The 114,383-nt window shown below is 63.8% G+C and carries 107 protein-coding genes and 1 tRNA gene (1 of these 108 running past the window's edge); 48 read left to right on the top strand and 60 right to left on the bottom strand.

Going from position 1 to position 114,383, the window contains the following annotated elements:
* Both BMX92_RS14725 and BMX92_RS14720 read left to right on the top strand, forming a co-directional pair.
* A protein-coding gene (locus BMX92_RS14725) for a YjbE family putative metal transport protein (protein WP_093017784.1) crosses the window boundary here: on the top strand, window positions 1–142 show its 3' end. It extends 581 nt beyond the left edge of the window; the window shows 142 of its 723 coding nt (coding positions 582–723); its start codon lies beyond the left edge, outside the window; its stop codon occupies window positions 140–142.
* Window positions 143–287: 145 nt separating this feature from the next.
* Window positions 288–1,232 (top strand): class I SAM-dependent methyltransferase, encoded by a 945-nt coding sequence (locus BMX92_RS14720; protein ID WP_093017782.1) that lies wholly within the window; start codon window positions 288–290, stop codon window positions 1,230–1,232.
* A gap of 68 nt (window positions 1,233–1,300) precedes the next feature.
* Here BMX92_RS14720 and BMX92_RS14715 read toward each other — a convergent pair whose 3' ends face one another.
* A complete protein-coding gene (locus BMX92_RS14715; protein ID WP_256213442.1) occupies window positions 1,301–2,269 on the bottom strand; it encodes a quinone oxidoreductase family protein in 969 nt (322 codons plus the stop codon).
* Window positions 2,269–2,970: a dienelactone hydrolase family protein gene (locus BMX92_RS14710; RefSeq protein ID WP_093017885.1), complete on the bottom strand. Its 702-nt coding sequence runs from the start codon at window positions 2,968–2,970 to the stop codon at window positions 2,269–2,271. Before BMX92_RS14710 ends, BMX92_RS14715 begins: the two co-directional genes overlap by 1 nt.
* 153 nt (window positions 2,971–3,123) lie before the next feature.
* Between BMX92_RS14710 and BMX92_RS14705 the strand changes: the two genes are divergently transcribed.
* The 7 genes from BMX92_RS14705 to pepN all read left to right on the top strand — a co-directional run bounded on the left by BMX92_RS14705 (window position 3,124) and on the right by pepN (window position 11,658).
* On the top strand, window positions 3,124–3,378 hold the full coding sequence (locus BMX92_RS14705) for a DUF6489 family protein (protein WP_093017780.1): 255 nt from the start codon (window positions 3,124–3,126) through the stop codon (window positions 3,376–3,378).
* A gap of 5 nt (window positions 3,379–3,383) precedes the next feature.
* Entirely contained in the window at window positions 3,384–4,676 is a 1,293-nt protein-coding gene (gene mnmE / locus BMX92_RS14700; protein WP_093017778.1) for a tRNA uridine-5-carboxymethylaminomethyl(34) synthesis GTPase MnmE, read from the top strand.
* A 58-nt stretch (window positions 4,677–4,734) separates the two neighbouring features.
* Window positions 4,735–6,585: a tRNA uridine-5-carboxymethylaminomethyl(34) synthesis enzyme MnmG gene (gene mnmG, locus BMX92_RS14695; RefSeq protein WP_093017776.1), complete on the top strand. Its 1,851-nt coding sequence runs from the start codon at window positions 4,735–4,737 to the stop codon at window positions 6,583–6,585.
* Entirely contained in the window at window positions 6,582–7,226 is a 645-nt protein-coding gene (gene rsmG / locus BMX92_RS14690; protein ID WP_093017774.1) for a 16S rRNA (guanine(527)-N(7))-methyltransferase RsmG, read from the top strand. Before mnmG ends, rsmG begins: the two co-directional genes overlap by 4 nt.
* Window positions 7,223–8,005, top strand: coding sequence for a ParA family protein (locus BMX92_RS14685; protein ID WP_093017772.1), 783 nt, complete (start codon window positions 7,223–7,225; stop codon window positions 8,003–8,005). The genes rsmG and BMX92_RS14685 overlap by 4 nt, the downstream gene beginning before the upstream one ends.
* Window positions 8,002–8,934, top strand: a complete 933-nt coding sequence (locus tag BMX92_RS14680; protein WP_093017770.1) for a ParB/RepB/Spo0J family partition protein — start codon at window positions 8,002–8,004, stop codon at window positions 8,932–8,934. The genes BMX92_RS14685 and BMX92_RS14680 overlap by 4 nt, the downstream gene beginning before the upstream one ends.
* 123 nt (window positions 8,935–9,057) lie before the next feature.
* The gene (pepN, locus tag BMX92_RS14675; protein ID WP_093017768.1) at window positions 9,058–11,658 is read left to right on the top strand and encodes an aminopeptidase N; all 2,601 of its coding nucleotides are present in this window, start codon (window positions 9,058–9,060) and stop codon (window positions 11,656–11,658) included.
* Between the two features lie 48 nt (window positions 11,659–11,706).
* Here the strand turns inward: pepN and BMX92_RS14670 are convergent, their stop codons facing one another.
* The 4 genes from BMX92_RS14670 to BMX92_RS14655 are packed head-to-tail and all read right to left on the bottom strand — an operon-like array spanning window position 11,707 to window position 15,283.
* Window positions 11,707–12,318 (bottom strand): ABC-type transport auxiliary lipoprotein family protein, encoded by a 612-nt coding sequence (locus tag BMX92_RS14670; protein WP_093017883.1) that lies wholly within the window; start codon window positions 12,316–12,318, stop codon window positions 11,707–11,709.
* A gap of 17 nt (window positions 12,319–12,335) precedes the next feature.
* Window positions 12,336–13,298 carry an MlaD family protein gene (locus BMX92_RS14665; protein ID WP_093017766.1) on the bottom strand — a complete coding sequence of 321 codons (963 nt, stop codon included), beginning with the start codon at window positions 13,296–13,298 and terminating at the stop codon, window positions 12,336–12,338.
* Between the two features lie 3 nt (window positions 13,299–13,301).
* Window positions 13,302–14,174: an ABC transporter ATP-binding protein gene (locus tag BMX92_RS14660; RefSeq protein ID WP_093017881.1), complete on the bottom strand. Its 873-nt coding sequence runs from the start codon at window positions 14,172–14,174 to the stop codon at window positions 13,302–13,304.
* Complete coding sequence (locus BMX92_RS14655; protein ID WP_093017764.1) at window positions 14,174–15,283, bottom strand: ABC transporter permease; 1,110 nt, start codon at window positions 15,281–15,283, stop codon at window positions 14,174–14,176. Before BMX92_RS14655 ends, BMX92_RS14660 begins: the two co-directional genes overlap by 1 nt.
* Window positions 15,284–15,381: 98 nt before the next feature.
* On the opposite strand from BMX92_RS14655, the gene BMX92_RS14650 reads away from it, so the two are divergent.
* Entirely contained in the window at window positions 15,382–16,056 is a 675-nt protein-coding gene (locus BMX92_RS14650; protein ID WP_093017762.1) for an HAD family hydrolase, read from the top strand.
* A 46-nt stretch (window positions 16,057–16,102) separates the two neighbouring features.
* Here BMX92_RS14650 and BMX92_RS14645 read toward each other — a convergent pair whose 3' ends face one another.
* Window positions 16,103–16,651, bottom strand: coding sequence for a thiamine phosphate synthase (locus tag BMX92_RS14645; RefSeq protein ID WP_093017760.1), 549 nt, complete (start codon window positions 16,649–16,651; stop codon window positions 16,103–16,105).
* Window positions 16,652–16,674: 23 nt separating this feature from the next.
* Here BMX92_RS14645 and BMX92_RS14640 point away from each other — a divergent pair, with 23 nt between their 5' ends.
* A complete protein-coding gene (locus BMX92_RS14640; protein WP_093017758.1) occupies window positions 16,675–17,409 on the top strand; it encodes a YggS family pyridoxal phosphate-dependent enzyme in 735 nt (244 codons plus the stop codon).
* Here the strand turns inward: BMX92_RS14640 and BMX92_RS14635 are convergent.
* Together BMX92_RS14635 and pdeM are read right to left on the bottom strand one after the other, a co-directional pair.
* Entirely contained in the window at window positions 17,387–20,188 is a 2,802-nt protein-coding gene (locus tag BMX92_RS14635; protein WP_093017756.1) for a TonB-dependent receptor, read from the bottom strand. The genes BMX92_RS14640 and BMX92_RS14635 overlap by 23 nt on opposite strands.
* Window positions 20,189–20,374: 186 nt before the next feature.
* Window positions 20,375–21,034: a ligase-associated DNA damage response endonuclease PdeM gene (gene pdeM / locus BMX92_RS14630; protein WP_093017754.1), complete on the bottom strand. Its 660-nt coding sequence runs from the start codon at window positions 21,032–21,034 to the stop codon at window positions 20,375–20,377.
* A gap of 65 nt (window positions 21,035–21,099) precedes the next feature.
* Between pdeM and BMX92_RS14625 the strand changes: the two genes are divergently transcribed.
* Window positions 21,100–21,924, top strand: a complete 825-nt coding sequence (locus BMX92_RS14625; protein WP_093017752.1) for an oxygen-dependent tRNA uridine(34) hydroxylase TrhO — start codon at window positions 21,100–21,102, stop codon at window positions 21,922–21,924.
* A 58-nt stretch (window positions 21,925–21,982) separates the two neighbouring features.
* Entirely contained in the window at window positions 21,983–22,243 is a 261-nt protein-coding gene (locus tag BMX92_RS14620) for a helix-turn-helix domain-containing protein (protein ID WP_093017879.1), read from the top strand.
* 44 nt (window positions 22,244–22,287) lie between these two features.
* Here BMX92_RS14620 and BMX92_RS14615 read toward each other — a convergent pair whose 3' ends face one another.
* From BMX92_RS14615 to BMX92_RS14600, 4 genes are read right to left on the bottom strand one after another with little or no spacing between them, the layout of a single operon-like run.
* Entirely contained in the window at window positions 22,288–22,551 is a 264-nt protein-coding gene (locus BMX92_RS14615; RefSeq protein ID WP_093017750.1) for a hypothetical protein, read from the bottom strand.
* A gap of 4 nt (window positions 22,552–22,555) precedes the next feature.
* Window positions 22,556–23,290: a M48 family metallopeptidase gene (locus tag BMX92_RS14610; protein WP_177185057.1), complete on the bottom strand. Its 735-nt coding sequence runs from the start codon at window positions 23,288–23,290 to the stop codon at window positions 22,556–22,558.
* Window positions 23,247–23,684 (bottom strand): YcgN family cysteine cluster protein, encoded by a 438-nt coding sequence (locus tag BMX92_RS14605; protein WP_093017746.1) that lies wholly within the window; start codon window positions 23,682–23,684, stop codon window positions 23,247–23,249. Before BMX92_RS14605 ends, BMX92_RS14610 begins: the two co-directional genes overlap by 44 nt.
* Window positions 23,672–24,355 carry an SCO family protein gene (locus tag BMX92_RS14600; protein WP_093017744.1) on the bottom strand — a complete coding sequence of 228 codons (684 nt, stop codon included), beginning with the start codon at window positions 24,353–24,355 and terminating at the stop codon, window positions 23,672–23,674. The genes BMX92_RS14605 and BMX92_RS14600 overlap by 13 nt, the downstream gene beginning before the upstream one ends.
* A gap of 41 nt (window positions 24,356–24,396) precedes the next feature.
* Between BMX92_RS14600 and BMX92_RS14595 the strand changes: the two genes are divergently transcribed.
* Window positions 24,397–25,008, top strand: coding sequence for an ankyrin repeat domain-containing protein (locus BMX92_RS14595; protein WP_256213440.1), 612 nt, complete (start codon window positions 24,397–24,399; stop codon window positions 25,006–25,008).
* Window positions 25,009–25,366: 358 nt separating this feature from the next.
* Here BMX92_RS14595 and BMX92_RS14590 read toward each other — a convergent pair whose 3' ends face one another.
* From BMX92_RS14590 to BMX92_RS14535, 12 genes are all read right to left on the bottom strand, one after another.
* Entirely contained in the window at window positions 25,367–25,759 is a 393-nt protein-coding gene (locus BMX92_RS14590; protein WP_093017740.1) for a hypothetical protein, read from the bottom strand.
* Window positions 25,760–25,773: 14 nt separating this feature from the next.
* A complete protein-coding gene (locus BMX92_RS14585; protein ID WP_093017738.1) occupies window positions 25,774–26,268 on the bottom strand; it encodes an MmcB family DNA repair protein in 495 nt (164 codons plus the stop codon).
* Between the two features lie 99 nt (window positions 26,269–26,367).
* Window positions 26,368–27,033 (bottom strand): cell wall hydrolase, encoded by a 666-nt coding sequence (locus BMX92_RS14580; RefSeq protein WP_093017736.1) that lies wholly within the window; start codon window positions 27,031–27,033, stop codon window positions 26,368–26,370.
* A 179-nt stretch (window positions 27,034–27,212) separates the two neighbouring features.
* Entirely contained in the window at window positions 27,213–27,554 is a 342-nt protein-coding gene (locus BMX92_RS14575) for a DUF1491 family protein (RefSeq protein ID WP_093017734.1), read from the bottom strand.
* The gene (locus tag BMX92_RS14570; RefSeq protein WP_093017732.1) at window positions 27,544–28,065 is read right to left on the bottom strand and encodes a PaaI family thioesterase; all 522 of its coding nucleotides are present in this window, start codon (window positions 28,063–28,065) and stop codon (window positions 27,544–27,546) included. The genes BMX92_RS14575 and BMX92_RS14570 overlap by 11 nt, the downstream gene beginning before the upstream one ends.
* On the bottom strand, window positions 28,025–28,492 hold the full coding sequence (locus BMX92_RS14565) for a PTS sugar transporter subunit IIA (RefSeq protein WP_093017730.1): 468 nt from the start codon (window positions 28,490–28,492) through the stop codon (window positions 28,025–28,027). Before BMX92_RS14565 ends, BMX92_RS14570 begins: the two co-directional genes overlap by 41 nt.
* Before the next feature lie 159 nt (window positions 28,493–28,651).
* Complete coding sequence (gene hpf / locus BMX92_RS14560) at window positions 28,652–29,248, bottom strand: ribosome hibernation-promoting factor, HPF/YfiA family (RefSeq protein ID WP_093017728.1); 597 nt, start codon at window positions 29,246–29,248, stop codon at window positions 28,652–28,654.
* Window positions 29,249–29,323: 75 nt separating this feature from the next.
* A complete protein-coding gene (gene dnaQ / locus BMX92_RS14555; protein WP_093017726.1) occupies window positions 29,324–30,016 on the bottom strand; it encodes a DNA polymerase III subunit epsilon in 693 nt (230 codons plus the stop codon).
* Between the two features lie 32 nt (window positions 30,017–30,048).
* A complete protein-coding gene (gene coaE / locus BMX92_RS14550; protein ID WP_093017724.1) occupies window positions 30,049–30,645 on the bottom strand; it encodes a dephospho-CoA kinase in 597 nt (198 codons plus the stop codon).
* Window positions 30,646–30,654: 9 nt separating this feature from the next.
* Complete coding sequence (gene aroE, locus BMX92_RS14545; RefSeq protein WP_093017722.1) at window positions 30,655–31,482, bottom strand: shikimate dehydrogenase; 828 nt, start codon at window positions 31,480–31,482, stop codon at window positions 30,655–30,657.
* The gene (locus BMX92_RS14540) at window positions 31,479–32,084 is read right to left on the bottom strand and encodes a Maf family protein (protein WP_093017720.1); all 606 of its coding nucleotides are present in this window, start codon (window positions 32,082–32,084) and stop codon (window positions 31,479–31,481) included. The genes aroE and BMX92_RS14540 overlap by 4 nt, the downstream gene beginning before the upstream one ends.
* The gene (locus BMX92_RS14535) at window positions 32,081–32,908 is read right to left on the bottom strand and encodes a pyruvate, water dikinase regulatory protein (RefSeq protein ID WP_093017718.1); all 828 of its coding nucleotides are present in this window, start codon (window positions 32,906–32,908) and stop codon (window positions 32,081–32,083) included. Before BMX92_RS14535 ends, BMX92_RS14540 begins: the two co-directional genes overlap by 4 nt.
* A 289-nt stretch (window positions 32,909–33,197) precedes the next feature.
* Between BMX92_RS14535 and hemE the strand changes: the two genes are divergently transcribed.
* From hemE to BMX92_RS28035, 3 genes are all read left to right on the top strand, one after another.
* On the top strand, window positions 33,198–34,268 hold the full coding sequence (gene hemE, locus BMX92_RS14530; RefSeq protein WP_093017716.1) for a uroporphyrinogen decarboxylase: 1,071 nt from the start codon (window positions 33,198–33,200) through the stop codon (window positions 34,266–34,268).
* Complete coding sequence (locus BMX92_RS14525) at window positions 34,268–34,708, top strand: CopD family protein (RefSeq protein ID WP_093017714.1); 441 nt, start codon at window positions 34,268–34,270, stop codon at window positions 34,706–34,708. Before hemE ends, BMX92_RS14525 begins: the two co-directional genes overlap by 1 nt.
* A 171-nt stretch (window positions 34,709–34,879) precedes the next feature.
* The gene (locus BMX92_RS28035) at window positions 34,880–35,008 is read left to right on the top strand and encodes a hypothetical protein (RefSeq protein ID WP_256213439.1); all 129 of its coding nucleotides are present in this window, start codon (window positions 34,880–34,882) and stop codon (window positions 35,006–35,008) included.
* A gap of 1 nt (window position 35,009) precedes the next feature.
* Here BMX92_RS28035 and panC read toward each other — a convergent pair whose 3' ends face one another.
* Window positions 35,010–35,855 (bottom strand): pantoate--beta-alanine ligase, encoded by an 846-nt coding sequence (gene panC / locus BMX92_RS14520; protein ID WP_093017877.1) that lies wholly within the window; start codon window positions 35,853–35,855, stop codon window positions 35,010–35,012.
* 107 nt (window positions 35,856–35,962) lie between these two features.
* Here panC and BMX92_RS14515 point away from each other — a divergent pair, with 107 nt between their 5' ends.
* The 3 genes from BMX92_RS14515 to pgmG are packed head-to-tail and all read left to right on the top strand — an operon-like array spanning window position 35,963 to window position 38,567.
* Window positions 35,963–36,769: a division plane positioning ATPase MipZ gene (locus tag BMX92_RS14515; RefSeq protein WP_093017712.1), complete on the top strand. Its 807-nt coding sequence runs from the start codon at window positions 35,963–35,965 to the stop codon at window positions 36,767–36,769.
* Entirely contained in the window at window positions 36,769–37,203 is a 435-nt protein-coding gene (locus BMX92_RS14510) for a DnaJ domain-containing protein (protein WP_093017710.1), read from the top strand. The genes BMX92_RS14515 and BMX92_RS14510 overlap by 1 nt, the downstream gene beginning before the upstream one ends.
* Complete coding sequence (pgmG, locus tag BMX92_RS14505; RefSeq protein ID WP_093017708.1) at window positions 37,200–38,567, top strand: phosphoglucomutase/phosphomannomutase PgmG; 1,368 nt, start codon at window positions 37,200–37,202, stop codon at window positions 38,565–38,567. The genes BMX92_RS14510 and pgmG overlap by 4 nt, the downstream gene beginning before the upstream one ends.
* A gap of 172 nt (window positions 38,568–38,739) precedes the next feature.
* On the opposite strand, the gene BMX92_RS27365 is transcribed toward pgmG, so the two are convergent.
* Complete coding sequence (locus tag BMX92_RS27365; RefSeq protein ID WP_177185056.1) at window positions 38,740–38,907, bottom strand: hypothetical protein; 168 nt, start codon at window positions 38,905–38,907, stop codon at window positions 38,740–38,742.
* Window positions 38,908–39,000: 93 nt separating this feature from the next.
* On the opposite strand from BMX92_RS27365, the gene BMX92_RS14500 reads away from it, so the two are divergent.
* The 11 genes from BMX92_RS14500 (at window position 39,001) to BMX92_RS14450 (ending at window position 49,902) form a co-directional block, all read left to right on the top strand.
* Window positions 39,001–40,302 (top strand): OmpP1/FadL family transporter, encoded by a 1,302-nt coding sequence (locus tag BMX92_RS14500; RefSeq protein ID WP_093017706.1) that lies wholly within the window; start codon window positions 39,001–39,003, stop codon window positions 40,300–40,302.
* 66 nt (window positions 40,303–40,368) lie between these two features.
* A complete protein-coding gene (gene ispG, locus BMX92_RS14495) occupies window positions 40,369–41,529 on the top strand; it encodes a flavodoxin-dependent (E)-4-hydroxy-3-methylbut-2-enyl-diphosphate synthase (protein WP_093017704.1) in 1,161 nt (386 codons plus the stop codon).
* A 52-nt stretch (window positions 41,530–41,581) separates the two neighbouring features.
* Entirely contained in the window at window positions 41,582–41,851 is a 270-nt protein-coding gene (locus BMX92_RS14490; protein ID WP_093017702.1) for an AbrB/MazE/SpoVT family DNA-binding domain-containing protein, read from the top strand.
* A complete protein-coding gene (locus tag BMX92_RS14485) occupies window positions 41,838–42,218 on the top strand; it encodes a type II toxin-antitoxin system VapC family toxin (protein WP_093017700.1) in 381 nt (126 codons plus the stop codon). The genes BMX92_RS14490 and BMX92_RS14485 overlap by 14 nt, the downstream gene beginning before the upstream one ends.
* 8 nt (window positions 42,219–42,226) lie before the next feature.
* Complete coding sequence (locus BMX92_RS14480; RefSeq protein WP_093017698.1) at window positions 42,227–43,138, top strand: DMT family transporter; 912 nt, start codon at window positions 42,227–42,229, stop codon at window positions 43,136–43,138.
* Window positions 43,135–43,632, top strand: coding sequence for a GNAT family N-acetyltransferase (locus BMX92_RS14475; RefSeq protein ID WP_093017696.1), 498 nt, complete (start codon window positions 43,135–43,137; stop codon window positions 43,630–43,632). Before BMX92_RS14480 ends, BMX92_RS14475 begins: the two co-directional genes overlap by 4 nt.
* A gap of 232 nt (window positions 43,633–43,864) precedes the next feature.
* Entirely contained in the window at window positions 43,865–46,183 is a 2,319-nt protein-coding gene (locus tag BMX92_RS14470) for an FtsK/SpoIIIE family DNA translocase (RefSeq protein ID WP_093017694.1), read from the top strand.
* 403 nt (window positions 46,184–46,586) lie between these two features.
* A complete protein-coding gene (locus BMX92_RS14465) occupies window positions 46,587–47,225 on the top strand; it encodes a LolA family protein (protein ID WP_093017875.1) in 639 nt (212 codons plus the stop codon).
* A gap of 261 nt (window positions 47,226–47,486) precedes the next feature.
* Window positions 47,487–48,284, top strand: a complete 798-nt coding sequence (locus BMX92_RS14460; RefSeq protein WP_093017692.1) for an exodeoxyribonuclease III — start codon at window positions 47,487–47,489, stop codon at window positions 48,282–48,284.
* Window positions 48,284–49,345 carry a GTP cyclohydrolase II gene (ribA, locus tag BMX92_RS14455; protein ID WP_093017690.1) on the top strand — a complete coding sequence of 354 codons (1,062 nt, stop codon included), beginning with the start codon at window positions 48,284–48,286 and terminating at the stop codon, window positions 49,343–49,345. The genes BMX92_RS14460 and ribA overlap by 1 nt, the downstream gene beginning before the upstream one ends.
* Window positions 49,342–49,902 (top strand): L,D-transpeptidase family protein, encoded by a 561-nt coding sequence (locus BMX92_RS14450; RefSeq protein WP_093017688.1) that lies wholly within the window; start codon window positions 49,342–49,344, stop codon window positions 49,900–49,902. Before ribA ends, BMX92_RS14450 begins: the two co-directional genes overlap by 4 nt.
* A 40-nt stretch (window positions 49,903–49,942) precedes the next feature.
* Here BMX92_RS14450 and BMX92_RS14445 read toward each other — a convergent pair whose 3' ends face one another.
* Both BMX92_RS14445 and mutS read right to left on the bottom strand, forming a co-directional pair.
* Complete coding sequence (locus BMX92_RS14445; protein ID WP_093017686.1) at window positions 49,943–52,705, bottom strand: [protein-PII] uridylyltransferase; 2,763 nt, start codon at window positions 52,703–52,705, stop codon at window positions 49,943–49,945.
* 9 nt (window positions 52,706–52,714) lie between these two features.
* Window positions 52,715–55,363 carry a DNA mismatch repair protein MutS gene (gene mutS / locus BMX92_RS14440; RefSeq protein ID WP_093017684.1) on the bottom strand — a complete coding sequence of 883 codons (2,649 nt, stop codon included), beginning with the start codon at window positions 55,361–55,363 and terminating at the stop codon, window positions 52,715–52,717.
* A gap of 137 nt (window positions 55,364–55,500) precedes the next feature.
* On the opposite strand from mutS, the gene BMX92_RS14435 reads away from it, so the two are divergent.
* The 4 genes from BMX92_RS14435 to BMX92_RS14420 all read left to right on the top strand — a co-directional run bounded on the left by BMX92_RS14435 (window position 55,501) and on the right by BMX92_RS14420 (window position 60,728).
* A complete protein-coding gene (locus BMX92_RS14435; RefSeq protein WP_093017682.1) occupies window positions 55,501–57,762 on the top strand; it encodes an NADP-dependent malic enzyme in 2,262 nt (753 codons plus the stop codon).
* A gap of 116 nt (window positions 57,763–57,878) precedes the next feature.
* Window positions 57,879–58,373, top strand: a complete 495-nt coding sequence (locus tag BMX92_RS14430) for a flavin reductase family protein (RefSeq protein WP_093017680.1) — start codon at window positions 57,879–57,881, stop codon at window positions 58,371–58,373.
* Between the two features lie 160 nt (window positions 58,374–58,533).
* Window positions 58,534–59,517 (top strand): polysaccharide deacetylase family protein, encoded by a 984-nt coding sequence (locus tag BMX92_RS14425; protein ID WP_093017678.1) that lies wholly within the window; start codon window positions 58,534–58,536, stop codon window positions 59,515–59,517.
* Window positions 59,514–60,728, top strand: a complete 1,215-nt coding sequence (locus BMX92_RS14420) for a carboxylate--amine ligase (RefSeq protein WP_093017676.1) — start codon at window positions 59,514–59,516, stop codon at window positions 60,726–60,728. Before BMX92_RS14425 ends, BMX92_RS14420 begins: the two co-directional genes overlap by 4 nt.
* On the opposite strand, the gene BMX92_RS14415 is transcribed toward BMX92_RS14420, so the two are convergent.
* Window positions 60,697–61,248 carry an arsenate reductase/protein-tyrosine-phosphatase family protein gene (locus BMX92_RS14415; RefSeq protein ID WP_093017674.1) on the bottom strand — a complete coding sequence of 184 codons (552 nt, stop codon included), beginning with the start codon at window positions 61,246–61,248 and terminating at the stop codon, window positions 60,697–60,699. The genes BMX92_RS14420 and BMX92_RS14415 overlap by 32 nt on opposite strands.
* Window positions 61,249–61,414: 166 nt before the next feature.
* Window positions 61,415–61,506, bottom strand: a tRNA-Ser gene (locus BMX92_RS14410).
* Window positions 61,507–61,738: 232 nt separating this feature from the next.
* Here BMX92_RS14410 and BMX92_RS14400 point away from each other — a divergent pair.
* Window positions 61,739–62,533 carry a DUF1134 domain-containing protein gene (locus BMX92_RS14400; protein ID WP_093017669.1) on the top strand — a complete coding sequence of 265 codons (795 nt, stop codon included), beginning with the start codon at window positions 61,739–61,741 and terminating at the stop codon, window positions 62,531–62,533.
* A gap of 24 nt (window positions 62,534–62,557) precedes the next feature.
* Here BMX92_RS14400 and BMX92_RS14395 read toward each other — a convergent pair whose 3' ends face one another.
* Together BMX92_RS14395 and BMX92_RS14390 are read right to left on the bottom strand one after the other, a co-directional pair.
* Window positions 62,558–63,550: an ABC transporter substrate-binding protein gene (locus tag BMX92_RS14395; protein WP_177185055.1), complete on the bottom strand. Its 993-nt coding sequence runs from the start codon at window positions 63,548–63,550 to the stop codon at window positions 62,558–62,560.
* Window positions 63,525–65,984, bottom strand: a complete 2,460-nt coding sequence (locus tag BMX92_RS14390; protein ID WP_093017665.1) for a TonB-dependent receptor plug domain-containing protein — start codon at window positions 65,982–65,984, stop codon at window positions 63,525–63,527. The genes BMX92_RS14395 and BMX92_RS14390 overlap by 26 nt, the downstream gene beginning before the upstream one ends.
* A gap of 210 nt (window positions 65,985–66,194) precedes the next feature.
* On the opposite strand from BMX92_RS14390, the gene BMX92_RS14385 reads away from it, so the two are divergent.
* Complete coding sequence (locus BMX92_RS14385) at window positions 66,195–67,667, top strand: MFS transporter (RefSeq protein WP_093017663.1); 1,473 nt, start codon at window positions 66,195–66,197, stop codon at window positions 67,665–67,667.
* A 582-nt stretch (window positions 67,668–68,249) separates the two neighbouring features.
* On the opposite strand, the gene BMX92_RS14380 is transcribed toward BMX92_RS14385, so the two are convergent.
* From BMX92_RS14380 to BMX92_RS14370, 3 genes are read right to left on the bottom strand one after another with little or no spacing between them, the layout of a single operon-like run.
* A complete protein-coding gene (locus BMX92_RS14380) occupies window positions 68,250–69,614 on the bottom strand; it encodes an efflux transporter outer membrane subunit (protein ID WP_093017661.1) in 1,365 nt (454 codons plus the stop codon).
* Window positions 69,611–72,763, bottom strand: coding sequence for an efflux RND transporter permease subunit (locus BMX92_RS14375; protein ID WP_093017659.1), 3,153 nt, complete (start codon window positions 72,761–72,763; stop codon window positions 69,611–69,613). Before BMX92_RS14375 ends, BMX92_RS14380 begins: the two co-directional genes overlap by 4 nt.
* A 10-nt stretch (window positions 72,764–72,773) precedes the next feature.
* A complete protein-coding gene (locus tag BMX92_RS14370; RefSeq protein WP_371262367.1) occupies window positions 72,774–73,919 on the bottom strand; it encodes an efflux RND transporter periplasmic adaptor subunit in 1,146 nt (381 codons plus the stop codon).
* A 273-nt stretch (window positions 73,920–74,192) separates the two neighbouring features.
* Between BMX92_RS14370 and BMX92_RS14365 the strand changes: the two genes are divergently transcribed.
* Together BMX92_RS14365 and BMX92_RS14360 are read left to right on the top strand one after the other, a co-directional pair.
* Window positions 74,193–74,924: a response regulator gene (locus BMX92_RS14365; protein ID WP_093017657.1), complete on the top strand. Its 732-nt coding sequence runs from the start codon at window positions 74,193–74,195 to the stop codon at window positions 74,922–74,924.
* Entirely contained in the window at window positions 74,921–76,291 is a 1,371-nt protein-coding gene (locus BMX92_RS14360) for an ATP-binding protein (protein ID WP_371262366.1), read from the top strand. Before BMX92_RS14365 ends, BMX92_RS14360 begins: the two co-directional genes overlap by 4 nt.
* Window positions 76,292–76,294: 3 nt before the next feature.
* On the opposite strand, the gene BMX92_RS14355 is transcribed toward BMX92_RS14360, so the two are convergent.
* From BMX92_RS14355 to BMX92_RS14320, 8 genes are all read right to left on the bottom strand, one after another.
* Complete coding sequence (locus BMX92_RS14355; RefSeq protein ID WP_093017655.1) at window positions 76,295–76,621, bottom strand: DUF3325 family protein; 327 nt, start codon at window positions 76,619–76,621, stop codon at window positions 76,295–76,297.
* Window positions 76,618–78,111 (bottom strand): PepSY-associated TM helix domain-containing protein, encoded by a 1,494-nt coding sequence (locus BMX92_RS14350; protein WP_177185054.1) that lies wholly within the window; start codon window positions 78,109–78,111, stop codon window positions 76,618–76,620. The genes BMX92_RS14355 and BMX92_RS14350 overlap by 4 nt, the downstream gene beginning before the upstream one ends.
* Window positions 78,108–78,428, bottom strand: coding sequence for a ketohydroxyglutarate aldolase (locus BMX92_RS14345; protein WP_093017653.1), 321 nt, complete (start codon window positions 78,426–78,428; stop codon window positions 78,108–78,110). Before BMX92_RS14345 ends, BMX92_RS14350 begins: the two co-directional genes overlap by 4 nt.
* The gene (locus tag BMX92_RS14340; RefSeq protein WP_093017651.1) at window positions 78,425–80,512 is read right to left on the bottom strand and encodes a TonB-dependent siderophore receptor; all 2,088 of its coding nucleotides are present in this window, start codon (window positions 80,510–80,512) and stop codon (window positions 78,425–78,427) included. The genes BMX92_RS14345 and BMX92_RS14340 overlap by 4 nt, the downstream gene beginning before the upstream one ends.
* Window positions 80,513–80,661: 149 nt before the next feature.
* Complete coding sequence (gene dinB / locus BMX92_RS14335) at window positions 80,662–81,741, bottom strand: DNA polymerase IV (protein ID WP_093017649.1); 1,080 nt, start codon at window positions 81,739–81,741, stop codon at window positions 80,662–80,664.
* 52 nt (window positions 81,742–81,793) lie between these two features.
* Window positions 81,794–82,381, bottom strand: a complete 588-nt coding sequence (locus BMX92_RS14330; RefSeq protein ID WP_143066794.1) for a hypothetical protein — start codon at window positions 82,379–82,381, stop codon at window positions 81,794–81,796.
* A gap of 13 nt (window positions 82,382–82,394) precedes the next feature.
* Complete coding sequence (locus tag BMX92_RS14325; protein ID WP_093017634.1) at window positions 82,395–82,919, bottom strand: YceD family protein; 525 nt, start codon at window positions 82,917–82,919, stop codon at window positions 82,395–82,397.
* Window positions 82,916–83,440 carry a ubiquinol-cytochrome C chaperone family protein gene (locus BMX92_RS14320; protein WP_093017867.1) on the bottom strand — a complete coding sequence of 175 codons (525 nt, stop codon included), beginning with the start codon at window positions 83,438–83,440 and terminating at the stop codon, window positions 82,916–82,918. Before BMX92_RS14320 ends, BMX92_RS14325 begins: the two co-directional genes overlap by 4 nt.
* 163 nt (window positions 83,441–83,603) lie before the next feature.
* On the opposite strand from BMX92_RS14320, the gene BMX92_RS14315 reads away from it, so the two are divergent.
* Window positions 83,604–84,122, top strand: coding sequence for an outer membrane protein assembly factor BamE (locus BMX92_RS14315; protein WP_093017632.1), 519 nt, complete (start codon window positions 83,604–83,606; stop codon window positions 84,120–84,122).
* A 234-nt stretch (window positions 84,123–84,356) separates the two neighbouring features.
* Here BMX92_RS14315 and BMX92_RS14310 read toward each other — a convergent pair whose 3' ends face one another.
* The 7 genes from BMX92_RS14310 to BMX92_RS14280 all read right to left on the bottom strand — a co-directional run bounded on the left by BMX92_RS14310 (window position 84,357) and on the right by BMX92_RS14280 (window position 92,708).
* A complete protein-coding gene (locus tag BMX92_RS14310) occupies window positions 84,357–85,757 on the bottom strand; it encodes an efflux transporter outer membrane subunit (RefSeq protein ID WP_093017630.1) in 1,401 nt (466 codons plus the stop codon).
* Window positions 85,750–86,652, bottom strand: a complete 903-nt coding sequence (locus tag BMX92_RS14305) for an efflux RND transporter periplasmic adaptor subunit (RefSeq protein WP_093017628.1) — start codon at window positions 86,650–86,652, stop codon at window positions 85,750–85,752. Before BMX92_RS14305 ends, BMX92_RS14310 begins: the two co-directional genes overlap by 8 nt.
* Window positions 86,649–86,864 carry a DUF1656 domain-containing protein gene (locus tag BMX92_RS14300; protein WP_093017626.1) on the bottom strand — a complete coding sequence of 72 codons (216 nt, stop codon included), beginning with the start codon at window positions 86,862–86,864 and terminating at the stop codon, window positions 86,649–86,651. Before BMX92_RS14300 ends, BMX92_RS14305 begins: the two co-directional genes overlap by 4 nt.
* Window positions 86,861–88,939: an FUSC family protein gene (locus BMX92_RS14295; RefSeq protein WP_256213438.1), complete on the bottom strand. Its 2,079-nt coding sequence runs from the start codon at window positions 88,937–88,939 to the stop codon at window positions 86,861–86,863. Before BMX92_RS14295 ends, BMX92_RS14300 begins: the two co-directional genes overlap by 4 nt.
* Window positions 88,936–89,385 (bottom strand): MarR family winged helix-turn-helix transcriptional regulator, encoded by a 450-nt coding sequence (locus BMX92_RS14290; protein WP_093017863.1) that lies wholly within the window; start codon window positions 89,383–89,385, stop codon window positions 88,936–88,938. The genes BMX92_RS14295 and BMX92_RS14290 overlap by 4 nt, the downstream gene beginning before the upstream one ends.
* A 126-nt stretch (window positions 89,386–89,511) precedes the next feature.
* Window positions 89,512–89,814 (bottom strand): hypothetical protein, encoded by a 303-nt coding sequence (locus tag BMX92_RS14285; RefSeq protein ID WP_093017624.1) that lies wholly within the window; start codon window positions 89,812–89,814, stop codon window positions 89,512–89,514.
* Window positions 89,815–89,843: 29 nt separating this feature from the next.
* Window positions 89,844–92,708 (bottom strand): M16 family metallopeptidase, encoded by a 2,865-nt coding sequence (locus BMX92_RS14280; protein ID WP_093017622.1) that lies wholly within the window; start codon window positions 92,706–92,708, stop codon window positions 89,844–89,846.
* A 263-nt stretch (window positions 92,709–92,971) separates the two neighbouring features.
* Between BMX92_RS14280 and BMX92_RS14275 the strand changes: the two genes are divergently transcribed.
* A complete protein-coding gene (locus tag BMX92_RS14275) occupies window positions 92,972–94,645 on the top strand; it encodes a M28 family metallopeptidase (RefSeq protein ID WP_093017620.1) in 1,674 nt (557 codons plus the stop codon).
* Window positions 94,646–94,738: 93 nt separating this feature from the next.
* Window positions 94,739–97,318 carry an ATP-dependent chaperone ClpB gene (clpB, locus tag BMX92_RS14270; protein WP_093017618.1) on the top strand — a complete coding sequence of 860 codons (2,580 nt, stop codon included), beginning with the start codon at window positions 94,739–94,741 and terminating at the stop codon, window positions 97,316–97,318.
* Between the two features lie 42 nt (window positions 97,319–97,360).
* On the opposite strand, the gene BMX92_RS14265 is transcribed toward clpB, so the two are convergent.
* Entirely contained in the window at window positions 97,361–97,654 is a 294-nt protein-coding gene (locus tag BMX92_RS14265) for a hypothetical protein (protein WP_256213437.1), read from the bottom strand.
* 93 nt (window positions 97,655–97,747) lie between these two features.
* Between BMX92_RS14265 and BMX92_RS14260 the strand changes: the two genes are divergently transcribed.
* Window positions 97,748–99,238: a tetratricopeptide repeat-containing sulfotransferase family protein gene (locus tag BMX92_RS14260; protein WP_143066793.1), complete on the top strand. Its 1,491-nt coding sequence runs from the start codon at window positions 97,748–97,750 to the stop codon at window positions 99,236–99,238.
* A gap of 16 nt (window positions 99,239–99,254) precedes the next feature.
* On the opposite strand, the gene BMX92_RS14255 is transcribed toward BMX92_RS14260, so the two are convergent.
* Window positions 99,255–100,511 carry an aspartyl/asparaginyl beta-hydroxylase domain-containing protein gene (locus tag BMX92_RS14255; protein ID WP_177185053.1) on the bottom strand — a complete coding sequence of 419 codons (1,257 nt, stop codon included), beginning with the start codon at window positions 100,509–100,511 and terminating at the stop codon, window positions 99,255–99,257.
* 19 nt (window positions 100,512–100,530) lie between these two features.
* Here BMX92_RS14255 and BMX92_RS14250 point away from each other — a divergent pair, with 19 nt between their 5' ends.
* Window positions 100,531–101,574 (top strand): hypothetical protein, encoded by a 1,044-nt coding sequence (locus tag BMX92_RS14250; RefSeq protein WP_256213436.1) that lies wholly within the window; start codon window positions 100,531–100,533, stop codon window positions 101,572–101,574.
* Between the two features lie 78 nt (window positions 101,575–101,652).
* Here the strand turns inward: BMX92_RS14250 and BMX92_RS14245 are convergent, their stop codons facing one another.
* A complete protein-coding gene (locus BMX92_RS14245) occupies window positions 101,653–104,601 on the bottom strand; it encodes a TonB-dependent receptor domain-containing protein (protein ID WP_093017612.1) in 2,949 nt (982 codons plus the stop codon).
* 401 nt (window positions 104,602–105,002) lie between these two features.
* Between BMX92_RS14245 and BMX92_RS14240 the strand changes: the two genes are divergently transcribed.
* Window positions 105,003–105,548, top strand: a complete 546-nt coding sequence (locus tag BMX92_RS14240; RefSeq protein WP_093017610.1) for a hypothetical protein — start codon at window positions 105,003–105,005, stop codon at window positions 105,546–105,548.
* A 147-nt stretch (window positions 105,549–105,695) separates the two neighbouring features.
* Here the strand turns inward: BMX92_RS14240 and BMX92_RS14235 are convergent, their stop codons facing one another.
* Genes BMX92_RS14235 through xseA form a run of 3 tightly spaced genes read right to left on the bottom strand, consistent with a single transcriptional unit; the run spans window position 105,696 to window position 108,268 of the window.
* Window positions 105,696–106,541, bottom strand: coding sequence for a M23 family metallopeptidase (locus tag BMX92_RS14235; RefSeq protein ID WP_093017608.1), 846 nt, complete (start codon window positions 106,539–106,541; stop codon window positions 105,696–105,698).
* Window positions 106,538–106,750 (bottom strand): DUF2093 domain-containing protein, encoded by a 213-nt coding sequence (locus BMX92_RS14230; RefSeq protein ID WP_093017606.1) that lies wholly within the window; start codon window positions 106,748–106,750, stop codon window positions 106,538–106,540. The genes BMX92_RS14235 and BMX92_RS14230 overlap by 4 nt, the downstream gene beginning before the upstream one ends.
* Window positions 106,751–106,774: 24 nt before the next feature.
* On the bottom strand, window positions 106,775–108,268 hold the full coding sequence (gene xseA / locus BMX92_RS14225; protein ID WP_093017604.1) for an exodeoxyribonuclease VII large subunit: 1,494 nt from the start codon (window positions 108,266–108,268) through the stop codon (window positions 106,775–106,777).
* Window positions 108,269–108,275: 7 nt separating this feature from the next.
* On the opposite strand from xseA, the gene purD reads away from it, so the two are divergent.
* The gene (gene purD, locus BMX92_RS14220) at window positions 108,276–109,553 is read left to right on the top strand and encodes a phosphoribosylamine--glycine ligase (protein WP_093017857.1); all 1,278 of its coding nucleotides are present in this window, start codon (window positions 108,276–108,278) and stop codon (window positions 109,551–109,553) included.
* Window positions 109,554–109,621: 68 nt separating this feature from the next.
* The gene (locus BMX92_RS14215; protein ID WP_093017601.1) at window positions 109,622–110,248 is read left to right on the top strand and encodes a hypothetical protein; all 627 of its coding nucleotides are present in this window, start codon (window positions 109,622–109,624) and stop codon (window positions 110,246–110,248) included.
* On the opposite strand, the gene BMX92_RS14210 is transcribed toward BMX92_RS14215, so the two are convergent.
* Window positions 110,245–111,204, bottom strand: a complete 960-nt coding sequence (locus BMX92_RS14210) for an acyltransferase family protein (protein ID WP_093017855.1) — start codon at window positions 111,202–111,204, stop codon at window positions 110,245–110,247. The two genes, BMX92_RS14215 and BMX92_RS14210, sit on opposite strands and share 4 nt — an antisense overlap.
* Window positions 111,205–111,390: 186 nt before the next feature.
* Here BMX92_RS14210 and BMX92_RS14205 point away from each other — a divergent pair, with 186 nt between their 5' ends.
* Entirely contained in the window at window positions 111,391–112,062 is a 672-nt protein-coding gene (locus BMX92_RS14205; RefSeq protein WP_093017599.1) for a GDSL-type esterase/lipase family protein, read from the top strand.
* Here BMX92_RS14205 and BMX92_RS14200 read toward each other — a convergent pair.
* Window positions 112,059–113,015 carry a glycoside hydrolase family 43 protein gene (locus BMX92_RS14200; protein WP_256213435.1) on the bottom strand — a complete coding sequence of 319 codons (957 nt, stop codon included), beginning with the start codon at window positions 113,013–113,015 and terminating at the stop codon, window positions 112,059–112,061. The genes BMX92_RS14205 and BMX92_RS14200 overlap by 4 nt on opposite strands.
* The gene (locus BMX92_RS14195) at window positions 113,012–114,217 is read right to left on the bottom strand and encodes a glycosyl hydrolase 53 family protein (RefSeq protein WP_093017595.1); all 1,206 of its coding nucleotides are present in this window, start codon (window positions 114,215–114,217) and stop codon (window positions 113,012–113,014) included. Before BMX92_RS14195 ends, BMX92_RS14200 begins: the two co-directional genes overlap by 4 nt.
* Window positions 114,218–114,383: the final 166 nt, after the last annotated feature.

The following is a 114,383-nucleotide window of genomic DNA, read 5'->3' as shown; positions in this document are numbered from 1 at the left end:
GGCGAACATCATCGCTCATTATATCGATCGCTTCCGCTGGATCGCCTATGTCGGCATTGCCGTGATCGTCTATGTCGCGGTCGAAATGATCTATCAGGGCTTTGTCGACCGGCATGTCGGCATCCTGACGCTGCTTCACTAAAAGCGCCAATCCCGGATATCGTAAGATCCTCTATGATATGCTTTTTCTTTCGGTCGCATAAAGCCGAACATCTGTGCTTGCGGCTTGTTATCATGCGACTTCGTCGTTAACGTCAGATCACTTTGGGTATTTTAGGGGTAAATTGATGGCCGACCTTGCACACATCTATGATCAGATGCGGGCAAGCCCGATGAATGACTGGGTGGGCGGTTCCGACCCGGAAATGGTGGGCGATGCCTGCATCTCTATCCTGACCCGCCTGCTGCCGCTGGGCGGCCATTCGCGCATCCTGGATTTCGGTTGCGGCATCGGTCGAGGGTTGGTCTCTCTGCACAAGGCCGGTGTTCATCCGCAGCAGTTGGTGGGCATGGACATCATGCCGCCAGTGATCGATTTTTGTGAGGAGCATATCGTTCCTCAACTGCCGAACACCCGGTTCGAGCTGTTGGAAGGGGCAAATGATCATTATGATCGCTTCATCGAACAGCGCCAGCGAAAGAGTTCTGATGTTCTGACAGAGGAATATCGCGACAATTTCACCGACGCCTATGCCTTTTCGGTGTTCACCCATCTGAATCAGGCAGATTTTCAGACGATGTTGCACTTCGTCTCTTCCATGTTGAAGCCCGGTGGACGCTTCATGTTCACCTGTTTCGAATTGAACGAATTTTCACGTCATATGGTTCTGGCTGGCCAATCCATTTTCCCGCTCGACCGTGATCGCATGCGCGAGGCAGGCGATGTATTCATCGCGCATCCTGATGACCCGCTGGCCTTCATCGCCTTTGACAACAGCCTGATCCGGAAGATGGTCTGGCAAGCAGGGATGGCTGTGACAAAGGTCAGCTATGGCTGCTGGATGGGCGGGGGTGTAGGTGATGGATTGCAGGATGCCATCGTCTGCACCAAACTGCCGGTCCTTAAAGCTGTGGAAGATGTCCAGATGACACCGTTGGTTCAGCGCGAACCCGAGGTTTCCGACTCTACTGCATCTGAACAGATGGTCGATATAGGTTCAATCAACGGCGACGGGTCCGATAAACCCGCCTTGCAGCTCAAGAAACTGATGCAATATTGGAAGAAGAGATAGGTCAGCCCATCGACCGCGCCTTAAAAGCAATGGCCTCCGTGATGGATCATGGAGGCCATTCATGAGGTTCAGGGGATAAGGATCGTAGCCCCCGTCGTCTGCCGCGCCTCCAGCGCACGATGCGCATCGGCCGCATCCGCCAGCGCAAAACGCTGCCCGATCTGCGCCTTGATCACGCCGCGCTGCATCCGGTCGAACAACCGATCCGCAGTGTGCGCCAGTTCCTCTGCCGTGGCGATATAATCGAACAGAGTTGGGCGGGTAACATAAAGCGATCCGCCCCGGCTCAGATCCAGCAGGCTGACCGGCGGCACAGCCCCGGATGCATTGCCATAGCTGACCAACAAACCGCGCCGTTTGAGACTGGCGAGCGACGCTCCCCAGCTATCTTTGCCGACCCCGTCATAGACGACGTCCACACCCTTGCCGCCGGTCAGCTCGCGCACCGTCGCGGCCAGATCGTCAAAGGAACCGTGCAGGCTATGATCGGCATCGACCAGCGCCGCCTTGGCCGCCGATCCGCAATGGGCGATGGCGATCACGCCCTTGTCCCGCAGCCAGCGCACCAGGATCGATCCGACCCCACCCGCCGCCGCATGGATCAGCGCCACCTGTCCGGCCTTCAGCGCGATACTGTCCTCCGCCAGATAACAGGCGGTCATGCCCTTCAGCATCATCGCGGCGGCATCTTCGCTCGATACGCCATCGGGAATGCGAACGGCCCGGTCGGCCGGAATGATGCGATGCGTGGCATAGGCGCCGAGTCCACTGGCGCAGCCCACTCGATCCCCGACGGCGAAGCCGGTTACGCCAGCCCCGATCGCGACAACCTTGCCCGCGCCTTCCGACCCCAGCGGGGTGGGGAGGGGGGCAGGGTAAAGCCCAGTGCGATAATAGGTGTCGATGAAATTGAGGCCGACCGCTTCCTGTTCGATCAGCAGTTCGCCTTCGCCCGGCGCGCCCGGATCGAACGCTTCCTTCGCAATCACCTCCGGCCCGCCATGGCTGCGGGCGACCATGCGCCATGCCGCCGACATCAGGCGAGGCTCTCGGCAAAGAAATCGGCGGTACGCTGGTCAGCCAGTTTCGCGGCATCCTCGACCCGGCGATTGCCCATTTCGGCGGCGAAGCCATGGTCCAAGCCTTCATAGTCATGCAGCGTCACATGACGATTATCCTTCAGCCCGTCATGCATCGCCTTCTGCGTTTCCGGCGGCACAAAGCCGTCCTTGGTCGGGATATGCAGCATGGTCGGCTTGCCGATGCCATGCTGTTCGCCCAGCAGGCCATCGATGCCCACGCCATAATAGCCGACAAAGGCATCGCCATCGGTGCGGCAGGCCGACATGAAGGCGATCCGCCCGCCCAGGCAATAGCCCACGACACCGACCTTGCCCGTGCCGCCCAGCGCCGCACGGGCCGCCTTGATCGTCGCCTCGATATCGCGAATGCCCTGATCCTGATTATATTTGGGGATATAGGCCAGCGCCTGCTGCATCTCTTCGGGCACGTCCGCATCCAGTTCGATATGCGGCTCGATCCGCCAGAACAGATCCGGCGCATAGGCCAGATAGCCCGCCTTCGCCCAACTGTCGCACTTTTGACGAATCCCTTCATTCACCCCGAAAATTTCCTGGATGACGATGATCGCCGCGGTCGCTTCCCCATCGGGGGTGGCGACATAGGCATCGAACTGCGCATCGCCTTCCAGCGTGGTGATCGGGGTAAAGTCGCCCATGAAATTCTCCTTCATCCACAAGATTTGAAGCGCATATTGGCCGTTCCGGACGGGGGCGCAACCACCCTGCACTTTTAAAAATTTGCGTTGATACGGCGACTTGCGGCATGACGGCGCAACGCAATCAGAGCGCCACCAGGGAAGGGCAGCGACATGAAGGTAACCGTCGACGTGGATTGCACGCCTGCCGAGGCCCGCGCCTTTCTGGGCCTGCCTGACGTGACCCCCATCCACGACAAATATATCAAGACGATGCTCGACAGTTTCGATGGCGTGGGCAGCGTCGAACAAATGGAAACCCTGTTCAAAAGCTTCTCGCCGCTCGGCGACGCGGGCATGCGCCTGTTCCAGCAGATGATGAATGTCGGTCTGTCGGGCATGACCGGCAGCAAGGACGACAAGAAATAAACAGCGTGCCCCAAGTTCAGGACGACACCATCTTTGCCCTGTCGAGCGGGGCGCCGCCGGCGGGCATCGCCGTCATCCGCATCAGCGGCAATCAGGCCCACACCGCGCTGGAGGCTCTGGCCCGGCGCGTGCCGCAGCCCCGCACTGCCAGCCTCGCCTTGCTGAAAGACCCGCGTGACGGCGGCCTGCTCGATCAGGCGCTGCTGCTCTGGCTGCCCGGCCCGGCGACGGTCACGGGTGAGGATATGGCCGAACTCCATTGCCATGGCGGTCGGGCCGTCGTCGCGGCGGTCGAGGATGCGCTGGGTGCCATGCCCGGTCTGCGCCGCGCCGAGGCAGGTGAATTCACCCGCCGCGCCTTCGCCCATGGCCGCATGGATCTGAATGCGGTGGAGGGCTTGTCCGATCTGCTCGCCGCCGAAACCCAGGGCCAGCGCCGCGCCGCCCTGTTGATGGCGGAGGGGCATTTTTCCCGCCGCATAGACGGCTGGCGCCGGAGCCTGCTTGACCTGTCCGCCATGGCGGAAGCCGCGCTCGATTTCTCCGATGAAGATGACGTGCCCGATGCCGCGATCGAAGCGCGGATCGGTGAGGGGATTGCTGCATTGGCGCAGGACGTCGCCACCATCCTCGCCGCGCCTTCGGCCGAACGGTTGCGAGACGGCGTGCGCGTCGTGCTCGCCGGCCCACCCAATGCCGGCAAATCGACCCTGCTTAATGCACTGGTCGGCCGCGAAGCGGCGATCGTGTCCGATATCGCCGGCACCACGCGCGACCGGATCGAGGTGCCCGCCGCGATCGGTGGCACCGCCTTCCTCTTCACCGACACAGCCGGCCTGCGTGGCGAGACGTCGGATGCGATCGAGGCGATCGGCATCGACCGGGCCCGCGCCGCGCTGGAGGCCGCCGACATCATCCTCTGGCTGGGCGAGGCAGACGAACTGCCCCGCGACGATGCGATCCTGATCGCCGCGCAAAGCGACTGCGCGGAGATGGATCGCCCCGGCCTCTCGCTCTCCGCGCGGACGGGCGAAGGGATGACAAAGCTGATCGTCACCTTGCTGGAGCGTGCCGCAGCGCTGCTGCCGGGGGAGGGCGATTATGCCCTGCACACCCGCCAGAGACAGCGAGTGAGACAGTTGCACGACCATCTCGATGCTGCGCGCGGCACGCCCGATCTGCTGGTCGCGGCCGAGGAATTGCGCCTCGCCCGCACCGCCATCGACGCCCTGACCGGACAGGCCGGGACCGAGGATATGCTCGATCGCCTCTTTTCGGGATTCTGCATCGGCAAATGATGATGTTCCACGTGGAACGCTTTTGACCGGAGTGCCCCACATCTGGTAAGGGCGACCCATGCGAACAAGCTATGATGTGATCGTGGTCGGCGGCGGCCATGCCGGCTGCGAGGCGGCCGCAGCGGCGGCGCGCAAAGGCGCGGCCGTAGCGCTGCTCACTTTCGAAAAGGCGACGGTCGGCGCCATGTCCTGCAACCCCGCGATCGGCGGACTGGGCAAGGGTCATCTCGTCCGCGAAGTCGATGCGCTCGACGGACTGATTGCCCGCGCCGCCGACTCCGCCGCGATTCACTATCGCATGCTCAACAGCAGCAAGGGCGCCGCTGTCCAAGGCCCGCGCATCCAGGCCGACCGCAAACGCTATCGCGCTGCCATCCATGCGATGCTGGATGCCCAGTCCAATCTCGACATTGTCGAGGGCGAAGCCAGCGCACTGATATTGGATGGCGATGCCATTGCCGGGATCGCGCTCGCCGATGGCCGCAGCCTGAGCGCGCCTTCTATCGTCCTCGCGACCGGCACCTTCCTGGGCGGCAAGCTTTTCCGTGGCGACGAGCGCGAAACCGGCGGGCGCGTCGGCGAACGCGCGGCCACCACGCTGGGCCTCCAACTCCGCGACCTCGGCCTGCCGATCGCGCGCCTGAAGACCGGCACGCCGCCGCGCCTTGACGGCCGCACCATCGATTGGGCCGCGCTGGAAACCCAGCCATCGGACGGGGAGGGCTGGACCATGTCGCCCCTCTCCGACCAGCGCGCCCTGCCGCAACTCGCCTGTGCCATCACCCGGACCAATAATCGCACGCATCAGATCATCCGCGAAGGTCTCGGGCGCTCGCCTTTGTTCAGCGGCGCGATCGAGGGCAGGGGGCCGCGCTACTGCCCCTCGATCGAGGACAAGGTACTGCGCTTCGGCGATCGCGACGGGCATCAGATCTTCCTCGAACCGGAAGGACTGGAAGACGCGCTGGTCTATCCCAACGGCATCAGCACCTCTCTGCCGACCGACGTTCAGATCGACATGGTCCGATCGATGCCGGGCTTGGAGAAGGTCGAAATCGCCGTGCCCGGCTATGCGGTCGAATATGACCATGTCGATCCGCGCGCACTAGATGCCTCGCTGGAAGTGCGCACCGTGCCCGGCCTCTTCTGCGCCGGACAGATTAATGGCACCACCGGCTATGAGGAGGCCGCCGCACAGGGCCTGATCGCCGGCGTCAACGCCGCCGCCCGCGCCCGCGGCGAAGGGCCGATGATCCTCGACCGCGCCAGTAGCTATATCGGCGTGATGATCGACGACCTCGTCTTGCAGGGCGTGACCGAACCCTATCGCATGCTCACCGCTCGCGCCGAATATCGCCTGCGCCTGCGTGCCGACAATGCCGAAACACGGCTGGGGCCTATCGGGCTCGCCCATGGCATCATCGGCGAGACTCGCGCAACACGACTAGCGGAGCGCGCGATCCTCCGCGAGACGATCGAAGCCGAACTGGCCCGGCCCATGACCGCCAGTGAAATGGCAAAGGCCGGCGCTTCGGTCCGACAGGATGGCGCCCGTCGCAGTCTGTTCGACTGGGCCCGCTTCCCCGAAGTCGACAAGGCACTGCTGCTCGATCTGGCTCCCTGCCTGCGCGGCGCCCCCGCCGACTTGCGCGCCGAGATTTTGGAGGACGCGCATTACGCCCCCTATCTCCAGCGACAGGATAGTGAGATCGCCGAACTGCGCCGCAATGAGCGCGTGCATATCCCGGCCGATTTCGACTATCGCGCCATCGGCGGTCTTTCTACCGAGATGATCGAACGGCTCGATGCCGCTCGCCCCGACACCCTTGCCGCCGCCGGTCGTATCCGCGGCATCACTCCGGCCGCACTCGCCGCCATATTAGTCCATGTCCGGCGGGAGGCCGCGTGACCGAAGATGAAGCCCGCGCCTGGCTCCAGGCGCAATTTGATGTTTCACGTGAAACATGGGATCAGTTGGAGCGCTATGTCGCCATTCTCCTGTCGGCGATGGACGAGCAGAATCTGATCGCAGAATCGACCCGCCCGCATATCTGGGCGCGCCATATCGTCGATTCCGCCCAACTCCTGACGCACGCCGGCGACGACGATGGCCGCGACTGGATCGACCTGGGATCGGGTGCAGGCCTGCCCGGCATCGTCATCGCCTGTCTGGTCGATCGCCCGCTGATGATGGTCGAATCCCGTCGCAAGCGGATCGATTTCCTGAACGACGTCATTGCCGATCTCGGCCTTGGCAATGCCCGCGTGTTCGGCGGTCGGGTCGAGGCCGTCCCGCCGACCAAGGCCGCGATCATCAGCGCCCGCGCCTATGCGCCGCTGCCCAAATTGCTCGAGTCCGCATTACACCTGTCTGATAAAAAGACCGTCTGGGTGCTGCCAAAAGGACGAAATGCACAAAATGAACTGGAGGCCGTGCGTCCTACATGGCAAGGTGCGTTTCACGTGGAACCGAGCGTAACGGACGCAGATAGCGCCATCATCGTCGCGCGTTCCGTCACACCTGCTGGCAAGAAGAAAGGGCGCCCATGATCCGCATCGCCATCGCCAACCAGAAGGGTGGGGTGGGCAAGACCACGACCGCGATCAACCTCGCCACCGGTCTTGCCGCCACCGGCCTTCGGGTGCTGCTGGTCGATCTCGATCCGCAAGGTAATGCGTCGACCGGCCTTGGCGTCGGGCAGGCCGAACGCGCCCAATCCAGCTATGACCTGCTGGTCGGCAATTGCGCGCTGGACGATACCATTGTCACGACCCGCGTCCCCAAGCTCGACCTCGTTCCCGCAACGCAGGATCTGTCCGGCGCGGAGATCGAACTGATCGACTATGAACAGCGCACCCACCGGCTGGAGCGCGTGCTGGCCGAAGCGCAACCCGGCCGCTGGGACATCTGCCTGATCGACTGCCCGCCTTCGCTCGGCCTGTTGACGATCAATGCCATGGTCGGCGCACAATATCTGCTGGTGCCGCTCCAGTGCGAATTTTTCGCGCTGGAAGGCCTGTCGCAACTGCTCCAGACGGTCGAGCGGATTCGCGGTCGCTTCAATCCCGGCCTTTCAATCATGGGCGTGGCGCTGACCATGTATGATCGGCGCAACCGCCTGACCGATCAGGTGGCAGACGATGTGCGCGCCTGCCTTGGCGATCTGGTCTTCACCACCGTCATCCCGCGCAATGTGCGCCTGTCCGAAGCGCCCAGCCATGGCGTGCCCGCCCTTATCTACGACTTTCGCTGCTCGGGATCGGAAGCCTATATGCGTCTCGCGCGCGAATTGATCGCGCGCCTGCCCCGACAGGAGGTTGCCGCTTGAGCGACGAAACGACCGACAAGCCCAAAATTGCCAAGCGTCCCCAGGGCCTGGGCCGGGGCCTCTCTGCTCTCCTGGGTGACGTATCCCGGGAAGAGCCGGTCAACGCCAGTGCCGCGCCCGCCGCGAATGGCAAGTCCGTGCAGAGCATCGAAGTTGCGTTGATCCATCCGCATCCCGAACAGCCGCGTCGACATTTCGACGAGGGCGCGTTGCAGGAACTGGCCGACAGCATCGCCAAACGCGGCATCATTCAACCGATCATCGTCCGTCCCCATGGCGGCGGTTTCCAGATCATCGCCGGCGAGCGCCGCTGGCGCGCCGCCCAGCGCGCCCAGATGCACCGCATCCCGGCGATCGTCCGCGATTTCGACGAGCAGGAAACGCTGGAAATCGCGCTGATCGAGAATATCCAGCGCGAAGATCTCAACCCGATCGAAGAGGCGGAGGCCTATCGCAAGCTGATCGCCGAATTCCATCACAGCCAGGAAGCGCTGGGCCGCATCGTCGGCAAATCGCGCAGCCATGTCGCCAATCTGATGCGCCTGCTGGAACTGCCGCAGGTGGTGCAGCAGCAGGTGATGCACAGCAAGATCAGCATGGGCCATGCCCGTGCCCTGATCGGCGTGCCAAATTGCGAAAAACTGGCTCAACAGGTTGAAGAAAAAGGCCTTTCCGTTCGCGACACGGAACAGCTTGTCCGCCGGGTCAAGACCGGATCGGACGCACCCGCTGCCCGCATCGTGAGCAAGGATAGCAAAGACAAGGACCCCGACATCGCCGCGCTGGAACAGCATCTGGCCGACATATTGGGCCTGAAGGTCGAGATCGCGCATGATGGCGCGTCGACCGGCGGCACCCTGTCGATGCGCTATTCCAACCTCGACCAGCTCGACATGCTCTGCCAGCGCCTCTCGGGCGAGCGGATTTAAAGATATTCCGTTCGGTTCGGGCCTACAAGACTAGCCCGAACCGAACGCAGCCCCGCGCAATCTTCTGCGCCGGTACATCCAAGCCTACTGGCCTTTTCCCCCTCCGCTCCTTAGGTTGGGATCATGGCCGATATGCTCTCCCCCACTGCCGCCGCTCCTGCCGTCATCCGCCGTACCGACTATCAGGTGCCGGATTGGTTGATCCCCGATATCGCACTCGATTTCGATCTCGATCCGGGATTGACGAAGGTCCGCGCGACCCTGTCCGTAACCCGAAACGGCCCGCATGATCGCCCGCTGCGTCTGGACGGCGATGGACTGGTGCCGCTGGAAATCACCGTCGACGGCCGCCCGCTCGAACAAACGGAATGGCATTTGGAGGCCGGCGCCCTCATCATCCCGCTGTCCGGCGAAGCGCATAGCGTCGAAACGCTGGTCGAACTGGCACCAGAGCGGAACAGCAAGCTGATGGGCCTCTACGCCAGCGGCGGCCTGCTCTGCACCCAGTGCGAGGCGGAGGGCTTCCGCCGCATCACCTTCTTCCCCGACCGGCCCGACATATTGTCCCGCTACAGCGTGCGCATGACAGCGGACAAGACGCGCTTCCCGATCCTGCTGGCCAATGGCGATCCGATCGATCAGGGCGACGCCGCCGATGGCCGCCATTGGGCGCTCTGGAACGATCCCTTCCCCAAGCCCTGCTATCTCTTCGCGCTGGTCGCCGCCGACCTCACCTGCAATGCCGACAGCTTCACCACCATGAGTGGTCGCGCGGTGCAACTTGGCATCTGGGTCAAGGAAGCCGACCTGCCCCGCACCGCCCACGCCATGAAGGCGCTCAAGGGCAGCATGGCCTGGGACGAGCGCATCTATGGTCGCGAATATGATCTGGACGTGTTCAACATCGTCGCTGTCGCCGATTTCAATTTCGGCGCGATGGAGAATAAGGGCCTCAACATCTTCAACAGCCGCTACATATTGGCGGACCCGGAAACCGCCACCGACATCGACTATGACGGGGTGGAGGGTGTCGTCGCCCATGAATATTTCCACAACTGGTCGGGAAATCGCGTCACCTGCCGCGACTGGTTCCAACTGTCTCTGAAGGAAGGCTTCACCGTCTTTCGCGACCAGAATTTCTCCGCCGATATGGGCAGCCATGCGGTCAAGCGGATCGAGGATGTCCGCATTCTGCGCGCCGCCCAGTTCCAGGAGGATAGCGGCCCGCTGGCCCACCCGATCCGGCCCGAATCCTATATGGAAATCAGCAACTTCTACACCTCTACCATCTATAATAAGGGCGCCGAGGTCATCCGCATGATGGCCCTGATGCTGGGTGCCGAGCGCTTCCGGGCGGGCAGCGATCTCTATTTCGACCGGCATGACGGGCAAGCCGCCACCTGCGAGGATTTCGTCCTAGCGATGGAGGAAGGCGGCCAGATCGACCTTGGCCAGTTCCGCCGCTGGTATGAGCAGGCCGGCACCCCCCAGGTCCGCGCCCAGATGGTCCATGACGCCGCCAGCCAGACCGTGACGCTCATGCTGCAACAGACGGTGCCGCCCACGCCCGGCCAGCCCAACAAGCAGCCGATGGCCATTCCGCTGCGCACTGCCCTGTTCGATCCGACCACCGGCCAGCATCATGGCGACGAATTGCTGATGCTCACCCAGCCACAGCAAAGCTTCACCTTCCCCGGCTTCGCCAGCGCGCCGATCCTGTCGATCAATCGCGGCTTCTCTGCCCCGGTGATCGTGGAAACCAACCGCAGCCAGGCCGATCTCGCCTTCCTGTCGGCGCATGATGATGATCCCTTCGCCCGTTATGAGGCGATGCAGCAACTGATGGTCAATGTGCTGATCGGCCGCATCGCCGGACAGACGGTGGATGATGGCGCGGTGATCGACGCCATCCGCAACACGCTGACCGATCCCACGCTCGATCCGGCCTTCATCGCCGAGACGATCCGCCTGCCCAGCGAAGCCTATCTGGGCGACCAGATGAAGCAGGTAGACCCGGACGCGATCCACGCCGCGCGCGACGCCATCCAGACGAAGATCGGCGCCGAACTGGAGACGCTCTGGCGCGACGTTCACGGCAAGACCAAGGCGAACGCCTTCTCCATTTCCCCGGCCGCCAAGGGCGCCCGGAAGCTCCGGAACGCCGCACTGCACTATCTGGTGGCGTCGGGCGCGCCCGATGGCCCGGCCATCGCCTTCGCCCAGTTTAGCGAGGCCGACAATATGACCGAGCGACAGGCCGCGCTGGGCACGCTAGCCAATAGCAGCAGCCCCGAACGCGAAGCCGCGCTCGACATCTTCTACAACCGCTATTCGACCGACGCGCTGACGCTCGACAAATGGTTCCAGACACAGGCCTTCGCCCTGCATCCGGACGCGGTGGAACAGGTCGAGGAACTGGGGCGTCACAAGGACTTCACCCTGGCCAATCCCAACCGTGTGCGCTCGCTCTATGGCGCCTTTGCGGGCAACCAGTGGGCGTTCCACCACAAGTCGGGCAAGGGCTATCGGCTGGTCGCAGACTGCATCATCGCGCTCGACAAGCTGAACCCACAGACGGCGGCGCGACTGGTGCCGCCGCTCGGCCGCTGGAAGCGTTTCGACGAAGCGCGCGCCACCCTGATGCGCGCCGAACTGCAACGCATATTGGCGGAACCCGGCCTGTCGAAGGATGTGACCGAACAGGCCAGCAAGAGTCTGGAATAAGTGAGATAATCCGGGCGCTGCTGTCAGCGCCCGGAACAGGGCAGGGGGTCAGTCCTTGACCGCCGCCACCCATGCAGCGACATCAGCCGCCACCTTGTTCGCGGCGGCATTCAGCGGCGCGCCAACGGTCGAGGCCTCGATCTTACCGCCGATCGGCGTGCTGGCGGTGAAGCGCTGGCGGGCCAGCGCCACACCCGCCGGCGTGGTCAGCACCGCATCATAGGTCACGATCGCGCTATGGCTGGCCGCGTCCACGGTGAAGGCCACCAGTTCGCCCGACAGACGCTGGCCACCATCCCCCGAAAACTGCCCGGCATCCAGCACCACCCGGTCGGTGGTGGCAGAAATCGTCTCCGCCAGCAGGCGGCGGAACAGATGGCGTGGCGTATCGGCCCACTGGATCTTGGTCACATAGGCGACGGCCGTGGGCGACGTCTGCACCGGCACCCGCACCGTATCGAGCATGCGCGGCGCTTCCGGATCGGCGACGATCAGCGTGCGCCCATCGCCCGCCACGCGCGCAGCCCCGGCCGGCACCTTCTGCGCCGCATCCAGCGTCAACAACTGCATCGGCGGCTTGGCGCCGATCGACACGCAACCCGACAGCAAGGTGGCGGCTAGCAGCGCGCTCATCGCGCCACGGGTCTTCATGGAAAACATCGTCCGCATCTCTCTCATCATGGCTTGTAATCCGGCAGCTTGGGCGATCCGACCAGCGATCCGGCGCCCTGCTGATCGAGCTTCTCGGCAACCCCGCGGAAGGATCGCGACATTTCGCGCAGGTCGCGGACCAGCTGGTTCACTTCCGGCATGGTCTGGGTGCTGAACGTCTTCACGCCCGGCTGTGCTTCACCGATCGTCTTGTCGAGGGTATCGATGCTGCGCGTCGCCGACTGCACCGTTTTGCGCAGGTCCGCCATCAGCGGCTTGCCCTCGTCATTCAGCAGCGCGTCGGTGGTCGCGGCCAGCTTGCCGATCTGCTCCACCGCCACGCCCGTCCGCTGCACCGCAATCCGCGCTTCTGCCAGCGTGCCGGCAATCTCGGGGCTACGGTCTGCCAAAGCGCCCGACACCCGCTCGACATTGGCCAGGATGCCCGCAATCGACTGCTGATTCTTGTCATTCAGCAATTCGGTCAGCCGCTCGGTCAGGGTCGACAGCCGCTCCAGCAACTGCGGCGCATTGTTCAGCAATTCGCCCAGCGCGCCCGGCTTGGTCGGTATCACCGCCACACCATCGGGACAGACGGCCAGCGTGTTACTGGCCGGGCATTCGATCGGCGGCGCACCCTTGACCGCGCCGTCCAGCACGATTTCGCTGACGCCGGTAAAGCCGACGCCGGAAATGGTCGCCGTCGTGCCTTGCAGCACGGGCGTCCCTTCCTTCACGGAAATGCGCACCTTCACGAAGCTGGGATCGCGCTTCCACAGTTCGATCTTTTCGACCTTGCCCGATGGCACGCCCGAATAATTGACCGACGATCCCTTCGCCAGACCGTTGACCGACTGTTTGAAGAAGATGTCGAACTCCTTGGCCTCGCCATCGGAGATGCGCGAAAACCAGAAGGCGGCAGCCATGATCGCGGCCAGCAGCAACAGCGTGACCGTGCCCACCAGCACATGGTTGGAGCGGGTTTCCATATCCTATCGCCTTCCGTCCGGCTGGCCATCGGCCGCCCTGTTCTTTTCACGCTCGACCGCCGCCGTGGCGGCCCGGCCGCGCGGACCGTTGAAATATTCCTGTATCCACGGATGGTCCGTGGCCAGCAATTCGGGAATCGTACCGACTGCCGTCACCTTCTTGTCCGCCAGCACCGCCACCCGGTCACAGATCGAATAGAGCGTATCGAGATCATGGGTAATGAGGAAGACGGTCAGGCCCAGCGTCTGTTGCAACTTGCGCGTCATCTCATCGAAGGCGGCGGCACCGATCGGGTCGAGGCCGGCCGTCGGCTCGTCCAGAAACAGCAAATCGGGGTCCAGCGCCAGCGCGCGGGCCAGACCGGCGCGCTTCTTCATGCCACCCGACAGTTCCGACGGATATTTGGGGCCAGCCTCGGTCGGCAGGCCGGTCATCCGGATCTTGTAGGCGGCAATCTCGTCGCGCAACGTTCCGCCGATATTGGGATAATATTCGCGGATCGGCACTTCGACATTCTCGGCAACCGTCAGCGTGGAAAAGAGTGCGCCGCCCTGAAACAACACGCCCCAGCGCTTGCGGATCGCCAGGGCCTCGTCATCCAGACGGCCGACCATATTCTCACCGAAGACGTGGATTTCGCCCTCATCCGGCGTCTGGAGGCCGATGATGGAGCGCATCAGCACCGACTTGCCGGTGCCCGATCCGCCGACCACGCCGATGATCTCGCCGCGATAGACGTCCAGATCGAGCCCTTCATGCACGACCTGATCGCCGAAACTATTCTTCAGACCGCATACCTTGATCGCGATGTCGCTGGATGCCAGCGCCTCCTCAATCCGCTGTTCCTCAGCCTGCTGGATATCCTCTTCGCTCATCAGTTCCATCCGACCCAGGTGAAGAAGACGGCAAAGAAAGCGTCGATCACGATAACCAGGAAGATCGCCTGCACCACCGCAGCGGTGGTGCGCAGCCCGACTTCCTCGGCATTGGCCTTCACCTGCATCCCCTGGAAACAGCCCGACAGGCCGATGATGATGCCAAAGACCGGCGCCTTGATCAGGCCGACCCATAGGTCGGTGATCGGCACCACTTCCCGCAGCCGCTGGATGAAGGTGATGGGCGGAATCTCAAGCGCGACCGCGCACAGGAATCCGCCGCCAATCACCGACATGATCGATGCATAAAAACCGAGCAGCGGCATCATGACGACCACCGCCAGCGTGCGCGGCAACACCAGCGCCTCCATCGGCGACACGCCGATCGTGCGCATGGCGTCGACCTCCTCGGTCAGCTTCATCGTGCCAAGCTGCGCCGCGAAGGCGGAGCCAGACCGGCCCGCCACCATGATCGCGGTCATCAATACGCCCAGTTCACGGAAGGTGAGGCGGCCGACCAGATTGATCGTCAGCATCTCCATGCCGAACTGGCGCAACTGCACCGATCCCTGCTGGGCGATGACGATGCCGATCAGGAAACTCATCAGGCCGATGATGCCGAGCGCGGATACGCCCACCACCTCGAACCGCTGCACCACCGCATTCAGGCGGAAACGGCTGGGATGGCGGATGATATGCCAGCTTGCGACCAGCGTGCCGCCAAAGAAGCCGAGCAGCCCGACCAGCGTCGATCCGGCGGCCGTGACCGCCTCGCCAATCTGGCCCACCACCCGCGACACCGGATGCACATAATCCGGGCGGATCGGCACCGGCTCGTCCAGTTGGCCGACCGCATCGACCAGCCGACGGGCATCTTCCGTCCCGCCCGTGATCTGGCAGTTCAGCCGCTTTGCGGTGCGATGCACCGTCCAGGCGCCGATCGTGTCCATATGATCGACATCGCTCAGGTCGATGGCGGTGACAGGACCCTGCACAGCCTCCAGCCGGTCGGGCAGGTCGGAAAGGCAGGCGATGGCCAGCGATCCGGAAAGCCGGATTACGCTGCTGCCGTCATTTCTGTCTTCGGCAAGATCAGCGGCTTTGTTCATGTGACGGGATTAGTGGTCCATTATCGGTTGCACGGCAAGCCGAAACGGCCCATCCGCAAGCCACAACGAAGAGCAAGGGCAAAAGTTTCGGACACGGTATGAAGCACAGGCTGGCGATCTACGACATGGACCGCACGGTGACGTTCAGCGGCACCTATACGGGATTCCTGATCCATGTGGCGCGGCGGATGGCGCCCTGGCGGCTGCTGCTGCTACCCTGCGTCATCCTGCTGATGCTGGCTTATGTGCTCAAGCTGATCAGCCGACAGCGGCTGAAGGAACTGAATCAGGCGCTGATGATCGGTCCTAATGTCGAACGCGCCAAACTGATGCCGCATATCGAAAGCTATGCCGATCATGTCGTGACGAAGAATCTGCGCGCAGGCGCCGTCGCACAGATCGCGCAGGATCGGGCCGACGGCTATATGCTGGTGCTCGCCACCGCCTCCTACCGCCTCTATGTCGAACCGATCGCCCGGCGGCTGGGCTTTGATGCGGTCATCGCCACCGATCATCTCAGCCAGGATCTGCGCTATGTCCGGGCAAAGATCGCTGGCGAAAATTGCTACGACACCGGCAAGCTGCGGATGATCAAGGCATGGATGGCCGCGCAGGCGATCGACCGCAGCCAGGCTCATATCCGTGCCTATTCCGACCATGTGTCCGACGCGCCGATGCTGGAATATGCCGACATCCCCTTCGCCTCCAATCCGCACAAGCCGCTGGCCAAACTGGCAGCGGAACGCGGGTGGACGCGGGTGGACTGGATCTGATTGAATGCGATGGGCTCCTGCGAAAGCAGGACCCCAGTTCCGCCATCTATTGGGTCAGTCCATCGATCGCCGCCCATCCATCCGCGCCGATTCCTGCCAACATCCGGCGATGCGCTGCCCGCACCCCGCCCAGCGCTATGACCGGCGCCTCGACCTGCCGCGCCAGCGCCGCAAAGCGCACCCGCCCCAGCGTCTTCGCGCCCGGATGCGATCGGGTCGGGAACAGGGGGGAGACAAAGCACAGATCAGCGCCGCCCGCCGCGACAGCCTCCCGCACATCATGCACCGGACGGCTACGCAGCAGAGGTCGCATCACCCGCCGCCGGTCGCGACCATGCACTCCATCCGCCCGCCATGCGGCCGCGTCCTTCGCACTGCCCGCCAGCAGCAATAGCAACCGCCGCCGCCGGGCAATCTGCCGCAGCGCTTCGAACAGCGCCCGCCGCTCCGTCGGTCCCATGCGATAATGGCGAAAGACGATCCCCGCCGCCCCCTTGGGCAATCGTGCGGCGGCCGCCAGCAACGCCACGTCTTCCACCCGCTCGTCCGTCATAAGCCACAAGGTGGGCAGTTTTTTGCGGTGGCGGCGCTGCATGGCCTTCGCCTATAGCAGCGCCCATGACCACCGACACCCAAGAAGCGGCCCAGCGCCTGGCCGATCTGCGCGATTCCATCGATCGCGCCGCCCGCCTGACCCGCCGCACCGCCGACGACATCAACCTGATCGCCGTGTCCAAGACGCATGACGCCGACGCCATTTGCCCGCTGATCGCGGCCGGCCAGCGCGTCTTCGGGGAAAATCGCGTGCAGGAAAGCCAGGAAAAATGGCCTGCCCTGCGGGAGGAATATGCCGATATAGAACTGCATCTGGTCGGCCAGCTCCAATCCAACAAGGCGGCCGAAGCGGTCGCCCTGTTCGATGTGATCCACGGCCTCGACCGGCCCTCGCTGCTGGCTGCGCTGGCCAAGGCGATGGATGCCGCGGGCAAGCGCATCCCCTGTTTCCTTCAGGTCAATATCGGTGGGGAAGAACAAAAAGGCGGCTGCCCCATTGCCGACACGCCCGCGCTGATCGCCGCCGCGCGCGATGCCGATATTCCGCTGCTGGGCCTGATGTGCGTGCCGCCCGCAGATATCGAGGCTGCGCCCTTCTTCGCCCTGCTCGCGAAAATGGCGCGCGAGGAGGGCCTCGCGCGCCTGTCCATGGGCATGTCGGGCGATTATGAAACCGCGATCATGCTGGGCGCGACCGACATTCGCGTCGGCACCGCCCTGTTCGGGCAAAGACCCTCTCCCGCCCGCCCGGTACCGGCAAGCGGGAGGGGCATGCTCAGAAACTCCCGCGCAAAGTGATGCCGTAAGTCCGAGGCTCCGCCAGATAGGCGGAGATCAGCTGGTTCGCCATCGGCGCACCCGTTGCGAACTGGCCGGTGGTCGACGTCGCCGGGCTGCTGGACTGGAGCGGGCTGGAGAAGGCGACCTGGGTATAATCCTGGTTGAAGATATTCTGCCCCCACAGTTCGATCGCCCAGCGCTGGTCCTTGCCGCGAATACCGACGCGCGCATTGACGATCGCATAGCCATCCTGCCGCTTTTCGGGGAACAGGTCCGACCCGGTATTATAGTCGCTGGTCAGGCGGCCATCGACATAGAAGAGGGCGGACAGGCCCGATGATCCGATCGCCGGGGTCCAGGCGACGCTGGCGGTGGTGACGAGCTGCGGCGCGTTGGAGTTGATCGATCCCGGCAGCAGGAACAGCGCCGGGTCCAGCGGCACGCTGCCGTCACTGCTGCCCACCAGCCGGTTGGCGAATTTCGCGCGGGCATAGGTCAGGCCGCCCGACACCCGGAAATCGCGCACCGGGGTCGCCGTCAGTTCCAGTTCCACGCCCTGGCTGATCAGGCCCGGCCCCACATCGCCGCTATCGCAGGTCCGCGTGGCGCTCAGCGCGCTGTCGCAGCCATTGATATTCTGCACGACGAAGCTGGTGCCGTTGAAGGTGTTGAGCTGGAAATTCTTGAACTCCTGTCGGAAGGCGGCGATGTTGGCGCTCCATTTGGGCTGGGCATATTTCAGGCCCACCTCGAAGGAATCCACCTTTTCCGCCGCGAAGCGCAGGCTGGTGACATCGGCATTGGTGCGCGGCGCGAACACGGCGGGAATGGCATTCAGCCCGGTCGATCCCAGCTGGAACCGATCCAGATTATAGCCGCCCGCCTTATAGCCCTTGGAATAGCTGCCATAGAGCAGCAGGTCGTCGATCGGCTTCCAGGACAGCACGGCCGTCCCCGAAAACTCCCCGTCGCTGATCTTGTCGTTCAGGTTCAGCGCATTCAGGCTGGTCGATCCATTGCCCAGGCACCCCAGCGTCAGGATGCCGCCCGCCAGCGCCGCCGCGCTGCCCAGCGCCGCATTTGTAGCCAGCGAGGGCAGGGCGGACGACTGCAACGCCGCGCAGGTCGCATTATTGTTATTGAAATCGGACGAGAAGCGCTTGCTTTCATGGGTGTAGCGCAGGCCCAAAGTCAGATCGAGCCGGTTGGTGATATGGACGATATTATGGGTGAAGATCGCCCAATTCTCACTCTTCTGCCGATAGAGCGATGCCACGTCGCCCGTGCCTGACGGTATCGCCGCCAGCGCGCGCAGCCCGTTGCCAAGGCCGGTGGAAATCGCCCCGGCCTGCGCCGCTGCGGTCGCCGCCGGCAAACCCCGTGCGATCAGCGCGGCGGTCAACCCGGCATTCAATTGCGCCTGCGTTCCGTTGATCAGCGCAGAAGTGGCAAGGCCACTGCCACAGGCGGCCAGTTGCGCCGCCGTAAAGTTGCTGGTGGCACCCGCGCCCGCCATCAGGCGACAGGCGGCAAACCTGCCATAATCGGCGCCGAAGCGGATATTATCCTGCAAGGTCAGCCGTTCATTGGCGTAATAGCCGCCCACCAGCCAGTCGAGCTTGTCGGCAAAGGCCGATCCCTGCAACCGCAATTCCTGCGTGAAGGTCTTGAACTGGCGATAGGTGTTAGGGTCGCGATAGAGGAGGTCGGCGGCATTATAGTCATAATCGCCATAATCGCGGGATTTATAGTCGCGATAGGCGGTGATGCTGGTCAGCTTGGCGCCACCGAAATCATAATTAATCTCGCCCGACAGGCCCCAGTCGCGTAGCTTGCTGACATAGTCCCGGCCCGGCGTGGGCGACAATTCCCGATCATAGGGATTGGCGGCGATGACGCTGCCTTGCCCTGCCAGGATCGCGGCGATCCGGTTGAACGGCGCGGTGCCATAACCGCCGCCCGCCACCGGAACCCGCTCGCGCGTTTCGATATAGGCCGCGCCGCAGCAGCTTTCGTCGCGATTGGTATAATCGCCGATCAGCCGGATCGACAGCGCGTCATTCGGCTCGATCAGCGCCTGTCCGCGCAGGAAATAGCGGTTGCGGTCGTTCGTATCACCGACCTTCGCGCCGCTGCCGTCGACCAGCTTGTAGAATCCGTCGCGCTTGCTCCACACCCCGTCCAGCGACAGGGCGATGCCCTCCGCCACCGGCCCGGTGACGCGGCCCGACAGCCGCCAATAATCATAATTGCCATAGGTGATCTCACCCTTGGCGTTGAACGTATTTTCCGGCGCCTTGCTGATGATGTTGATCAGGCCCGCCGACGCATTGCGGCCGAACAGGGTGCCCTGCGGCCCGCGCAGCACCTCCACCCGTTCGATCTCGCCCAGTTCATTGAGGCCCGCGCCGGTGCGCGACCGATAGACACCGTCGATGAATACCGCGACGGAGCTTTCCAGACCCGGATTGTCGCCCACCGTGCCGATGCCACGGATGCGGGCCGAGGCATTGGCTTCGGACCCGGTCGAGGACACGAGCAGGGACGGGGCAAGCTGGTTCAGCGTGCGGATGTCGCTCGCGCCGCTATTGAGCATCGCCTGCGCACCCACCGCCGACACCGCGATAGGCACGTCGGACAGGGGACTGGCCCGGCGGGTGGCGGTGACGATGATCTGGGCTTCGTTCGGGTCAGCGGCACCCTGTGGCGCCGTCTCTTCCTGCGCCAGGGCAGCGGGGGCAAACAGGCACAGCGCCAGCGCGCCTACGGACGTCAGCAAGGGACTCTTGGCTGTCATGATGGCAATCCTCTCCTGGCCCGCACGACTTTTCGCCGCGTCGGGATAAGGGTGATTATGCTGCCACAGCGCGATGTTGGCAAGACTCGGCAGATTTCAGGGGATTTTTCCGCAGGTGCGGAAGCGCACATTCGCCCTATGTTGCTATATAGCAACAAATGCGCGTCCGATTTCCGTAGCGTCCCTTTACGATAAGGGAAAGCGCAGCAACCGGTCCGCGACCGGCACCAACGCAGCCGCACCCGGCCCCACCGCGCGGCGAATCTCCCCATGGCCCGCATCCAGTCCCCCCGTCAGCGCGCCCAGCGCCGGCAGGATCAGCTTGGTTGCCGATCCCACGAAGCAGCGGCGCGACACATGCCGTCCGCGCAGCGACAGGCGCAGCTTGGGATGGAAATGGCCCGAAATCTCCGGCCGCTTGTCCTCCGGATCGGCTTCATGCCGCAACCAGATGCCCCCCACTTCCGCCTCCGCCACGCGCCGTCCCCCCGGCATGGCCGCAACCCCGACGTCATGATTGCCGGTAATCCAGGTCCAGTCCAGCCTTTCCGTAAGGGCAGTCAGCCGGTCGCGGGCCTTCGGGTCCAGCCGCGCGGCGCCATCGGCATCATGGAAACTGTCCCCCAGCGACCAGACCGCCCGCGCGCCGGTGCGCGCCACCAGCGCCTCGATCACGTCCAGCGTCGCCTGACTGTCATGCGGGGGCAGGAACTGGCCGAACCGGGCATACCAGCTCGCTTTCTCGAAATGCAGGTCCGCCACCAGCAGCGCATGCTGATCGGGCCAGAAGAGCGCGGCTTCGGGCAGCGCCAGAAACGCATGACCTGCGAACGAAAGGGGAACCATCGCCCGGCTATGCGCCTCTACGCCCCGGCTTTCAAGAGGCGCGCGCAGCGCCTATAGGGGCCGCCATGTCCTATACCGTCGCCGCCCTCTATCATTTCACCCGCTTCGCCGATCCGCAGGCGATCGCCGCCGATCTCAAGGCCGTCTGCGCAGACCTTGGCACCTGCGGCACGCTGATCGTCGCGGGGGAGGGGATCAATGGCACGGTCGCCGGCGATGCGGACGCCGTTACGGCCCTGATCGCCCATATCCGCGCGCTGCCCGGCTGCGCGGAAACGGACGTCAAATATGCGCAGGCCACGCAAGCCCCCTTCGCCCGGATGAAGGTGAAGGTGAAGGCGGAAATCGTGACTTTGGGCGCGGGCGATCTCGACCCCGCCAATCAGGCGGGCACCCATCTCGACCCGGCCGAATGGAACGCGCTGATCGCCGATCCCGACACGATCCTGATCGACACCCGCAACGCCTATGAAGTCGCCTGCGGCACCTTCGAAAATGCGATCGACCCCGCGACCCGCTCCTTTCGCGACTTCCCCGACTGGTTCGACGCCTTCGCCGCCGACCTCAAGACGCAGGGCCGCAGCCCGAAGATCGCAATGTTTTGCACCGGCGGCATACGCTGCGAAAAGTCCACCGCTCTGGTCAAGGCGCGCGGCTTTGACGATGTCTATCATCTCAAGGGCGGAATCCTGCGCTATCTGGAAGAAATGCCGGAAACCGACAGCCGCTGGCAGGGCGAATGCTATGTCTTTGACGAGCGGGTGACGGTGGGCCATGGCCTCAAGCCCGGCGATTATATCACCTGCCGCACCTGCGGCCTGCCCCATCCGCAGGGTGCCGCCCATGACTGCCCCGGCGACGAAAACGGCGCTTGGCCGCATCGGGGCTAATCCGCCCTAAGCGCGCGACAGTTCATGATCACTGACAGCGAACAGAAATGAGAAAATGATGACCCGGCCAATTTCAACTGACGCGCGCCATGAGCATTTTGCCTATTGCGTTCAACTCTTTGGCGGGACCACGGCTTTCTCCAGACGCCTCGGCATAGACGAGCGGGCCATCCGCCGCTTCATCAATGGCGAACGGCCAATTGGGGACAGGCTGCTGGAAGATACCGCCAAGGCATTGCGCCTGCTCATCGCTGAAGCGACCAAGGCTGAAGAACAGATTGCCGCCATCTTGCAAGGGTCACCGACCGATCCATCATGAGGGCGGTCAGTGACGATGGCAGACCGTCAGGACTGGAGAACGGCTCAAACCGGCTCTTCCACCAGTTCCGCAATCTCGAACTGATAGCTTTTCCACCCCCGCATCTTCGCGCCATTCACGGCTGGCCCCTTCAGCTTCTTCGCCTCGGCGAGCGACCGCGTATGGCCCCAGAAGACCTCGGTCTTGCCATTGTCCAGCACTGCCACGATCCGCCAATAATGGGTGAGGAGGTCCGCCGTCGGGCCGATCCGCTTCACATAACCGTCGGGCATGGTGGCCACCAGATAGCGTTTCCTGCCGCGCGCCATCGCCTTACCCGCGATAGCGGTGCAGGCCCGCGCCATGGACGCGCAGCCATTCGCGCGCAGGCCGGGGGTCGGCGCCATGGATGCGGCGGTGCGCGGCGTGGAAGGCGGGGCTATGGTCCATGTGCAGCAGATGGGCCAGTTCATGCGCCACCGTCGCCCGGCGCACCTCCGGCGGGGCCAGGATCAGGCGCCAGCTATAGCGGATCGCGCCCGAGGACGCGCAACTGCCCCAGCGGCTGCGCGTATCACCCACGCCCACCGACGCGACGATCAGCCCATGCTCCCGCGCCAGTTCGTGACTCTCCGTCTCCAGCACCGCCCGCGCCCGACTGATCAGCCAGCGCTGCACCCGCGCGCCCACCGATTCCGCCGCACCGCCCAGCATCAGCCGGTCACCCTCCAGCCTTATCGTGCGCGTCGCACCCTCGACCCAGCAGATCCGCACCTCGCGCCCCTCCAGCGGGAACAGCGCGCGATGCTCCAGCCGGGTGACGGCCGGCTGCTTCGCCATCTGCGCCCTTACCCAGCCTTCATGATCCTGCGCCCATCCCAGCGCTTTCTTCAGGTTCGCCCGCATCGGCAGCGACAGGCGCAATTCGCCGCGCACGCTGTCGATCGTCAGCCGATAGGCCCGCGCCCGTGCCGACCGGCGCACCCGCACCGGCATCGCCACGCCGTCGATCAGGATCGCCGCGTCACAGTTCCCGGTCGACAAGATGATTTTCCCAATCGCCCGCATCCGCTTCCGCCACGGTCCAGCCGCGCACCGACTCCCCGGCGCGATGCACCGCTTCCCGGTCGCCGCAGACCAGATAATGCCATGCCGGCAGCGGCAGGCCTTCCTCGCGCAGGCGATAGGCGCAGGTGCGCGGCAGCCAGCTTATCTGCTTCACCTTGGCCGGGGTCAGTCGCACGCAATCGGGCACGAACTTGCGCCGGTCCTTGTAATTGCAGCATTGCCCGCTCTGCCGGTCGAGCAGGCGGCAGGCGACATTGGTGGGGTAGATGCGCCCCGTATCCTCATCCTCGGCCTTGTGCAGGCAACATTTGCCACACCCGTCGCACAGCGCTTCCCACTCGGCACGATCGAGCTTGTCGAGGGGCTTTTCCCAGAAGTGCGTCACTTGATCCATTTTTCAAAGAAAGCCAGCACCTTGTCCGGCGCGCCCTCATCCACGTCCGGCGTGCCGGGATCGTCCACCGGCACCAGCGCCACCGGCTTGCCGTCCCGGTCGAACAGATAGGGCGTCCGGCTGTGGCTGACCAGATAGTCGGTCGCGCCTGCCGATTGTTCGGGATTATAGATTACCACGAAATCCTTGGCGACCTTGGCGATCTGCGCCTTCGTGCCGGTCAGGCCGATCAGGCGCGGGTGGAAGGCCGCGACATAGGTTTTCAGAACGGCGGGCGTATCGCGCTCCGGGTCGACGCTGATCAGCATCGGCTGCACCTTCGCGGCAAGGGCAGGCTTTGCCTTCTCGAATTTGGAAAATGCCTGCATGATCCGTTGCAGGTCGACCGGGCACACGTCCGGGCAATAGGTATAGCCGAAATAGACGAGGCGATACTGGCCCTTATAATCGTCCCACTTCGTCGGCTTGCCATCCTGATTGGTCAGGGTGAAGGGCGCGCCGATCCGCGCGCCGACCAGTTCGCCCGGTTCGCTATCCCCGCTTGATGCATTGCCCCCAGACCCCATATTACAGGCAGCCAGCAGGGCGAAAAAAGGCAAGACCAGATAAGGTCGGACCAGATAAGGCAGAGCGGGGGCGGTGGCGTCTTTGTTCATGGCATGGCCAGCCATGCCCTGCTAGGACATGTTTTGCAATGCAACGGGGCGCCCAGATGAAGACCAAGTTCCTTTCCACGATCCTCGGTTCCATGGCGCTCGCGCTGCTCGTGCCGTCCGCTGCGCAGGCGCAATTCTCGGACAATTATAATTTTCTGAAGGCGGTGAAGGACAAGGACGGGCAGAAAGTCACCGATCTGCTCCAGAAGCCCGGCTCCACCGTCGTCAACAGCCGCGATCTGTCGACCGGCGAAAATGCGCTGCACATCATCGTCGCGCGCCGCGATGCAAGCTGGCTGGCCTTCCTGCTGTCCAAGGGCGCCAACCCCAATCTGACCGACAATGATGGCAACACGCCCCTGATGGACGCCGTGCAGGGCCGGTTCGAGGAGGGCGCCCGCACGCTGCTCACCTATAATGCGCAGGTGGACAAGGTGAATGGCAGCGGCGAAACCCCGCTGATCCGCGCGGTACAGTTGCGCGATATAGGCCTTGTCCGCCTGCTGGTGGCGCAGGGCGCCAATCCCGACAAGCGGGACACCATCGCCGGCATGTCCGCCAAGGATTATGCCGAACGCGACGGCCGCACCCCCGGCCTGGTCGAGGCGCTGGACGCCGCAAAGCCCGCGACCAAGCCCAACGGTCCGGTACAAGGCCCGGTATTCTAAGCGAAGATCGCCCCCCCGAAAGGGGACGGCCATCGCATATGGAAACCCGTCATGCTGAACTTGTTTCAGCATCTATCGAGCCGCAATCCCCGACTTCGCGTTGGCTCGATCTGCTTATTATCGCGCCTCCAAAGGCTTCAGTGCGAAGCGAGATATGGATGCTGAAACAAGTTCAGCATGACGATGATGGGGTCGTCAGCGGGCATGCGAGAATCCTCCCCTGAAAGGGGAGGGGACCATTTGCGCAGCAAATGGTGGAGGGGTAATCGCGCAACCTCGGAGGGCTTCACGATACCCCTCCGTCACGCGCTTCACGCGCGCAACCTCCCCTTCCAGCGGAGGATCTTTCGCCCCTCTATCACCCTGCCCGCACTTCCTCCTCGCTCCACCAGCGCAGATGATGCGCCACGCCGCTCTGCCGCACACAGGCCTCCAGTGCACCGGCCAGCCGCTCCACCGTCTCGCTGGTGTCGACAGGACGAAACCAGCGCCAGAGGCGCGGTTTCGACGGCTCGATGAAACAGAGATGCCCGTCAGGATATTCGAGATAGGCGCCGCACCCGATCCAGAGCGGAAAGCGGTCATGCGCAATCATCACGCACCAGCCCCAATCTTCCGCAACGGTCTTCGTGACCCGATAGCCATGGGCCGGTAGCCCGGCAGCCAGCAATCGCGCCAGCATTTCGCCGCCAGGCCGGACCTTCGGCCCGTCGCGCAACGCGCCCGATCGAAATTCCAGATGCGACCGCATCGCGCCTCTACCCGTTACCAGCCCAGTTCCGCGGCATGGTCCGGATCGCTCAGCGCCGTCAATCGGCGGGCCGCACGCCGGGCGAAGCGCAGCGTCTCCGCCTTGCGCCGCGCCGCCGCCAGCGGCTCGACCGGGGCAGGGCGGACCAGTTCAGCATCATATTGGTCCGCGACGATCAGGCCGGTGCGGGTCGGCCACAGCGCCTCGCTGTCGAACAGGCTGATGTCGAAGCCGGCTGGCACCGCCCAGAAATAGCGGTCGCAATAGTCGAAATAATCAGGCCATTTCATGTCGCCCAGCAAATCGGCCCTGCTGCACTTGATCTCGACGATCGTCAGCCGACCCGCGCCGTCGATCGCCATGATGTCGGCTCGCCGCCCATTGGGCAGCGGCACTTCCAATATGCCGCTCATATCATGCCGAAAGAAAAGGCGCAGCGTACCGCGCGCCACGGCAAGGGCCGTCCCATCGGTCAGGGGCGTACAGCTTTGGGCAGACATGTCGTTCATGGCCGGACATTAGAACAAGTCAGGAACAAAAGAAAAGGCCGATTCGGACATCCGAACCGGCCATCATGATTCACGCCATGCGCAGCGCGCGGTACCAAATCAGCGATAGAAAATATGATTGTCGATCGACGCCAGTCTGGCCTTGCCCCAGCCCGGGGCGACCCGGCGGGCGTGGAAGAACAGCGCGCCTTCGGCCAGGCTGTCCCAGCTATCGTCAGCCGCGATCTGGGCGATGGCGACGGCTTCGCGCCAGCTGCGGCTTTCCTCGCGAATGGGGGGCATGCCATGACCGCGCACGAAGCTGAACTGGCTCGGCTGATAGACGACGCCGCACAGGCTGTCGGCGAAACGGCCGGACTTGGCGCGGTTGATGATGACGCGCGCGACGGCCAGCTGGCCTTCCAGGCTTTCGCCCTTGGATTCGAAATAGACCGCTCCGGCCAGGCACTTCATGTCGCCTTCCAGCTCCTCGGGTGCGCCTTGGGCGTCGACCAGAGCAGCGAGGCTGGTTGCCTGCACATCGGAATCGGGAGAAATCACGGTATCGCCCTTGGGGGCGGAAGCCAGCGGCTGCGACACTTCGCGCGGCGTGCCATAGATGACGGCGGGCTGAGAGCCGACCATCGGCGCTACGGAGAGCGCGGCGGGAAGGGTAGTAGCCGACGAGATCGCTTCACTTGCGATCGACATGTCGGAAGCCGTCATCGCTGCTGCGGCTGACAAGGCAAAGGCTGCGGCGATCGCAGCTTTCAGACGAAAACTCATTATAGCTCAAAAACATGCGGTTCTTGGCCGGGGCGTCGTCTCTTTTTAACCCAAATTCACCGCGACGACCGGCCGCCCCCCGTCTGCGTGTTTACCGCGCCCGCCCCCCTTGGGCGAATGTGGCAACCTGCGCGTTGGCGTTGGGCGCCTTTGCCCGGGTCGAAACGATGAGTCAACGATCAGCAGATCGTTTCAGCGGCGAACCGTTCCGCTTCCGGGATGTCGAGTTCGATTATCCACAGGTCGGGGTCCGACCTGCGGCGACGCGCTATATAGAGGTTCAGCGCTTCCGGCCCCTCCTCCGGGGTGGGTCCACAGCGCATCAACGCATAACTGCCCTGAAGGTTCGGCACCCTTTCAAAAAGTCCCGATTCCACGCCCCGGTCCATCGTCTGAACCAATATTACGCCGCTGATCTCGTCCCCTTTGACCAGGATCGTGGCAAATCCTCCCTCAGCTGCGACCCGCCGCCGCAGGGCGCCGACCAGCATCGCACTGGTCAGCCGGGCGTCAGCCGCCATAGCCCGGCAGCGAAGATAGCGCGAATTGCGATCGCATGAAGGTGCCTGTGCCGCGCCCGACTTCCTCGCCTTCGGAATCGATCAGGCTCGCTTCGGCCACGAAGACGCGGCGCTTGCCACTGATCCACCGGCCTTCGGCACGGATGCGCCCCGGCCCGATCGGCCGGGTGAACAACAGATTGAACGCGGTGGTCAGCAGGAAACGGTCACTGACCAGGCTGTTGGCGGCATAGAAGGCCGCATCGTCCAGCATCTTGAAATAAACGGTGCCATGCACCGCGCCCGCGGCGTGGAACTGATTCTCGTCGACATCGAAATCGATGATCGATCGCCCCGCTTCCGGAATCGTCAGGTCAGACCGGAACAGCCGGTTGATCGGCGCGGAACGATAAAGCTGCTCCAGCGCACGGAAATGCGCGGTCTCCCCACTGGGGCTGTCCGGGCCACGACTGTCCGGGCCGCTGGGGCCGTCAGGCTGCGTCACGCGCCCCGCCGCCAGCCAGCAGCGCATGCAACGCGCCGGTCGACTTCGCACCACGCAGCCGCGCCACATTATTTTCGTCGCGCAAATAGCGGGACACGCGCGCCAGAGTCTTCAGATGCTCGGCACCGCTGTCGACCGGGGACAGCAGGGCGAATACGATATCGACCGGCGCCTCGTCCACCGCGTCGAACGGCACCGCCGGATCGAGCAGCACGACGACACCGCACATCTTGTCCAGACCCGGAATCTTCGCATGGGGAATGGCGACACCGCCGCCAAAACCGGTCGATCCCAGCCGTTCGCGCTCGAACAGCGCGTCGCCCACTTCGTCGGCCTCCAGATCATAGGCGCAGGCTGCGAGGGCAGCGATCTTCTGGAACAGCGCCTTCTTGCCGTTCGCCGCCAGCCCCGTCGCGAGCGCGTCGGGTGAAACGATGTCGTTGAGATTAACCATGGTCTATCCGAAACGGCCGAGCCGCGCAGGCCAAGTCATCGCGCTTGTGCTCGGACAATGAAAGCCCGGCCCCATAAGCCGCCTGCAACCACAGGTCAAGGCAAGGGGCCGGGCCAGCAAGAGGGGCCTTACAGGACCGCCCCTCCAAAATTCAGCGGATCAGGCGCGCGGCTCTACCCACCCAATCGTCCCGTCATGCCGACGATAGACCATATTATAAGCGGACGTGCCGGCATTCATGAACAGCAGCGCGTTGGTATTGCGCAGGTCCAGCATCATGACGGCGTCGGACACGCTGGCTTCGGGAATGTCCACCCGCGTTTCCGCGACGATCAGGGGTGCGTCGGCCGGTTCTTCCTCCTCGTCGGCATTGGCGGCAAAGATGGTGTAGCCCGCGCCATCGATATCATCGACGCTATAGCCATTGGCGCGCTGCGCCTCGGCAGCGGCGGCCTGAACGCTGCGATCCTTCAACCGGCGCATATAGCGGCGAAGCTGCTTTTCGATGCGGTCGGATGCCTGATCGAAGGCGGGATGCGCTTCCTGCGCTTCGCCCGCGCCTTTCAGGATCAGTCCCGTCATCACATGACAGACGATATCGCAATGAAAGGCTCCATGCGGCGCCTTGCGAAAGGTCACCTGGGCGGAAATCGTGCGAGAGAAATATTTCTCGGCCACAGCCTCCAAACGGTCGTAGACATGCTGCTTGAGCGCTTCGCCCGTTTCGACCTGATGCCCGGAAACACGAATATCCATATGCCTTCTCCTTATTCTTGCCGGGCCGCCAGGAAAGCGGCCCGGTGGGCGTGGAGGGCATAGGCCAGTTGCGGTCTATGCCTCCTGCAACCAGAGCGGCTCCTTCAGCGTCGCGACAAACGCTGCGTGCCGTTCCAGTTCCGCCGCGCTGGCCGTAAAGACCCGCGCGGGACGAACAGGGCGAACCACGGGACTTTCCGTCAGTTCCACCCTGACTATCTCTTTTGCTTCCTCCTGTGCCAGACCCAGGCCGATCTGACGGCCGCCGGTCAGTTCGATATAGAGTTGCGCCAGCAATTCGGCGTCGAGCAGCGCGCCATGCTTCACGCGATGGCTGCGGTCGATGCCGTAGCGGGTGCAGAGCGCGTCCAGACTATGCTTGGCGCCGGGATGCAGCGTGCGGGCGATGGCGACCGTATCGATCATCCGGTCCATCGACACGTCGGGCAGGCCGCACAATTTGAGTTCATGGTTCAGGAAGCCGAAGTCGAAGCGCGCATTATGCGCGACCAGCGGGCTGTCCTCCAGAAATGCGAGCAGGTCCGCCGCGCCGCTCGAAAAGAGCGGCTTGTCGCGCAGAAACTCCTCCGACAGGCCATGCACGTTGAAGGCGGCCGTCGGCATATCGCGCTGCGGATTATAATAAGCGTGGAAGGTCCGGCCACTGGGTACGCGATTGACGAGTTCGATGCAGCCGATCTCGACCAGCCGGTCGCCCGATACAGGATCGAAGCCTGTCGTTTCGGTATCGAAAATGACTTCTCGCATCGCCCTCTTCATTCGACTCTATGGGCCAACCCTTATCTGCCTGTCTTGCGTCCAAGGCAAGCGACCAGACGCCTTACCTGTGCGCGGGTTGCGGCAAATGTCGTACCCGTCTGGATGATATAGTCGGCCCGCGCGCGTTTTTCAGCATCGGGTATTTGCAGATGGACAATCTGGCGGAATTTTCTGGCGCTCATCCCCGGCCGCGCCAGGACGCGGCGGCGCTGCTTCCAGGCCGGCGCACTGACCACGATGATGCCCGCCAGCCCGCGTCTCTGCCCCTTGCCCTCGAACAGCAGGGGAATGTCCAATATCACGAACGGCCGGGACCGATGACGTTGCAGGAATCGCCTGCGCGACTCGCGCACCGCCGGATGGACAATCGCCTCCAGCGCCTTGCGTTCACCCGGATGGCCGAACACCGCCGCGCCCAGCTTCGCCCGATCGACGCCCATTGGACCCGTGGTGCCGGGAAAGCGCGCCTCGATCGCCGGGAGCAAAGCGCCGCCCGGCCCCTGCAAGCGATGCACTTCGGCGTCGGCGTCGAACAGCGGCACCCCCGCCTTGCGGAACATCGCCGCCACCGCCGACTTGCCCATGCCGATCGACCCGGTCAGGCCATAGACCTTCATCCCCCGCCCTCAGTCGTCCGCAGCGAGCAGCAGCGCGCGCAATTCCTCGTCCAGATCGCGCGGCGCTTCCGCATCGAAGAAGATATCGAACGCCAGCGCCGCCTGCCCGATCAGCATTTCCAGCCCGTCCAGAGTCTTGAGGCCCCGCGCCGCAGCAGCCTTCAGCAATCCCGTCTCCAGCGGCGCATAGACGATGTCATAGACGGTCGCACTGTCTGCCAGCGGCGCCAGATCCAGCTCCAGCAACGGCTGGCCCACCATGCCGAGCGACGTCGCATTGACCAGCAGGTCGGCCGCCGGCAGCGCGTCGGCCATGCCGATCGCCTGCCCCTTCACCCCGGCCCGGTCCAGCAGCGCCTGCCCCTTGGCCGGATCGCGCGCCATGACCGTGATGTCCGGCACGCCCAGGCTGGTCAGCGCGAACAAAATCGCCCGCGCCGCGCCACCGGCCCCGACGATGACGGCGCTCTGCCCCTTCCACTTGTCGCGCAACAGCGGCTGGAGGAACCCGCCCGCATCGGTATTGGTGCCGATCAGCGGCCCGCCCGTCTCGCTCGCAATCGTATTGACCGCGCCGATCCGCTCGCGCACCCCGCCCGGATCGTCGACATAGTCCATCACCGCGATCTTGTGCGGAATGGTGACATTGCAGCCCAGCCAGTCGGGATCGGCCCGCCGCATCAGGAAATAGGCGGCCAGCCCCTCCGGCGTCACATGGGTCTTCTTATATTCTGCCTCGATATCCAGCGCGTTCAGCCAGAAATTGTGAATCAGCGGCGATTTGCTGTGCGCAATGGGGTCGCCGATCACTTCGGCATAAGGGAGGGCATCGGTCATGCCGCCAAAACGCCGCGCACGCGCAGAAAGTCAAGCAAAGGCAGCAGCGGCAGGCCCTGAATCGCGAATTGATTGCCCTCGACCTTGCTGAAAATCTGCACCCCCGGTCCCTCGATCCGATAACAACCCACGCACCAGCGCAATTCCTCCCAGTCGGAATCGAGATAGGACGCAATGAAAGCGTCGGACAGCGGTCGCACCGTCATCCGCACCCGCTCGACATGGCGCCAGATCGCCTCGCCATTCAAAACGATCACCGCCGCGCTGTGCAGATGATGCACCCGGCCCGATAGCAGGCGCAGGATTCGTTCCGCGTCGGCGCGATCGACCGCCTTGTCGATCATCTCGCCGCGCTCTTCGCCGTCGCCGATACTCAGAGTCTGATCGCAACCCAGCACCAGTCCGCCCGGCACCCGGCGCGACACTTTCAGCGCCTTGAGTTCCGCCAGCGCATCGGCCAGCGCCCGCGCATCGAGCCCGTCGGCGCGCAGCGCCTCCTTGGCCGCTTCCTCGTCCACACCGGGCGATAACGCCTCAAACGGCACCTGCGCGGCGGCCAGCAACGCCCGGCGACTCGCGCTCTGGGAGGCCAGTATGATCATAGCGGCGCCCCTTCGGCCAGTTCGCGGTCGTTGAACAGGTTGATGATAGCGGCCGCCGCTTCTTCGATCGACCGGCGGGTCATGTCGATCACCGGCCAGCCATTGTCGGCGAACATGCGCCGGGCAAAGGCCAGTTCCTCCTGCACCTTGTCATTGTCGACATAGGCGGTTTCGGGCGCCTGATTCAGCGACAGCAGCCGGTTGCGCCGTATCTGGATCAGCCGTTCAGGGCTGACGGTCAGCCCCACCACCATTGGATGCTTCAGCCCATAGAGGCTGCGCGGCGGCGGCGATTCCGGCACCAGCGGGATATTGGCGGTCTTGTAACCGCGATTGGCCAGATAGATGGAGGTCGGCGTCTTGGACGCGCGCGACACGCCCGCCAGCACGATGTCGGCCTCTTCCCAATTTTCATGCCCCACGCCATCATCATGGGCGATGGTGAACTGGATCGCCTCGATCCGCGCGAAATAGGCTTCGTCCAATATATGTTTGCGCCCCGGCCGGGTTCGCGTTTCCTGTCCCAATATGTTGGACAGCGCGTCCGCCACACTGTCCAGCGCCGCGACATGCGGCAGGCCCAGCGCGCGGCAGCGCGTCTCCAGCCGCCGGCGCAGCACATGGTTGGTCAGGGTGAACAGCACCAGCCCCGGATTGGCGCTGATCTCCTCCATGATCCGGTCGAGATGCACGTCAGACCGCACCATCGGCCAGAAATGGCGGATCGCCTCGACATTTTCGAACAGGCCGATCGCCGCCTTGGCGATATTCTCCAGCGTTTCACCGGTGGAGTCCGACAGGAGATGAAGATGGATGCGCGCCATGGGATATCTCTGTGGGGTGCCTGTGGATAAATCAAGGGATGAATCTGGGGATAAAATCCCGCCTTTCTCCCGTCCCCACTGACCGGAATCTTATCCACAAGCCCCCAACAGGACCGGGATTCCATCAACAGCCTGTGGATAACGGGGATAGAGTCGATGACTCGCCGTGCCCCTCCGTGACTCTCCTGAGTCAAGTTGTTGGCAAAAGCGGGCACAGCGCATAAACCCCGCTGCCAACGGACCAACTATCTCCCCCTATCTTTGAATCTAAATAATAAGAGAGAATGTGATGTGCGAAGACGCCCCGGCCAGTCCGATCGAGAAACCGCTCCTCGCCGTTCTGAAAGGGGATCGTCCCGCCGCGTCGCCCCAGTCACCGCCCATGTGGCTGATGCGCCAGGCCGGCCGCTATCTCCCCGAATATCGGGCGCTGCGGGCCGACAAAGGCGGCTTCCTCGAACTCGTCTATGACAGCACGGCGGCGGCAGAAGTGACTCTCCAGCCGCTCCGGCGCTTCGGCTTCGACGGCGCGATCCTCTTTTCCGACATATTGATCGTGCCCTACGCCATGGGGCAGGATCTGTGGTTCGAAGCTGGCGAAGGCCCGCGCCTCGCCCCCATCCTTAGCGAAACCGACCTGTCGGCGCTGACACCCGATTTCAGCCGCTTCGACGCGGTCTACGAGACGGTGCGGCAGGTGAAGGCGGCCTTGAGCCCGGAGGTCACCTTCCTGGGCTTTGCAGGCAGTCCCTGGACCATCTCGACCTATATGGTGGCAGGGCAGGGCAGCAAGGATCATGGGCTCGCCCGTCGCATGGCCTATAACGAGCCGGAACGCTTCGCCGCCCTGATCGACGCGATCGTCGAGGCGACCGTCATTTATCTGTGTGGTCAGATCGAGGCCGGCGTCGAGGCCGTGCAACTGTTCGACAGCTGGGCCGGCAGCCTGTCGCCGCTCCAGTTCCAGCGCTGGGTGATCGAGCCCAACAAGCGCATCGTCGCTCGCCTGAAGGCGCTGCATCCGACCATCCCCGTCATCGGCTTCCCCAAGGGCGCAGGCGCGAAACTGGCCGATTATGCAGCGCAGACCGGCGTCGACGCCGTCGGTGTCGATGAAACGATCGATCCCTACTGGGCCAATCAGGCGCTGCCCACCGGCATGCCGGTGCAGGGCAATCTCGATCCGCTCGCGCTCATCGCCGGCGGCCGCGCAGTGGAGGAGGCGGTCGACAACATCCGCGCCGCCTTTGCCGATCGCCCGCATATCTTCAACCTTGGCCATGGCATATTGCCCGACACGCCCATTGCACATGTCGAAGCGCTCATTAGCTATGTCCGAAAGGAAGGAGTGCTCGCCTGATGGCCTATCTTGGTGCCGCCTATCTCTGGGTGAAGGCCGCCCATGTCATCTTCGTCATCTTCCTGATGGCGGGGCTGTTCATGATGCCGCGCTTCTTCGTCTATCATCAGGAGACTGTGCCCGGTTCGCCGGAGGACAAGCGTTGGATCGAGCGGGAAGGACGTCTGCTCAAGATCATCCTCAATCCCTCGCTGATCCTCGTCTGGGTTTTTGGCCTGATGCTGATGGTGGAAATCGGCGCCTGGCATTTCGGCTGGTTCCACCTGAAACTGCTCTTCGTGCTGGGCCTGTCGGGCTATCATGGCTGGATCGCCAGCTATACGAAGAAGCTGGCGCGGGGAGAACGTCCGCTGGGCGACAGGCAGTTGCGGATGCTGAACGAGATTCCCGGTGTCGCCGCGGCGGTGATCGTCATCGCCGTGATCGTGAAGCCCTTCTGACGCCGCTTTTCCATGACGGCCGGGAAAGGAGATTCCTATCCTATTCCCGGCCCGTCATGCTATATCGGGGAACACCCCGCAGACACGCGAATAGGATCAGCGCCGCGCAATAAAATGTCAGAATCTGCGGGAAATATGCGAAGTTAAGCGTCAGCCCCGGAGCATCGTCTCATGAATCCACCCCGCACATGGTTCGGTCCAAAGCGTATCGGCTGGGGCTACAGCCCCCGCACCTGGGAGGGCTGGGCCGTCATCGGTCTGATCGTCGTCGCCTGTATTTTCCTCAAGCGAGTGACCTGATTCAGACCGGATCGATCGCGATATTGTCGATCAGCCGGGTCGTGCCCAGCTTTGCCGCGCCCAGCAGCCGGGCCGGGCGATCCAGCACCGCCATCGGCTCCAGCGTCGCGGCGTCACACAGCGACACATAATCGATCGGCCCGAAACCATGGGCCGCCAGCGAGGCGATCGCCTGCGCCAGCGTACCCGCGACCGGCTCGCCCTTCTCGATCTGCCGCTTCGCCTCCCCCAGCGCGCGGGGCAGGGCCAGCGCCGCCTTGCGCTCTTCGTCGCTCAGATAGGCATTGCGGGAGGAGAGGGCGAGGCCATCCTCGGCCCGCTGGGTCGGCAGGCCGACAATCTCGATCGGAAGGTTCAGGTCCGCCACGAAGCGGCGGATCACTGCGAGCTGCTGATAATCCTTCTGCCCGAAAATCGCGATATCGGGCTGCACCTGGTTGAACAGCTTGGTGACGACAGTCGCCACCCCGTCAAAATGGCCCGGTCGCGCTGCGCCATCCAGCCCGTCGCTGATCCCCGTCACGCTGATATTGGTGGCATAACCGGCCGGATACATGATCTCGACCGTCGGCGCCCATAATATGTCGACCCCGGCCGTCTGAAGCATCTGCGCATCCTTGGCCTCCCGCCGCGGATAGGCGGCCAGATCCTCGTTCGGGCCGAACTGGCGCGGATTGACGAAGATCGACACCACGACATGGCGCCCATGCCGTCGCGCTTCCTCCACCAATGCCATATGCCCGTCATGCAGGGCGCCCATGGTGGGCACCAGAACCAGCGGCTTTCCGTCGCTTTTCAGCATCTGGACGGCAGAGCGAAGGGCGGGCAGGTCACGCAGCGTTTGCACGGATGGAACGGCTCCGATAAGGGCAACAGGATAGCGATGTCCTGCTAGGCTGCTGCCGGCGCGACCGTCAACAAACATTGCGACAATCAACGGGGTTATCAGGGGCAATGGCGAATCCGCAGCCGCATCTTATCGTTTTCGCCAATGAAAAGGGCGGGACCGGCAAGTCGACCACGGCGGTTCACACCGCCATTGCCCTGAGCGCACTGGGCCACAGCGTGGGCATGATCGATCTCGATCCGCGCCAGCGCACCGTGACCCGCTATATGGAAAATCGTCAGGAAACCGCGCGCCGCCGCGCTATCGACCTGCCCATGCCCGATTTCGATGTGTTCACCGGCGACAGCATCGATGCGCTGGACGATCAGGTCATCAACCTGGCGCAGGGCAAGGATTTCCTTGTCGTGGACACGCCCGGCCGCGACGATATCTATGCCCGCCATCTGGCGCCGCACGCCAATACGCTGGTCACGCCGATGAACGACAGTTTCGTCGATTTCGACCTTATCGGTCAGGTCGATCCGGAAACCTTCAAGGTCCGCCGCCTGTCCTTCTATTCCGAACTCATCTTCGACGCGCGCAAGACGCGGGCGAAGGTCGACGGCGTCACGATCGACTGGGTGGTGCTGCGCAACCGCGTCCAGCATCATGACGCCCGCAACAAGAAGCGGGTGGGCGACGCGCTGATGGAATTGTCGCGCCGCGTCGGATTCCGCGTCATTCCGGGCCTGTCGGAGCGCGTCATCTTCCGCGAACTCTTCCCCTCGGGCCTTACCCTGCTCGACAAGGGGCATCTGGGCGAACTGGGCGTCAGCCATATCGCCGCGCGGCAGGAATTGCGCGAAATGGTGTCCGGCCTCGCTCTGCCCACGGATGATGGCGCGGTGTCGCTGGACCTGCTCGGCGCCGCCTGATGGGCGGGCTCACTCTGCTGCTGGCTGGCCTTGCCATCTGGCTGATCTGGACAGGAAGGCTGCAACGCATGACGGCAAAGGATGGCATGGCGCTGGGTGCGGCGCTGGTCGGCGCGGTGCTGGCGGCCAAGGGCAAGCCGGTGATCGGCGCGCCCCTGCTGATCGGCGCGGCGCTCTTCTTCGCCAAGCAGGGCAATGCCAGGACGAAGGCCGCCAAACGGGCCGCTCCGCCACCTGCGCCACCCCGCAACGATGATGTGGCCCAGGCCCGCGCCTTGCTCGGCGTCGCGCCTAATGCCGATGCCGCGGCGATCCGCGCGGCCCATCGTCGCCTGATCGCCTCGGTCCACCCGGACAAGGGCGGCACCGAAGCGCTCGCCGCCCAGATCAACGCCGCGCGCGACCTGCTGCTGGACGATCAGGACCGTCAGTGACCCATAGGTTCGACCCGACTCTGCTGCGCGACTATGATCTGCGCGGCACGGTGGGCGACACGCTGCACGCCGTCGATGCCTGGGCGCTGGGCCGCAGTTTCGGCACGGTCATCGCCCGGTCCGGCGGCCGGCGCATCGCGGTCGGCTATGACGGGCGGCTGAGTTCACCGATGCTGGAAACAGCGCTGGTCGACGGGCTGGTCGCAACCGGGATCGACGTGCTGCGCATCGGCCTTGGCCCTACGCCGATGCTATATCATGCCGAGATGACGGGCGATGTGGATGGCGGCATTCAGATAACCGGCAGCCATAATCCCGGCGACCAGAACGGCTTCAAGCTGGTGAAGGATCATGCGCCCTTTTTCGGCCCCGATATCCAGACTCTGGGCGCCATGGCGGCGGCAGGCGACTGGGAATCCGGCACGGGCCGGGTCGAAACGGTCGATATCATGGATGGCTATGTCGCGCGGCTGATGCAGGGCTTTGATGGTCCGGCCTGTCGCATCGGCTGGGACGCGGGCAATGGCGCGGCCGGTCCGGTGGTAGAGAGACTGGTTCAATTGCTCCCGGGTGAGCATCATCTGCTCTTCACCGATATAGACGGTCATTTTCCCAACCATCATCCTGATCCTTCCGAAGAGAAGAATCTGGCCGACCTGCGCGCCCTTGTCCGCGACAAGCAACTCGATTTCGGGGTGGCTTTCGATGGCGATGGCGACCGGATCGGTGTGATCGACAGCTGCGGCCGGGCCATATCGGGCGACCAGTTGCTGGGACTCTTCGCCGGGGACGTTCTGAAAAACCACCCGAACGCGCTGATCGTCGCCGATGTGAAGGCCAGCCAGACCGTGTTCGACCGTATCGCATCGCTGGGTGGCCAGCCCGACATGTGGAAGACCGGCCACAGCCATATCAAGTCCAGAATGAAGCAGATCGGCAGCCCGCTCGGCGGCGAAACGACCGGCCATCTCTTCTTCGCGGACGATTATCCCGGCTATGATGACGCGCTGTACGCCGCCGTCCGCCTGATCCGTCTCTTAGGTGCGACCGGACAAAGCATCACCCAGCTTCACGACTCGCTGCCGGTCAGCCTGATCACCCCGGAACTGCGCTTTCCTGTCCCAGAAGCGCGCAAATTTGCCGTTGTTGAAGAGGTGCTGGCCCGCCTGCGCGCAGAAGGCGCCGACCTGCGCGCGATCGATGGCGCCCGCGTCCGCACCCCGGACGGCTGGTGGCTGCTCCGCGCGTCCAATACGCAGGCGGCCCTGGTCGCTCGCGCCGAAGCAGCGGACGAATCAGGCTTGTCACGCCTGCTGGCCCAGATTGATTCGCAACTCGCCGATTCGGGCATCACAAGGACCTGAATCCTTTCGATTCACGCCTGCACGGAAAAAATTCTGGTATCGCTATCGTTTCTTTCCGCAACTTTCCCTTACGGAAATTAAGGAATTTCCAAACGATTGCATAAAACGCAATCGACCCTCCATGTTTCGCATTTGCGACAATTGTCGCTGCACCGCAAAAGGAACAGGCCTTTCAGGCATCCTCTCCTAAAACTTCATAGCCGTCCTTCTGGGCGGCTTTTTTTTGCTTTTTTTCGCCCGGTCCATCGTGTGTCCGCCGTAGCGTCCACGCGGCGCTAACCATCGCGGCGGCTGCAAATGCGGCCTTTTCCGTCGCCGCCACACTGGAAATTAACTTCATCCTTGCTAAGCCAAGTGGCTCATAAGCTGGATTTGCGCGTTGAAGCGGCGCCAATCGGCATGAGAAGAGTCGCCAAATAGTAGAGGATTTGCCATGTTCCCCAGCCGCCATATCAACCGCTTTCTTCTGGTCGCCGGGGCCGTGACAGCACCGATGCCAGCCTTTGCGGGCGGCTTCTATCTTCAGGAACAATCTCCGGTGGAAATCGGTCGCGCCTTGTCTGGCGGCGCTGCGGCGGGTGACGATCCCTCGACCATCTATTTCAACCCGGCCGCGATGACCCAGTTGCAGGGGGTGCAGATTTCCGCCGGTGCCTCGGCGCTGCTGGCGACGGCGCATCAGACCAATCGGGGCAGCTATCGGTCTATCCCCGGATCGACCGCCCGCGTGCCGATCAGCGGCAGCGACGGTGGCAATCCGTTCGAAAGCGTCATCCCCGTCCCCAGCTTCTATGCAACAGCGCAGGTGACCGACCGGCTGTGGGTCGGCCTGGGCGTCAACGCACCCTTCGGCCTGAAGCTGGAATATGATGATGATTTCTTCGGTCGCTATGACTCGCTCTACACCGACCTCAAAACCTATAATATTCAGCCTTCGGCCGCCTATAAGCTGACCGATCGCCTGTCGATCGGCGGCGGCGTGGACGTCCAATATGTGAAGGCGACGCTGACCAACGCGCTGCCGCAGCTTTCGCCGCTCGCCAGCACCGACGGCTTTGCCAGCCTGAAGGGCGACGACTGGTCGATCGGCTGGAATGCCGGTATCTTCTACACCACCGGCGACACCAATTTCGGCGCCCATTATCGCTTCGGCGTCAGCCACAAGCTGGCCGGTACGCAGAGCATTTCGGGCCTGACCGGCCTGCTGGCTGGCGCCAATGGCGATTTCGATGCGACCGCGCCGCTCAACCTGCCGGATATCGCCACGATCAGCATGATGCACAAGCTGACGCCCAATCTGCGCGCCATGGTGACGGGCAAATGGTATAACTGGTCGCGCTTCAAGGGCATTGCCGTCACGTCGGCCACCGGCACGACCAATAAGGAACTGGATTATAAGGACAGCTACTCGGTCAGCGTCGGCGGCGAATATGATGTCAGCCCCGCACTGACCCTGCGCGCCGGCACCATGTTCGATCGTTCCCCCACCAATCCGCAGCATCTGACCACGCGCGTTCCCGATGGCGACCGCGTCTGGCTGACCGGCGGCGCGACCTTCAACATCTCGCCGGCGGCGGCGCTCAATGTCAGCTACGCCCATACCTTCGTGGAGAAGGCGAACATCATCCGTCCGGACAGCTATTATCCCGCGCCGGCCACCGTCACCGCAACGACGCTGGCGCAGACCAGCGGCAATGCCGATCAGGTCGCCGCATCGATGACCGTGCGTTTCTGAAGCCGGCGCTTCTAACGGCCATCAAAAATCCCTATAGGGGCTCCGTAGCTTACGGAGCCCCTTTTCATGTCCGATCATAATCCCGGCCTGCGTCCATGGCGCGATATTGCCCGCCGCCAGAGCCGCCAGATCATGGTCGGCAATGTGCCCGTAGGGGGCGGCGCGCCGGTCACGGTCCAGACCATGACCAACACGCTGACGCATGACGTCAAGGCGACGATCGACCAGATCCGCCGTTGTGAGGATGCTGGCGTCGATATCATCCGCGTCTCCTGCCCGGACGAGGAATCCTCGGCGGCATTGAAGCAGATCGTCCGCGCGGTGCGCGTGCCGATCGTCGCCGACATCCATTTCCACTATAAGCGCGCGCTGGAAGCGGCCGACGCCGGTGCCGCCTGTCTGCGCATCAATCCGGGTAATATCGGTTCGGAAAAGCGCGTGAAGGAAGTGGTCGACGCGGCCAAGGCCAATGGCTGCTCGATCCGCATCGGCGTCAATGCCGGCAGCCTCGAAAAGGATCTGCTCGAAAAATATGGCGAGCCTTGCCCCGAAGCGCTGGTGGAGTCCGCACTCGACCATATCAAGCTGCTCCAGGATCAGGATTTCCACGAATATAAGGTCGCGGTGAAGGCCAGCGATGTCTTCCTCGCCGTCGCTGCCTATATGCAACTGGCCGAAGCGGTCGATTGCCCGCTGCATCTTGGCATCACCGAGGCCGGCGGCCTGATCGGCGGCACGGTCAAGAGCGCGATCGGCATCGGCAATCTTCTCTGGGCCGGGATCGGCGACACGATCCGCGTCTCCCTGTCCGCCGAACCGGAAGAAGAAGTGCGGGTCGGCTATGAGATTCTGAAATCGCTCGGCATCCGCACCCGCGGCGTCAAGGTCATCTCCTGCCCCAGTTGCGCGCGACAGGGCTTCGACGTCATTCGCACGGTGCAGGCGCTGGAGGAACGGCTCCAGCATATCAACACCCCGCTCTCGCTGTCGGTGCTGGGCTGCGTCGTCAACGGTCCGGGCGAAGCCCGCGAAACCGATATCGGCCTCACCGGCGGCGGCAATGGCAAGCACATGGTCTATCTGTCGGGCGTCACCGACCATGTGATCCAGGACGATAATATGGTCGATCACATCGTGAAGCTGGTCGAGTCCAAGGCAGCGGAGATCGAAGCCGCCAATCTGGAAGCGGAATCCATCGATGCAGGCAAGGTGGAAGCGGCGGAGTAAGATTGTTCCCTACCGGCAGATCATGCTACATATCTACCGAGGAGGAAGTGCCGTGTCCTACAGCGTGAACATGACGCCTGATGGCGCGATGATCATCCCGGCTGCTTTGCGCGAACAACTGGGTTTCAAGGACGGCGAGCGGCTTGTGCTGGAAAATGACGGCGATGGTTTCACTGTTAAAAGCTATCGGCAGGTGGTGCGCGAGGTTCAGGCCGAATTTAAGCGGATGTTGAAAGGCCGTGAATTCACGGTGGACGACTTCATCGCCGAACGGCGTTTGGAAGCCGCTCGCGAAGAAGCCGAACTTAATGATAATAGTTGATTCGTCCGTTATCATCGGAATTTTGCGGGGTGAACCCGACAGCGATGCTTGGCTGGACGAGCCCGACCAACAATATGCCATGTCTGCCGTAAATCTTCAGGGAGTGTTGGTGAAAACACATAGTCTGGAGCTGGATCAACCGACGGTGGAAGCTTTGATAGACCGGCTGCAACTCGATATTGTCCCGCATGATGAAGAACATGCGCGTTATGCGGCTTCTCTCTGGCCAATGGTTCAGCATCGTGGATTATCACTGGGCGATCGCGCTTGTCTTGCTCTCGCCCGCATTTTGAACGCGCCGGTTCTGACCGCAGACAGGATGTGGGCGGACATCGACATTGGCGTCAATATTCGGTTCGTCCGATAAATTCGTCCATGTCTGCTGCTCGTCCTCTCGCGATTCCCTTCGCCGTCTGCTGCGCCGGTGTGGCGCTCTTTTCCATTATGGATGCGGCGATGAAGGGGCTCAGCCTCTCCATCGGCCTCTATAATGCCCTGCTGTGGCGGGCCATCACCGGCACGATCCTCGGCCTCGCGCTGATGCTGCTGACGCGCCAGCGCTGGCCCGCGCGCGCCGTGCTGCGCCTCCATCTGCTGCGCGGGACGGTGGTGGCGGCGATGGCGTCGCTCTTCTTCTGGGCGATCATGCGGTTGCCGCTGGCCGAAGCGATCGCGCTGTCCTTCATCGCGCCGTTGATCGCCCTCTATCTTGCGGCGTTGCTGCTGAAGGAGAGGGTCGGGCGACAGGCGATCGGCGCCTCCCTGCTGGGGCTGGTCGGCGTCGGCGTGATCCTGTCCGGCCGGTTGCGCGGCGATTATGACGCCAACGCCCTGCTTGGCGCGCTGGCAGTACTGGGATCGGCCGTGCTGTTCGCCTGGAATCTGATCCTCCAGCGCCAGCAGGCACAGCGTGCCTCCCCGATAGAGGTCGCCTTCTTCCAGCATCTCGTCATGCTGGGCGTCTTTGGGTTTGGCGCGCCTTTCTGGGCGATGCTTCCCCCGGCTGGAGCGGTGCCTCTGGTGCTGCTCGCTGCAACCCTCGCCTTCACCTCGCTGGCTGCGCTGGCCTGGGCCTATGCCCGGGCGGAGGCGCAGCGCCTGATCCCGGTTGAGTATAGCGCCTTCATCTGGGCGGCGATCATCGGCTGGTTGGCTTTCGAGGAGAAGGTAACGCCGACCACGATCGCGGGGACATTGCTGATCGTCGCAGCCTGCCTTATCGCGGCGCGCACCAAACGGGCCGATGTTTTCGATCAGGCCCCCCATGTGGAGGCAGGCACGGCATGAGCGATATCGTCATTCGGGAAGCGCAGGCGGACGACATCGACACCATATGCGCCTTCATATTGGCGCTGGCCGACTATGAACGCCTGTCCCATGAAGTGAAGGCAGACCCGGCCACGCTGGCTCGCTATCTGTTCGGCCCGCGCCCCATGGCCGAGGTGCTGATCGCGCAGCATGATGGCGTGGCGGTCGGCTTTGCCCTCTTCTTCCATAATTTTTCGACCTTCGAAGGACGACCAGGCCTCTATCTGGAAGATCTGTTCGTGCTGCCGGAGGCGCGCGGCCTTGGCGCGGGCAAGGCCCTGCTCGCCCGTCTCGCTCAACTGGCGATCGAGCGGGATTGCGCGCGGCTCGAATGGTCGGTGCTCGACTGGAACGCGCCCGCCATCGCCTTCTATCATGCGCTGGGCGCGCGGCCGATGGACGAATGGACGGTGCAGCGGGTCGATGGCGGGGCGCTGGTGGCCCTCAGTTCTTCAGCCGGTCCTCGACGCTGACGAAAATCATGGTCGCAGCAAACAGGCCGAGCGCCAGCGCGACCAGAGTGGGATAGAGGGCTGTGATCATGGGACGGATTCCTTTCCCGCCCCTTCCATCCTGCCTGTCCCCGCCGCCTCGATACGGGTTGTTACGGATGGGGCGGGACAAGCCGAGAGGCCCCGCACTTGACGGCGACTCCCCCCTCGGCGCATTGTACCGAAACGGAACATTTGGGGGACATCGAATAATATGGCCGTCGGCCGCACCGTGAAACGCTCGCCGGAATGGCGTGAAATGCTCAAGCGCAGCCTCATCCGCAGCGGCGCGCTGATTGGCGCGATCGCGCTCATGCTGGCGACCCTGTTCCTGGCGCTGGCGCTGCTCAGCTATGCCCCCAGCGATCCGTCGATGAACACCGTCGCGGGCGATCATGTCGCCAATATCATGCAGGCGCCCGGGGCATGGGCCGCCGACTTCCTGCTCTGGCTGTTCGGCGTACCTGTCGCCCTCATCCTGCCGCTGATGGGAATTACCGCGCGTCGTCTGTGGGGCGATCAGGACATGTCCGGGTGGAAGGCGCAGTTCGGCAAATGCCTGTTCGGCATTGCCCTGATCGGAATCGCGCTCGCGCTGTTCCAGATGGAACCGCTGGTCGGCCTGCCTGCCGGCTGGGGTGGGGTGATAGGCCTCGTCACGGCCAAGGGCATTGCCAGTCTGACAGCACAGGCGCCCGCTGCCGCGCCCTGGATCAGGGGTGTGCTGATCGTCCTCAGCCTGATCGTCGGCCTCTTCACCTGCTATCGCAGCCTGGCGCTGGAAAAGCCGATCATTGCGCTGCGTCGGCCTTCGCTGCCGAAACTCAGCCTGCCGCGCCCCAGCCTGTCCTTTGCGGGCGGTGGCCTCGTGGCGGATGATGACGATGACGAGCCGGTCGAGCGCGTCATCGCCCCGCGCAAGCAGGTGTCGAACGAACCCAAGCCGCCGATCACCATCCAGACGCCCAAGCCCGCTCCGGTGCAACGATCGATGGCGCCGGTCAGTCAGGACGATCTGTTCGGCAATTCGTCGCTGCCCTCGCCGGACCTGCTCAATCCCGTGCCCGCCAGTCAGGGTGGCAAGATCGACAAGGCCGCGCTGGAGCGCAACGCCCGCCTGCTCGAATCCGTGCTCGACGATTTCCATGTGAAGGGGAATATCGTCGAAGTCCGCCCCGGCCCGGTCGTCACCATGTATGAACTGGAACCGGCGCCGGGCATCAAGGCGAGCCGCGTGATCGCGTTGGCGGACGATATCGCCCGCAACATGTCGGCGCTCTCGGCGCGCGTCGCGACGATCCCCGGCCGCACCGTGATCGGCATCGAATTGCCCAATGCGAACCGGGAGGGCGTGTCCTTCCGCGAACTGATCACCAGCGAACAGTTCATGCAGGAAGCGACCCTGCCGATCATCCTGGGCAAGAATATCTCGGGCGAACCGATCATCGCCGATCTGGCGCCGATGCCGCATTTGCTGATCGCCGGTACGACCGGTTCGGGCAAGTCGGTCGGCCTCAATGCGATGATCCTGTCGCTGCTCTACCGCATGACGCCGGATCAGCTGCGCCTGATCATGATCGATCCCAAGATGCTGGAATTGTCGACCTATGACGACATTCCGCACCTCCTCTCGCCGGTCGTGACGGAGCCTGCCAAGGCGATCCGCGCCTTGAAATGGGCGGTGGAGCAGATGGAGGACCGCTATCGCATGATGGCCTCCATTTCCGTCCGCAACCTCGCCAATTATAATGAGAAGGTCCGCGCAGCCAAGGCCAAGGGCAAGCCGCTCGGTAGGCGGGTCCAGACCGGCTATGACCCCGACACCGGCAAGCCCATCTATGAAGAGGAGCAGCTCGATTTCCAGCCGCTGCCGCAGATCGTGGTGGTGGTCGACGAACTGGCCGACCTCATGATGACGGCGGGCAAGGAAGTCGAATTCCTGATCCAGCGTCTGGCGCAGAAGGCTCGCGCGGCGGGCATCCACCTGATCCTGGCGACGCAGCGGCCTTCGGTGGACGTCATCACCGGCGTCATCAAGGCGAACCTGCCGACCCGCATCAGCTTCTTCGTGACGTCGAAGATCGACAGCCGCACCATCCTGGGCGAGCAGGGCGCCGAACAGCTGCTGGGCAAGGGCGACATGCTCTACATGCATGGCGGCAAGGGGCTGACCCGCGTCCATGGTCCCTTCGTTTCCGACGATGAAGTCCGCGTGGTCGCCGACCATTGGCGCGCGCAGGGCCAGCCCGATTATATCTCCGCCGTCACCGAGGAGCCGGAAGAAGGCAGCTTCGCGCTCGACGGGGTCGATCTTGGCGATGACAGCCCGGACGCCCAACTGTTCCGCAAGGCATGCCAGCTCGTCTTCGAGAATCAGAAGGCCTCGACCAGCTGGCTGCAACGCCAGCTCCGTGTCGGCTACAACAGCGCCGCGCGCCTGATCGAACGGATGGAAGAGGAAGGGCTGGTCGGCCCGCCCAACCATGTCGGCCGCCGCGAAGTGCTGCGCGACGAGAATGGAAATCCGCTCTGAATGGCAGGAAACGCGTGACGATTGCATGACGCGCAATCGCTCTTTCGGCCTTCGCATTTGCGAGAATGAACCGGTTCGAACATAGAGAGCAGGCCTTTCAGGCATCCTCTCCTAAAAACTTTCAAGGGCCGGTCGTCAGATCGGCCTTTTTTTTATGCGCGAAACTGTCTAGGCGTGCGCCTGCTGCTGCCGCGCCGATAACATAATTGGAGCGGTGCCGCCGGTCAGACCGGCAGGGCGAGGCGGGAGCATGGGGGATTGAGCCTTTCCGGCTTTGCATGGATGCTCTCCCCCATCACCTTACCCAATAGCCAAAGCTTGCTATTTCGGAACAGGCGGGTTCACAACGGGTTCAAGCCGCATCGCCTAGCTCTCCTCTTCCAGACAATCGGAGTTGAATGCCATGAAGCGCATGATTGCGCCCCTCGCGCTTGCCCTTGCTGCTACCGCGCCGCTGATCGTCCCGACCAGCTCCGCGGTCGCGCAGCAGGACCAGTCCGACCTTGCGAAGGTCGATGCCGCCCTTCGGGCGCTCACCACCCTGACCGCCGATTTCAGCCAGACGGACCGCAACGGCCAGACGCTGACAGGCCAGTTGACGATCAAGCAGCCGGGCAAGGTCCGATTCCAATATCAGAAGGGTATACCGCTGCTGATCGTGGGCGATGGCAAGGCGCTGACCATGATCGATTATGAAGTGCGCCAGGTGCAGCGCTGGCCGATCGGCAACTCGCCGCTGGGCGCGCTGCTCGATCCCACCAAATTGTCCAGATATGGCAAGATGGTGCAGACCGGCGATCCGTCGATCCTGAGCGTGCAGGTGCGCGATCCTAAGCGGCCCGAATATGGCACCATCTCCATGATCTTCAAAAAGGACGCGGCCAGCCCGGCGGGCCTGCAACTATATGGCTGGGTCGCGCTCGACGCCCAGAATAACCGGACGGCGGTGCGCCTGACCAACCAGCGCTATGGCGTTCCGGTCGCCGATTCCGCCTTCCGCTGGACCGATCCGCGACCCAAGGGGCGCTCGGCCGGCGGCTGAATCGAGCGCTCCGCGCGGCAGATGAACAAAGTTTCTTTTCCGTTCATCTGCCGCTCATATCCGGGGCGCTAATCAGTAACTCACGGCGGAAGGCAGAACCGGGATTTCCCCCCTGTTACCCGGTCCCCATCTTCCGTCGCAAAGCGCTTCAAGGGCGCGATCGAGACCCCCGTTCCACGCCCCCGGAGCGGGGGTCTTACTTTGTCCGCCATCTTGTCCTGCCGCTTGCGCAACGGCGCGTGCGCTCCTAGTTGGCGTAACATGGCCGACACCCTTTCCATCTGCTCCTGGAACATCAACTCCGTCCGCGCGCGCATCGACATCGTCGAACAGCTGCTCCGTCAGGAAGCGCCCGACATTCTCTGCCTTCAGGAAACCAAGGTGGTGAACGAAATCTATCCCACCGAAATGTTCAAACGGCTGGGCTATGTGCATCAGGTGCTGAACGGTCAGCGCATGCATCATGGCGTCGCGATCATGAGCAAGGTGCCGATTTACGAGGACGACCGGTTCGACTGGCAGGCCAATGGCGAAGCGCGCCATGTCGGCGTTCGGCTCGAAAATGGCGTGCGGATCGAGAATGTCTATGTTCCGGCTGGTGGCGACGTTCCCGATCGGGAAGTGAACCCCAAATTCGGCCAGAAGCTCGATTTCATCGAACGGATGATCCAATGGTCGTCCGCGCTCGACAAGAAGCCGACGATTCTAACCGGCGACTTCAACATCGCGCCGCTGGAAAGCGACGTGTGGAGCCACAAGCAGTTGCTGAACGTCGTTAGCCACACGCCGATCGAATGCGAAATCCTCGCCCGGTTGCAGGCGTCGAACGACTGGGTCGATATCGGCCGTCATTTCCACCCCGCGCCCGCCCGCCTTTACACTTGGTGGAGCTATCGCGCGAAGGACTGGGCGGAATCGGATCGCGGCCGTCGCCTCGATCATATGTGGATGACGCACGACGTCGCCGACAAGGCGGTCAGCCACCGCCTGGTCGAACCGGCGCGTAGCTGGGTCAAGCCGTCCGACCATATCCCGATCATCACCGAGTTCGCCTTCTGATGCACGGGCGGCAGGCTGCCCGCGCGATCGATGCGCTGCGTCGTGGCTGGGCGATCCGCCTGACCGCGCCCGACGGCGCGATCCGCCTGATGGCGATCGAGGGGGCGGACGCCGTGACGCTGGCCGATTTCGATCCCGACGGGCGGGCCGACATCCTGATTTCCGCCGCCCGCGCCGAAACCTTGAAGCTGGCCAACCAACTGGCCGCCGCCGATCCCGAATGGCCGGTGCTGGTCGAGCGCACGCCATGGATAGATGCGGACGCGGCCACCGCCATCGCCGACCCGGTTCTCGACCTCGCCTCGCCGCTCAAGGGGCCGTTCCGCGCCCGCGCGCTGCCTGCGCCACAGGCGGCCAAGGCGGCCCTCCGCCTGGCACGGCTGGCCGGGATCCTCCCCGCTTACTTCCTGCTGGAAGGCGATGGTCCGGCCGAGGTAGAGCTCAGCGCCGAAGATATCGCCGCCTATGACGACGCGATTCACTTGGCCATCGCCACCCGTGCGCGCCTGCCAGTGTCCGCTAGCGAGAGCGCGGAAATCGTCGCCTTCCGCAGCCCGGACGAACCGCGCGAACATATCGCGCTGATCGTGGGCCAGCGCGATTCCTCGCCCCCCGTCATCCGCCTGCATAGTGAATGCCTGACCGGCGATGTGCTGGGCAGCCTGAAATGCGACTGCGGCCCGCAATTGCATGAGGCGTTGCATCGCATTGCCGACGCGCCCTGGGGCATCCTCCTATATTTGCGGCAGGAAGGGCGCGGCATTGGCCTCGTCAACAAGCTGCGGGCCTATGCGATGCAGGACCAGGGCTTCGATACGGTCGACGCCAATGTCCGCCTTGGTTTTGCGATCGACGCGCGCGATTTCTCGGTCGCCGCGCGAATGCTGGACCTGCTGGGTGTCGGACAGGTGCGCCTTCTCACCAACAATCCCAACAAGGTGACGGGGCTGGAAGCGGCCGGCATCAAGGTGCGCGAGCGACTGCCGATCATCCTGCCCACCAACCCCCATAATGAACGCTATCTCGCCACCAAGCGCGACCGCACTGGCCACCAGCTATGAGTGATTTTAAGTCAGATGGAACATCTGACGGCTCGAAAATCACGCAAAAGAAAGGCAGGACTCTGGTCCGCGTCGATAGCGGCGCGGGCCGCCTGACATTTGGCGATCTGACTATGGCCTGCACGATCGGCCGGGGCGGCGTCTGTGCGGCTGCGGACAAGCGGGAAGGGGATGGCTGCACGCCGATCGGCACATGGCCGATCCGGGGGGTGCTGTTGCGGCGGGGCAAGGTCGAGGCAAGCGGTCTGCGTCTGCCATGGCGCTGGGTGCGCGCGAACGACGGCTGGTCGGACGATATCGCCGACCCGGCCTATAACCGCCCCGTCCGCCTGCCGCGCACCTTCTCCGCCGAAAGCTTGATCCGTAGCGACGACGCCTATGATGTCATCGTCGTGCTGGGCCATAATGACGCACCACCGGTGCAGGGGCACGGCAGTGCGATCTTCTTCCATCTGTCCGAAGGCCGCCCCACGGCGGGCTGCGTCGCGATCGAGCGGGAAGACATGCTGTGCCTGTTACCCCTGCTCACGCCCGACGACGCGATGGAGATCAGATAAAAGCAACGTGCTCCTGCGCAAGCAGGAGCACCGACTTTGCTCACGCCATCTCCAGCGCTTCGCCCACCTCACCGCCTGCCGCTTCCAGCAAACGCCGCTCCAGCGTCTGCAACCGGCCCCTGCTCTCGATCTTCCCGCCCAGCAGGTCGGTGACGTAGAAAGTATCGACCGCGCGCTCGCCATAGGTCGCGACATGGGCGCTATGCACTGTCACCTTCGACTGGAACAGCGCATTGGCGAGGCTGAACAGCAGCGCCGGCCGATCGCGCGCATTCACCTCGACCACGGTGAAGCGGTTCGACGCCTTGTTGTCGATCAGCACATTGGGTTCGATGCGGAAAGCTTCGGCGCGGGTGCGGGGTAGGGGACGTGCCGCCAGCTTGGTGATCAGCCGATGCCGGTTCGACAACGAATCCTCGATCGCGTTGCGGATGCGGGTCAGTTGTTCCGGGCTGTGGAAGGCACCGCCCAGCGGGTCCTGCACCAGGAAATTGTCGATCGCCACGCCATCGCGCGTCGTATGGATGCGTGCGTCGATGATGTTGCCGCCGGCCAGATGGATGGCGCCGGCGATGCGATAGAACAGGCCGGGATGGTCCGCCGCATAGACGGTGACGAGAGTCGCGCCGCGCTGCGGATAAAATTGCGCCGCGATCGACAGGGGGGATTCGCCCGCCGCCAATATATGCTGAGCATTGTGAAACAATATGTCTTCAGGCTCGGCGATCCAGTAGGATTCCGGCAGTCGCTTGCTGAACGCTTCGAACGTCGCCTCGTCGACGCCCAGAGCCCGGCGCAACCCTTCCTGCTTGGCGATAACGCGCTCGCCCCGGCCCTTCTGCTTATGTCCCAGACGCAGCACTTCTTCGGCCGAATCATAGAGATCGCCCAGCAACTGCCGCTTCCAGCTGTTCCACACGCCCGGGCCGACCGCGCGAATGTCCACTACCGTCAGGCACAGCAGCAGGCGCAGTCGCTCGGGACTCTGCACCACATCGACGAAATCGAGAATGGTCTTATAGTCCGCCAGATCGCGTTTGAAGGCGGTGGCCGACATCAGCAGGTGATAGCGCACCAGCCAGGCGACGGTCTCCGTCTCGGCCGGGGTCAGGCCCAGCCGCGGGCAGAGATGTTCCGCCACTTCCGCGCCCAGCAGGCTGTGGTCGCCACCGCGCCCCTTGGCTATGTCGTGCAGCAGCACCGCGACATAGAGCACCCGGCGCGACAGGATCTTGCCCATCAGGTCGGTGGCAAGGGGGTGGTCGGTCGGCAATTCCCCCTTCTCTATGCGGGAAAGCAGGCCGACCGCGCGGATCGTATGCTCATCGACGGTGTAGTGATGATACATGTCGAACTGCATCTGCGCGACGACCCGGCGGAAGTCGGGAATGAAGCGGCCGAACACCGTGGATTCGTTCATCCAGCGCAACACCGTCTCCGGGTCGCGTGGCGATGTCAGCACCTCCAGAAAGGCAGCGTTGGCGCGCGGGTCCTTGCGGACCTTGGCTGTGATCAGCCCTGCGTCCCGACTGGCGGCGCGCATGGCGCTGGGGTGGATTTGCAGGCCATGCTTGTCCGCCACGGCAAATATTTCCAGCATCCGCACCGGGTCCGCCTGGAAAAAATCGTCACTCGGCAGCGACAGCCGGCCGCGATCCAGCACGAATCCGTCCAGCTTCTTGGGCCGGCGGAAGATGGACGGGATATAGCGCCGCCCCTTCGGCCCCATCTGGTCGTCCAGATGGGCCAGAAATACCGCCGTCAGATCGCCCACCGTCTTCGCATTCAGGAAATAATAGCGCATGAAGCGCTCGACGCCCGATCGCCCGGCGCGGCCGGTAAAGTGCATTCGCGTCGCCGTTTCCAGCTGAAGATCGAAGGTCAACCGGTCCTCGGCCCGGCCCGTGATCGTGTGCAGATGGCATCGCACCGCCCACAGGAAATCCTCGGCCTTCTCGAACTGGCGCAATTCGGCCTGGGTCAGCAGGCCGACATCGACCAGTTCGGCGACCGATCGCACCCGGTTCACATATTTGCCGATCCAGAACAAAGTGTGCAGATCGCGCAGACCGCCCTTGCCTTCCTTCACATTGGGTTCGACGACATAGCGGCTGTCGCCCATCCTTTTGTGGCGCTCGTCGCGCTCTTCCAGCTTCTCGGTCACGAAGGCGCGGGCATTGCCCTGCATCACCTCGGCGTCGAACCGGACCGACGTCTCTTCGTACAGCGCCCGGTCGCCCCAGACATAGCGCGCTTCCAGCAAGGCGGTGCGCACGGTCAGGTCAGCCTTGGCCATCCGCATCGTCTCGTCGATCGAACGGCTGCTATGGCCGACCTTCAGGCCGAGATCCCACAGCGAATAGAGCATGGATTCGATCACCTGCTCGGTCCAGCCGGTCGGCTTCCAGGGAGTGATGAAACCGATGTCGACGTCGCTGTGCGGCGCCATTTCGCCCCGGCCATAGCCGCCTACCGCAATCAGCACGATCCGCTCGCCGGTGCTGCGATTGCCGGCCGGGTAGAGATGATGAGTGGTCGCGTCGTAGAGCAGGCGCAATATCTGGTCGATCAGGAAGGCAAAGGCGGTAACCGACTCCCGGCCGCGCGTCGGCTTGGCCTCCAGCCGTCGTGCCACTTCCGTGCGGCCCTGCTCCAGCGCGGCCTTCAATTCCTTCACGATTCCTGCCCGCAACCGCATCGCATCGCCGCGATGCTCCTGCGCCAGCGCGTGGATCGTGTCGGAAATCGCGCGGCGGTCGATGATCGCGCGGCGCGATCCCAAAGTGGGGAATTGCATGACCATGGGCGCTATCTAGTCATGCCGCGCGTCGGCGGCCAGTTGTTTCAAGCGATAGAGATGATCCAGTGCCTCACGGGGGGACAGTGAGTCCGCGTCGATCGCATCGATCGCGGCGCGCAGCGGATCGACCGTCTCTTCTTCCTGCGCCGCCACCGCCGCGAACAGCGGCAGGTCGTCCAGTCCCGCCGCGATCCCGCCGGTCTTCGCCTTGCCCGCTTCCAGCCGCGACAGCACATCCTTGGCGCGTTTCAGGACGGCGGGCGGCAAGCCCGCCAGCCGGGCGACAGCCAGACCATAGCTGCGATCGGCCGGCCCCTCGGACAGTTCGTGCAGCAGGATCAGGTCGCCTTTCCACTCCCGCGCGCGGACATGGTGCAGCGACAGGGACGAGAGCGTCTCGGCCAGCCGCGTCAACTCATGATAATGGGTGGCGAACAGGCAGCGGCAGCGATTGACCTCATGCACCGCTTCCACCACCGCCCAGGCCAGCGCCAGTCCGTCATAGGTGGATGTGCCGCGCCCGACTTCGTCCAGGATGACGAAGCTGCGCGCGCTCGCCTGCGCCAGGATCGCCGCCGTCTCGACCATCTCCACCATGAAGGTGGATCGCCCCTTGGCCAGATTGTCGGACGCGCCGACCCGGCTGAACAGCCGGTCGACCAGAGTCAGTGTCGCCGATTGCGCGGGCACATAGCCGCCCGCCTGCGCCAGGATGACGATCAGCGCATTCTGCCGCAGGAAGGTCGATTTACCGCCCATGTTCGGGCCAGTGACCAGCCATAGCCGGTCGCCCTCGTTCAACCGGCAATCATTGGCGACGAAGGGCTGGCCCTCCTTGCGCAGCGCATCCTCGACCACCGGATGCCGCCCGCCCACGATGTCGAGGCACTGGCCCGCCCCGTCATCCGCCACGAAATGCGGCCGCTGCCAGCCGCCCTCCGCCGCCCGTTCGGCGAGCGAGGCGGCGACGTCGAGCCGCGCCAGCGCGTCGGCGGCGCGGGCAATGTCGGCCTTGCGGTCCAGCACCGCGCCGATCAATTCCTCCAGATGCGCCGCTTCCGCCACCAGCGCATGGGCGCCCGCCTGCGCCACGCGCCCGGCTTCCTCATGCAGATCGATCGAATTGAAGCGCACCACGCCGGCCAGCGTCTGGCGATGGGTGAAGCCGCTATCGGGCGCCATCAGCGTGTCGGCGGCGCGGGCCGGCACCTCGACATGATAGCCCAGCACGCCATTATGCCGAATCTTGAGCGCGCTTATGCTGGTCTGCTCACGATATTTGGCCTCCAGCGCGGCGATAGCGCGACGGCCATCGCCCGCCATGCGGCGCAATTCGTCCAGCGCAGGATCATAGCCGTCGGCGATATAGCCACCGCTGGCCGTCTCGGTCGGCGGCGCAGGGACCAGCGCGCGCGACAGAGCATCGACCAGCGCGCCATGCCCGTCGAGCGCGGGCAGCAATTGTTGCAGCAGTTGCGGCGTATCGGCCAGCCGACCCAGCCGCTCGCGCAGCAGCCGCGCTTCGCCCAGACCATCACGCAACTGCCCCAGATCGCGCGGGCTGCCCCGTCCCACCGCCACGCGCCCCAGCGCCCGGCCGATATCGGGCAGCGCCCGCAAAGCCCCGCGCAACTGGTCGCGCAGGATGGAATCGTCATGGAACAGTTGCACCAACCCCAGCCGCGCCTCGATCATGGCCAGATCCATCAGCGGGGCCGACAAATCCTGCCCCAGCAGTCGCGCACCCGCCCCTGTTACGGTGCGGTCGATCGCGCCCAGCAGGCTACCCGCGCGTGTTCCGCCGGTCGTCGCCACGATCTCCAGACTCTCGCGCGTCGCGGCATCGATCGCGACATGGCCGCCGCTGGTCTTGCGCAGCGGCGGGGCGAGGAAGGGCATGCTGCCCTTGCCGGCATGGTCGAGATAGGCGATCAGGCCGCCCATCGCTGCCAACTCGGCGCGCCCAAACTGGCCGAACCCGTCCAGCGTCGCCACCGCGAACAGCCGTTTCAGCGCCTCTTCGGCGCGGCTGCTGGAAAAGGCGGCACGATCGAACGGATGGCAGTCGGCCAGATCGAGGGACGAACTTTCGGCAACCACCGTTTCGCTCGGCCGCAGGCGGGCCAGTTCGGCGGGCAGGTCGCCGATCGGGCAGGTCATCGTCTCGAACCGGCCGGTGGAAATATCTGCCGCCGCAATGCCGATCTCGCCCGCGCCGTCTCCGCCGACCTGCGCCAACGCCACCAGCATATTGTCGCGCCGACTGTCGAGCAGGGTTTCCTCGGTCAGCGTACCGGCCGTAACATAGCGGACGATGGCCCGCGCCACCAATGTCTTGCCCCCTCGCGCCTTGGCCTGCGCCGGTGTCTCGGTCTGTTCGGCGATGGCGACGCGATGACCGCCCTTGATCAACCGAGCCAGATATCCCTCGGCGCTATGCACCGGCACACCGCACATCGGGATCGGCGCGCCACCATGTTCGCCCCGGCTGGTCAGCGCGATATCCAGCGTCGCCGCCGCCATTTTCGCGTCATCGAAGAACAGCTCGAAAAAGTCGCCCATGCGGTAGAAGAGCAGGCAGTCCTGCGCCTCGGCCTTCAGCGCCAGATATTGCGCCATCATGGGGGTCGGTTGGGTGGATGTGTCGGTCGAACTGGCCATGGGGCAAGCGGATAGCCCGAACCCGCCGTTGAAACCAGAGCTTCGCAAAAGGGCAGTATAATTGCGCTTCTCGCACTTGCCCCCAAGATAATCTTGCCGCTAGGGCCGACTTATTGTTCCAATATATGGGTGTCCCGATGACCGATAAACCGAGTGTGGAATTTTCCGAGCGCGAGGCGCTGTTCTTCCACTCGACCGGCCGTCCCGGCAAGATCGAGATCATCGCGTCGAAGCCGATGGCGACCCAGCGCGACCTGAGCCTCGCTTACTCGCCCGGCGTGGCCGTTCCGGTCCGCGCCATCGCCGCCGATCCGGCGACCGCCTATGACTATACGGCCAAGGGCAATCTGGTCGCGGTCATCTCCAACGGTACGGCGATCTTGGGGCTCGGCAACCTCGGTGCGCTCGCGTCCAAGCCGGTGATGGAGGGCAAGGCAGTGCTCTTCAAGCGCTTCGCCGACGTCGATTCGATCGATATCGAGCTGAAGACCGAGGATGTCGACCGCTTCATCGACGCGGTCGAACTGATGGAGCCGACCTTTGGCGGCATCAACCTTGAAGATATCAAGGCGCCCGAATGCTTCATCATCGAACAGACGCTGAAAGAGCGGATGAACATACCGGTCTTTCATGACGACCAGCATGGCACCGCGATCATCGCAGCGGCGGGCGTCATCAACGCGGCCTTGCTCACCGGCCGTGACATGAAGGACATGAAGGTGGTGGTGAACGGTGCGGGCGCTGCCTCCATCAGCTGCACCGAACTGATCAAGGCGCTGGGCGTCCCGCAAGACAATGTCATCATGTGTGACAGCAAGGGCGTCATCTATCAGGGCCGTACCGAGGGCATGAACCAGTGGAAGTCGGCCCATGCGGTCAAGACGGACGCCCGCACCCTGACCGAAGCGGTTAAGGGCGCCGACGTGTTCCTGGGCCTCTCGGTCGCGGGCGCCATGTCGCAGGATATGGTGAAGTTGATGGCGGCCAACCCGATCATCTTCGCCATGGCCAATCCCGACCCGGAGATCCTGCCGCCCGACGCGCACGCCGTCCGCCCTGACGCGATCGTCGCCACCGGCCGGTCGGACTTCCCCAATCAGGTCAACAATGTCCTGGGCTTCCCCTTCATCTTCCGCGGCGCACTCGATGTGCGGGCCACCGGCATCAATGAAGCGATGAAGTTGGCGGCCGCGCACGCCATTGCCGAACTGGCGCGCGAACAGGTGCCCGAAGAAGTGGCCAAGGCCTATGGCCGTTCGCACAGCTTCGGCCCCGACTATATCATCCCCGCGCCCTTCGACCCGCGTCTGATGGAAGTGGTGCCCGCCGCTGTCGCCCAGGCGGCGATGGAAACCGGCGTCGCGCAAAAGCCGATCGAGGACATGGACGCCTATCGCCAGTCCCTCAAGGCCCGGCTCAACCCGACCACTACTGTCCTCACCACCGCCTATGAAGTGGCCCGCGCCAATCCCAAGCGCGTCGTCTTTGCCGAGGCGGAGGAAGAAGTGGTGCTGCGCGCGGCGATCCAGTTCCGCGAACATGGCTATGGCATTCCGGTGCTGGTCGGCCGCGATTATGTGCGCGACAAGCTCAAGGAACTGGGCGTGCGCGATCCCGAAAGCTTCGAACTGCATAACAGCGTCAATTCGCCGCTGGTGCCCGACATGGTCGACCAGCTTTATGCCCGCCTCCAGCGCCGGGGCTATCTGCGCCGCGATTGCGAGCGGATGGTCAATCGCGATCGCAACATCTTCGGATCGCTGCTGGTCAAGATGGGTGTCGCCGATGCCATGATCACCGGCGTCACCCGCCCCTATGGCCAGACCCTGCGCGAAGTGAAGCGGGTGATGGACCCGGCGGCCGGCCGCACCCCTTTCGGCATCCATGTCATGGTGACCAAGGACAAGACCGTGTTCCTGGCCGATACCACCGTCCACGAACGCCCCTCGGCGGTCGAACTGGCGGACATTGCGGAAGGCACGGTCGCCGTCGCCCGCCGCATGGGCCATGATCCGCGCGTCGCCTTCCTCTCTTATTCCAACTTCGGCAACCCGCCCGGCGCCTATCTCGACAATGTTCGCGATGCCGTGAAGGTGCTGGACGAGCGCGACGTCGATTTCGAATATGAAGGCGAAATGACGCCGGACGCGGCGCTCAATCCGGCGGTGATGAAAAATTATCCGTTCAGCCGTCTGTCGGGACCGGCCAATGTCCTGGTCATGCCGGGGCTGCAATCGGCCAATATCTCGGCCAAGCTGCTGCGCGAACTGGGTGGCACCTCCACGATCGGGCCGGTGCTGGTCGGCATGGAAAAATCGGTGCAGATCGCGACCATGTCGTCCAATGCATCCGAACTCCTGACTCTCGCCGTGCTGGCGGCCGGCGGCGTCGCCCTCTGATCCGGGCGCGTCGATCCCTGAGTTTTTCTCGTGGGTTCGGGGCGCTTTTTCACTTGCAACCCTTTCCCCCTGCGCGACAGGGGAAGGGGTATGAATATTTTCCGGAGCAAGCAGCCATGACCGAGGCCAGTTTCGACAGCGCGACCTTCCGGCGCGTGCTGGGCCATTATCCGACCGGCGTTTGCGTCGTGACCGCCGTGGAGGCGGACGGCGCACCGGTCGGCATGGTCGTCGGCTCCTTCACCTCCGTCTCGCTCGATCCGCCTTTGGTGGCCTTCTTTCCGGCCAAAAGCTCGGGCAGTTGGCCGCGGATACAGGCGGTGGGCAAATTCTGCGTCAACGTGCTGGCCAGCGACCAGCAGCCGCTCTGCCGCCAGATTGCCGGCCCCGGCCCGGACAAGTTCGCCGGCGTGTCCCACCGCGTTTCGGCCAATGGTTCGCCGATCCTGGACGATGTCGTCGCCTGGATCGACTGCACGCTGGATGCGGTGCATGAAGCGGGCGACCATCATATCGTTCTGGGCCGTGTTGTGGCGCTGGAAGTGGAACGGCCGGATCGGCCTTTGCTCTTCTTTCAGGGCAATTATGGCGAATTTTCCCTGCTGGGATGACGGAAGGGTGCGGGGCGCACCGTCAAAAGGATAATCATGGATTGACGGTCGGCTGTTGTCTTTCCAATATATGACGGGCCGGACATTCAGGGGACATATTACGGCTCCTTAACCGCTATTGCCTATTGCAGGCTTGTTGCCCCCCTGACCGGACCGCCCCATGACCGCGTTGCTCATCACCGTCGACACGGAACTCTCCTCCTCGCTGCACCAGCGGGGCGTTGGCCTTGAGGACAATGTGCGGCGCTCGATCTGGGCGGAGGCGCAGGACAAGCCCTTCGGCATCGGCTGGCAGATGGATATGCTCGATCGCCATGGGTTGAAGGGGGTCTTCTTCCTCGATCCGATGCCCGCTCTGGTCCATGGTCCCGATTTCCTCAAGCCCATCGTCGGCGCGATCGTCGCGCGCGGGCATGAGGTGCAGATGCATATCCACACCGAATGGCTGGCCTGGGCGAAGGATTCCCCCGTCGGCGGTCGACAGGGGCGCAATATCGGGGACTTCACGCTCGACGATCAGATCATCCTGCTCGGCCTTGCCCGGCAGTTGCTGGAGGACGCCGGTGCCCCTGCGATCACGGCCTTTCGCGCTGGCAATTTCGGCGCCAATGATGACACGTTGAGGGCGCTTGCCGCTATCGGCGTCGCCTGGGACAGCAGCGTCAATCCCGCCTATCTCGGCCGCGAATGCGGCATATCCGCTGATCCGGCGCAGGTCGGCGCAACCCGTAACCTTGGCGTCACCGAACTGCCCGTGTCGGGCATTGCCGATCGTCCCGGCGGCTTTCGCCCGGCCCAGATCTGCGCCATGTCGGCGGCGGAAATGCGTGCAGGCCTGCGCCATGCCGCGCGGGAAGGGCATGATGCCTTCACCGTCGTCACCCATAGTTTCGAAATGCTCTCGCGCGATCGCCAGCGGCCCAACGGCACGGTGATTGCTCGCTTTGAGGCGCTTTGCCGGGAAGCTGCCCGCCTGCCTGCGGTTCATGGCGCCGGCTTCAACGATCTGCCGGCCGATCTGGCCGACCGGCCGACATCACGACTCTTCAGCCGCGTGGCGCCCAATCGCCTGCGCACGGGGCTGCGCGTCGCGGGGCAAGCCTGGGCGACCTGGCGCTATGAACATCGTCTGGTTCCTGCGTGAGCGATCTTCCCGGTGCAATCGTCCTGGGTGTCGAGAATGCCATCGGCCTGACGGTCGTGCGCGAACTGGGCCAGCATGGCGTGCCGGTCCATGGCGTGGCGCGGGATGCCGATGCCGTCGGCATTGTGTCGCGCTACTGTGGCAGCTGGTCGCCACGGCCCTCCGGCCCGGTATCGCAATGGCTGCCCGATCTGATCGCGCAGACGGGTGCTCGCGCGGTTCTGGCCATTTCCGAACCGGACCTCATAGACCTGTCGTCGCTGCCCGCGCGGATCGGCGATTGCCATATCCTGACTCCGCGCCTCGCCCCGCTGGAAAAGGTGCTCGATAAATTCCGCACGCTGGAAATTGCCGATGCCGTGGGGCTGCTGACGCCGCAGACCTGGCAACCGCGTGCGGGCGAGGATTTTGCCGAACGTGCAGCGGCCATGCCCTATCCGCTGGTCGCAAAATGGTCCAACCCGCCGGAAATTCAGCCGATATTGGAGCAGGCCGGGCTGGAATGGATCAAGACCGACTATATCCGCACGCCGCAGGAACTGGCCGCCTTGCTGGATCGCTATGCGCCGATCGGGCGCTGGCCGCTGATCCAGCAATATTGCCGGGGCGTGGGGCTGGGCCAGATGCTCTACATGCAGGATGGCCATGCCACTTTGCGCTTCCAGCATCGCCGCCTGCATGAATGGCCGCCCGAAGGCGGGGTATCGACCTATTGCCGGGCGGAACCCGCCGCTACGCATCAGGCGCAGATGGCCCTCTCGGAAAAGCTGTTGCAGGCGCTCGACTGGGAAGGGCAGGCGATGGTCGAATATCGCTATGATCCGGACAGCGACCGCTATTGGCTGATGGAGGTCAATGGCCGTTTCTGGGGCAGCCTGCCGCTGGCCCGCTATTGCGGCGCCCATTTCGCCTGGGAAGCCTATCGCCGCGCCGTGCTGGGACATACCGATCCCGCGCCAACCGCCCGTGACGATCTGCGCGCGCGCTACATGGTGCCGGAAACCAAGCGTCTGGCGCGCATCCTGCTGGCGCCGGGCTGCATCGGTGATCCCTTTTTCCGCCGTCGCCCCTTCGCCGACCTCACCGCCTATCTGCTGGACTTTCTCGATCCGCGCGCCCGCTATTATGTCTTCAGCCGCGCCGACATGCGGCCGTGGCTGCGCGATATGGCGCAGATATTCAGGAAAGCCGTGCGCCGGGAAAAGCGCTGACCAGCGCGCCGACCGCCTGCTCGACCCGGCGGAGACAGCGCGCCATATAGCGGTCATCCAGTTGATAGGGATCATGCAGATGCGGCAACATCGGCCGTGTCCAGCGACCCAGCAACATGCGCGGCAAATGCCGGACGCGTGGATCAGCTGCCAGCCGGTGCAATTGCCGCACTTCCATCGCCAGCAGCAGATCACCCTCACGCGGCACATAATCCTGAAGGTCGATGGCCCGATGCGCCGACAGGTCATACCCCAGCGCCTGCGCAGCCAGAATCGCCGGGCCATGCGCTGCCCGCCCCGTAGTGGTCGACAGGCCGAAGGAGGCACTGTCCATCCCTGCGCGTTGCGCGACGATATCGGCAAAGGCGCTGCGACAGATATTGCCTTGGCATACGAACACCAGCCGCCGGACCTGCGCCGGATCAGGTGTCAGGCTGGCCGACTGGCCTAACGCCAATTGCGGATAGGACAAAGCCAGCCGCACCAGACCGCGAAAGGTGCCAAAACGGGATCGGATCATGGACTGCCCTGAAAGAATGGCGGGAACGGGACGATCAATGGACTGGCCACCATCGTCGGAATAGTCCGTTTGTCCGCCAAATCCGCTAAAATTTCCCTACAGGCCGATTACGTCCCAAGCACACCGGGTCGACCTATGATCCAAAATTCGAAACTATAGGAAAAAGTGGCGGAGACGGAGGGATTCGAACCCTCGGTGGCCCCTTAAGGCCACGACGGTTTAGCAAACCGCTGGTTTCAGCCACTCACCCACGTCTCCGCACGGATTTGCCTGTCTCTTGTGGAGGCGGGCAGTGGCTAAGGCGCGCTATAGCGGGGCCTTAGCGGCATGGCAACGGTCCTTCGCACGGATTTTTTGCATTGCAGCTTTCCTGTCGGATTCGATCCGGCGTGGAATCGACTCGGGCTGCCGTTCGTTCATTGTCGTTTCAGCTTCGAACCCGATAATCTGGTACATGGTTTCAAGAGCGGCCTTCCGGGGAGTAACGGGCATGATCGGCATTACAGGGCGCATGAGCGCCCGCATCGCGCGTATCGCGACACTGGGCGTCGCGCTTGCGGGCGTGGCGCTGACACCGGTCAACGCCTCCGCGCAGGTGCGCACCATCGATCCCAACAGCGCGATCGATTCGGATCTCGCACCGCCGCCACCGGCGAACAGCGCGCCGACCGATCCGGGCGTAGACTCCAGCGTCAATCAGGACAATGGCGCCACCTACAGCCCCCCTCCGGCAGCAGGCGGCTCTACCGCGACCGGTGCGCCCGTCACGGCGGATTCGCCGCCCTCCACCCTTTCGCCTGCCGAATCCTATCAGGAAGACGATCTGATCGGCGCGGCCGAGGGCGTATTCGGCAAGGGTGCGGAAGGTCTTGCCGGCATCATCGAGAAGGTTCTGAAGGATCAGGGGCGGCCCAACGCCTATATCGCCGGGCGTGAAGCGTCGGGCGCCTTCGTCGTCGGCCTGCGCTACGGTTCAGGCACGCTCAACCACAAGGTGGAGGGCAAGCGCGAAGTCTACTGGACTGGCCCGTCAATCGGCTTCGACGTTGGCGGCAACGCGGCCAACACCTTCGTCCTTGTCTATAATCTCTACGACAGCCAGGATCTCTATCACCGCTTCCCGGCGGCGGAGGGCACCGCCTATCTGGTCGGAGGCTTCACCGCCAGCTATCTGCGCTGGGGCAATGTGGTGCTGATCCCGATCAGGCTGGGCGTGGGCTATCGGCTGGGCGTCAACGCGGGCTATATGAAATTCACCGAAAAGCGGAACTGGCTGCCTTTCTGATGGCAGTCTTGCGGGCTGCCGGCCTTATGCCAGCAGCCCGTTGAATCGCCGGTCCCATAGCGCGTCGGCATCAAAGCCGCCCTTGGCCACGCCGAATCGGCGGAACAGGTCAGCGGCCCCTTGCTGGTCGGCAATCGCCTTGTCGTCGATCGGCACCAGCCGGGTCGGATTCTTCTTCAGCCGCCGCCATTCCAGATAATAGGATTTGTCGATGCCAGTGGCCCTGGCCAATATCTCCGCCCATTGTTCGTCATGGCTTTCCATCCAGTCGATGGTGGCCCGGAACCGCAGCAGATAATCGCCCAGATCGCGCGCTTTCTCGGCATTATCCAGCGATGCCCGATTGGCGATCACCACCCCGTTGCCGGCATAATCGCCCTCCGCTTGCGCCACCAGCCGACCGCCATAATGGCGCTGCGCCAGGATCGTTTCGATCCCCTGCGTCACCCAGAAATCGAGTTGGCCCGAAGCGAAGGCTGCCGGCAACGTATCGCGGGCCAGGCTGACCGGCACGATATCGTCCCAAGTCAGCCCCTGCTGCTCCAGCAGTTGCAGCAGATAATAATGATAGTTGGAGGAGCGCAGATAGCCGACCCGCTTCCCTTTCAGGTCGGCGGCCGATCGCGCCGCCAATCCCTTGCGCGCCACCAGTCCCAGCAGCCGCGCCTGCGCGTCGGACCGGATCAGCGCGACGATGCGATTATCTTTCAACGACCCGCCCCAGATGGTCAGCGGAATATCGGTGAAGTTCGACCCCGCGTCCAGTTCGCCGCTGCTGATCGCCTGAAGCGACAGGTCGAAGGGCAGGATGGCATAGTTCACCGCATAAGGCGTGTCCGCCTGTCCCGCGACGTCGAAGAAATTCTGATAGCCTTCCTTGGTCGTGGAGATGCCCAGCGTGCGCCCCTTGGCCGTGGCGCAGCCGGGCAAGGCGATCGCGCCTGCCAGACCCACGCCCGCGCCCAAAATCGCACGCCGACTGAAGCCGGACTCAGAAACGCCAGGTCGCACGGCCATAATAAAAGCCTCCGTAAAAGCCGAACGGGCTGTTCGACGCATAATATTGGGAGCCGCTGCTGTCGGCGATGGTGCTGCGTTCGGGATAGACATCGAACAGATTATTGGCGCCGACCGCGAAATCGACCTTCGGCGTGATATGCCACGTCGCTTCCAGATCGGTGATCCAGCGCGCGCCATAATGCTGGTCGTTGACCGCCCCGGCGGTCAGCAACTGCACCGAACCATAACGCTGCACGCGCAGGTTGATGCTGACCGGATCGGTATCCCACAATGCGCCCAGGATCAGCTTGGTGCGCGGATTGCCGACCTCGATATAGCCCTGCGCCACCCGGTCGAACAGCGTCAGGCCCAGGCTGGCCAGTTGCGACGGCGTATCGGCGATGTCGGTGATCTTCGTACGGTTATAGTTGAAACCCAGCGACCAGTTGATCTTGCCCAGATCGCCCAGCTTCTGGACATATTGGCCGACCACGTCGACGCCCAGCGTGCGGGTGTCGATGGCGTTGGTATAGTAATTGACGATCTGCCCCGTCTCCAGCCCGTTGGCGGCGAGGATGGCGTTGACACCTGCGCCGGACAGTTGTCCCGTCTGGGAAATGCGGTCCTTCAACCAGATGGCATAGCCGTCAACCGTCAGGGTTGCGCCGGGCGATGGTGTGAAGGACAGGCCACCCGACAGGTTCACCGACTTTTCCGGCTTCAGCGGCTTGGCGCCCAGTGCGATGCCCGCTGCGCTGTCGGGCTTGACCGTCCGCGTGGTGGTCAGGCCGGTGATGACGCCATTGACGATCGAATAGCCGCGCGCGGCGCTGGCAAAGCCCTGTTGGGTCAGCGATGGGGCGCGGAAGCCGTTGCTCACCGTCCCGCGCAGCGCCAGCGTGGGGGTCAGCTCGACGCGGGTGGTGAACTTCCCCACCACCACATCGCCCGCGCTGTCGTCATAATGTTCGAAGCGGCCGGCGACGCCGACGTCCCAACCCGGCAGCGGCTGGGTCGACAGGTCGACATAGGCGGAGATATTGTTGCGGCGCAGGTCGGCGGCGTCCTGCGGCAATATGGTGATGCCGCCCTGCGCGCCGATCGCGGCGGCCTGACCCGCAAAGGGGCTGCCGACCGGATAGATATAACCGCCATTGGCATAGGCGGCCTCATCCTGCACGATCGTCTGATAGCGTTCGTGGCGGAACTCCGCGCCGAAAGCGACATTGAGCGGCGATGCCAGCCCGATGTCGAACCCACGCCGAATATCGGCATTGCTGGTCCACTGGTCGAAAATCGCGTCGAACGTGTCGAAGCGAGTCGGGCTGTCCGGCCCCAGCGAGGGGTTCAGCGTATCTTCCATCCCATTGTCTGCATGGTGGCGGCCGAAAGTGGAGCTGACGTCCCAGTCCCACGCGCCCGCCTTGCCCTTGATGCCTGCCAGAACCTGAAAATCCTTGTCGGGGAAGCGCCCGGTCGGCTGAATGACATCGTCATAGAGTTCGGGGATGTAACTGGTGCTGTTGGGCAGGCGGTAGGTCTGGCCATTCTTGATATTGCGGATGCCCAGCGTGCCATAGCTGTAGAGCGTCGTCGTGCCGCCTTCGCTCAGCGGCAGTTCGGCATTATAGGCGGTATAGAGCGCCCGGGTCCGGGCGAGCCCGCCGCGTGTCAGATGGCGGTCGCGCGTGGCTTCGCGCGGGTCGGCCACGCCATTGATCTTGGGATAGATTTGCACCGTGGCGAGGCCGGGGCGGAAGGCGAAATCCTGCAAGAAATAGTCGGCCGACAGGTTCAGGAAACCTCCATTCGGCAGGCGAAAGCCATGGTTCAGGCGAATCTGCGCCTGTTCGCCATCGCTTTCATAGCGTTGGCCGCCGTAAATCGTGGCCGATCCCCCGGAAGCATCGGTCTTGAGCACGATATTGATAACGCCTGCGACGGCGTCCGACCCATATTGAGCTGCGGCGCCATCGCGCAAAATCTCGACGCGGGCGATGGCGCTCATCGGAATCTGGTCGAGGTCGACGGCGTTCGCGCCCGATGCCTGCGCCGTGGTCGGCAGCGGGATCGAGCTGGGATGGCGGCGCTTGCCGTTGACCAGCACCAGCACATGCGCGCCGGAAAGTCCGCGCAGGCCCGCCGGGCGCCCGAAAGTGTTGTAGGCCGCGTTGGAGCCGGTATCGACCTTGAAGCTGGGGACGAGCGCCGACAGCGCATCGCGGAGCTGTCCTGCTGCGCCACCGGTCGCCACCAGCGCGTCATTGCCCACCACATCGATCGGCGCGGTGCTCTGGGCCACGCTACGGTCGGCGCTGCGGCTGCCCAGCACGACGATATCTGCACCGGCGGTGGCATCGGTATCCGGCGCGTCGGCGGCGATCGCGCTGCCATGCCATGCTGCGGAGCCAAGCAGCGCAATGCTAAGCGCGTGGCGAATATTTCTTGTCATGAGACCCCCGATATTCTGATCGCGCTCCGGCTAGGGGAAGCCGTTGGGGCGGGCCAACGAGAAGCGCTCGTCCCTTATTGGTTCTGCTCAACCCTGCGCTATTGCCCGATGTATTCGTATGCGTGACTTGCTCCGCGCGCCGCCCCATGCCAGCGCTGGCAATGGGGCGCAGGCAGGCGGCAGGCCAGTCGCGCGATGAGGAGGAAAGGCATGGAAAAGCCGCGTCAGGGCTTGGCCGGGCTGTGGAATATCAGCTTCGGCTTTTTCGGCATCCAGATCGGCTTTGCGTTGCAGAACGCCAATATGAGCCGCGTCTTCCAGTCGCTGGGCTCCAGCATCGACGATTTGTCCGCCCTGTGGATCGCGGCGCCGCTGACCGGCCTGCTGGTCCAGCCGGTCATTGGCCATCTGTCGGACCGGACCTGGCTCGGCCGTCTTGGCCGACGGCGGCCCTATTTCCTGCTCGGCGCTATTCTGGCGGCGATCGCGCTGATCTTCATGCCCCGCAGCGACGGGTTGCTGATGGCGGCGCTCCTGCTCTGGATGCTCGACGCCAGCCTCAATATCTCGATGGAGCCATTCCGCGCCTTTGTCGGCGACATGCTGCGCAAGGAACAGCATGTGGTCGGCTATGCCGTGCAGACCGCCTTCATCGGCGCGGGCGCGGTGGTGGGGTCGCTCTTCCCCTATCTGCTCGATCATTTGGGCGTCGCCAATGTCGCCCCGGTCGGCAGGGTGCCCGATACGGTGCGCTACAGCTTCTGGGCTGGCGGTGCCGCTTTGCTCGGCGCGGTCCTGTGGACGGTGCTGACGACGCGCGAATATGCGCCGGACGAAATGCGCACCTTCGACACTGACGCAGAAACGTCTGCCGCGCCCGATCTGGCGCAGCGGGGGCTGCTGCCCTGCTGCGCATGGATCGGGTCGGGCGCCTTGGTCGCCCTGGCTGTCGATCTGTGGGCGATGGAGAAGGAAGTCTATCTGCTGGGCGCACTGCTGGCTGGCTATGGACTGGCCAGCATGGTCGCGATCCTGCTGGCGCGATCAGGGCGCGGCGACAATATATTGGCCCATATCGTGGGCGATGTGGCGGGCATGCCGCCGATCATGCGGCGCCTTGCCGTCATCCAGTTCTTCAGCTGGTCGGCGCTGTTCATCATGTGGATTCACACCACCCCGGTCGTCGCCCAATATATGTTCGGATCGGCTGACCCGGCCAGTGCCGCCTATCAGGCGGGCGGCAACTGGGTGGGCGTGCTCTTTTCGGTCTATAATGGCGTGGCGGCAGTCGCGGCACTGACCCTGCTGCCCTGGATCGCCCGGCGGATCGGCCAGGCCCGCACCCATGCCCTGTGCCTGACGGCGGGTGCTGCGGGATTCGCCAGCTTCCTGTTCGTGCGCGATCCTGACTGGCTGCTGCTCAGCGAAGTGGGCATCGGCATCGCCTGGGCCTCCATCCTCGCCATGCCCTATGCGATGCTCGCCTCCAGCCTGCCGGCCGGGAAGATCGGGGTCTATATGGGGCTGTTCAATATCTTCGTGGTGGTGCCGCAACTGCTGGTCGCGACAGCGATGGGATCGATCATGAAGGCCTTCTTCCCCGGCGATCCGATCTGGACCATGGCCTTCGGCGCCGCAACATGGATGGTCGCTGCGCTCGCCTCATTGCGAATCAAGGCCTGAGTCGAGGTGATTCGCACGAAAAAGGCGAATCTGGCGTTCGCGAACAACCTGTCGACGATCATGGTTTACGCTACGGAAATCGTTGCATGTCGCTACGGATGCATATTTTGCAATCGCGAACAGGGCGTTCGCACTTGCGGTAAGCCTGCGCTTAAGTCAAAAAGAACCTGCCTTTCAGGCATCCTCTCCTAAAACTTTTACGGGCTGCTCTTCGGATCGGTCCGTTTTTTTTGGCCGTTAAACGGCTGATCCGGGCTGAAGATCGGCAGTCGCAGGCCGGGCGTTACGCTTCCATCAGAGAAATGGCGGATGAAGGCGAAAACGCCTCAGGGACGCCGCGCTGCACCATCATTCTGGTGTCGCTGCGCCGCTAGCGGACAAATGAGCTGATTAAGACGCATCGCATCCTGCGCGCCGGACGCAAAAGCCCGGCAAACCCAATCCAGACACCGTGCCAGAAGCAGCATGGCCCTCTCCATAATCTTTATGCCGTCATCATAGCATAAGCATTTAGGGAGAGAAGGGGCGGAGCGGCCTTCCTATCAAATGATACGGTGCGGTACGGATTGACCTGACGTCACCCTATTGGTCGGCGCCGATCACCCGATAGAGAAGGATGCGATTGCTCACCAGCGCCAGGTCGGTCGCAATGGCCGACTGCCGCGCCGAATAGAGCGTCCGCTGGTTGGTCAGTGCGGTCAGGAAGGTGTCGATCCCGGCGCGATAGCGTTGATCGGACAGATCATAGGCCTGGCTGCTGGCGCGGACCAGCCGCTGCTGCGCGGCCTGTTGCGCGTCGATCGTCCCTTCGCGCGCCAGCCCGTCGCTGACTTCCTTGAACGCCGTCTGGATCGCCTGCTCATATTGCGCGACGTAAACGTCGCGCTGCGCCTTGCTATAGTCCAGATTGCCCCGGTTCGCGCCGCCGAAGATCGGCAGGCTGGCGGAGGGACTGGCCGACCAGGTGAAGGCATTGCTGGTGAACAGCGACGACAGCGCCGAACTGGCGACGCCGATCGCGGAGGTCAGGCTGATCGTCGGGAACATGGCGGCCCGCGCCGCGCCGATATCGGCATTGGCGGCCTTGAGCTGATGTTCGGCCTGAAGCACGTCGGGCCGTTGCAGCAATATGTCGGACGACAGGCCCGCCGGCACCTTCGCCACGCCCGCAATCAGGCTGTCGAGCGAACCGGGCAGCAGGGCATCCTCCACATGCGCGCCAGCGAGCAGGTCCAGCGCATTGCGGTCCTGCGCGACCTGCGTGATGTTGGCGGCGACGTCGGACGCGGCCTGCTCCACCGTGGTTTCGGCCTGATGGACGTCCAGCTTGCCGGCAAGTCCGGCCGTATTGAGCGATTTCGTCAGGTCCAGCGTGCGCTGCGCACTGGCCTGTGTCTGGCGCGCCAGCGCCAGCAATGCCTGATCGGCCGCCAGTGTGGCATAGGCGGTCGCGGTTTCCGCGATCAGGGTGATGCGGGTCGACCGGGCGCCTTCCTCGGTCGCCAGATAGGTTTCCAGCGCCGATTCCGTCAGGTTGCGCACCCGGCCGAACAGATCGATCTCGAACGCGCTGAAGCCCAGATCAGCGCTATAGCTGTTCTGCCGGGCGTCATTCTGCCGAGCGAAGCTGGCGCCGGCATCGGCGGTCAGGGTCGGCAATTGCGCTGCCCGTTGCACCTTATATTGCGCGCGCGCGGACTGGACGCTGGCGATGGTGGCGCGCAGGTCGCGATTATTGGCCAGCGCCCGGTCGATCACCGTCTTGAGCTTGGCGTCCTGCACCAGCACGGTCCAGGGCAGGCCGGCCTTGCCCTCCGCCTGCGCGGCATAGGCTTCGCCGGTCGGCAGGGTGGCGGGCACGGGCGGGGCGGGGCGCACATAGTCCGGCGCCATATTGCACCCGGCCAGCAACAGCCCGGCACTCAGCGGAAGAAGGGCGCGGGTCATGCCGGGACTCCTGCATCGGGCGTGGTGGCGGGTGGCGCGGCATGGGGCTTGTCGCTGCCGAACAGGCGGGCGATCGTCAGGAAGAAGAGCGGCACATAGAAGATGGCGAGCAGGGTCGCCGTCGTCATGCCGCCCACCACCGCGGTCCCGATGGCGACACGACTCTGCGCGCCTGCGCCGGTCGCCGTCGCCAGCGGAATGACGCCGGCGATGAAGGCGAGCGACGTCATCAGGATCGGACGGAAGCGCAGCTTGGCCGCCTCCAGCGCCGCCTCCAGCGCATTCTTGCCCTGCTTGTGCGCCATTTCGGCAAACTCCACGATCAGGATGGCATTCTTGGCGGCCAGACCCATGGTGGTCAGCAGGCCAACCTGGAAGAAGATATTATTCTCCAGCCCGCGACCCCACACCGCCACGACCGCACCGATCAGGCCCAGCGGGATGACGAACAGCACCGCCAGCGGGATCGACCAGCTTTCATACAGCGCGGCAAGGCAGAGGAAGACGACCAGCACAGACAGGGCATAGAGCAAGGGCGCCTGTCCCCCGGAAATCTGTTCCTGATAGGACAGGCCGCTCCAGGCATAACTGGTCCCGGCCGGAAGCTGCTTCTGCAATTCGACCATTCGGTCCATCGCGTCGCCGGAACTGGCGCCGTCACCGGCCTGCCCCTGAATCTCGAAGGAGGACAGGCCGTTGAAGCGCGACACGGTCGACGGACCCATCGTCCACTGCGTCGTTGCAAAGGCGGAGAAGGGCACCATTTCACCCGTACTGGTCGACCGCACCATCCAGTTGTCCAGATCAGTGGGCAGCGCGCGATAGGGCGCATCGGCCTGCATATAGACGCGCTTTACGCGGCCGCGATCGACGAAGTCGTTGACATAGGTGCTGCCCCAGGCGGAACTGAGCACATCGTCGACATCGGCCTGCGTCAGGCCCAGCACAGCCAGCTTTTCCGCATCCACATTCACCTTGAGCTGCGGCGTGTCTTCCAGCGTGGCGGCGCGCACGCCCGCCAGCATCGGGTCTTTCGACGCGGCGGCGATCAACTGGTTGCGCAGTTCCAGGAAACGGTCACGGCTCAGGCCACCGCTGTTGAGCAGTTCGAAGGTGAAGCCGTTGGACTGGCCCAGACCACGAATGGCGGGCGGGGTCATGGCCAGCACCTTGGCATCGCGGATCGCCGCCAGTTGCTTGGTCGCGCGCCCGGCGATTGACCCGGCGGTGTTCATCATGCCCTTGCGATCGTCCCAGGGCGCAAGGTTGATGAAGCCCTGCCCGACATTCTCACCCTGACCCTGAAAACTGAATCCGGTCATTATGAAGGCGAAGGCGACATTGTCCTTCTCGTCATTCAGGAAATAATTCTGCACCTGATCGATTGCTGCGCTGGTGCGGCTGGACTTGGCGCCGGCGGGCAGCGTGACCTGCACCATCACCTGTCCCTGATCCTCGACCGGCAGGAAGCTGGAGGGCAGCCGCACGAACAGCAGCACCAGCAGCGCCAGCACAACGACATACAGGCCCCAGAACAGCTTGCGCCTGTGCATCACCTTGCCGGTGCGCCGCACATAGCCGTCGGTCATCCGCTCGAACCAGCGGTTGAACTTGCCGGCCCATCCCTTGTGCCGCTTTTCCTCGTCCGATCCCTTCAGCAGGGTCGCGCACAAAGCGGGCGACAGGATCAGCGCGACCACTACGGAGAGCAGCATCGAGGAGACGATGGTGATGGAAAACTGGCGATAGATGACGCCGGTAGACCCGCCAAAAAAGGCCATGGGCAACAGCACGGCGGACAGGACCAGCGCGATGCCGACCAGCGCGCTGCCAATCTCCTCCATCGACTTGATCGTCGCATCGCGGGGCGACAGCCCTTCTTCCTCCATGATGCGTTCGACATTCTCGACCACGACGATCGCGTCGTCGACCAGCAGGCCGATGGACAGCACCATGCCGAACAATGTCAGCGTATTGATCGAATAGCCGAACAGCGCCAGCACGCCGAAGGTGCCGAGCAGCACGACCGGCACGGCCACGGCGGGAACCAGCGTCGCGCGCCAGCTCTGGAGGAAGATGAACATCACCACCACGACCAGCGCGACCGCCTCCAGCAGCGTCTGGATGACTTCCTCGACCGACAGCTTGATGAAGGGCGTCGTGTCGCGCGGATAGACGACCTTATAGCCGTGCGGCAGGTTGGTTGACAGTTCGGCCACCTTGGCCTTCACCATTTCCGCGGTCTTGAGCGCGTCGGCGCCCGGCGCGAGCTGGAGCGCGATGCCGGACGCCGGATGGCCGTTCAGCCGCGCCGACGTGGTATAGCTTTCATTGCCCAGTTCGACACGGGCGACGTCCGACAGATGGACAACAGACCCGTCGCTCTGCGTCTTGACGATGATCTTGCGGAACTGGTCGGGCGTCTGCAGGCGCGCGCGGGCCGTGACCGTGGCGTTGATCTGCTGGCCTGCGGGCGCGGGATCGGCGCCGATCTGACCGGCCGACACTTCGACATTCTGGGCCGAAATCGCGCTCTGCACGTCCGACGGCATCAGCTTGACGGCGGCCAGCTTATAGGGGTCCAGCCAGATGCGCATCGCATATTGCGATCCGAAGATCTGGGTGGCGCCGATGCCGTCTATGCGAGCGATCGGGTCCTGGAAATTATTGACCAGATAGTCGGCGATATCCGCCTGCGTCGCCGTGTCTGTTTCGTCATAGAGGCCGACCAGCATCAGGAAGTCGGTCTGCTGCTTGGTGACGCTCAGGCCCTGTTGCTGCACGGCGCTGGGCAGGCGGCTCAGCGCCTGCTGCACCTTGTTCTGCACCTGCACCTGCGCGGTGTCCGGGTCCGTGCCCTTCTGGAAGGTCACGGTGATCCGCGATTGCCCCGTCGCACTGGACGAGGAGGAGAAATACATCAGCCCGTCGATGCCGGTCAGCTGCTGTTCGATGACCTGGGTGACGCTGGTCTCGACGGTTTCGGCCGACGCGCCCGGATAGGTGGCGCTGATGCCCACGCCCGGCGGCGCGATATCGGGATATTGCGCGATCGGCAGCGACATCATGGCGCCGATGCCAGCCAGCATGATGCCGATGGCGATGACCCAGGCAAAGATCGGCCGGTCGATGAAATAACGGCTCAGCACGACGCGGCTCCTACTTCGATGCCGCGACGGCGACCGGCTTCACTGTGTCGTCAGGCTTCACCTTGTCGGTACCCTCGACGATCAGCCTGTCGCCATTCTTCAGCCCCGCCGTGACCAGCCATTTGTCGCCGACCGCCTGGGTGGTGGTGACGATGCGGCGCTCCACCTTGTTCGCCTTGGTCACGACCAGCGCGGTCGCATTGCCCTTGGCATCGCGATTGATGCCCTGCTGCGGGGCCAATATGGCGCCGGGCACCACCGATTGCGGCGCCACGACGCGCACGAACATGCCCGGCATCAGCAGGCCGTCGGGATTGGGGAAGCGCGCGCGCAGCGTCACCGTGCCGCTGTTCACATCGACGATCGGCTCGGCAAATTCGATCCGGCCTTCCTGCGGATAGTCGGTCCCGTCATCCAGCTTCAGCCGGATGGTGGCGCTGGCTGCCAAAGTCTTGCCGGCCGCCAGCGATCGACGAAGCGCCAATATCTGAGAACTCGACTGGGTCACGTCGACATAGATGGGGTCAAGCTGCTGGATCGTGGTCAGCGGGTCGGTCTGGCTCGCCGTCACCAGCGCGCCGGGGGTGAAAAGCGTGCGGCCGATCCGCCCGCTGATCGGTGCGCGGACCAGCGTGAATTCCAGATTGACGTTGGTGGTTTGCAGGCTGGCGCGGGCCTGCATCACCGATGCCTGCGCCTGTCGCGCGGTGGCGATCACATCGTCGCGATCCTGCGCGCTCACCGCTTCGGTATCGCCCAGAGTGCGATAGCGCTGCGCCTTGGCCTGCGCGGCGACGGCGGTCGCCTGCGCGCTGGCCAGCGTCGCTTCCGCCTCGTCACGCGATGCGCGATAGAGGCGCGCGTCGATCTGGTAGAGCGGCTGCCCCGCCGTCACCATCGATCCTTCGGTAAAAAGCCGCTTCTGGATCAGCCCCGCCACCTGCGGTCGCACTTCCGACATCATGGTCGAAACGGTGCGGCCGGGCAGTTCGCTCGACACCGTTGCATTCTGCGCCGTCAGCGTCACGACGCCCACTTCCACCGGCCCCTTTTGCGGCGGCTTCTTCTCTCCGCAACCAGCGATCAGGATGCAGAAAGCCAGCGGTGCGACCCGAAGGCTCAGGCGGGAAGAGGGCGAAAACATGGCTTGGCGCATATCCTTGGTGGACCAGACGGAGCCTCGCCACACATCCCGCACATGGCAGGGGGAGGGGGGAGGGGACCATGCGACTGGACGCGAGGCGAGCACTCCGACTGGCGTCGGCGGGGGCTGCCGACCCTGCTCTCATCGATAGTTTGCCTGTTACATGAAAGAGGAACTTGTGATCATTCTGTTGCCCCCGGCTTTCTGGCGGTATCGCTTTGTATCAGCCTGTATCAGGGTGCATGGCGGGCAGACTTCGTCCTGTATCGGCGCTACAGCAAAACCATGGCTGATCTTGCCCCTTCCCGCAGCGCGACGATCGTGGTGGTCGATGATGATGCGGATATCCGCGATCTCATCGTCGGCCAGTTGCGACAGGAAAATTACCGTCTGTTCGGCGCGGCGAATCTGGCGGAACTGCGCCAGCACCTGCGCGACGAGCCGGTCGACCTCATCGTGCTGGACCTCAACCTGCCCGATGGCGACGGCCTGTCCTTGTGCCGGGAATTGCGGGCTGACGGCTCGGATGTGCAGATCATCATGGTCACGGCGCGGGGCAGCGCGATCGACCGGGTACTGGGGCTGGAACTGGGCGCCGACGATTATCTGACCAAGCCGTTCGAGCCGCGCGAATTGCTGGTGCGCATCCGCAATCTGTTGCGGCGCGGGCGCAGTGAGCCTGCCCTGCGCGGGGCGGCGGCGATGCGCTATGCCCATTTCGGGCCGTGGCGGCTGGACCTGCAACAGCGCCGGCTGATCGCGCCTGACGACAAGCTGGTGATGCTTTCGTCCGCCGAATTTCGCCTGCTCAATCGTTTTCTGGAAGAACCCAATGTCGTGCTCGCGCGCGAAACATTGCTGCCGGAACGGCGCGCGACCGCCGCGTTCGACCGCTCGATCGACTTGCAGGTCAGCCGTCTGCGCCAGAAGCTGGCGGCCATCGCCGGCGGCGACGAATTGATCCTCACGGTGCGTGGCGAAGGTTATGTGTTGGCCAGCGGAGTTGATTATTCATGATTCTGCTCCACTGGCTTGGGCGCGTGCGCAGCTTCTTCGGCACCATGGCGGGGCAGATTTTTCTGATCCTGACGCTCGGCATGTCGGTGGCGGCGATCCTTGCGCTGCTGGTGGCCGAACAGGCACGCCATCATGATTTTGAGCGCGTCCGGCGACAGCGCGTGGTCGCCAGCGCGGTCGATATCGCCGCCCGTCTGCGCCATGATCCGGCCGGGGTCGAAGCGATGATGGCCGCCCATAATATCATCGGCGCCTATCCCGCACCCGAAGGCGTGGCGCTGAGCGATACCGACTCCGATCTGGAAAAGTCGCTGGCCGATCGTTTCGGCCCGCAGTCACAGCCTGAAGCGGCGCAGTTACCCGTCGGCCTTTGCTTTCCCGATCATAAAGAGGAAAAGGACCGGGCCGCCGGCCTGATCGGCGCGCCGCGTCCGGACTGCTGGATCGTGCGCTTCACCGACCTTGGCGGTCAGCGCCGCGCCATGGCGCTCACCTTTCCGCGCATTGTTAAACCCGGCAGCACCATCTTCAACCCGATCTACCTGATCGTCATCATCGCGGCGTCGGCGGGTCTGGCGATATTGGTCGCGCGCTTCGTGTCCAAGCCGCTGCGCCGGCTGGAACGGGCGGCGGAGGCCTTTTCGCTGTCGCTCGATCCCGAGGACGTGCCGGAGGCCGGACCGGAGGAGGTGCGCGCCGCGCTGTCCACCTTCAACCTGATGCAACGTCGCGCCCGCGCGGGTTTTGCCGAGCGCACCCAATTGCTTGCGGCGATCAGCCATGATCTTCAGACGCCGCTCACCCGGCTTCGCCTCCGGCTCGAACTGGTCGACAATGTCGAACTGCGCGACCGGCTTCTCGCCGATCATCAGGCGATGCAGACTCTGGTGCGCGAAGGGCTGGACCTCGCCAGCAGTACAGAGGCGCGGGAGGAATGGTCCGTGCTCGATATCGATTCTCTGCTCGCCAGCATGGCGGAGGATGCGCAGGATCTGGGGCAGCCGGTCCGCTTTGTGTCGGGATGTGGCGGCACGGTACGGGTCAAGCCCAATGCGCTGACCCGCTGCATCGGCAATCTGGTCGACAATGCCGTCAAATATGGCGGCTGCGCGGAAATCGCCTGCGAACAGGTGGCCGGTCGGCTGATGATCCATGTGCGCGATCATGGCCCCGGCGTTCCCGCCGATCAGATCGACCAGATGTTCGAACCCTTCACAAGGGGGCCGAGCAGCCAGCCCGGCGGTCGCAACGGCACCGGCATCGGCCTGACCATCGCCCGCTCGCTGGCGATGAGTTTCGAGGCGTCGGTGCGGCTGCGCAATGCGGAGGAAGGCGGCCTGATCGCGACCATCGAGATGAAGGGCTGACTCTCAGGCGGGCAGGATCAGGCCCAGCAGGATCATTGCCAGCGCAACGGGCACGCCCATACGCGGCAGGGCAGGACGATAGGTCATGCCCAGCATCACCACGCCGCCCAGCAGCGCCAGCAGCCCGACCCAGCTCACCAGCGCCATGCCGGGGTCGCTGTGCCGCAACAGGCTGAGTAGCGACAGGGCGAAGCAGATCCAGCCCGCCATCTCCAGATGCGGTACGAAGCTGCGCTTCTGCCAGCCGCCCAGCAGCACTGGTCGGTGCCGCTGCATCCGCGCCGCCAGCGCGAACAGCGACAGATAGAGTAGGCCCGCCGTCAGCATCATGCCGGAACCATCCGGCGACGGGTGGGTGTGATAATGGGCTTGCGCCGCACCTGTCGCCAGACGATCAGTGCCAGCCCTGCCGCCGTCGCCAGCAACAGGCCATTGCCGGTCATCAGCACCGGATCACTCGCCCAGACCGGTCCCAGCAGCGCCGCCGTCGCGCAGCACAGCGCCAGCACGGCCAGCAGCAGTGGCCAACCACGCGCGGGCGGCAGGATCAATCCGACCAGCAGCACGCCACCGGCACTCCACAAAGCTACCGACACCTCCGCTTCGCTCCGCGCGGCCAGATCCAGCGGCAGCAGTCGATTGGCCAGCAGAAACGCCGCCATGCCGATCGATGCACCCATCAGCCCGCCGACATTCAGCCGCTCCAATATTCGGTTGCCCATCGACAGCGGCGCCCGCTCCCGGCGCTTGACCACCCACAGCAGCATGCCGGTGGCGATAGCCAGGCTCAGCATCGCACCACCCAGAAAATAGAGCCAGCGCGTCAGCCCCGGCGCGAAATGCGCCATGTGCAGGCCATAGACGGTCTGATAGGCGCGCACGCCCGTCCGCTTTTCGGTCCAGGCCTTCAGCAGCTTGCCGGTCGCCCCGTCGAAGCTGATTTCCGCCGGCAGATAGCCGATCGCCTTCTGCTCGACCGGATAGAGGGTGACGACCGCTGCCTTGTCGCCCGGATTGAAGACATAGACCCGGCCGATCGGCGCGCCGAAATAGCGTTGCGCCTGATCGAGCATCGGGCCTATCGGTGCGAGAGCCGCTTTCTGCCCGCTGGCTACCCGGCTGACCGCGCCGGGGGTCAGATCGTTATACATCGTCATCACATCGTCGCCATAGGCGGCGGTGATGCTCCAGGGCAGGTTCAGCGACGCCAGCGTCAGCAGCCCGGTAAAGGTGATCATGATGTGAAAGGGCAGGGACAGCACGCCCAGCGCATTATGCCCGTCCAGCCAGGATCGCTGCCCCTTGGCCGGGCGGAAGGTGAAGATATCCTTGAAGAAACGCTTGTGCGCGATGATGCCGGTGACGATCGCCACCAGCATCAGCATCGCCGCCAGCGACGCCAGCAAGCGGCCCCAGGGATAGGGGAGTTGCAGCTCGAAATGCAGGCGATAGAAAAATTCGCCGCCCAGCGTGTCGCGCGCTACCGGTGCGCCGCTGACCGGATCGAGCGATTTGGTGAGATAGGCGCCGTCGCTGTCATAGGTGGCGTCGACGGTGTTGGACCGGCCATCGGGCGCGGACAGATACCAGCCGGTCGACCCGGTCGTATTGGCCGACAGCCAGGATGTCGCCGCCATTATCGCGCGGGACGGATCGGCCGGACCGCTGACCTCGGGCCGCATCCAGCGCCCGATTTCCGGCTTGAACACGCTCAGCGTCCCGGCCAGGCACATGACGAACAGGATATGGCCCAGCAACAGCCCGGTCCATCCGTGCAGCCAGGCCATGCACTGGCGCGCGCCGTCGCGAACCATCGTCATGCCGCCGGTTGCCCCGCCAGCCAGGCGATGCCGCCCAGCAGTAGCGCCGCCAGCGCCACGCCCGCCAGTGCCCGCCACGGTCCCCGTGCCAGAAAGGCCCAGATCGTCACGCCCGGCATCACCAGATAGGCGATCATCGTCGCCGTCGTCACCGCTTCCACCCGGCTGAATGGCAGGATGCGCGTCAGCGCCATGCTGGCGAGCGCAGCGACGCCATAGGCGCCGATCGTCCCCGCCAGCACGCGTAATGCCACATTGGCGCGATAGGCCCAGCCACTGCGCCCCTTGCGGCGATCAAGGCCGGGCGTCGCGGTCAAAAGTTCAGGCTCAGCGTGGCGATCGCGCTGCGCGGCGCGCCATAATAGGCCTGACCCCACATCAGGCTGTTGAGATAATATGTGTTGGTCAGGTTGCGGACGTTGATGCTGGCGCTGACATGGTCAGCCAGTTTCACGCTCGCCATCAAATCCACCACGGCATAGCCCTTCTGCCTCGCGGTTCCGCCGTCCACTTCGGTAGAGATAGCGTTCTGCCAGCGCAATTGGCCGCCCAGCTTCAGGTCGTTAAATTGCGGAATGGCATAGGTGGTCGACATTTTGAACGTCTGCGTCGGCAGCCAGGTGCGGGTGTCATTGCCCGCATCATCCTCGATATCCAGATAGGTATAGCCGCCGTTCACGCTCCACTGATCGGTGATATGGCCTGCGACTTCCAGTTCGAAGCCCTTCGACGTCGTGTCGACGCCGCTATAATAGCTTTTCACGCCATCCTCGAACGTCCCGGCATATTCCGCCAGCCCGCTCTGCTTCGCGCGGAACACGGCGGCTGTGACATAAAGCCGATCGTCGAACCACTGGGTCTTCACCCCCGCTTCGACGCTGGTGCCCTTGGCGGGGTCCAGCCGGACGTGATTGGCGTCCACCTCGGTTTGCGGATTATAGATGTCGGTATAGCTGGCATAGAGCGAGACATGGCTCGTCAGGTCATAGATCAGGCCGGCATAGGGGCTGATCTTGCTGTCCTTGCGATATTGGTCCGCGTCATAGGAGGTGCCGGTGGTCTTCAGCCACATCACGCTCGCGCCGACCACCGCCTTCAGATTGTCGGCCAGATTGAGGTGCGCCGCGCCATAGATGCGGGTCAGCCGGTCCTTATAATCGCTCGCCAGATAGGAATCGTCATAGGTCGGCTCGGCGATCAGCCCCTGATCCCAGTTGTCCAGCGACGGATAGACGATGGTTTCGGAGGAGAAGGCCTCCCATTCCTTCGCCTTGGATGTCGATGTCGACACGCCGAAGGCCAGCTTATGCTCGCGCCCGAACAGGCTGACCGGGCCGGACGCATAGAAATCGCCCAGATATTGCTTGTAGACGGACGGATAGACGCCCGACATGCCATAGACGCCCAGACCCGTATCCTTGTCCGGGGCGCCATAGGCGTAGAGCAGCTTGGCCTCTTCCTCGAACCGCTTGACCGTCAGCACGCCTTTCAGCGCCCAGCCATTGGCGAAGCTATAGGCCAGTTCGGCAAAGGCGCTCTGGTCGACCGTGTTCCAATAGGTCCAGTCGGCGGAGGTGGAGGCCGATCGCGGATAGGCGATCTGCGTGCCGTCGCTATAGACCAGCGGGAGAGCGCCCCACAGCACGCCGTCGCTGTTATTTTCCTGCCTTGAAAAGCCGACCGTGGCCTTCAACTGCGGCGTGATTTCCCAGCTCAGCAGGCCGCCCATCACATCGCGATTGCCATGATTATAGTCGAGATAGGAATCGCGTTCCTCATGGGCATAGATCAGCCGGGCCGCGACCGTGTCGGTCAGCGGCACCGACACATCGCCTTCCAGCCGCCACTTGCCCCAGGACCCGACCTGCGCCGATGCTTTCGCCTGAAACTCTTCCAGCGGCCGCTTGCGGACATAGTTGATCGTGGCGGACGGATTGCCGATGCCGGTCATCAGCGCATTGGCCCCCCGGATCGTCTCGACATTCTCGAACAGGGCCGTGTCCAGATCGCCATATTGGATGCCCCAGATCAACGGCAGGCCGATGCCGTCGACCTGAAAATTATTCACGTCGAAACCGCGCGAATTATATTGGGTGCGGTCGGTTTCCGCCCGCTCGACATTGATGCCGACGGCTTGGTCCAGCAGGTCGTTGACATTGGTGAGCGCGAAATCCTCGATCCGCTCGCGGCTGATGATGCTGACCGACTGCGGTGTCTGTCGCAGCGTCAGTGACAGGCCGGTCGCCGAACCGGATGTCTGATTGGCGGCGCCGGTAACGATGATGGTGGAATCGACATTGGGGCCAGCATCAGCCTCCGCCAGCGGGGCGGCCAGGGCATGGCCGGCGGGAATAAGGGCTATAACGCCTGCAAGCAGCGTGGAACGCAGCGGACGATTCATCGGAGTCCCCTTCAATATGTGATCGGGGCGCCCGCTAGATGAATAAAGGAATGCGAGTCAATCGCATTAGCATTTTTGCCGATTTATTTCCCTCTGTGGTGACATTATTGCCATTCTGCGGCTTGCCGGGTCTAAATCGCTCTTTGCGGTTACAGCCCCAGCGCCAACTGATCGCCCGCATCCTCTGCTTCCTCGCCCGCCAGATTATGGACGCCCAGCCCCAGCAGACGGACCCCCTTTGGCAATGGCAATTGGGCCAGCAGCAAATCCCGACCCGCCTGCGCCAGCAGGGTGGGCGACCGCACCGGCGTAGCAAAACTGCGGGATCGTGTGACGATCTGAAAATCGGCGAATTTCAGTTTCAGCACCACGGTCCGCCCCCAGGCCTGCGCTTTTTCGATCCGCGCCCACAGGTTGACCGCGATTCGGTCCAGTTCCACCACCAGCGGCGCCTCCTCGATCAGATCGTCGAAGAAAGTATCCTCGACACTCACCGACTTGCGGGTCTGTCGCTCATGCACCGGCCGGTCATCCTCGCCCCGCGCCGCGCGATAATAGAAATCCGCCGCGTTGCCGAAATGCGTCTGGAGGAATCGCAGGTCGCGGGCATGCAGGTCGGCGCCCGTCTCGATCCCCAGCGCCTGCATGCGTTTCGCTGTCACCGGGCCGACGCCATGGATGCGCCGCACCGGCATCGCGGCAATGAAGGCTTCACCCTGACCCGGCCTTATGACGCAGATGCCGTCCGGCTTGTTCTGGTCCGACGCCAGCTTGGCGATCAGTTTGTTATAGGACACGCCCGCCGAAGCGGTGAGGCCGGTTTCGTCCCGGATCATCCGCCTGATCTCTTCGGCGACCTGCGTGGCCGACGCGATGCCCGGCTTGTTCACCGTCACGTCCAGATAGGCTTCATCCAGCGACAGCGGCTGGATGATGTCGGTGAATCGGCTAAATATCTCCCGCACCTGCGCTGATACCGCACGATAGACTTCGAAGCGCGGCTTCACGAACACCAGGTCGGGGCACAGCCGCCGCGCCCGCGCGCCCGGCATGGCGGACCGCACCCCGAATTTGCGCGCTTCATAGCTGCATGTCGCCACCACCCCGCGCGGCCCGCCGCCGCCCACCGCGATCGGCAGGCCGCGCAAAGCGGGATCGTCGCGCTGTTCGACCGACGCATAAAAGGCGTCCATGTCGATATGAATGATCTTGCGCACCGGTTGGTCCATGGCGCCCTGCTATGTCACAGACAAGAACGAAAGGGAAACGCGGGCAGGCCGGTCAGCGCAGCAGGCGCAGATTGTCGAGCAGCGTCTCCAGATGCGCGCGGCTGATCCGGCTCCAGACATTATAGGTGCAGCGTTGCCCCTCGATCCGCATATAGGCCAGCGAATGCAGCCCCTTGCCCGCGCGATTATCCGCTGGATAGGGCTCCGCACCGACGACGCCATAGCCGGCGAAGGCGGGGGCAGGCAGCGCGGTCAGGTCGCGCATATGCGGCCATTGCTGCGTCAGCCGGTCGCGTTGCCAGCCGCTGGGCTGCGCGTCCTGCGGCAACAGGCCCGTCCCGGCAAAGCCATAGGCGCTCCTTACTCCCGGCACGTCGAACGCGACGGCCCATCCGCCACCAAAAGCGGCCGGCCGCGCCTTGCCGCGCACGCCGCCGTCCGACAGCAGCGCCAGCGGGGCGCATTGCGCACGATTTTCCGCCATGTCCCATTGGGTAAGCGCAACCGCCTCGCCGATCAGCGGCGTACCGGTCGCCCAGCGTGCGGGCGGCTTTCCGCTACCGGCGGCCGGGACTGCGGCGGCGACCAGAATGGCGGCGATCAGATAGGGCATGCGCATGGCCGATGGACGCATGGACATGCGGTCCGTTCCCTTATTTCTTGTCCTTCAGCGCCAGCAGCGCGGCGAAGGGGCCAGCCTGATCCTCGCTCAGCACGCCGGATTCCTTCAGATAGGCATCGGCATCGGCCGCACGCGGATAGGGCGTCATTGCCAGCGCCATCGTCTCGGCCACCGCCTCGCCCATGTCGATCACCTGACCGTCATAGCCGATCGTGTCGCAATCCTCGGCATCCAGTTCCAGTTCTTCGCCTTCGGGCGCTTCATCGCCTTCCACCACGAAACGCAGCAGGAAGTCGGTATCGATCGTCTCGGGCACCGGCACGCCGGTCGCGACGCAGGGCTGGGCCAGCGCCGCCGACATCCGCCCGCGCGCCATCACCGCGCCTTCCTCTTCGGTCAGGCTATAATCTGCGCTCAACCGATCGAGCGACGACAGGGCAAAGCGGCGGGCCAGCGCCTCGCGCTCGGCCGCATTCGCCTCGATATGCGTCTCGCCGGTCAGGCGCTTGATCTGATCGGCCTTGATCGGGCGGGAAAATTCGACAGTCATATTCATCCAATATCTCCTGCGAGCAGGGCATCGCGCGTCAGGCAACCCAGCCGCGTCCAGCGCGTGCGCAGCGCGCCTTCCACATGGGCGACCGCGTCATCGCCTACCGCTTGCCCGCGATACAGGTTGCGGCGCAGCGCCACAGCAAAATCGGCTTCCCCGGTCAAGGCATCGCGATAGGCGCTGATCCGCCCGCCCAGCGCGCTCATCATCCGCCCGACATGCTTGCCGACCACCACGTCGCCTATCCCTTCCTGCCGCAATTGCCCGTCCATATCATCGACGAACAATTCGGTCAGCCAGACGCTGTCCTGCGCCGCGCCCAGTTGCTCCAGCCGGATCAGCACCTGCGCCAGGATGGCGACGATCATGTCGAACCGGCCGTCCAGCGTATCGGCCACGTCGCCTTCCAGATACCAGTGCGGCTGCCGTCCTTCCGCGACGACGGCATGATAGAGCGGCCGCAGTCCCTCCCGGGCGTCGGTGCGGCCGAACAGGCGTTGCAGGAAGGAAGGGGAAGAAGGCATCGGATCAGGGCTTTTCGAGACGGATCGAGCGGCAGCGCGCCGTCCGATGTTTTGCGCCCCTTGCCGGGGCGTGCGCATTTCCATATTGATCGCTGCGTCGCCCAATGCAATGGCGACATAAGGTTTCTTGGGTTCGCGGGACCGTCCCCCGCAGGAGAAGTTCATGCCGCAGTTCAGCCGCCACTCCCGCCGTGGGCGCGTGATGATCGCCATCGGCCTCAGCGCGCTGCTGTTTGGCACGTCCGCCTGCACTCGCCTGCGCAGCCATCAGGGCTATCAGGTCGACAAGCTGCTGGTGGATTCGGTTCAGCCCGGCATCGATAATCGCGCCTCGGTCGAAGGCACGCTGGGTCGTCCCAGCTTCGCTTCGCAATTTGGCGAACAGGACTGGTATTATGTGTCGCGCAACATGCGCGCGCTCGCCTTCTCCAACCCCAAGCCGGTCGAACAGACCGTGCTGCGCGTGCGTTTCGATACGGCGGGCAATGTGACCGCCGTCGACCGCATGGGGCTGGAACAGGTCGCGCATATCTCGCCCATGGGGGACAAGACCCCGACGCTGGGCCGCCATCGTAGCCTGTTCGACGAAATCTTCGGCAATATCGGCGCGGTCGGGGCCGCCGGCATGGGCGGCAGCGGTGGCGGGGCCACCAGCCCCGGCGGCGGCCCGAACGGCAGCTAACCTGGCCGGCCACTGGATGGCCGCAGGACAATATGAGACGAACGATGAAAAAGGGGGCCGATCCGCAATGGCCGGATCGCCCCTTTTTCGATGCTGCTGATCCGTGGGTTTAGGGTGAGATGAGATTGGTTTGATCCACGCCGTCATTGCGAGCGGAGCGAAGCAATCCACTGACGCACCCACGGATTGCTTCGCTCCGCGCGCAATGACGATTCAATGCGAAGTCATCCCGCTCTAGGACCAGCCGCCCCCCAGCGCCAGGAATATGGCGATCTGATCCTGCACCAGCTGCGCCCGCGCCGCGGCGGCGGCGGCTTCCGCGCTCGCCAGGCTGCGCTGCGCGTCCAGCAGCGACAGGAAATCGCCCCGGCCAAAGCGGAATAGCTTGCCCGCCTGTCCCGCCGATACGCTGGCGCTATCGCGCGCCCGGTCCAGCGCCCCCGCCTGCTCCGCATTGCGGCGATAGGTTTCCAGCGCCGTCTCGGTCTGGCGCAGCGCCTCCAGCACCGATGCGTCGAACCCGGCCAGATCGGCCTTCACCTGTGCATCGGCCTGCGCAATCTGCGCCTTCACCACCGGCCTGTTGGGGAAGCTCCAGCTCAAAAGCGGCCCAAGGCTAAAGCCGAACGCCGATCCCGATCCGAAATCCTTGAGCGGCCCGGTCAGCCCCACCGATCCGCCGATGCTGACTTGCGGATAGAGGTCCGCCATCGCCACGCCCAGCCGCGCCGTATCGCCCGCAATGGTGCGTTCGACCTGCCGGATATCGGGCCGCCGCCGGATCAGCGCCGCGCCGTCGCCCACCGGCAAGGGCTGGCTCAGCGCCGGCAGCGTGGCGCAATTCTCCACTTCACGCGGATAGTCGGCCGGCGCCCGGCCCAGCAGGGTCGCCAGCAGATAGAGCGCGTTCTGCCGCTGCGCTGCAAAGCCGGGCAGCGCAGCCTCGCTCGCATCCACCGCCGCCTGCGCCCGACTGACGTCGAAGGCTGTGCCGCGCCCGCCTTTGGCCAGCCGCTGCGTCGCATTCAGCGTGTCGCGCTGCAACGCCACCACCTTGCGGTTGATGGTCAGATTATAGTTGGCCGCGCATACCTGCGCATAGGCCTGCGTCGTGGCGGCCGCCACGCTGACGCGCACATAGTCGCGCGCCGCGCTCACCGCCTCGACATCCGCGCCGCTCGCCTCGATCGCGCGTTTGATGCGCCCGTTCAGGTCCAGCGGATAGGATGCCGCCAGCCCCAGATCATAGCCGACCGTGCCGGGCAGATGTTGCGATACGCCCGAAGCGCGGGCGATCGTCTCGCCACCGCTGATCGATGTGGTGATGTCCCGGCCCGCCTGCGCCTCGCGCAACACCGCCTGCGCCCGTTCCAGATTGGCGTCGGCCGTGCGCAGGTCGGCATTGGCGGTCAGCGCCTGCGCGACCAGCGCATCCAGTTGCGGGTCGGCATAAAGCTGCCACCAGTGATCGGGCAAGTCCGCCTGTGCGAACTGCGCGCCCTGGGCCGAATGGAATGCCCCGGTCGCCCCTGGCGTGGTCGCGGCGGACTGCGCGGGCGGGCGATAGTCCGGACCCGCAGTCGCACAGGCGGCCAGGCTCAGCGCCAGCAGCGGCGCGTAAACGGATTTACGCATGGCGGCAGTCCCCCGGCTTGGCATTCTTGCCTGCCGGCTGCACCGTCACGGTCGCGGTGCGGCCGGAAATCAGGCGCAGCCCCGCCGGCACTTTCTCCAGCTTCACGCGCACCGGAATGCGCTGGGCCAGCCGCACCCAGGAAAAGGTCGGCTCGACCGAGGGCAGCAGATTGCCCGAATTGCTGCGGCTGTCGTCATTAATGCCATAGGCGATGCTTTCCACCCGGCCATGCACATCCTGCGCCTCGCCCATCAGCCGCACCGTCACCGGCGCGCCGATGCAGACCAGCGGCAGCTTGGTTTCCTCGAAATAGCCCTCGACCCGCAGCGAATCGCTGTCGATCAGTGCCATCGCCTGGCTGCCGGCGCCGACATAGTCGCCCGGATGCAGGTCGAGGTTGGTGACGACGCCATTGACCGACGCCAATATCTTCGTGCGCTTCAGGTTCAGCGCCGCCGCGTCGCGCCCGCTATAGGCTTCGGCCAGCGCCGCCTGCGCCGTTTCGACCTTGGCCAGATTCTGCTCATGCGTTTCCGCTGCGACCAGATCGCCCAGCGCCGTGTCGCGCCGCGCCTCGCGCCTAGCTTGCCCCAATGTCGCTTGCGCGCTGGCGATCCGGGCATTCGCTTCCTCCAGCGCCATCGAATAGCGCGGCGTATCGATCACGAACAGCAGGTCGCCGGCCTTGACCGTCTGGTTGTCATGAACCGCGACCGACGTGACGAGGCCGCTGATATCGGGCGTCACCCGCACCACATCGGCACGCACGCGCCCGTCGCGGGTCCAGGGGCTGCCCTCATAATGATTCCACATCCATATCGCCGCGATCGTTGCGGCGACGACAAGGACGACGGTGGCGGCGCTGCGGATCAGCACGGAGGTCAGGCGATTCATAGACGGATTCCAAGGGTTGGGACGAGGATGGCGAGGCCGCCGAGGATCAGCACGAAGATGCTGAAGTCGACAGCCGCCCGATAGGCGAGGAAACGATATAGGCCGGCCGCACCGATCAGGCGGGTGACGACCCAGGCAAGCACCAGCGCGACAAGCGCCAGCAGCAGCAGGGTGGGGATGAAGATGCCGCCCAGGGCGATCTCTCCGGTCATGCGATGGCCCTCCGATAGCCCAGCCTGTACCCTGTTGCGTCGGGGAACAGGTTGCGGCGCAGGCTGACGAGGCCCAGCACCGCCTCACGGCGGATGGACGGGCGGACATTGGCCGCCAGATCGTCGATCGCCGCATCGATGTCGTTCAGCAGGGCCGGGTCGGCCGCTTGCGGCGCATCCGGGTCCATCTGGCGATAATGATGGCTGACGCCCTGCAACACGGTGGCCAGATGCCCGCCTTCCTGCACGGGCAGGTCCAGCCGCAATTGCCGCAACTCTCCGATCGCGACACCGGTGCGCAGGTCGCGCAGCGCATCATAGAGCGGCTTGCCACTGTCCCGCCGGGTGGCGGCCAGACGCGGCGCGAGCAGGGCGATGCGGTCGAGCATCCGGTTGATCCAGCCGCGCACGTCGGGCGGCGACATCTTTGTCGCGCGATTGGCGATGTCGATCCACCCCGCCCGAATCGTGCGGCGGATCGCCCGCTCGACCCCTGCGGACTGGAACAGCCCGGCCATGATGATCGCGAACCAGATGCCCACGATCTGCGCGATCGCGCCGTTGATATAGGATCCAAAGGCACTGACATAGTGGTCGGACAACAGCACCGGACTGCCAAGGCCCAGCAGGGTCGGCAGCGCAATCCCCATCCAGCGCGGCGAAGCCATCATCGCGCCCAGCAGCAGCAGCATCGGCGCATAGGCCATGGCCAGCATGCCGAAACCATCCAACCGGGGCATGATCGCATAACCATATACAGCGCCCAGCGCCGACGCGGCGATCGTCCCGATCATGAAGCCCTTGAGCGGAGCCAGAGGATTGTCGGAGGCGGAGAAGAGCGACAGGAAGACGCCAGCCAGCATCACCGCCGTACCGCCATCCTTCCACCCGCTGCCGACCCACAGGGCACAGCCGATGGCGATGGTCATGAAGGCGGCGAAGGCGCCCCGTGCCGCACCGGTAAAGTCGCGATGCATCTCGCGATTGCGCCGCCCTTCCAGCAGTTCGGCGACGCGGGGCGTCACGGCGGCGCGACTATGCGTGCCCATCTGGTCGTGCAGGTCGCGGCAGTCGCGATGCACCGCGACCAGCGACGCGAGCCGGGCATAGAGGCTGAGCCGCATCATGTCGCCCCAGCCCATCTGCGCATCGGCTTCCGGTTCCATCGCCACGCACCGGTCGATCAGGGCCTGCGCCCGTTCTGCCCGGACGCTATTGTCCGGCGCGGGCGTATCCAGCCACAGCCGCACGTCGGCGATCAGCGCCTCGACCTGCGGCGGCACGACGCCATCATGCGCGGCCTTGAGCTGCGCCAGCCGGTCCTCCACTGCCGCGCCCAATGGCAACAGCATGGACAGTTGATCCTGCAACGCGCGCACGGTGCGCACGCGCGGCGCCAGCCGGCTGATGTCGAAGGGCAAATGCATCGACATCTGGTGCAGTTCGGTGACGTCCTGCGCCAGTCGGCGGCGTTCCGCATCCAGCCCGGCGACCGGCTCGGTCGCAATCGCGTCCCGCGACCAGCGCTCGGCATCGCGCAGGATCGCTTCCACCCGGCCCAGCAGGACACCGGTGATCGATCCGGGCAGGATGATGCCATGGATCAGGCTGCCGCACAGGATGCCGATCAATATTTCCTGCACACGCAGCGACGCGACGGTGAAGATCGTCTGCGGCGTGTCGACATCGGGAAAGACGATCAGGCAGGCGGTATAGCCGGCCAATACGAACATATAGCCGCGCGGCGTGCGGTCCAGCAGCGACACGAACACGCACAGGCCCGTCCAGCTGGCCATCGCCAGCGACAGAAGTTCCGGCGAATTGACCAGCGGCGGCACGATCGCGACCGCGAACATCGCCCCGGTGAAGGTGCCGATGATGCGGAACAGCGCCTTGGATATCACCGCACCCGCCATCGGCTGGGCAACGATATAGCTGGTCAGGAACGCCCAATAGGGACGCTCCAGCCCGATGCTGAACGCCACGAACAGCGCCAGCATGGAAGCGGCCAGACATTTGAGGGAGAAGAGCGCGGCGGGGATTCCAAATTTTTCGCGCAGAGCGTGCTGGCTCACATCTGGCTCCGCCGCTCGCCGATACGCTGCGACAGCAGGTCCAGCATCTCGACCATGATCATGATCGCTTCATCGGGCACGCCCTGCAACAGGTCGGCGCGCAGCAGGCCCAACCGCTCCTCGATCCGGCCGACCAGATCCTTCCCGGCGGAGGTCAGCCCGATGATATTGGATCTCTTGTCTTCGGGATGCGGCGTGCGGCCGACCAGTCCGGCGGCCTGCACCTGATCCAGCGTCCGCACCAGTGAAGGCTGGCTGATGTCCAGTGATTCAGCCAGTTCCGACTGCCGCACATCGCCACCCATGCGGTCGATGTGGATCAGGCACCAGCCCGCACTGTTCGACACGCCGAATTCGGCGAGCGCACTGTCGGCCAGTTGTCGCCAGCCTCGGGCGACAGCGGCCATTTTATGCGCCAACAGGCGCTTCGACTCGGTGATGGGCATATTCATTAGATAGCTAACTAATGAATTAATTCAATATTGCTGACAATTGTCCACTTCGTCGTCGCATTTGCGCATAATGCAATTGGCCGGGGATGCCATCTGGCATCCCCGGCCAATAAGATCGGATCAGGCCCGCCGCGTGCCGTTGAAGGCGGACGCGCCGAATGCGCCCAGTTGCATCGTGCCGGTGATCGCGTCGCCGGAGACTTCCGCCTCGCACTCCAGCGTCATCGGCATCGGCATGGTCATTTCCATCTTCCAGGTCAGCTTGGCGCCGTCGACCTTGCCGTCGACCACGTCCAGCGATCCCATCATGCCGGCAAAGGTGCCGTTGAAGCGATCGCCGCTGCTGATGACGGTGAACACGCCCTTCTGATCGCCCATCGGCGTCTTGGCCACGCAATCAAAGGCGCCATCCACGGTTGCCATCTCTCGTCTCCTTTACGTTTACGTTGGCGTCAATCAGCCAATGTGCCCATTTCCACTGGCAGGCCCACCGCGTCAAGCTGTGGCCGCACCAGTTTCGCGTCGCCCACCACGACCCAGATCAGCCGGTCGGGGTTGATCGCCTCGCGTGCCGCCTTGTCCATCTCGGCCGCGGTCATGGCGCGATAGACTTTCGGCAGCGTCTCATAATAATCGTCCGGTCGGCCGATCAGGCTGTTGCGCATCATCGCGCCCAGCAGGTCGGACGAGGTTTCGAAACTGCCGGGCAGCGACAGGATCTGGCCGTTGATTATCTGGTTCCGCTCCGCCTCGGTCGTGCCCTTGCTGGTCAGATATTCGCTGATATCCTTGCGCAAAGTGACAATGGATTCACCGGTCTTGTCGGTCTGCACCGGCGCATAGACCAGCAGCGGAATGGTTTCCTTGACCCCCGACAGCGCGGTGCCGACGCCATAGGCCCAACCCTTCGTCTCGCGCAGGTCCATCCACAGCCGCGACGAAGTGCTGCCGCCCAGCACTTCATTGGCGGTCTGCAATATGACCGGATTGTCCGTGCCCGACTTGTTGGTCAGCAGGCCAGCCAGGATCATCGACTGCGGGCTTTGCGGCTTGTCGATCAGGACAATCTTCGCCGGGCGCATCATGCGGTCCATGCGGAACAGCTTGGCGCCCTTGGGGCTGGCCGGCGCCTTCCAGTCGCCGAAGCGCTTTTCCAGCAGCGGCAACAGTTCGGCCAGCGTCGTATCGCCCGCGACGAAGATGGTGGCATTGTCCGGTCGCATCCATGTGTCATGGAAAGCGGTCAGGTCCGCCCGCGTCACCGCCTTCACGCCCGTCTCGGTGCCGGAGCCGGTGAAGGGGATGCCATAGGGATGCGCCTGCCCGTACAGCATCGGCGGCAGCATGCGCTGGGCGATCGCCATCGGTTCGGTCTTTTCCGCGGCGATGCTGGTCAGCACCTGCCCACGCAGCCGCTCCACCTCGGCCGGGGCAAAGGCGGGATTGCGGATCACATCGGCCAGTAGGCCCAGCGACGCATCCAGATTGGGCTTCAGCGCGAACAGGCCGACATTGGTCCGGTCCATGCTGTTGCCCGCGCTGATCGACGCGCCCAGCCGCTCCTGTTCCTCGGCGATCTGCACCGAAGAGCGGGTCGTCGTGCCTTCGTCCAGCAGGGCGGTGGTCAGGCCGGCCGTGCCCAGCTTCGCCTTGTCGTCCGCCGCATTGCCTGCGTCGAAGGCGACGGAGACGCGCACCGTCGGAACCGCCGTGCGCCGCGCGAACACGACCGGGATGCCGTTCTTCAGCGTGGCATGCTCGACATCGGGGAAGTCCAGATCCTTGACCGGCTCGATCGGCGGCTCGGCGATCTTCGTCGGCGCAGGTGGCGTCGCGGCGGCAGGCGCCGGCGCGTCGGGGCTGCGGAAGAAGGCCGGCTTGTGCGTCGCGTTCCCCGCTAGCGCATTGTCGGCGGGGGTCCGTTCGCCCGGCGCCACGGTCATGCGCAGCACCGGCCGGCCCAGCCATTTACGGGCGGTGGCGGTCACGCTGTCCGGCGTGGCGGATGCATAGACGGCCAAGTCCTTCTTATATTTGGCCGGATCGTTGGAATAGACCGCCCCCTCGGCCAGCGTCACCGCCTTGCCCGAAAAGCCGCCGACTTTTTCCAGCCCGCCGATCGTGCCGGATGCCTGCCCGGTGGCGGCGCGCAGCACTTCGTCGGCGCTCGGCCCCTTCGCCAGATAGTCGGCGAGCAGCGCATCCAGCCGCTTGCCCACGGCCACAGGGTCCACACCCGGCTTCACGTCGACGGTGATCTCGGCGATGCTCAGCTTCTCGAACGGCTGGATACTGGCCGACACGCCGACCGCGACCTTCTCGTCCCGCACCAGCACATTGTCGAGGCGCGAGGATTTGAGGCCGCCGAACACGGTCATCGCCAGATCCAGCTGTTGCAGGTCGGCCGAATTGACGCCCGGCACGATCCAGTTGCGATAAAGGCGGGTGGCGGCGACATTGTCGTGCATCACGACTTCGGCATCCTTGGCCAAAGTCGGGACGGTCGCATCCACATCCTTGGGGGCGGGGCCGGCAGGGATATTGCCGAACCACTTCTCCACCTTCGCTTTGGCGGTCGCCGCATCGATATCGCCCGCCAGCACCAGCACGGCATTGTTCGGCCCATAATGAGTCTTGAACCAGTTCTGCACGTCCGCCAGGCTTGCGCCATTCAGGTCCGCCATCGATCCGATCGTCGAATGGCGATAGGGATGGCCTTCGGGCAGCAGCGCGGCGAGCTGCGCATATTCGACCAGACCATAGGGCTGGTTCTCGCCCGCGCGCTTCTCATTCTGCACGACGCCGCGCTGGGTATCCAGCTTGGTCTGCGTCACCGCGCCCAGCAAATGGCCCATACGGTCCGATTCCAGGAACAGCGCCCGGTCGATCGCGCCGGTCGGCACCGTCTCGAAATAATTGGTACGGTCGAACCAGGTCGTCCCGTTCCAGTCGGTCGCGCCGATATCCTCCAGCCGCCCGAAGAAGGGACCATCGGCATTTTCGGAGCCATAGAACATCAGATGTTCGAACAGATGGGCAAAGCCGGTCTTGCCGGCCGGTTCGAAGCGCGATCCGACATGATACCAGATCGACACCGCCACCACCGGCGCCTTGCGATCGGTATGCACGATGACGCGCAGCCCGTTCGCCAGCGTGAACTCCTCATAGGGAATGTCGACCTTCGACACGAGGCTGGAGAGCGGCGCGGGGACTACGGCGGCGGCCATCGCCGCAACAGCCTGCGTCATCGGCGTCAGGGCAAGCGCGGAAAGGCCGATCATCAGGGACAGGCGGCGCGACAGGGGAGATAGGGTCATGAAGAGCCTCTGGCAGGATGCGACGGGGATGGTCGCGATGGGGCGGCAGCATAGCGGGGCGTGATAGAGGCGCAATATGGCAAAGCATTCTGAAGGCGGCCGGAACAGCCGACGGCTCGCAGAATGCGGCAAACAAAAACTATTCTGAAGGCGGCCGGAACAGCCGACGGCTCGCAGAATGCGGCACACAAAGAGCGTGCTGGACAGTGGCGCTGGCGGGCGGCAATCCTGTCGCCATAACATCCCTGTCTGAAAGCCCTCCCATGACCCGCCTTGCCCTGCTGGCTGCCGCCACCGCTCTGATCCTGCCCGCGTCGCTGACCGCGCAACAGGCGGCCGACCCCGTCTTTTCCGCCGCGGCCGTGCGCGCCCATGTCGCCTTCCTTGCCGACGATCTGCTCAAGGGACGCGACACCGGCAGCGAAGGGCATGAGATCGCCGCCCGTTACGTCGCCAGCCAGTTCGCGCAACTGCGCCTCAAGCCCGGCGGCGATGGCGGCGACTGGTATCAGCGCATCGCCTTCCAGAAGACCGACCGGGCCCAGACGCCCGCCACTCTGACCGTCACCGGCCCCCGCGGCGCGAAGAGCTTCACCCATGCCGGCGACGTGCTGGTCGGCATGAACGCGGCCGAACCGCATCTGGACGTCACGGCGCCGCTCGTCTTCGTCGGCTATGGCCTGGAAAATGCGCGCTTCGGCCTTAACGACTATGCCGGCCTCGACGTGAAGGGGAAGATCGTCGTCACCCTGCGCGGCTATCCCAAGGGACTGCCGAGCGAGGAGGGCGCGCATCTCTCCGCGTCGAAGGCGCAGATGGCGCAGGCCCATGGCGCGATCGGCATGCTCTCGCTCGGCACGCTCCAGTCCATGAAGGCGCGGCCCTGGGCGCGCATGGTGCAGTTCGCTGACGAACCGGATTTCACCTGGGTCGCCCCCGAAGGCACGCCTTTCAACGAAGCATCGGGCATCCGCGCTTCGGCTTCGCTGAACGATCCCGCCGCCGAAGCCGTCTTCGCCGGCGCGCCCACGACCATCGCCGCGATCCGCAAGATGGCGGACAAGGTCGGCGGCAAGCCCAAGGGCTTCGCGCTCAAGACCAGCGTCACCATCAAGGCCGATAGTGTCAGCCAGCGCGTCACCAGCCCCAATGTCGTCGCCATCCTGCCGGGCAGCGACCCGGCACTGAAAGACCAATATGTTGTCCTGTCCGCCCATCTCGACCATATCGGCGTCAGCCCGGTGAAGCCTGTCCTGAGCGGCGTCGAAGGGCCGGGCGAACCGGCGGACAAGGACCGGATCAACAATGGCGCGCTGGATAATGGCGCGGGCATCGCGACCATGCTGGAGGTGGCGCGGGCCATGGCGCAATCGCCGGACAAGCCGCGCCGCTCGATCATCTTCCTCGCCTCCACCGGCGAAGAAAAGGGCCTGCTCGGCGCCGACTATTATGCCCGCCACCCCTCGGTTCCGATCAGCCAGATCGTCGGCAATGTCGATCTCGACATGCCGCTGCTGCTCTATCCCTTCACCGACCTGATCGCCTTCGGTGCGGATCACTCCACCCTCGGCCCGATCGTGGCCAAGGCGGTCGCGCCGATGGGCGTGAAGCTCTCGCCCGATCCCATGCCGCAGGAAACGATCTTCGTGCGCTCCGACCATTATAAGTTCGTGAAGCAGGGCGTGCCCGCCGTCTTCCTCGCCACCGGCTATGCCAATGGCGGCGAAAAGGCGTGGGGCGATTTCCTGAACGGCGCCTATCATCATCCCGGCGACGACATGAACCAGAAGATCGACTGGGACGCCGGCGCACGCTTTGCCCAGGCCAATTATCGCATCACCCGCGCCATGGCCGATGACGACACCCCGCCGCTTTGGTTCGCCAGGGATTTCTTCGGTGATCTGTTCGCCCCGCAAGCGCAGAAGGCGACGAAATAAGGATAAATGCGGATCGCCCCTTGTGTGGTTTTTAGGCAACACTACATCGCGGGCAATCACTTTCCCCAAGTGGCATTTTATTAAGAGGATGGCATGAACCTCGAAAAATTCACTGATCGCGCCAAGGGCTTCCTTCAGTCGGCGCAAACCGTGGCGATCCGCATGAGTCATCAGCGGATCGGCCCGGAACATTTGCTCAAGGCGCTGCTGGAGGACCAGCAGGGCATGGCGTCGGGTCTGATCAAGGCAGCGGGCGGTTCCGCCGAAGTTGCGCTGCGCGACACCGATGCGGCGCTGGCGAAAGTCCCGTCCGTCTCTGGCAGCGGCGCGCAGCAGACGCCGGGTCTCGACAATGACGCCGTGCGCGTCCTTGATTCCGCCGAACAGGTGGCGACCAAGGCGGGCGACAGCTTCGTCACCGTCGAACGGCTGCTCCTCGCCCTGACCCTCGCCACCACCACGACGGCGGGCAAGGCGCTGGCGGCCGCAGGCGTGAACCCCGAATCGCTCAACGCCGCGATCAACAGCCTGCGCGGCGGCCGCACCGCGGACACCGCAGGCGCGGAGGATCGTTACGACGCGCTCAAGAAATTCGCCCGCGATCTGACCGACGCGGCGCGCGCCGGCAAACTCGATCCGGTCATCGGCCGCGATGAGGAAATCCGCCGCACGATCCAGATCCTCGCTCGCCGCACCAAGAACAACCCCGTGCTGATCGGCGAACCCGGCGTCGGCAAGACCGCGATCGCCGAAGGCCTCGCGCTGCGCATTGCCAATGGCGACGTGCCCGATACGCTCAAGGACCGCACGCTGATGGCGCTCGACATGGGCAGCCTGATCGCGGGCGCCAAATATCGCGGCGAGTTCGAGGAGCGCTTGAAGGGTGTGCTGGACGAGGTGAAGGGCGCTGATGGCCAGATCATCCTCTTCATCGACGAGATGCACACGCTGATCGGCGCGGGCAAATCCGAAGGCGCGATGGATGCCGGCAATCTCCTGAAACCCGCCCTCGCGCGTGGCGAACTCCATTGCATCGGCGCGACTACGCTCGATGAATATCGCAAATATGTGGAGAAAGACCCGGCGCTCCAGCGGCGGTTCCAGCCCGTCTTCGTTGGCGAACCGACGGTGGAAGACACCATCTCCATCCTGCGCGGCCTGAAGGAGAAGTACGAACTCCATCACGGCGTCCGCATCACCGACGGCGCGCTGGTCAGCGCGGCGACGCTCAGCAACCGCTACATCACCGACCGTTTCCTGCCCGACAAGGCGATCGACCTGATGGACGAAGCCGCCAGCCGCCTGCGCATGGAGGTGGAGAGCAAGCCCGAAGAGATTGAAAATCTCGACCGCCGCATCATCCAGCTCAAGATCGAGCGCGAGGCGCTGAAGAAGGAGACCGACCGGGCCTCGGCCGACCGGCTGACCGCGCTCGAAGCCGATCTCGCCAATCTGGAGGAGCAATCCGCCGCGCTCACCACCCGCTGGCAGTCGGAAAAGGACAAGATCGCCGGCGAAGCGAAGGTCAAGGAGCAACTCGACGCCGCCCGCCTCGAACTGGAGCAGGCGCAGCGCGCCGGCGATCTCGCGAAGATGAGCGAACTCTCTTACGGCACCATTCCCGCGCTGGAGAAGCGTCTGGCCGAAGCGGAAACCGCCTCGGAAGGCGCGATGCTGCGCGAGGAAGTGACGGCGGAGGATATTGCCGGGGTCGTCGCCCGCTGGACGGGCATCCCGGTCGAACGGATGATGACCGGCGAGCGCGAAAAGCTGCTGGCGATGGAAGAAACGCTGGGCAAGCGCGTCATCGGGCAAGCCGATGCCGTGAAAGCCGTGTCGACCGCCGTGCGCCGCAGCCGCGCCGGCCTGCAAGACCCGAACCGCCCGCTCGGCTCCTTCCTCTTCCTCGGTCCCACGGGCGTCGGCAAGACCGAACTGACCAAGGCGCTGGCCGGTTTCCTGTTCGATGACGACAGCGCGATGGTGCGCATCGACATGAGCGAATTCATGGAGAAGCACAGCGTCGCCCGCCTGATCGGCGCGCCTCCGGGCTATGTCGGCTATGAGGAAGGCGGCGTCCTGACCGAAGCCGTCCGCCGTCGCCCCTATCAGGTCGTTCTGTTCGACGAAGTCGAAAAGGCGCATGGCGATGTGTTCAACATCCTGCTCCAGGTGCTGGACGATGGTCGCCTGACTGACGGGCAGGGCCGCACGGTCGACTTCACCAACACGATCATCGTGCTGACGTCGAACCTGGGCAGCCAGTTCCTGACCGGATTGGCCGACGACGAACCGGTGGAGAAGGTCGAGCCGCAAGTGATGGAGATCGTGCGGAGCCACTTCCGCCCGGAATTCCTCAACCGGTTGGATGAAGTGATCCTGTTCCACCGCCTTGGCGCCGCCCATATGGCGCCGATCGTCGACATTCAGGTCGCGCGCATCGGCAAGCTGCTGAAGGATCGCAAGATCGTCCTAGACCTCAGCGAAGGCGCCCGCGCCTGGCTGGGCCGGGTCGGCTATGATCCAGTCTATGGCGCGCGGCCGCTCAAACGCGCGGTCCAGCGCTATCTGCAAGACCCGCTGGCCGACCTGATCCTGCGCGGCGAAGTGCCCGACGGATCGACCGTCCGGGTCGAGGATGGCGACGGGGCGCTGGCGCTCACCATCGCATGACGGGAAGGGGAGTGGAGCTCGCGTCGCTCCCCTTCAATTCATTCAGCCGCCACCAGCGCCGCGTGGATCAAAACCCTGGCGGGTACGGAGCTGTATATCCTCTGCATCGCGACTGCCGGCGGCGTCGGCCTTGCTCCAATCCGCGTTAGTACGACAAATTTTTCGCTTTTTGACCAGCGATCCGGTTTCAACCTGGCTGACGCATCGGACATAATTGGGATCTTTGCGATCCAGCTTGGCTGCCGGATGTGGTGATGGGTCCTGAGGCTGTTGGGCAAGGACGGAAGCAGGAATCAGAAAGGCTGATATTGCGAGAACATATTGCAGGCGCTGCATGACGCCACTCTCCCTAAAAGATCGTGCAGATGATATGCCCTGATTTGGCGTGCCGGTAAATGGGCATGCGCCGGGCTATCGGGTGAACATGAATTGACCGTCGGGTTTCAAAATATGCCGTCTCGCATTGTGCAATTACAGCGACAAGCTGTGCAGTTGATGATGGCGGGGCAGGTAATTGCTGCCATTCAGGCTTTTCGTGATCTGATCGCCATGCGTTCAGCGCCTTTTGCCGATGACTGGTTCAATCTGGCCTATCTGTTGCGTTGCGACAGGCAGTTTGAAGCTGCGCTTGACCATTATGACAGGGCGCTCGCCCTCGGGATAAATGGGCCGGAAGAGGTGCATCTCAACCGGGCGGCCATCATGTCCGAGCATCTGCATCGCCAGGACGCGGCTATTATTGCCCTGCGAGCAGCACTGAATCATAATCCGACTTTCTTGCCGGCTTTGCTGAATTTGGCGACGATATATGAAGATTGTGGCCGGGCAGAAGAAGCAAGAACTGCCTATCGCCATGTGTTGACGCTCGATCCGCTCAATGGGCGCGCCCATGGTCGATTGACTGCCATCGACCTGCATCAGGGATTGGCGGATGCTGCACTCGAGCGGCTGAACGCCACCATGTCCAGCAAGCATGTCCGGCAGGAAGATCGCGCCGAGTTGCATTTCGCCGCGGGCCTCGCTTTGGACGCGCTGCAACGGTTCGATGAAGCCTTCACGCATTTTGATCAGGGAAATCGACTTGCCCGGCGCCGGATTGATCCTGCTCTGGCTTATGATCGTACTGCCATGGACACACTGGTTGATGCGCTGATCGACGGTTACCCGATATCCGGCACGGGCACGACAACGCTTCTACGGCCTCAAGACGGGAATCCAGCGCCTATTTTCATTTGTGGCCTGTTCCGTTCGGGCTCCACTTTGGCCGAGCGTCTTATCGGGCGACATCGGCTGATAACCGCTGGGGGCGAGCATGAAACCATTCCCGCGATCGTAGACCGCCTTGTGCCCTACCCTCAATCAGCGGTTGTCCTTTCTTCGGATCAGACAAAAGCATTGGGTGTTCAGTACAGGCAAGAATTGGATGCCGCTTTCCCGAACGCTGGCATCATCACTGACAAGCGACCGGATAATTTTCTGCACATCGGCTTGATCAAGCAGATTTTCCCGGATGCCAAATTTGTCCACACACATCGCCATCAGCTGGACAATATCCTGTCCATCTATTTCCTCTATTTCGCTGATGGCGTCAGCTATGGCTTCGATCTGGATGACATCGTTCATTATCTGGGTTGCCACGACCGATTGATGCGCCATTGGCGCGCTCTGTTCGGGAACGACATCGTCGAACTTGATTATGACGCTCTCGTCCGGGATCCCGAAACGGTGATGCGCTCGGTGCTGACTGAGCTTGATTTACCGTGGGAAGCTGACTGCGCCCACACTGCCAATGATCAGGATGCGGTCAAAACCGCCAGCAGCTGGCATGTGCGCAAGCCGTTGAATGATCGGTCGTCCGGTCGCTGGCGCAACTATGCCGCGCATCTTGCTGACGTGCGAACAAAGCTGGGGCTGGCCTGAACAGCCGCCCCGTTCGTCACGCGGATATCCCCGTAATTTCAAACATGCGACTGAGCAGAGTTTGCTCTGCAGCACTCAGATGTGGGTTCCATACGTCGAAAATCAGGACCACGCGCGGTTTGTCGCTGTGATTCCAGGCTTCATGCTCGATCGTGTCGTCGAACCCGAAGGCCTCGCCCTCTTTCCAGCTTCGCGTCTCTCCGCCCACGCGGAAATCGCAGTTGTCGGGGACGATCAGGGGCAGGTGGATGATAGATCGGCTATTGGTAACGCCGGTATGCGGCGGAATATGTGCGCCGGGGCGCAGCAAAGAAAAGAAAGCGGACGGCGCTTTGCCGGGTATGTTGCTTTGCGGCACGGCTTCCAGCGTCTTGGCCGTCTCCGGACAGAGATTGCACACAGCATCGTTACGGACGCCATATTCCCACAAGAAACAGGCAGTCCAGTCCAGTGAGCCGTCCAGCCTGGACCATTTATTTTCCGGCCCTCCCTTTTCCATTCGCACATAGGGGCGGATCATGTCGGCTTTACCGTACAATATCGCTTCCGCTTCGGCCCTGATGGCATCGGTTCGCGCTTCCAGTTCAGCAAACCAGGGGAAATGGGCGCGATCGAAAAATTCGTCGGCAGGCAGGAAGGGATAATGAATGCCCGCGCAGACATTGGGATAAATGCGTCGCCGTCCCAGGCTATGATCGATACAGGCGCGCAGCCGCTTTCCTTGCGTTCCGAGCATGTCGATCTGGTCGGAAAGAGCGTCGTCCAGCGCCCTGGCGATGGCCTCGTTATGCTTAGCAAGATAGGCTCTTGCTTCGGATAGCATGTCCCGAACCGCAGATGGCGGGTTTTCAATGCCTTCCAGCAATTGTGCGACATGGCTCCAGCCCTGCGCGGCTTGGGCAGGACGGTTGGTGCGCTGGAACAGGCCGGCCATTCTATACTGGGCCATCACATGACGCCGATCGATGGCCAGCGCCCCTTCCAGACTGCGCTGTTCGCCTTCATCGTCGCGGGCACTGCGACAGGCGGTAGCCAGATTCATCCAAAGGGCGGCTTCGTTCGGATCGGCCTTGATCGCTGTCTCGAAAAAGGCGCGGGCATCGTTCCAGGCTCCACGGCCAAGGGCATGCACGCCCCGTGTATTGGCAACCAGTGGATCGTCGGGCGCTAGTGATCCGGCGCGAGCCAGCAGGGTGCTCTCCTCTTCAATTCGCCCACCGGCGCGAGCCTGCTGCGCCGCTGCCAGAAGTTGCCCGATCTCTTGTGCCAGCACCGTAATTCCATGATTTGTGATGGTTGAATCTGGCGCGCAAAGGCACCATGCCTCAGCTATGACACAAGATTTCTACCAGAAGAACCCCGGCGCCGAATGGCTTGCGCACCGCTATGATCCTGAACATGATGCGTTTCAGTTTCACGCCGTTGATCGGGCGCTCAGGCGGTCTGCGCCTTTTTTGACGGATGACTGTCTGTCACCAAGCCATCCGCCCCTGATTGTCAGGCGCGGGGATGTGGCAGTGACCGACAATGTCGTCCATTTCCTCTTTCATTCCGCCTATTGTTGTTCGACGCTGCTGGCCAATGCGCTGGATTTGCCCGGAGCGGCGATGACGTTGAAAGAGCCCGTTCTCCTCAATGATCTGGTAGGATGGCGGCAACGGGGCGCTGCACCTGACGCGGTCAGCCATGTACTCGATCATGGCTTGTCTCTCCTTGCCCGGCCGTTCGAAGCCGGAGAAGCGACAATTATCAAGCCGTCCAATGTCGCTAACGGACTGGCCACGGCCATGATGACCTTGCGGCCGGGCGCCAAGGCCATTTTGTTGCACGCTCCGTTGGACGTCTATCTGACGTCGATCGCGCGCAAGGGTATGACAGGGCGCCTTTGGGTTCGGGAACTTCTGTCTCGGCAGTTGGTGGACGGCTTGGTCAATCTCGGCTTCACGCCCCGCGACTATCTGCTTCATACAGACCTTCAGGCCGCAGCCGTTGGCTGGCTGGCCCAGCATCGCCTGTTTGCAACGATGGCGGAACGCTGGCCGGACCGGGTTCGGACCCTTGATAGCGAAAGACTGATCGCAGACCCTATGGGCAGTCTGGAAGCGGCATCCGCTTTCCTGAATATCGCGCTGCCGGTCGACGGCTTCGCCACCGTGGTCGATACAGTGTTTCGTCAAAATGCGAAGGATGGAACGCCCTTTGAACAGGGGCAGAGAGATGAGGAGCGTCGTCAGGGCCAACAGCTTCATTTGGCGGAAATCGAACAGGTGGCGGTTTGGGCGCAACATGTGGCCCGCAATGCGGGAGTGCCCATGGAACTTCCACTCCCGCTATGATCTGAACGGCGCGATCACGGAAGCGGGACAAAAAAAGGGCAGCCATGAAAGGCCGCCCTTCTTTTCTAAGCGCTATCCTCAGAACTTGAGGCGAGCGGTCGCTGCGAAGCGACGGCCAACCGCGTCGTAGGTCGACGGGAAGGTGTTGCCGCTGTTGTACGTCGTCGTACCAGCAGCCGAACCGACGACCGGCGGCTTCTTGTCGAAGATATTGAAGGCCGACATCGTCAGGTCGATATTGTCGGTCACCGCAAAGCGCGTGGTCAGATCGAAATAGCTGTAAGCATTGATCTTGTTGAAGTTGTAGCTCTTGCCAACCAGCGGACCCGCACCGGTGACTTCACCGTTGAACAGGTTCCGGTTACCAGCCGTGAAGCCACGCGCCAGATAGTCGGAAGCCTGGCCTTCATATTCGACGCTGTCGATGTAGCGCCACAGGAGCGAGACGTCGATCTTGTCGAACGACAGCGTGGTGCGCTGCGTGAAGGAGAATTCCGGCTGAATGGATGCGCAGTTGATGCTGTAATAGCCCACGCAATCGCGGTTGTAGGAGGTGGCCGCTGCCTGGAAGGTGGACTTGTGGGTCCAGTTCCCGTTGAAGCCCAGCGCCAGCTTGGCGAAGTTCAGATCGGTCTGATAGTTGATCGACAGGTCGATACCATCGGTTGCCAGGCGACCGTTATTGGTCAGCGGCTGCGGCAGGCCGTTGATCGGCACTTCCGGCGTGGACGTGCCGCTCAGACGACCGTTGGCGGGATTGCGACGGATTGAGGTACAGGCTTCATCGGTCGCCGAAGCGGCCGTGATGTTCCCGAAGCAGGCGCCAATGATGTCCGCCGGGGTTGCCGCCGTGATCGCGTTGGAAATCTTGATGTTGTAGTAATCGACCGTGATGGTCAGACCACTCACCAGATTACGCGGCTGCAGGACGATACCCGCCGTGAACGTCTTGGCGGTTTCCGGACGGATGTTCGGGTTGCCGCCACCGGTGGCATTGGCCTGATCCGCACTCGGGTTCTGGATTGAACCGATCGATGCCGCCGGAGCGCCCTGCGCAAGGCAGACCGCCGCCAGATTGGCGTCGAGCGTCGGTGCAGCGCCGGCGCAGGGATCGACCGACAGGTTGGTCAGGCCGGTAGAAACAGGTGCGAACAGCTCACCGATATTCGGTGCGCGGACCGCGCGCTGATAGTTACCCCGGATCTTGACGTCGTCGATCGGGGCCCAGGTGGCGCCGAACTTGTACGTCGTGGCATTGAAGCGCGGGCTGCCGGCGGCATCGACCTTATACTTCGAATAACGCACGCCGCCTTCGACGGTCAGTTCCTGGAAGAAGGGACGATCCGAAACCAGCGGGGCAATGACTTCGCCGAAGAATTCGTAGACGTCATAACCACCGTCCAGCGGCAGAACGGCACCGCCGGCGCCACCCAGTTCACCCGGAACCAGCGACAGATTGTCGGGGATACGCTGCGCGGTATAGTTGCGATATTCCGCACCGGCCGCGAACGAAACCGGGTTGGATGCCATCGGCGAAGTCACACCAAAATCACCGGACACCATGGCATGTGCCTGCGACAGGGCAGTCTTGTTGGTGATCGTGCTCTGACCGTTCAGGAACGCAGCCTGATCGCCCGAGATCGTGCCGAACAGGTTCAACGGTACGCAGCTGTTGGACGTGTCGATGCAGCTCGTGGTGTTGGTTGCGTTCAGCGCCTGCTGGACACGCGAGTTCAGAACATAGCCCGACTGCGTCTGGGTGTTCTGGCTTTCGCCATGCGAACCGTAAACTTCCAGGCTCAGGCTGTCATTGATATGATAGCGCGTGCCGATGTTGATATCGAAAATCTGCGTTTCATAGCTGCTGATGCGCGGACCGATTTCGACGGTACGGCGATACACGGCCGGCATCGGAATTGCGCCGTTGGTGTTGCACGCTTCGCCCAGCGTAATGCCGGCTTCGTTGCACAGGCGATCGCGGATAGCCGTAGGCAGATAGGGGTTGTTGCCCGGAATCGACAGCGGCGTACCGAAAATGCCCGACGGGGCGATGATGGTGTCGACCGTGTTCTTCGAGAACAGCGCGCGCGAGAACACTTCTACCTTGTCCGACACTTCATAGCGGGTCGAACCGAAGATGTTGAAGCGCTTGAACGGCGTTACGAAGATATTGTACGGGTTGAAGTTGAAGCCCTGATAGAAGGGCACCAGCGACGAACCGTCAGGTCCGACCTGGGTATCTTCGGTCGGGAAGGAAATGCCGGTCGGCGTCGAAGTGAAGGACGAGCCCGAACCGCGGCCGGTCGTCGACGAAATGCCGAAGATCGAGATGTCGCGGTCGCCCTGATAGATCGGGTCGACTTCCTGATAGCCGACCGACAGCACGGCATTGCCGCGGCCGTCGTCAAAGTTGGCGCCGACGGTGAAGTCGACGTTGAAGCGATTGCCGTCACCCTGATCGGTGATCTGCTCACCTATGCTCAGGTCCATGCCGGCAAAATCGTTACGAGTGATGAAGTTGACAACGCCCGAAACGGCGTCGGCACCATAGGTGGTCGATGCACCGCCGGTCAACACATCCACGCGCGAGATCAGCGCGGTCGGGATGTTGTTAAGGTCGAATGCGCCATTGAAGTCGGCAGGCGCAACGCGCTTGCCGTCCAGCAGAACGATGTTGCGATTGTAGCCCAGGCCGCGCAAGTCGACGAAGGCGGCGCCGCCATTGCCGTTATTCACGTTCTGACCGAGGCTGGGAACCACACCAGGAATGTCGCGCAGCAGCGTTTCTGCGTTGGTCGTCTGGCGCAGCTGCATTTCGTTTTCGCCAATGGCGGTGACCGGCGACGACGAAACCAGGTTCGGATTCTTGATCAGCGAACCCGTAACGATGATGGTATCGCCTTCGGCGGGCGCGTCAGCAGCCTGCGGTGCTTCCTGCGCGAACGCGGCGGTCGCGATCAACGACGCGCTCAGGATCGCCGGAGCGGCGCTGGCACGCAACAGTGCCCTCTTCGAAAATATTTTCACGGTTCCAGTCCCTTGCTCTGGAGTTTGGCAGATGGCCTGCCACTTCAAGTGGCCCGTATGGAAGGGATAAGGTGCCCGACAGCGATCCCCCCCATATGGATGGCAGGAAACTGCGCGGCGTTCAGGGCTCTGTAAAGCGTGGGAAATCGGGAAACACCGCTTTTGATCGCGGCTGTATCATAAATGCAACAAGATCGGTGTAGGGCTGTTTTACGTTCGTATTGCAATTTAATTTCGTGAAATTGCAAAGTGCTGTAGCAATAATGCATCATTGCATGTGAACGCGGATCGATTGTGATGCGAGGTGAGGGCCTGCACCCCCATTTCGGGATATTGACCGATTTGCCAGCCGGTGCATGCTAGGGCGAGACAGGTGACGGCATGGGCAGGAAGGGACGATCATGAACGGCAAATGGGGTTGCGTTGGGGGTGTCGCTCTCTCTCTTCTGGCCGTTCAGGCACAGGCCGCGCCCAAGGCGCAGCAGCCCCGTCCGGAAATCTTCACCGACCTGCTCCAGTGTCGTGCCATCGCAGACAATGCGGCGCGCCTCGCCTGTTTCGACCGGCAGGTGGCCGCCATGGATGCGGCATCCCAGCGCGACGAAGTGGTCGTCCTCGACAAGGGGGAACTCAACAAGACGCGCAAGACCTTGTTCGGCTTCTCTTTTCCCAAGCTCCCCTTCCTGGGCGGGGGGGATGATGATGCGGACAAGCCCGAGACGGAGGGCTTGACCCAGATTCAGGCTGTCATCGCATCGGTCCGCAGCTTGGGTTATGGCAAATGGCAGATCGGTCTGGAGGACGGCGCCCAGTGGATGACGACCGAGGCTGTGGCCGGCCGTGATCCCAAAGTCGGTCAGGCAATCGAACTCAAGCGCGCAGCGATGGGCAGCTTCTTTGGTAAAGTCGACGGCGGCCGTGCTGTCCGGATGAAGCGCATCAGCTAGGACCGATCGACATTCAGCCCTGACGGCCTGCAAATGGCGGTTTTTCGCGCTTCCGGTGCTCACGTACTTTTAGTACGCTGCACTCCGGGTCGCGAAAAACCACCATTTTCGGCGCGTCATCTTCTAAATGTCGATCGGTCCTAGATTTTACAGCCCCGTAGGCATCGGTCCCGCGATCAGCAGCGGGTCGATCCGCGCGTCATTCCATTTCATGCCCCAGTGCAGATGCGGCCCGGTGGCGCGCCCGGTCGCGCCGACCGCGCCGATGCGTTGCCCCTGCGCCACATGGTCGCCGACCTTCACGTCGATCCGCGACAGGTGCAGGAAAGCGCTGTTGAGGCCATGGCCATGGTCGATCATCAGCAAATGCCCCTCCAGCGTGAAGGGCTTGTCGCTCGCGGCCAGGATCACCACGCCATCGGCGGGCGCCACCACCGGTTCGCCCGTCGCGGCGGCAACGTCGACGCCGCCATGATAGGCGCCCGGCGTCCCCTGATAGATGCGCTGCGCCCCGAACAGCCCGGAAATCCGGCCGAGGCGCGGCCAGACGAAGCGCTGCCGCCACCCCTGCGCGTCCGTCACCGTCGTGCGGGCAGCGGCGATCGCCTCTAACTCCGGCTTACGTAGCGCCAGAAAGGCTTCCGTGCTTTTCGTCGGCCGCATCGGCGCATTGATCCGCTCGATCCGCCAGTCGCGCGGCGCGACGGACAGCATCTGGTCCAATGTCCGCCCATCGGATGTCCGCGCGCTCAGCCGGGCAGCCGACGGAGCATCGCGGTCGAAGGCGATCAGGAAGCGGCCGTCTGCATCCACCGCGACCGGCTTGTCGTCCAGCAACAGCATTACCGTGCCGGCCGGGACTGTGCCGATCAGCGCCCCGCCCTGAATCGCCTGACCCGACAGATGAAAGTCGGCGGGGTCGGGCAGCTTGGCCGGCTGGGCGGTCGCCGTCCCCGCGATCAGGAGCAGCAGCGCGCACGCAATCGCCCTCATCCTGCGCTGGCCGCCTTCATCTCCGCCTGCACCGATGCTTCGGCGCTGGCATAGGGTTCCTGCCGGGCGATGCTCCAGTAGCGCAGATCCTCCAGCGCGATCCGTCGTCCCGTCACCGCGCACAGCACATGGTCGCCGGCCTGCAACACGCGGAAGCTGTAGGGCAGATAATGGAGCCGGGCGATCCGGTCGCGATGGGACATCAACATGGCAGGCCTCAAATCATGCGCAGCTCAGGAAAACAGATCCTGCTGCTGCTTTTCGCCGTCGTCGCGCGCCTTTCGCGCGGGACGGGCAGGGGAAGATATAACGCCTGGCGCACTCTTCTCAAGCATGGCTGCATCCCCGACCGCCGCATCCACGGTGCCATCCTTGAAGTGCAGCGTCACCTGTCCGGCTGCCTGCGCCGCCGCCACCGACTGCACCAACTGCCCCTGCGCCATCACCCGCGCATAGCCCCGCTGCAAGGGCAGGTCGGGATTGAGCGAGGTGAAATGGCGCGATACCCGGTCGAAAGCGGTCGCCCGCTCGGACAAGGCGCGCGTCAGATAAGCGGGCCGCATCTGCAATCGGTCGAGCCGCTCACCCGCACGCGACACATATTGCTGCAACAGCGCCGGCCGCAGCGCGCCGCCCGCTTGCCCCAGATGCGCCCGCGCATCCGCCAGCCGGTGCCGCAATCCGCTCACCAGCCCGTCGGACAATTGATCCAGCCGCTGCCGCTGCGGCGCCAGCAACATGTCAGGCGTCGGCATCAACCGCGCCTGCATATCCAGACGTTCCCGCGCCTGCGCCGCTCCGCGCCGCACCGCCCGCCCGGCGCGCAGGCCCATTTCGCTCAATCCCGCCAGCAATTCCGCCCGGACCGGCACCGCCATTTCCGCCGCAGCGGTCGGCGTGGGCGCCCGCCGGTCTGCGGCATAGTCGCACAGGGTCGTGTCCGTCTCATGCCCCACGGCGCTGATGATCGGGATGGTGCAATCCGCCACCGCCCGCACCACGATTTCCTCGTTGAAGCTCCACAGATCCTCGATCGAGCCGCCGCCGCGCGCCACGATCACCAGATCCGGCCGGGGCAGCGGCCCGCTGCCATCCATCGCGCTGAACCCCCGCACTGCGCGCGCCACCTGCTCGGCCGCGCCCTGTCCCTGCACCAGCACCGGCCACAACAGCACATTGGTCGGGCATCGATCGGCCAGCCGATGGAGAATATCGCGGATCACCGCCCCGGTCGGCGACGTCACGACGCCGATCGTGCGCGGCAGGAAGGGCAGGGGCTTCTTGCGCTCCGCCGCAAACAGTCCTTCGCCCGCCAGCTTCGCCTTCAGCTTTTCCAGCAGCGCCATCAGCGCGCCTTCGCCGGCCAGTTCCATCCGGTCGATCACGATCTGATATTTGGACCGCCCCGGATAGGTGGTCAGCTTGCCGGTGGCGATCACCTCCACCCCGTCCTGCGGGCTGAAGGCCAGCCGCTGCGCGCCGCCCTTCCACATCACCCCGTCCAGCACGGCATTCTCGTCCTTCAGCGCCAGATAAAGATGCCCTGACGCCGCCCGCTTGAACCCGGAAATCTCGCCGCGCAGCCGCACATGGCCGAACCGGTCCTCGACCGTGCGCTTCAGCAATCCCGACAATTCGCTGACTGAAAGCGGCGGCGCGTTGTCCCCCGCCCTTTCCTCGGCTAACAGGCGGCCCGAACTGTCATAGGCATCATATTCCGGGGACATGGGCGAGATGAACATCCTTCTGCTTGGCGGCGGCGGCCGCGAACATGCGCTGGCGTGGAAGCTGGCGCAATCGCCCCGGCTGACGACGCTCTATGCCGCGCCGGGCAATCCGGGCATAGCCCAGCATGCGCAATTGGTCGACCTCGACGCGACCGATCATCGCGCCGTGCTGGATTTCTGCACCCGCCATTCGATCGGCCTGGTGGTGATCGGGCCGGAAGCGCCGCTGGTCGATGGTCTGGCCGACAATCTGCGCACCATGGGCGTGCCGGTGTTCGGCCCCAACAAGAAGCCTGCCCAGCTTGAAGGGTCGAAGGGCTTCACCAAGGATCTGTGCCGGCGCGCCAATATCCCGACCGCCGCTTATGACCGCGTCACCAGCAAGGATGGCGCGATCGCCGCGCTTGACGATTTCGCGCTGCCGGTGGTGATCAAGGCGGATGGCCTCGCCGCAGGCAAGGGCGTGATCATCGCCGAAACCCGCGATGAAGCACTCGCCGCGCTCGACACCATGTTCTCCGGCGCGTTCGGCGCTGCCGGGGAGGAAGTCGTCCTCGAAGAATTCATGACCGGCGAGGAAGCCAGCTTCTTCGCGCTCACCGACGGCAGCGCCATCCTGCCCTTCGGCTCCGCGCAGGATCATAAGCGCGTCGGCGATGGCGATGTCGGTCCCAATACCGGCGGCATGGGCGCCTACAGCCCCGCCCGCGTCCTGACCCCGGCCCTCGAAGCCGAGGTGCTGGAAAAGATCATCCAGCCGACCGTCGATACGCTCGCGGCCGAGGGGATTCCCTATTCGGGCGTCCTCTATGCCGGCCTGATGCTGACCGCCGAAGGCCCCAAGCTGATCGAATATAATGCCCGTTTCGGCGACCCGGAATGTCAGGTGCTGATGACCCGTTTCGACGGCGATCTGGTCGACCTGCTGCTCGCCGTGGCGCAGGGTCGGCTGGCCGAGCAGGGGCCGGTTCAACTGGCCGATCGCACCGCGCTCACCATCGTCATGGCGGCAAAGGGTTATCCTGACACGCCGCAAAAGGGCGGCGCGATTGCCGGCATCGATGCGGCGGAGCAGGGCGGGGCAAAGGTCTTCCACGCCGGCACCGCGGACAAGGATGGCGCACTGGTCGCCAATGGCGGGCGCGTCCTCAACGTCACCGCCACCGCTGACACGGTCGGCGCGGCGCAGGCCGCCGCCTATGCCGCCGTCGATGCGATCGATTTCCCCACCGGCTTCTGCCGTCGCGATATCGGCTGGCGGGAAGTCGCACGCGAAAAGGCGTGACGCCCTTGCCCCGCACGCGCAAGCGTCCTTAAATAAGCCGACACGCACGATCAGAGAGGTGATGCGCGATGCAGGAATTCTTCATGGACTATGGGCTGTGGCTGCTGGTGGCCCTGCTCGTGATCATCGTCTTGATCTTCCTGCTTTCGGGCAAGCGCAAGGCTGATCTGCCAGCCGAACCCGCCGCGCCACCCGCTCCGGTCGAAACGGCACCCGCGCCGCTGCTGGCCGAACCGGTGGTCGCGGCGCCCGTGCCGGTTGTGCCAGTTTCCATCGAACCCGTTGCAGTCGAACCCGTTCCTGCTGAGCCGGAACCTGTCACGGTTGCACCCGTGGCCGTTGAACCGGTCGCCGTCGAGCCTGCCCCGGTCGAACCCGCAGGGCCGGAAGCGCCCGTTGTCGAACCGGTCGCCGAACCGGTGCCCGTCTCTCCGGCCGTCACGACCCCGGCCGATGAAGGCGACGACCTGCTCCGGCTCAAGGGCGTCGGTCCCAAGCTCAAGACGCTGCTGACCGACCTCGGCGTCACCAGCTTCGCCCAGATCGCCGCCTGGACCGATACGGACATCGCCACGATCGACGCGAAACTCGGCAATTTCAAAGGCCGCCCAGTCCGCGACCAGTGGATCGATCAGGCCAAATATCTCGCCGCCGGGGACATTGCCGGTTTCGAGGCTAAGTACGGCAAGCTCTAAACCGGCTGGGGCAGCGCGTCTTCCGGCGCCGCTTGCGACCGCCGGGATGGCGGTGCGCTGCCCAGCCATCGGCGCAGCGGCGTGCTGGCAGAGGTCACACGGCTGATCCCGGCCAGTAGCAGAACCGATAGCGCCAGCATCATCGGGCCGCCCACGCCGCTCATCAGCACCACACCCATGACCATCGGGTGCCACAGATAGAAGAACAGGCTGTCCCGGCCGATCCGGTTGAGCGGTGCGAAGGACAGGCGCACCGTCGACAGCAGCGGCAACAGCGCGATCAGGCTCAGATTCATCATCAGCCGCGCGGGGACATAGGCCAGTGCATGGCCGCTCCCCTGCAACCCCGACCACCAGGTCAGGCCCAGCGTCAGTACCAGCAGCACGATTCCCAGATAGCGGGTCGCCAGACCCCGTTCCGCCATCAGCATGCCGAAGAAGAAATAGACCGGATAGCGGATATAGCGGCTGTCGGGGGACAACAGGCTCGTCCCGATCGGGGCATGGTCCAGCCCGAACGCATACATGGTCGCCACGCTGATCGGCGCGCCGATCGCCAGCAGCATCAGCGGAGACAATCGCACCAGTCGCGTCGTCACGATCAGGAAGAAGAGGACCGGCACATACCAAAGGTGGAAGGGCGGACGCAGCAACAGGTCCAGCGGCGTCTGCCAGGACAGCGGCGCGCCGGTCGCCAGCACATAGGCGATCAGCGCCACCACCCAGGGCAGCAGCATCCTTTCCCCATAGCGTTTGAAAAGATCGGCGGACGGTGCGGCTCGCGTGCGCGCGACATTGAGCAGATAGCCCGAAATGCCGATCATCAACGGCATGCGGAACCCGGCGCCGATCCACAGCGCCAGATGCTGCTGATGCGCCAGCTCCATGGCATGTCCAGCCATGACGAGCAGCATCAGCATGCCTTTCAGCAGGTCGATCGACGGATTTTTGCCCACATACCCCCCGGTCCCATAACGTGCTTGCCGCATATGAACTTTAGGGCGGTTTAACGAATTTGGTGAATGAATAGGCTAGTGCTTGGCTAAGACCGCCTTGCGATGGGGTACGGACAGCCGGACGAGGGTTAACAGGGGATCGTCATATTGCGCACTTTCAGTTTATCGCCTCTCAGCAGAATCGTCATGCTCCTGCTGGTCGTGGCGCTCATCTTCACCGGACGCGCCCTCTATAATCGCTACAGGACGGTACATGCGCCCCTGCCGGACGATCGGGTGGGGCAACAGGATTGCGCGCTCTGGTTCGTGGGCAGTTCGTCCATCCATCGCTGGACCAGCCTGCAACAGGATATGGCCCCTTGGGCAACGCATAATCGCGGCATCAACAGCGCGACCCTGTCGGACATCCTGCCCCGTTTCGCCACGATCGACACCAGCGAAGAGGGGCGGCCCCGCGCGCTCATCGTCTATGTGGGGGAAAATGACATCGCCAGCGGCGTGCCCGTTCGCAAGGTGATGCGCCAGATTGCGACGCTGTTCGACCTGCGCGACCGGTTGCTGCCCGGCGTTCCCGTGCTGCTGCTGTCGGCCAAGCCCAGTCCGGGGCGCCTGAAATTTCTGGGCGAACAGCGCCTGTTGAACGCGGCGGTTCAGAACTTCCTGCCGCATATGCGCAGCGCCTATTATGGCGATATCACCACGCCGCTCTTCGTTGATGGCAAGCTGGGCGACAATTACCAGCCCGACGGTGTTCATATGAATGCGCAGGGCTATCGCATCTGGGCCCAGGTCGTTCGCCAGAGGCTGGACGCGATCCTGCCGCAGCCGCTGATCCAGCGCTGCGGTCAGGCGGGTTAACGGATCGCCTCGACCACCGCACGCGGCACTTGCAGCAGCGATCCATGGCGCGCGCCCATGGGCATTGTCAGCCGGGCGCTGACATCCTCCCAATGCACCATATCGCGCGTCATCGCCGCGCCCCAACGCCCTTCCTTATACACGTCATAATAACAAACCAGCGCGTCGCCGATCCGCGTCGTCATCGGTCCTTCGACCCAGCCGGGCGAAAAGGGTGGGGACAGCGGACCGAACGGGCCGGTGGGGCTTTGCGCCCGCGCGACCTGCAAATATTTGCGTGGCGGGGCGACCGTCTCATCCTTGACGATCAGATACAGGCCGCCATCGGGACCATGAGCAAAGGTGCCGTCGATCACGCTGAAACCGGGATCGTAAAGTGGCTCGGCCGGCGACAATGTCTGAAAATCCGCAGTGCTGCTGTGCCAGAGGCGATGATTATAGGCGGATTCGGACGTGCCAGCCGTCTCGGCAAAGCGCGCTGTAACGGTGCTCGACCAGAAAATCTCATACCGCCCCGTGCGAGAATCGAAAATCGCTTCGGGCGCCCAGCAATTGCGCGTGCCCGCTACATCGGCCATCACGGCTATCGCTTTCTGTCCGGTCCAGTGGATCAGGTCGCTGCTCGTCGCATGGCCGATGGTCACGCCTTCCCAGGCCGTGGTCCATAGCAGATGCCAGCGCCGCCCGTCATGGAACAGGAAGGGATCGCGCAGCAGCTTCTTCTCGCCCACCTCCGGCACCAGCAGGCTGCGTCCGCCAGCCATCGCACGAAAGGCAAAGCCGTCCTCGCTCACCGCCAGTTTCAGCCCGTCCGCCTCGCCCTTGCCGGTGGTGAAATAGGCGAAGACCAGCAGATCGTCGGCCCGTGCCTGCTGCGTAGTGGCGCAACCGGCCAGCGCCAGCGCGCCCAGACCCAATGTGAAATCCCGCCGCCGCATTGCCTTCTGCCTCACCGATAGTCCTTCGCCATCTGGCGATAGAGGTCGATCAGCGGATTGGCGACATAATCCCCGCCATGGCCCATCGGCCCCTCCGCTTCGGGTTCGGGTGCCGCCGGCTGGCCCGCCAGCCCGCCGGGCGCCTCCGCGCTGTTCAGGCCTTGCGAAAGCAGGTCAGGTTTCGCGCCCTCACCGGCATTATGGCCATTCTGGTCGAATATCGCCTCCTGATGCCGCGTCGGCTCCCAGATGAAGGCGCCCCAGCCATGTTTGCCGGGCAGGGCATGGACCAGATCATTCACATAGCGTTTGCGGCTCGAATATTCCGCCACCAGCAGCCCCTTGTCGGGATAGCGCTTAACGAACTCGGCAAAGGTGGTCGCCCAGTCGCCCTGCGCGCGCTGTTGATAGCAGGAAAAGCCGATCACATCGAAATCGACCTTGCGGGCGATCAGCGCGTCGGTCCACTCCCGCACAATCGGCCAGTGCCGACCCAGATGATTGTGCAACTGGATGGCGATGCCGGGTTCCGCCTTGCGCGCGCCCGCGATCCCGGCCCGCAACAATTGGGCAAAGGCATCGAAGCCGCCGACGTCCCCCACCTTGGCATGATTGGCGTCGGTGACGGGATTGCCCGTCGGCGTCGACAGTTTCACCCGGCCATGGGGCCATAATATGCCGAACGTCGTCTCATTGCCGATCACCGCCATATCCACCGGCGCGCCGCCCGCCCGCATCGCGACCAGCGTGTCATGCGTATGCGCTTCGACGGCTCTCGCCAGTTGCGGCAGGTCATAGCCGGTCCATGCCGCCGGCACGCCCTGATGCTCCGGATCGGCCCAGATATCGCTATAATGGAAGCTCAGCACCAGATAGAGGCCGGCATCGCGGATGCGCTTGCCCAGCGCCACTGTCTGCGCCAGCCCAGCCCAGGCCTTGTCAGGCTCGCGCTTGGAATAGCCCTTCGCCGGATCGACGAAGATGCGCAACCGGATCGCATTGAACCCGGCGTCGCGCAGGATCAGGATCGGGTCTTTCTGCACGCCGTCCACGAAATAGCGGGCGCCCGCCGCCTCATCCTCGGGAATCCAGCTGATATCCGCGCCGATCAGATAGGGGCCGGGCCGCGCGCCCTTATGAGTTGCCGCCCCGGCCGGCAGCGCCAGCCCAAGGGCCGCCAGCCCGGTCGATCGAAGCAAGGTGCGTCTGTCAGGCATGGAACCTCTCCTGTTGGTCTGTTGCGGGAGGCTATGTCCTCCTCTTGGCAATCGGTGCTCCTGCGAAAGCAGGAGCCCAGTGTATTCACCTCACCGCGCGAGCCACCCGCCATCGACGGCCAGGACATGGCCATGGATATAGTTGGCGGCGCTGGAAGACAGGAAC

It is taken from the genome of Sphingobium sp. YR768, assembly GCF_900111125.1.
Classification (GTDB): Bacteria; Pseudomonadota; Alphaproteobacteria; order Sphingomonadales; family Sphingomonadaceae; genus Sphingobium.
Note: the sequence above shows the minus strand (reverse complement) of the source record. Positions and strands in the feature narration are given on the sequence as shown.

Coding starts and splice junctions, on each gene's coding strand:
- BMX92_RS14340 (WP_093017651.1), bottom strand. CDS start 80,512: ATGAATCGTCCGCTGCGTTCCACGCTGCTTGCAGGCGTTATAGCCCTT.
- BMX92_RS14290 (WP_093017863.1), bottom strand. CDS start 89,385: ATGCCCATCACCGAGTCGAAGCGCCTGTTGGCGCATAAAATGGCCGCT.
- BMX92_RS14515 (WP_093017712.1), top strand. CDS start 35,963: ATGGCGAATCCGCAGCCGCATCTTATCGTTTTCGCCAATGAAAAGGGC.
- BMX92_RS14660 (WP_093017881.1), bottom strand. CDS start 14,174: ATGAGCGAAGAGGATATCCAGCAGGCTGAGGAACAGCGGATTGAGGAG.
- BMX92_RS14565 (WP_093017730.1), bottom strand. CDS start 28,492: ATGGTTAATCTCAACGACATCGTTTCACCCGACGCGCTCGCGACGGGG.
- BMX92_RS14275 (WP_093017620.1), top strand. CDS start 92,972: ATGACCCGCCTTGCCCTGCTGGCTGCCGCCACCGCTCTGATCCTGCCC.
- pdeM (WP_093017754.1), bottom strand. CDS start 21,034: ATGGTTCCCCTTTCGTTCGCAGGTCATGCGTTTCTGGCGCTGCCCGAA.
- hpf (WP_093017728.1), bottom strand. CDS start 29,248: ATGGATATTCGTGTTTCCGGGCATCAGGTCGAAACGGGCGAAGCGCTC.
- BMX92_RS14215 (WP_093017601.1), top strand. CDS start 109,622: ATGCAGGAATTCTTCATGGACTATGGGCTGTGGCTGCTGGTGGCCCTG.
- BMX92_RS14330 (WP_143066794.1), bottom strand. CDS start 82,381: ATGTCCATGCGTCCATCGGCCATGCGCATGCCCTATCTGATCGCCGCC.
- pepN (WP_093017768.1), top strand. CDS start 9,058: ATGGCCGATATGCTCTCCCCCACTGCCGCCGCTCCTGCCGTCATCCGC.
- dnaQ (WP_093017726.1), bottom strand. CDS start 30,016: ATGCGAGAAGTCATTTTCGATACCGAAACGACAGGCTTCGATCCTGTA.
- BMX92_RS14280 (WP_093017622.1), bottom strand. CDS start 92,708: ATGACCCTATCTCCCCTGTCGCGCCGCCTGTCCCTGATGATCGGCCTT.
- BMX92_RS14360 (WP_371262366.1), top strand. CDS start 74,921: ATGATTCTGCTCCACTGGCTTGGGCGCGTGCGCAGCTTCTTCGGCACC.
- BMX92_RS14445 (WP_093017686.1), bottom strand. CDS start 52,705: ATGGTCATGCAATTCCCCACTTTGGGATCGCGCCGCGCGATCATCGAC.
- BMX92_RS14650 (WP_093017762.1), top strand. CDS start 15,382: ATGAAGCACAGGCTGGCGATCTACGACATGGACCGCACGGTGACGTTC.
- BMX92_RS14415 (WP_093017674.1), bottom strand. CDS start 61,248: ATGATCCGATCCCGTTTTGGCACCTTTCGCGGTCTGGTGCGGCTGGCT.
- clpB (WP_093017618.1), top strand. CDS start 94,739: ATGAACCTCGAAAAATTCACTGATCGCGCCAAGGGCTTCCTTCAGTCG.
- BMX92_RS14395 (WP_177185055.1), bottom strand. CDS start 63,550: ATGGCCGTGCGACCTGGCGTTTCTGAGTCCGGCTTCAGTCGGCGTGCG.
- BMX92_RS14430 (WP_093017680.1), top strand. CDS start 57,879: ATGACCGAGGCCAGTTTCGACAGCGCGACCTTCCGGCGCGTGCTGGGC.
- BMX92_RS14540 (WP_093017720.1), bottom strand. CDS start 32,084: ATGATCATACTGGCCTCCCAGAGCGCGAGTCGCCGGGCGTTGCTGGCC.
- BMX92_RS14480 (WP_093017698.1), top strand. CDS start 42,227: ATGTCTGCTGCTCGTCCTCTCGCGATTCCCTTCGCCGTCTGCTGCGCC.
- BMX92_RS14205 (WP_093017599.1), top strand. CDS start 111,391: ATGCTCCTGCTGGTCGTGGCGCTCATCTTCACCGGACGCGCCCTCTAT.
- BMX92_RS14390 (WP_093017665.1), bottom strand. CDS start 65,984: ATGACAAGAAATATTCGCCACGCGCTTAGCATTGCGCTGCTTGGCTCC.
- BMX92_RS14600 (WP_093017744.1), bottom strand. CDS start 24,355: ATGGCTGGCCATGCCATGAACAAAGACGCCACCGCCCCCGCTCTGCCT.
- BMX92_RS14470 (WP_093017694.1), top strand. CDS start 43,865: ATGGCCGTCGGCCGCACCGTGAAACGCTCGCCGGAATGGCGTGAAATG.
- BMX92_RS14355 (WP_093017655.1), bottom strand. CDS start 76,621: ATGATGCTGACGGCGGGCCTACTCTATCTGTCGCTGTTCGCGCTGGCG.
- BMX92_RS14720 (WP_093017782.1), top strand. CDS start 288: ATGGCCGACCTTGCACACATCTATGATCAGATGCGGGCAAGCCCGATG.
- BMX92_RS14705 (WP_093017780.1), top strand. CDS start 3,124: ATGAAGGTAACCGTCGACGTGGATTGCACGCCTGCCGAGGCCCGCGCC.
- BMX92_RS14665 (WP_093017766.1), bottom strand. CDS start 13,298: ATGGAAACCCGCTCCAACCATGTGCTGGTGGGCACGGTCACGCTGTTG.
- coaE (WP_093017724.1), bottom strand. CDS start 30,645: ATGAAGGTCTATGGCCTGACCGGGTCGATCGGCATGGGCAAGTCGGCG.
- BMX92_RS27365 (WP_177185056.1), bottom strand. CDS start 38,907: ATGAAGTTAATTTCCAGTGTGGCGGCGACGGAAAAGGCCGCATTTGCA.
- BMX92_RS14235 (WP_093017608.1), bottom strand. CDS start 106,541: ATGAGGGCGATTGCGTGCGCGCTGCTGCTCCTGATCGCGGGGACGGCG.
- BMX92_RS14385 (WP_093017663.1), top strand. CDS start 66,195: ATGGAAAAGCCGCGTCAGGGCTTGGCCGGGCTGTGGAATATCAGCTTC.
- BMX92_RS14670 (WP_093017883.1), bottom strand. CDS start 12,318: ATGTTTTCCATGAAGACCCGTGGCGCGATGAGCGCGCTGCTAGCCGCC.
- BMX92_RS14370 (WP_371262367.1), bottom strand. CDS start 73,919: ATGCGCCAAGCCATGTTTTCGCCCTCTTCCCGCCTGAGCCTTCGGGTC.
- BMX92_RS14475 (WP_093017696.1), top strand. CDS start 43,135: ATGAGCGATATCGTCATTCGGGAAGCGCAGGCGGACGACATCGACACC.
- ribA (WP_093017690.1), top strand. CDS start 48,284: ATGCACGGGCGGCAGGCTGCCCGCGCGATCGATGCGCTGCGTCGTGGC.
- BMX92_RS28035 (WP_256213439.1), top strand. CDS start 34,880: ATGAATCCACCCCGCACATGGTTCGGTCCAAAGCGTATCGGCTGGGGC.
- BMX92_RS14435 (WP_093017682.1), top strand. CDS start 55,501: ATGACCGATAAACCGAGTGTGGAATTTTCCGAGCGCGAGGCGCTGTTC.
- mnmG (WP_093017776.1), top strand. CDS start 4,735: ATGCGAACAAGCTATGATGTGATCGTGGTCGGCGGCGGCCATGCCGGC.
- BMX92_RS14685 (WP_093017772.1), top strand. CDS start 7,223: ATGATCCGCATCGCCATCGCCAACCAGAAGGGTGGGGTGGGCAAGACC.
- BMX92_RS14525 (WP_093017714.1), top strand. CDS start 34,268: ATGGCCTATCTTGGTGCCGCCTATCTCTGGGTGAAGGCCGCCCATGTC.
- BMX92_RS14640 (WP_093017758.1), top strand. CDS start 16,675: ATGACCACCGACACCCAAGAAGCGGCCCAGCGCCTGGCCGATCTGCGC.
- BMX92_RS14380 (WP_093017661.1), bottom strand. CDS start 69,614: ATGACCCGCGCCCTTCTTCCGCTGAGTGCCGGGCTGTTGCTGGCCGGG.
- BMX92_RS14450 (WP_093017688.1), top strand. CDS start 49,342: ATGAGTGATTTTAAGTCAGATGGAACATCTGACGGCTCGAAAATCACG.
- purD (WP_093017857.1), top strand. CDS start 108,276: ATGAACATCCTTCTGCTTGGCGGCGGCGGCCGCGAACATGCGCTGGCG.
- BMX92_RS14365 (WP_093017657.1), top strand. CDS start 74,193: ATGGCTGATCTTGCCCCTTCCCGCAGCGCGACGATCGTGGTGGTCGAT.
- BMX92_RS14230 (WP_093017606.1), bottom strand. CDS start 106,750: ATGTTGATGTCCCATCGCGACCGGATCGCCCGGCTCCATTATCTGCCC.
- mutS (WP_093017684.1), bottom strand. CDS start 55,363: ATGGCCAGTTCGACCGACACATCCACCCAACCGACCCCCATGATGGCG.
- BMX92_RS14590 (WP_093017740.1), bottom strand. CDS start 25,759: ATGCGGTCGCATCTGGAATTTCGATCGGGCGCGTTGCGCGACGGGCCG.
- BMX92_RS14620 (WP_093017879.1), top strand. CDS start 21,983: ATGACCCGGCCAATTTCAACTGACGCGCGCCATGAGCATTTTGCCTAT.
- BMX92_RS14710 (WP_093017885.1), bottom strand. CDS start 2,970: ATGGGCGACTTTACCCCGATCACCACGCTGGAAGGCGATGCGCAGTTC.
- BMX92_RS14485 (WP_093017700.1), top strand. CDS start 41,838: ATGATAATAGTTGATTCGTCCGTTATCATCGGAATTTTGCGGGGTGAA.
- dinB (WP_093017649.1), bottom strand. CDS start 81,741: ATGGACCAACCGGTGCGCAAGATCATTCATATCGACATGGACGCCTTT.
- BMX92_RS14195 (WP_093017595.1), bottom strand. CDS start 114,217: ATGCCTGACAGACGCACCTTGCTTCGATCGACCGGGCTGGCGGCCCTT.
- BMX92_RS14595 (WP_256213440.1), top strand. CDS start 24,397: ATGAAGACCAAGTTCCTTTCCACGATCCTCGGTTCCATGGCGCTCGCG.
- BMX92_RS14305 (WP_093017628.1), bottom strand. CDS start 86,652: ATGAATCGCCTGACCTCCGTGCTGATCCGCAGCGCCGCCACCGTCGTC.
- BMX92_RS14635 (WP_093017756.1), bottom strand. CDS start 20,188: ATGACAGCCAAGAGTCCCTTGCTGACGTCCGTAGGCGCGCTGGCGCTG.
- BMX92_RS14325 (WP_093017634.1), bottom strand. CDS start 82,919: ATGAATATGACTGTCGAATTTTCCCGCCCGATCAAGGCCGATCAGATC.
- aroE (WP_093017722.1), bottom strand. CDS start 31,482: ATGACCGATGCCCTCCCTTATGCCGAAGTGATCGGCGACCCCATTGCG.
- BMX92_RS14625 (WP_093017752.1), top strand. CDS start 21,100: ATGTCCTATACCGTCGCCGCCCTCTATCATTTCACCCGCTTCGCCGAT.
- hemE (WP_093017716.1), top strand. CDS start 33,198: ATGTGCGAAGACGCCCCGGCCAGTCCGATCGAGAAACCGCTCCTCGCC.
- BMX92_RS14645 (WP_093017760.1), bottom strand. CDS start 16,651: ATGCAGCGCCGCCACCGCAAAAAACTGCCCACCTTGTGGCTTATGACG.
- BMX92_RS14425 (WP_093017678.1), top strand. CDS start 58,534: ATGACCGCGTTGCTCATCACCGTCGACACGGAACTCTCCTCCTCGCTG.
- BMX92_RS14250 (WP_256213436.1), top strand. CDS start 100,531: ATGGTTGAATCTGGCGCGCAAAGGCACCATGCCTCAGCTATGACACAA.
- BMX92_RS14575 (WP_093017734.1), bottom strand. CDS start 27,554: ATGGCGGCTGACGCCCGGCTGACCAGTGCGATGCTGGTCGGCGCCCTG.
- BMX92_RS14265 (WP_256213437.1), bottom strand. CDS start 97,654: ATGCAGCGCCTGCAATATGTTCTCGCAATATCAGCCTTTCTGATTCCT.
- BMX92_RS14535 (WP_093017718.1), bottom strand. CDS start 32,908: ATGGCGCGCATCCATCTTCATCTCCTGTCGGACTCCACCGGTGAAACG.
- BMX92_RS14610 (WP_177185057.1), bottom strand. CDS start 23,290: ATGCGGGCGATTGGGAAAATCATCTTGTCGACCGGGAACTGTGACGCG.
- BMX92_RS14500 (WP_093017706.1), top strand. CDS start 39,001: ATGTTCCCCAGCCGCCATATCAACCGCTTTCTTCTGGTCGCCGGGGCC.
- xseA (WP_093017604.1), bottom strand. CDS start 108,268: ATGTCCCCGGAATATGATGCCTATGACAGTTCGGGCCGCCTGTTAGCC.
- BMX92_RS14465 (WP_093017875.1), top strand. CDS start 46,587: ATGAAGCGCATGATTGCGCCCCTCGCGCTTGCCCTTGCTGCTACCGCG.
- BMX92_RS14285 (WP_093017624.1), bottom strand. CDS start 89,814: ATGGCAACCGTGGATGGCGCCTTTGATTGCGTGGCCAAGACGCCGATG.
- BMX92_RS14580 (WP_093017736.1), bottom strand. CDS start 27,033: ATGAGTTTTCGTCTGAAAGCTGCGATCGCCGCAGCCTTTGCCTTGTCA.
- BMX92_RS14605 (WP_093017746.1), bottom strand. CDS start 23,684: ATGGATCAAGTGACGCACTTCTGGGAAAAGCCCCTCGACAAGCTCGAT.
- BMX92_RS14460 (WP_093017692.1), top strand. CDS start 47,487: ATGGCCGACACCCTTTCCATCTGCTCCTGGAACATCAACTCCGTCCGC.
- BMX92_RS14585 (WP_093017738.1), bottom strand. CDS start 26,268: ATGAACGACATGTCTGCCCAAAGCTGTACGCCCCTGACCGATGGGACG.
- BMX92_RS14310 (WP_093017630.1), bottom strand. CDS start 85,757: ATGCGTAAATCCGTTTACGCGCCGCTGCTGGCGCTGAGCCTGGCCGCC.
- BMX92_RS14715 (WP_256213442.1), bottom strand. CDS start 2,269: ATGTCGGCGGCATGGCGCATGGTCGCCCGCAGCCATGGCGGGCCGGAG.
- BMX92_RS14240 (WP_093017610.1), top strand. CDS start 105,003: ATGAACGGCAAATGGGGTTGCGTTGGGGGTGTCGCTCTCTCTCTTCTG.
- BMX92_RS14655 (WP_093017764.1), bottom strand. CDS start 15,283: ATGAACAAAGCCGCTGATCTTGCCGAAGACAGAAATGACGGCAGCAGC.
- BMX92_RS14320 (WP_093017867.1), bottom strand. CDS start 83,440: ATGCCTTCTTCCCCTTCCTTCCTGCAACGCCTGTTCGGCCGCACCGAC.
- BMX92_RS14300 (WP_093017626.1), bottom strand. CDS start 86,864: ATGACCGGAGAGATCGCCCTGGGCGGCATCTTCATCCCCACCCTGCTG.
- BMX92_RS14315 (WP_093017632.1), top strand. CDS start 83,604: ATGCCGCAGTTCAGCCGCCACTCCCGCCGTGGGCGCGTGATGATCGCC.
- BMX92_RS14350 (WP_177185054.1), bottom strand. CDS start 78,111: ATGACGATGGTTCGCGACGGCGCGCGCCAGTGCATGGCCTGGCTGCAC.
- BMX92_RS14570 (WP_093017732.1), bottom strand. CDS start 28,065: ATGCGCTGCTGGCTGGCGGCGGGGCGCGTGACGCAGCCTGACGGCCCC.
- BMX92_RS14510 (WP_093017710.1), top strand. CDS start 36,769: ATGGGCGGGCTCACTCTGCTGCTGGCTGGCCTTGCCATCTGGCTGATC.
- BMX92_RS14400 (WP_093017669.1), top strand. CDS start 61,739: ATGATCGGCATTACAGGGCGCATGAGCGCCCGCATCGCGCGTATCGCG.
- BMX92_RS14615 (WP_093017750.1), bottom strand. CDS start 22,551: ATGGCGCGCGGCAGGAAACGCTATCTGGTGGCCACCATGCCCGACGGT.
- ispG (WP_093017704.1), top strand. CDS start 40,369: ATGTCCGATCATAATCCCGGCCTGCGTCCATGGCGCGATATTGCCCGC.